At 36.7% G+C, this 115,343-nt stretch carries 117 protein-coding genes; 107 read left to right on the forward strand and 10 right to left on the reverse strand.

All coding sequences use genetic code 11. From position 1 onward, the window contains the following. Positions 1 to 242 precede the first annotated feature (242 nt). From D9782_RS14250 to spo0A, 35 genes are all read left to right on the forward strand, one after another. The gene (locus D9782_RS14250) at positions 243 to 440 is read left to right on the forward strand and encodes a hypothetical protein (protein WP_121605059.1); all 198 of its coding nucleotides are present in this window, start codon (positions 243 to 245) and stop codon (positions 438 to 440) included. A 256-nt stretch (positions 441 to 696) separates the two neighbouring features. Next, positions 697 to 1,167 carry a signal peptidase II gene (gene lspA, locus D9782_RS14255; RefSeq protein ID WP_026680820.1) on the forward strand — a complete coding sequence of 157 codons (471 nt, stop codon included), beginning with the start codon at positions 697 to 699 and terminating at the stop codon, positions 1,165 to 1,167. Then, positions 1,164 to 2,075, forward strand: coding sequence for an RluA family pseudouridine synthase (locus D9782_RS14260; protein WP_121605060.1), 912 nt, complete (start codon positions 1,164 to 1,166; stop codon positions 2,073 to 2,075). Before lspA ends, D9782_RS14260 begins: the two co-directional genes overlap by 4 nt. Positions 2,076 to 2,285: 210 nt before the next feature. Further along, positions 2,286 to 2,831, forward strand: a complete 546-nt coding sequence (gene pyrR / locus D9782_RS14265; RefSeq protein ID WP_121605061.1) for a bifunctional pyr operon transcriptional regulator/uracil phosphoribosyltransferase PyrR — start codon at positions 2,286 to 2,288, stop codon at positions 2,829 to 2,831. Between the two features lie 184 nt (positions 2,832 to 3,015). Next, a complete protein-coding gene (locus D9782_RS14270; protein WP_026680823.1) occupies positions 3,016 to 3,945 on the forward strand; it encodes an aspartate carbamoyltransferase catalytic subunit in 930 nt (309 codons plus the stop codon). After that, entirely contained in the window at positions 3,899 to 5,179 is a 1,281-nt protein-coding gene (locus D9782_RS14275; protein ID WP_121605062.1) for a dihydroorotase, read from the forward strand. The genes D9782_RS14270 and D9782_RS14275 overlap by 47 nt, the downstream gene beginning before the upstream one ends. After that, positions 5,176 to 6,270, forward strand: coding sequence for a carbamoyl phosphate synthase small subunit (locus tag D9782_RS14280; protein ID WP_026680825.1), 1,095 nt, complete (start codon positions 5,176 to 5,178; stop codon positions 6,268 to 6,270). The genes D9782_RS14275 and D9782_RS14280 overlap by 4 nt, the downstream gene beginning before the upstream one ends. Further along, a complete protein-coding gene (carB, locus tag D9782_RS14285) occupies positions 6,263 to 9,463 on the forward strand; it encodes a carbamoyl-phosphate synthase large subunit (RefSeq protein WP_026680826.1) in 3,201 nt (1,066 codons plus the stop codon). The genes D9782_RS14280 and carB overlap by 8 nt, the downstream gene beginning before the upstream one ends. Next, the gene (locus D9782_RS14290; RefSeq protein WP_026680827.1) at positions 9,460 to 10,218 is read left to right on the forward strand and encodes a dihydroorotate dehydrogenase electron transfer subunit; all 759 of its coding nucleotides are present in this window, start codon (positions 9,460 to 9,462) and stop codon (positions 10,216 to 10,218) included. The genes carB and D9782_RS14290 overlap by 4 nt, the downstream gene beginning before the upstream one ends. Beyond that, positions 10,215 to 11,126, forward strand: a complete 912-nt coding sequence (locus D9782_RS14295) for a dihydroorotate dehydrogenase (RefSeq protein WP_026680828.1) — start codon at positions 10,215 to 10,217, stop codon at positions 11,124 to 11,126. Before D9782_RS14290 ends, D9782_RS14295 begins: the two co-directional genes overlap by 4 nt. Further along, the gene (gene pyrF / locus D9782_RS14300; RefSeq protein WP_121605063.1) at positions 11,123 to 11,833 is read left to right on the forward strand and encodes an orotidine-5'-phosphate decarboxylase; all 711 of its coding nucleotides are present in this window, start codon (positions 11,123 to 11,125) and stop codon (positions 11,831 to 11,833) included. Before D9782_RS14295 ends, pyrF begins: the two co-directional genes overlap by 4 nt. After that, complete coding sequence (pyrE, locus tag D9782_RS14305; RefSeq protein ID WP_026680830.1) at positions 11,820 to 12,461, forward strand: orotate phosphoribosyltransferase; 642 nt, start codon at positions 11,820 to 11,822, stop codon at positions 12,459 to 12,461. The genes pyrF and pyrE overlap by 14 nt, the downstream gene beginning before the upstream one ends. 722 nt (positions 12,462 to 13,183) lie before the next feature. Beyond that, positions 13,184 to 13,327, forward strand: coding sequence for a hypothetical protein (locus D9782_RS22980; protein ID WP_162986404.1), 144 nt, complete (start codon positions 13,184 to 13,186; stop codon positions 13,325 to 13,327). A 533-nt stretch (positions 13,328 to 13,860) separates the two neighbouring features. Continuing rightward, positions 13,861 to 14,781 carry a stage III sporulation protein AA gene (gene spoIIIAA, locus D9782_RS14310; protein ID WP_121605064.1) on the forward strand — a complete coding sequence of 307 codons (921 nt, stop codon included), beginning with the start codon at positions 13,861 to 13,863 and terminating at the stop codon, positions 14,779 to 14,781. 2 nt (positions 14,782 to 14,783) lie between these two features. Then, the gene (gene spoIIIAB / locus D9782_RS14315; protein WP_026681122.1) at positions 14,784 to 15,296 is read left to right on the forward strand and encodes a stage III sporulation protein SpoIIIAB; all 513 of its coding nucleotides are present in this window, start codon (positions 14,784 to 14,786) and stop codon (positions 15,294 to 15,296) included. A gap of 18 nt (positions 15,297 to 15,314) precedes the next feature. Beyond that, on the forward strand, positions 15,315 to 15,521 hold the full coding sequence (spoIIIAC, locus tag D9782_RS14320) for a stage III sporulation protein AC (RefSeq protein WP_026681121.1): 207 nt from the start codon (positions 15,315 to 15,317) through the stop codon (positions 15,519 to 15,521). Between the two features lie 6 nt (positions 15,522 to 15,527). Next, entirely contained in the window at positions 15,528 to 15,920 is a 393-nt protein-coding gene (spoIIIAD, locus tag D9782_RS14325) for a stage III sporulation protein AD (protein WP_026681120.1), read from the forward strand. Positions 15,921 to 15,949: 29 nt separating this feature from the next. After that, the gene (gene spoIIIAE / locus D9782_RS14330) at positions 15,950 to 17,125 is read left to right on the forward strand and encodes a stage III sporulation protein AE (RefSeq protein ID WP_026681119.1); all 1,176 of its coding nucleotides are present in this window, start codon (positions 15,950 to 15,952) and stop codon (positions 17,123 to 17,125) included. 10 nt (positions 17,126 to 17,135) lie between these two features. Further along, a complete protein-coding gene (gene spoIIIAF, locus D9782_RS14335; RefSeq protein ID WP_026681118.1) occupies positions 17,136 to 17,756 on the forward strand; it encodes a stage III sporulation protein AF in 621 nt (206 codons plus the stop codon). Further along, positions 17,753 to 18,391: a stage III sporulation protein AG gene (gene spoIIIAG / locus D9782_RS14340; protein ID WP_026681117.1), complete on the forward strand. Its 639-nt coding sequence runs from the start codon at positions 17,753 to 17,755 to the stop codon at positions 18,389 to 18,391. The genes spoIIIAF and spoIIIAG overlap by 4 nt, the downstream gene beginning before the upstream one ends. 15 nt (positions 18,392 to 18,406) lie before the next feature. Beyond that, complete coding sequence (locus D9782_RS14345) at positions 18,407 to 19,027, forward strand: SpoIIIAH-like family protein (RefSeq protein ID WP_080668668.1); 621 nt, start codon at positions 18,407 to 18,409, stop codon at positions 19,025 to 19,027. 242 nt (positions 19,028 to 19,269) lie between these two features. Next, a complete protein-coding gene (accB, locus tag D9782_RS14350) occupies positions 19,270 to 19,767 on the forward strand; it encodes an acetyl-CoA carboxylase biotin carboxyl carrier protein (RefSeq protein ID WP_026681116.1) in 498 nt (165 codons plus the stop codon). A 13-nt stretch (positions 19,768 to 19,780) separates the two neighbouring features. Continuing rightward, on the forward strand, positions 19,781 to 21,142 hold the full coding sequence (accC, locus tag D9782_RS14355; protein ID WP_026681115.1) for an acetyl-CoA carboxylase biotin carboxylase subunit: 1,362 nt from the start codon (positions 19,781 to 19,783) through the stop codon (positions 21,140 to 21,142). Positions 21,143 to 21,166: 24 nt separating this feature from the next. After that, a complete protein-coding gene (locus D9782_RS14360; RefSeq protein ID WP_026681114.1) occupies positions 21,167 to 21,553 on the forward strand; it encodes an Asp23/Gls24 family envelope stress response protein in 387 nt (128 codons plus the stop codon). Positions 21,554 to 21,700: 147 nt separating this feature from the next. Continuing rightward, positions 21,701 to 22,081: a transcription antitermination factor NusB gene (nusB, locus tag D9782_RS14365; protein ID WP_026681113.1), complete on the forward strand. Its 381-nt coding sequence runs from the start codon at positions 21,701 to 21,703 to the stop codon at positions 22,079 to 22,081. An 18-nt stretch (positions 22,082 to 22,099) separates the two neighbouring features. Then, positions 22,100 to 22,954 carry a bifunctional methylenetetrahydrofolate dehydrogenase/methenyltetrahydrofolate cyclohydrolase FolD gene (folD, locus tag D9782_RS14370; protein WP_026681112.1) on the forward strand — a complete coding sequence of 285 codons (855 nt, stop codon included), beginning with the start codon at positions 22,100 to 22,102 and terminating at the stop codon, positions 22,952 to 22,954. After that, positions 22,951 to 24,291 (forward strand): exodeoxyribonuclease VII large subunit, encoded by a 1,341-nt coding sequence (gene xseA / locus D9782_RS14375; RefSeq protein ID WP_026681111.1) that lies wholly within the window; start codon positions 22,951 to 22,953, stop codon positions 24,289 to 24,291. Before folD ends, xseA begins: the two co-directional genes overlap by 4 nt. A 5-nt stretch (positions 24,292 to 24,296) precedes the next feature. Continuing rightward, complete coding sequence (locus D9782_RS14380) at positions 24,297 to 24,527, forward strand: exodeoxyribonuclease VII small subunit (protein ID WP_026681110.1); 231 nt, start codon at positions 24,297 to 24,299, stop codon at positions 24,525 to 24,527. A 2-nt stretch (positions 24,528 to 24,529) separates the two neighbouring features. Beyond that, positions 24,530 to 25,414, forward strand: coding sequence for a polyprenyl synthetase family protein (locus tag D9782_RS14385; protein WP_121605889.1), 885 nt, complete (start codon positions 24,530 to 24,532; stop codon positions 25,412 to 25,414). 697 nt (positions 25,415 to 26,111) lie between these two features. Next, a complete protein-coding gene (locus tag D9782_RS14390) occupies positions 26,112 to 26,687 on the forward strand; it encodes a hypothetical protein (protein WP_121605065.1) in 576 nt (191 codons plus the stop codon). Between the two features lie 18 nt (positions 26,688 to 26,705). Beyond that, a complete protein-coding gene (locus D9782_RS14395) occupies positions 26,706 to 27,536 on the forward strand; it encodes a TlyA family RNA methyltransferase (RefSeq protein ID WP_121605066.1) in 831 nt (276 codons plus the stop codon). Positions 27,537 to 27,567: 31 nt separating this feature from the next. Further along, positions 27,568 to 28,017, forward strand: coding sequence for a transcriptional regulator AhrC/ArgR (gene ahrC / locus D9782_RS14400; RefSeq protein ID WP_026681106.1), 450 nt, complete (start codon positions 27,568 to 27,570; stop codon positions 28,015 to 28,017). A gap of 24 nt (positions 28,018 to 28,041) precedes the next feature. Continuing rightward, a complete protein-coding gene (gene recN / locus D9782_RS14405; RefSeq protein WP_121605067.1) occupies positions 28,042 to 29,799 on the forward strand; it encodes a DNA repair protein RecN in 1,758 nt (585 codons plus the stop codon). Between the two features lie 239 nt (positions 29,800 to 30,038). Next, complete coding sequence (spoIVB, locus tag D9782_RS14410) at positions 30,039 to 31,334, forward strand: SpoIVB peptidase (RefSeq protein WP_051388309.1); 1,296 nt, start codon at positions 30,039 to 30,041, stop codon at positions 31,332 to 31,334. Positions 31,335 to 31,642: 308 nt separating this feature from the next. Next, a complete protein-coding gene (gene spo0A, locus D9782_RS14415; protein ID WP_026681103.1) occupies positions 31,643 to 32,419 on the forward strand; it encodes a sporulation transcription factor Spo0A in 777 nt (258 codons plus the stop codon). A 319-nt stretch (positions 32,420 to 32,738) separates the two neighbouring features. Here the strand turns inward: spo0A and D9782_RS14420 are convergent, their stop codons facing one another. Both D9782_RS14420 and D9782_RS14425 read right to left on the reverse strand, forming a co-directional pair. Further along, positions 32,739 to 34,085 (reverse strand): aspartate kinase, encoded by a 1,347-nt coding sequence (locus D9782_RS14420; protein ID WP_026681102.1) that lies wholly within the window; start codon positions 34,083 to 34,085, stop codon positions 32,739 to 32,741. Between the two features lie 138 nt (positions 34,086 to 34,223). After that, complete coding sequence (locus D9782_RS14425; RefSeq protein ID WP_026681101.1) at positions 34,224 to 34,472, reverse strand: DUF2627 domain-containing protein; 249 nt, start codon at positions 34,470 to 34,472, stop codon at positions 34,224 to 34,226. Between the two features lie 139 nt (positions 34,473 to 34,611). Between D9782_RS14425 and D9782_RS14430 the strand changes: the two genes are divergently transcribed. The 10 genes from D9782_RS14430 to D9782_RS14475 all read left to right on the forward strand — a co-directional run bounded on the left by D9782_RS14430 (position 34,612) and on the right by D9782_RS14475 (position 46,299). After that, on the forward strand, positions 34,612 to 36,675 hold the full coding sequence (locus D9782_RS14430; RefSeq protein WP_026681100.1) for a sigma-54-dependent Fis family transcriptional regulator: 2,064 nt from the start codon (positions 34,612 to 34,614) through the stop codon (positions 36,673 to 36,675). A 117-nt stretch (positions 36,676 to 36,792) separates the two neighbouring features. Beyond that, positions 36,793 to 37,707 carry a phosphate butyryltransferase gene (gene yqiS, locus D9782_RS14435; RefSeq protein WP_026681099.1) on the forward strand — a complete coding sequence of 305 codons (915 nt, stop codon included), beginning with the start codon at positions 36,793 to 36,795 and terminating at the stop codon, positions 37,705 to 37,707. A gap of 11 nt (positions 37,708 to 37,718) precedes the next feature. After that, the gene (bcd, locus tag D9782_RS14440; RefSeq protein WP_026681098.1) at positions 37,719 to 38,813 is read left to right on the forward strand and encodes a branched-chain amino acid dehydrogenase; all 1,095 of its coding nucleotides are present in this window, start codon (positions 37,719 to 37,721) and stop codon (positions 38,811 to 38,813) included. A 31-nt stretch (positions 38,814 to 38,844) separates the two neighbouring features. Beyond that, the gene (buk, locus tag D9782_RS14445) at positions 38,845 to 39,924 is read left to right on the forward strand and encodes a butyrate kinase (protein ID WP_026681097.1); all 1,080 of its coding nucleotides are present in this window, start codon (positions 38,845 to 38,847) and stop codon (positions 39,922 to 39,924) included. Between the two features lie 24 nt (positions 39,925 to 39,948). Continuing rightward, a complete protein-coding gene (gene lpdA / locus D9782_RS14450) occupies positions 39,949 to 41,370 on the forward strand; it encodes a dihydrolipoyl dehydrogenase (RefSeq protein WP_026681096.1) in 1,422 nt (473 codons plus the stop codon). A gap of 23 nt (positions 41,371 to 41,393) precedes the next feature. Next, complete coding sequence (locus tag D9782_RS14455) at positions 41,394 to 42,386, forward strand: thiamine pyrophosphate-dependent dehydrogenase E1 component subunit alpha (RefSeq protein ID WP_026681095.1); 993 nt, start codon at positions 41,394 to 41,396, stop codon at positions 42,384 to 42,386. Positions 42,387 to 42,402: 16 nt separating this feature from the next. After that, positions 42,403 to 43,386, forward strand: coding sequence for an alpha-ketoacid dehydrogenase subunit beta (locus D9782_RS14460; RefSeq protein ID WP_026681094.1), 984 nt, complete (start codon positions 42,403 to 42,405; stop codon positions 43,384 to 43,386). Positions 43,387 to 43,406: 20 nt separating this feature from the next. After that, complete coding sequence (locus tag D9782_RS14465; RefSeq protein WP_026681093.1) at positions 43,407 to 44,678, forward strand: dihydrolipoamide acetyltransferase family protein; 1,272 nt, start codon at positions 43,407 to 43,409, stop codon at positions 44,676 to 44,678. A gap of 108 nt (positions 44,679 to 44,786) precedes the next feature. Next, positions 44,787 to 45,218 carry a BrxA/BrxB family bacilliredoxin gene (locus D9782_RS14470; RefSeq protein WP_026681092.1) on the forward strand — a complete coding sequence of 144 codons (432 nt, stop codon included), beginning with the start codon at positions 44,787 to 44,789 and terminating at the stop codon, positions 45,216 to 45,218. 100 nt (positions 45,219 to 45,318) lie between these two features. Next, on the forward strand, positions 45,319 to 46,299 hold the full coding sequence (locus tag D9782_RS14475) for an aromatic acid exporter family protein (RefSeq protein WP_026681091.1): 981 nt from the start codon (positions 45,319 to 45,321) through the stop codon (positions 46,297 to 46,299). A gap of 328 nt (positions 46,300 to 46,627) precedes the next feature. Here the strand turns inward: D9782_RS14475 and prli42 are convergent, their stop codons facing one another. Further along, positions 46,628 to 46,735 (reverse strand): stressosome-associated protein Prli42, encoded by a 108-nt coding sequence (prli42, locus tag D9782_RS14480; RefSeq protein WP_121605068.1) that lies wholly within the window; start codon positions 46,733 to 46,735, stop codon positions 46,628 to 46,630. 414 nt (positions 46,736 to 47,149) lie between these two features. On the opposite strand from prli42, the gene mce reads away from it, so the two are divergent. The 4 genes from mce to D9782_RS14500 all read left to right on the forward strand — a co-directional run bounded on the left by mce (position 47,150) and on the right by D9782_RS14500 (position 51,627). Next, on the forward strand, positions 47,150 to 47,572 hold the full coding sequence (mce, locus tag D9782_RS14485) for a methylmalonyl-CoA epimerase (RefSeq protein WP_026681090.1): 423 nt from the start codon (positions 47,150 to 47,152) through the stop codon (positions 47,570 to 47,572). Positions 47,573 to 47,577: 5 nt separating this feature from the next. Beyond that, on the forward strand, positions 47,578 to 49,128 hold the full coding sequence (locus D9782_RS14490) for an acyl-CoA carboxylase subunit beta (protein ID WP_121605069.1): 1,551 nt from the start codon (positions 47,578 to 47,580) through the stop codon (positions 49,126 to 49,128). Positions 49,129 to 49,150: 22 nt separating this feature from the next. Continuing rightward, positions 49,151 to 50,275 (forward strand): M20/M25/M40 family metallo-hydrolase, encoded by a 1,125-nt coding sequence (locus D9782_RS14495; protein WP_121605070.1) that lies wholly within the window; start codon positions 49,151 to 49,153, stop codon positions 50,273 to 50,275. A gap of 104 nt (positions 50,276 to 50,379) precedes the next feature. Beyond that, the gene (locus D9782_RS14500) at positions 50,380 to 51,627 is read left to right on the forward strand and encodes a DNA polymerase IV (RefSeq protein ID WP_121605071.1); all 1,248 of its coding nucleotides are present in this window, start codon (positions 50,380 to 50,382) and stop codon (positions 51,625 to 51,627) included. A gap of 335 nt (positions 51,628 to 51,962) precedes the next feature. Here D9782_RS14500 and D9782_RS14505 read toward each other — a convergent pair whose 3' ends face one another. The 4 genes from D9782_RS14505 to D9782_RS14520 are packed head-to-tail and all read right to left on the reverse strand — an operon-like array spanning position 51,963 to position 56,060. Next, entirely contained in the window at positions 51,963 to 53,333 is a 1,371-nt protein-coding gene (locus tag D9782_RS14505) for an aldehyde dehydrogenase (protein WP_026681086.1), read from the reverse strand. A gap of 13 nt (positions 53,334 to 53,346) precedes the next feature. Then, entirely contained in the window at positions 53,347 to 54,264 is a 918-nt protein-coding gene (rnz, locus tag D9782_RS14510; protein WP_026681085.1) for a ribonuclease Z, read from the reverse strand. A 16-nt stretch (positions 54,265 to 54,280) separates the two neighbouring features. Further along, positions 54,281 to 55,306: an NADPH dehydrogenase NamA gene (gene namA / locus D9782_RS14515; RefSeq protein ID WP_026681084.1), complete on the reverse strand. Its 1,026-nt coding sequence runs from the start codon at positions 55,304 to 55,306 to the stop codon at positions 54,281 to 54,283. A 19-nt stretch (positions 55,307 to 55,325) separates the two neighbouring features. Next, positions 55,326 to 56,060 carry a glycerophosphodiester phosphodiesterase gene (locus tag D9782_RS14520; protein WP_026681083.1) on the reverse strand — a complete coding sequence of 245 codons (735 nt, stop codon included), beginning with the start codon at positions 56,058 to 56,060 and terminating at the stop codon, positions 55,326 to 55,328. A 160-nt stretch (positions 56,061 to 56,220) separates the two neighbouring features. Here D9782_RS14520 and D9782_RS14525 point away from each other — a divergent pair, with 160 nt between their 5' ends. The 4 genes from D9782_RS14525 to D9782_RS14540 all read left to right on the forward strand — a co-directional run bounded on the left by D9782_RS14525 (position 56,221) and on the right by D9782_RS14540 (position 60,093). Then, positions 56,221 to 57,843, forward strand: a complete 1,623-nt coding sequence (locus tag D9782_RS14525; RefSeq protein WP_121605073.1) for a M20/M25/M40 family metallo-hydrolase — start codon at positions 56,221 to 56,223, stop codon at positions 57,841 to 57,843. Between the two features lie 140 nt (positions 57,844 to 57,983). Further along, entirely contained in the window at positions 57,984 to 58,952 is a 969-nt protein-coding gene (locus D9782_RS14530) for an MBL fold metallo-hydrolase (protein WP_026681081.1), read from the forward strand. Beyond that, positions 58,942 to 59,739, forward strand: coding sequence for an SDR family NAD(P)-dependent oxidoreductase (locus D9782_RS14535; RefSeq protein ID WP_121605890.1), 798 nt, complete (start codon positions 58,942 to 58,944; stop codon positions 59,737 to 59,739). Before D9782_RS14530 ends, D9782_RS14535 begins: the two co-directional genes overlap by 11 nt. An 18-nt stretch (positions 59,740 to 59,757) precedes the next feature. After that, positions 59,758 to 60,093: an iron-sulfur cluster biosynthesis family protein gene (locus D9782_RS14540; RefSeq protein ID WP_226983510.1), complete on the forward strand. Its 336-nt coding sequence runs from the start codon at positions 59,758 to 59,760 to the stop codon at positions 60,091 to 60,093. 735 nt (positions 60,094 to 60,828) lie between these two features. On the opposite strand, the gene D9782_RS14545 is transcribed toward D9782_RS14540, so the two are convergent. Then, entirely contained in the window at positions 60,829 to 61,740 is a 912-nt protein-coding gene (locus D9782_RS14545; protein WP_121605074.1) for an aldo/keto reductase, read from the reverse strand. Between the two features lie 136 nt (positions 61,741 to 61,876). Here D9782_RS14545 and D9782_RS14550 point away from each other — a divergent pair, with 136 nt between their 5' ends. The 21 genes from D9782_RS14550 to D9782_RS14650 all read left to right on the forward strand — a co-directional run bounded on the left by D9782_RS14550 (position 61,877) and on the right by D9782_RS14650 (position 80,868). Next, on the forward strand, positions 61,877 to 62,422 hold the full coding sequence (locus D9782_RS14550; RefSeq protein ID WP_026681077.1) for an NUDIX hydrolase: 546 nt from the start codon (positions 61,877 to 61,879) through the stop codon (positions 62,420 to 62,422). Next, on the forward strand, positions 62,423 to 63,592 hold the full coding sequence (locus D9782_RS14555; RefSeq protein ID WP_121605075.1) for an endonuclease Q family protein: 1,170 nt from the start codon (positions 62,423 to 62,425) through the stop codon (positions 63,590 to 63,592). Between the two features lie 91 nt (positions 63,593 to 63,683). Continuing rightward, positions 63,684 to 64,319 carry a stage II sporulation protein M gene (spoIIM, locus tag D9782_RS14560; RefSeq protein WP_026681075.1) on the forward strand — a complete coding sequence of 212 codons (636 nt, stop codon included), beginning with the start codon at positions 63,684 to 63,686 and terminating at the stop codon, positions 64,317 to 64,319. A 111-nt stretch (positions 64,320 to 64,430) separates the two neighbouring features. Further along, on the forward strand, positions 64,431 to 64,889 hold the full coding sequence (locus D9782_RS14565; RefSeq protein ID WP_026681074.1) for a ferric iron uptake transcriptional regulator: 459 nt from the start codon (positions 64,431 to 64,433) through the stop codon (positions 64,887 to 64,889). A 210-nt stretch (positions 64,890 to 65,099) separates the two neighbouring features. Beyond that, positions 65,100 to 65,306, forward strand: coding sequence for a YqzK family protein (locus D9782_RS14570; protein WP_026681073.1), 207 nt, complete (start codon positions 65,100 to 65,102; stop codon positions 65,304 to 65,306). Between the two features lie 3 nt (positions 65,307 to 65,309). Next, entirely contained in the window at positions 65,310 to 66,203 is an 894-nt protein-coding gene (xerD, locus tag D9782_RS14575; protein ID WP_026681072.1) for a site-specific tyrosine recombinase XerD, read from the forward strand. Between the two features lie 200 nt (positions 66,204 to 66,403). Beyond that, positions 66,404 to 67,687 (forward strand): IS110 family RNA-guided transposase, encoded by a 1,284-nt coding sequence (locus tag D9782_RS14580; protein WP_121604937.1) that lies wholly within the window; start codon positions 66,404 to 66,406, stop codon positions 67,685 to 67,687. Positions 67,688 to 68,097: 410 nt separating this feature from the next. After that, positions 68,098 to 69,291, forward strand: coding sequence for a phosphopentomutase (gene deoB, locus D9782_RS14585; protein WP_121605076.1), 1,194 nt, complete (start codon positions 68,098 to 68,100; stop codon positions 69,289 to 69,291). Between the two features lies 1 nt (position 69,292). Further along, positions 69,293 to 70,120 carry a purine-nucleoside phosphorylase gene (locus tag D9782_RS14590; protein WP_026681070.1) on the forward strand — a complete coding sequence of 276 codons (828 nt, stop codon included), beginning with the start codon at positions 69,293 to 69,295 and terminating at the stop codon, positions 70,118 to 70,120. A 13-nt stretch (positions 70,121 to 70,133) separates the two neighbouring features. Beyond that, positions 70,134 to 71,438, forward strand: coding sequence for a pyrimidine-nucleoside phosphorylase (locus D9782_RS14595; RefSeq protein ID WP_026681069.1), 1,305 nt, complete (start codon positions 70,134 to 70,136; stop codon positions 71,436 to 71,438). A gap of 611 nt (positions 71,439 to 72,049) precedes the next feature. Beyond that, positions 72,050 to 73,222 carry a D-alanyl-D-alanine carboxypeptidase family protein gene (locus D9782_RS14600; protein WP_121605077.1) on the forward strand — a complete coding sequence of 391 codons (1,173 nt, stop codon included), beginning with the start codon at positions 72,050 to 72,052 and terminating at the stop codon, positions 73,220 to 73,222. A gap of 110 nt (positions 73,223 to 73,332) precedes the next feature. Then, a complete protein-coding gene (spoIIAA, locus tag D9782_RS14605; RefSeq protein WP_026681067.1) occupies positions 73,333 to 73,686 on the forward strand; it encodes an anti-sigma F factor antagonist in 354 nt (117 codons plus the stop codon). Beyond that, positions 73,683 to 74,123, forward strand: coding sequence for an anti-sigma F factor (gene spoIIAB / locus D9782_RS14610; RefSeq protein WP_026681066.1), 441 nt, complete (start codon positions 73,683 to 73,685; stop codon positions 74,121 to 74,123). The genes spoIIAA and spoIIAB overlap by 4 nt, the downstream gene beginning before the upstream one ends. 15 nt (positions 74,124 to 74,138) lie before the next feature. Continuing rightward, positions 74,139 to 74,894, forward strand: coding sequence for an RNA polymerase sporulation sigma factor SigF (gene sigF, locus D9782_RS14615; protein WP_026681065.1), 756 nt, complete (start codon positions 74,139 to 74,141; stop codon positions 74,892 to 74,894). A gap of 365 nt (positions 74,895 to 75,259) precedes the next feature. Next, complete coding sequence (locus tag D9782_RS14620) at positions 75,260 to 75,877, forward strand: stage V sporulation protein AA (RefSeq protein ID WP_026681064.1); 618 nt, start codon at positions 75,260 to 75,262, stop codon at positions 75,875 to 75,877. Then, complete coding sequence (locus D9782_RS14625; protein WP_121605078.1) at positions 75,858 to 76,286, forward strand: stage V sporulation protein AB; 429 nt, start codon at positions 75,858 to 75,860, stop codon at positions 76,284 to 76,286. Before D9782_RS14620 ends, D9782_RS14625 begins: the two co-directional genes overlap by 20 nt. 18 nt (positions 76,287 to 76,304) lie before the next feature. Continuing rightward, positions 76,305 to 77,783, forward strand: a complete 1,479-nt coding sequence (locus D9782_RS14630) for a spore germination protein (RefSeq protein ID WP_121605079.1) — start codon at positions 76,305 to 76,307, stop codon at positions 77,781 to 77,783. 210 nt (positions 77,784 to 77,993) lie between these two features. Then, positions 77,994 to 79,301, forward strand: a complete 1,308-nt coding sequence (lysA, locus tag D9782_RS14635; protein WP_121605080.1) for a diaminopimelate decarboxylase — start codon at positions 77,994 to 77,996, stop codon at positions 79,299 to 79,301. Between the two features lie 85 nt (positions 79,302 to 79,386). Further along, complete coding sequence (locus D9782_RS14640) at positions 79,387 to 79,824, forward strand: peptidylprolyl isomerase (protein WP_026681062.1); 438 nt, start codon at positions 79,387 to 79,389, stop codon at positions 79,822 to 79,824. Positions 79,825 to 79,851: 27 nt separating this feature from the next. Next, positions 79,852 to 80,316, forward strand: a complete 465-nt coding sequence (locus D9782_RS14645) for a M50 family metallopeptidase (protein ID WP_026681061.1) — start codon at positions 79,852 to 79,854, stop codon at positions 80,314 to 80,316. A 180-nt stretch (positions 80,317 to 80,496) separates the two neighbouring features. Beyond that, positions 80,497 to 80,868 carry a GNAT family N-acetyltransferase gene (locus tag D9782_RS14650; protein ID WP_026681060.1) on the forward strand — a complete coding sequence of 124 codons (372 nt, stop codon included), beginning with the start codon at positions 80,497 to 80,499 and terminating at the stop codon, positions 80,866 to 80,868. Between the two features lie 65 nt (positions 80,869 to 80,933). On the opposite strand, the gene D9782_RS14655 is transcribed toward D9782_RS14650, so the two are convergent. Beyond that, positions 80,934 to 81,023: a YjcZ family sporulation protein gene (locus D9782_RS14655; protein ID WP_021291215.1), complete on the reverse strand. Its 90-nt coding sequence runs from the start codon at positions 81,021 to 81,023 to the stop codon at positions 80,934 to 80,936. Between the two features lie 142 nt (positions 81,024 to 81,165). Between D9782_RS14655 and D9782_RS14660 the strand changes: the two genes are divergently transcribed. The 25 genes from D9782_RS14660 to D9782_RS14780 all read left to right on the forward strand — a co-directional run bounded on the left by D9782_RS14660 (position 81,166) and on the right by D9782_RS14780 (position 106,027). Continuing rightward, the gene (locus D9782_RS14660) at positions 81,166 to 81,903 is read left to right on the forward strand and encodes a segregation/condensation protein A (protein ID WP_026681059.1); all 738 of its coding nucleotides are present in this window, start codon (positions 81,166 to 81,168) and stop codon (positions 81,901 to 81,903) included. A 2-nt stretch (positions 81,904 to 81,905) separates the two neighbouring features. After that, positions 81,906 to 82,502 carry an SMC-Scp complex subunit ScpB gene (gene scpB / locus D9782_RS14665; protein ID WP_026681058.1) on the forward strand — a complete coding sequence of 199 codons (597 nt, stop codon included), beginning with the start codon at positions 81,906 to 81,908 and terminating at the stop codon, positions 82,500 to 82,502. A gap of 614 nt (positions 82,503 to 83,116) precedes the next feature. Beyond that, the gene (locus D9782_RS14670) at positions 83,117 to 83,314 is read left to right on the forward strand and encodes a hypothetical protein (protein ID WP_121603754.1); all 198 of its coding nucleotides are present in this window, start codon (positions 83,117 to 83,119) and stop codon (positions 83,312 to 83,314) included. 199 nt (positions 83,315 to 83,513) lie between these two features. Continuing rightward, positions 83,514 to 84,392: a superoxide dismutase gene (locus D9782_RS14675; protein ID WP_026681057.1), complete on the forward strand. Its 879-nt coding sequence runs from the start codon at positions 83,514 to 83,516 to the stop codon at positions 84,390 to 84,392. 708 nt (positions 84,393 to 85,100) lie between these two features. After that, positions 85,101 to 86,213 (forward strand): D-alanyl-D-alanine carboxypeptidase family protein, encoded by a 1,113-nt coding sequence (locus tag D9782_RS14680; RefSeq protein WP_026681056.1) that lies wholly within the window; start codon positions 85,101 to 85,103, stop codon positions 86,211 to 86,213. Beyond that, entirely contained in the window at positions 86,207 to 86,791 is a 585-nt protein-coding gene (locus tag D9782_RS14685) for a nucleoside recognition domain-containing protein (RefSeq protein WP_026681055.1), read from the forward strand. The genes D9782_RS14680 and D9782_RS14685 overlap by 7 nt, the downstream gene beginning before the upstream one ends. A 3-nt stretch (positions 86,792 to 86,794) precedes the next feature. Continuing rightward, positions 86,795 to 87,325 carry a spore maturation protein gene (locus D9782_RS14690; protein ID WP_026681054.1) on the forward strand — a complete coding sequence of 177 codons (531 nt, stop codon included), beginning with the start codon at positions 86,795 to 86,797 and terminating at the stop codon, positions 87,323 to 87,325. A 72-nt stretch (positions 87,326 to 87,397) separates the two neighbouring features. Then, positions 87,398 to 88,141 carry a pseudouridine synthase gene (locus D9782_RS14695; protein ID WP_026681053.1) on the forward strand — a complete coding sequence of 248 codons (744 nt, stop codon included), beginning with the start codon at positions 87,398 to 87,400 and terminating at the stop codon, positions 88,139 to 88,141. A 67-nt stretch (positions 88,142 to 88,208) separates the two neighbouring features. Further along, positions 88,209 to 88,766: a thiol-disulfide oxidoreductase ResA gene (resA, locus tag D9782_RS14700; protein WP_371414013.1), complete on the forward strand. Its 558-nt coding sequence runs from the start codon at positions 88,209 to 88,211 to the stop codon at positions 88,764 to 88,766. A gap of 31 nt (positions 88,767 to 88,797) precedes the next feature. After that, positions 88,798 to 90,441 carry a cytochrome c biogenesis ResB family protein gene (locus tag D9782_RS14705; RefSeq protein WP_026681051.1) on the forward strand — a complete coding sequence of 548 codons (1,644 nt, stop codon included), beginning with the start codon at positions 88,798 to 88,800 and terminating at the stop codon, positions 90,439 to 90,441. Positions 90,442 to 90,466: 25 nt separating this feature from the next. Beyond that, positions 90,467 to 91,657, forward strand: a complete 1,191-nt coding sequence (gene ccsB, locus D9782_RS14710; protein WP_026681050.1) for a c-type cytochrome biogenesis protein CcsB — start codon at positions 90,467 to 90,469, stop codon at positions 91,655 to 91,657. A gap of 120 nt (positions 91,658 to 91,777) precedes the next feature. Then, positions 91,778 to 92,491: a response regulator transcription factor gene (locus tag D9782_RS14715; RefSeq protein WP_026681049.1), complete on the forward strand. Its 714-nt coding sequence runs from the start codon at positions 91,778 to 91,780 to the stop codon at positions 92,489 to 92,491. 2 nt (positions 92,492 to 92,493) lie between these two features. Further along, a complete protein-coding gene (locus D9782_RS14720; protein WP_026681048.1) occupies positions 92,494 to 94,260 on the forward strand; it encodes an ATP-binding protein in 1,767 nt (588 codons plus the stop codon). A 50-nt stretch (positions 94,261 to 94,310) separates the two neighbouring features. Beyond that, positions 94,311 to 94,751 carry a DUF4430 domain-containing protein gene (locus tag D9782_RS14725; protein WP_121605081.1) on the forward strand — a complete coding sequence of 147 codons (441 nt, stop codon included), beginning with the start codon at positions 94,311 to 94,313 and terminating at the stop codon, positions 94,749 to 94,751. A 5-nt stretch (positions 94,752 to 94,756) separates the two neighbouring features. Then, entirely contained in the window at positions 94,757 to 95,275 is a 519-nt protein-coding gene (locus D9782_RS14730) for an ECF transporter S component (protein WP_121605082.1), read from the forward strand. 338 nt (positions 95,276 to 95,613) lie between these two features. Beyond that, on the forward strand, positions 95,614 to 96,147 hold the full coding sequence (gene sigX, locus D9782_RS14735) for an RNA polymerase sigma factor SigX (protein WP_026681045.1): 534 nt from the start codon (positions 95,614 to 95,616) through the stop codon (positions 96,145 to 96,147). Then, the gene (locus D9782_RS14740) at positions 96,144 to 97,301 is read left to right on the forward strand and encodes a hypothetical protein (protein ID WP_121605083.1); all 1,158 of its coding nucleotides are present in this window, start codon (positions 96,144 to 96,146) and stop codon (positions 97,299 to 97,301) included. The genes sigX and D9782_RS14740 overlap by 4 nt, the downstream gene beginning before the upstream one ends. Before the next feature lie 493 nt (positions 97,302 to 97,794). After that, positions 97,795 to 98,862 carry a YpbB family protein gene (locus tag D9782_RS14745; protein ID WP_026681043.1) on the forward strand — a complete coding sequence of 356 codons (1,068 nt, stop codon included), beginning with the start codon at positions 97,795 to 97,797 and terminating at the stop codon, positions 98,860 to 98,862. After that, entirely contained in the window at positions 98,855 to 100,411 is a 1,557-nt protein-coding gene (locus D9782_RS14750; protein ID WP_026681042.1) for a RecQ family ATP-dependent DNA helicase, read from the forward strand. Before D9782_RS14745 ends, D9782_RS14750 begins: the two co-directional genes overlap by 8 nt. Then, a complete protein-coding gene (locus D9782_RS14755) occupies positions 100,398 to 100,985 on the forward strand; it encodes a CPBP family intramembrane glutamic endopeptidase (protein WP_121605084.1) in 588 nt (195 codons plus the stop codon). The genes D9782_RS14750 and D9782_RS14755 overlap by 14 nt, the downstream gene beginning before the upstream one ends. Then, positions 100,982 to 101,317 carry a hypothetical protein gene (locus tag D9782_RS14760; protein WP_026681040.1) on the forward strand — a complete coding sequence of 112 codons (336 nt, stop codon included), beginning with the start codon at positions 100,982 to 100,984 and terminating at the stop codon, positions 101,315 to 101,317. The genes D9782_RS14755 and D9782_RS14760 overlap by 4 nt, the downstream gene beginning before the upstream one ends. 508 nt (positions 101,318 to 101,825) lie before the next feature. Further along, complete coding sequence (locus tag D9782_RS14765) at positions 101,826 to 102,596, forward strand: metallophosphoesterase (RefSeq protein ID WP_034678942.1); 771 nt, start codon at positions 101,826 to 101,828, stop codon at positions 102,594 to 102,596. 162 nt (positions 102,597 to 102,758) lie between these two features. Continuing rightward, the gene (locus tag D9782_RS14770) at positions 102,759 to 103,337 is read left to right on the forward strand and encodes a genetic competence negative regulator (RefSeq protein WP_026681038.1); all 579 of its coding nucleotides are present in this window, start codon (positions 102,759 to 102,761) and stop codon (positions 103,335 to 103,337) included. A 370-nt stretch (positions 103,338 to 103,707) separates the two neighbouring features. Further along, positions 103,708 to 104,940, forward strand: coding sequence for a Glu/Leu/Phe/Val family dehydrogenase (locus D9782_RS14775; RefSeq protein ID WP_371414014.1), 1,233 nt, complete (start codon positions 103,708 to 103,710; stop codon positions 104,938 to 104,940). 124 nt (positions 104,941 to 105,064) lie between these two features. Then, positions 105,065 to 106,027 carry a YpdA family putative bacillithiol disulfide reductase gene (locus D9782_RS14780; RefSeq protein ID WP_026681036.1) on the forward strand — a complete coding sequence of 321 codons (963 nt, stop codon included), beginning with the start codon at positions 105,065 to 105,067 and terminating at the stop codon, positions 106,025 to 106,027. A 302-nt stretch (positions 106,028 to 106,329) separates the two neighbouring features. Here D9782_RS14780 and D9782_RS14785 read toward each other — a convergent pair whose 3' ends face one another. Beyond that, entirely contained in the window at positions 106,330 to 107,301 is a 972-nt protein-coding gene (locus D9782_RS14785) for an asparaginase (RefSeq protein ID WP_026681035.1), read from the reverse strand. 86 nt (positions 107,302 to 107,387) lie between these two features. Here D9782_RS14785 and prsW point away from each other — a divergent pair, with 86 nt between their 5' ends. The 8 genes from prsW to rpsA all read left to right on the forward strand — a co-directional run bounded on the left by prsW (position 107,388) and on the right by rpsA (position 114,769). After that, positions 107,388 to 108,098 (forward strand): glutamic-type intramembrane protease PrsW, encoded by a 711-nt coding sequence (prsW, locus tag D9782_RS14790; protein WP_051388308.1) that lies wholly within the window; start codon positions 107,388 to 107,390, stop codon positions 108,096 to 108,098. A gap of 519 nt (positions 108,099 to 108,617) precedes the next feature. After that, the gene (locus tag D9782_RS14795) at positions 108,618 to 108,815 is read left to right on the forward strand and encodes a hypothetical protein (protein WP_121603754.1); all 198 of its coding nucleotides are present in this window, start codon (positions 108,618 to 108,620) and stop codon (positions 108,813 to 108,815) included. 314 nt (positions 108,816 to 109,129) lie between these two features. After that, the gene (gene sleB, locus D9782_RS14800; protein ID WP_121605085.1) at positions 109,130 to 109,942 is read left to right on the forward strand and encodes a spore cortex-lytic enzyme; all 813 of its coding nucleotides are present in this window, start codon (positions 109,130 to 109,132) and stop codon (positions 109,940 to 109,942) included. 14 nt (positions 109,943 to 109,956) lie between these two features. Beyond that, on the forward strand, positions 109,957 to 111,300 hold the full coding sequence (gene ypeB, locus D9782_RS14805) for a germination protein YpeB (RefSeq protein ID WP_026681033.1): 1,344 nt from the start codon (positions 109,957 to 109,959) through the stop codon (positions 111,298 to 111,300). A gap of 87 nt (positions 111,301 to 111,387) precedes the next feature. Continuing rightward, on the forward strand, positions 111,388 to 112,050 hold the full coding sequence (locus tag D9782_RS14810; RefSeq protein WP_026681032.1) for a flagellar brake protein: 663 nt from the start codon (positions 111,388 to 111,390) through the stop codon (positions 112,048 to 112,050). A gap of 153 nt (positions 112,051 to 112,203) precedes the next feature. Further along, complete coding sequence (cmk, locus tag D9782_RS14815; protein ID WP_121605086.1) at positions 112,204 to 112,887, forward strand: (d)CMP kinase; 684 nt, start codon at positions 112,204 to 112,206, stop codon at positions 112,885 to 112,887. Positions 112,888 to 112,899: 12 nt separating this feature from the next. Next, on the forward strand, positions 112,900 to 113,478 hold the full coding sequence (locus tag D9782_RS14820) for a lysophospholipid acyltransferase family protein (protein WP_026681030.1): 579 nt from the start codon (positions 112,900 to 112,902) through the stop codon (positions 113,476 to 113,478). Positions 113,479 to 113,638: 160 nt separating this feature from the next. After that, positions 113,639 to 114,769: a 30S ribosomal protein S1 gene (gene rpsA, locus D9782_RS14825; protein WP_026681029.1), complete on the forward strand. Its 1,131-nt coding sequence runs from the start codon at positions 113,639 to 113,641 to the stop codon at positions 114,767 to 114,769. Positions 114,770 to 115,343: the final 574 nt, after the last annotated feature.

Raw genomic sequence — 115,343 nt, forward strand, 5'->3', positions numbered from 1 at the left:
CCAAGTAGTTATTTTGAAATGTTTGATGTATATTGGCAATGCTCCGACTAATTACTTCGCTTTCCGCGGGCACGGCCTCAACTAACTTTGCAAAGAAGAACACGTTGCAAAGTGGATTTTCGGCTCGCGCTAATCCCGCAGGAGTCTACGTAATTAGTCTCCGCTATGAGAAGGTGCAACAATTCTTGTCATAAGTAATAGGTTGACTTTTTTTACAATGGGTAAAGTGAAAATCGTTATCCGTGAGTATAAAAGCAGCTGTGTTACTTCATGCTAGCGTTGTAGAGCCTGATAATAGCGAAGGCCGGCCACTTCAACTCCTGTGGGAAATGTTTGACCTGAAGATCCACTTTTTTGAGCGGGTTTTGCTAAAAAAGTTAGCTGAAGGACAAACCCCACGGAAAGAGAAGTGGGCAGCCGGAGTGGTGGTCAAGCAGTAGCTATTATTCCATAATAGCTACTAGAGGAAGCGTAAATCTGAGCATGTAGTGATAAGGACTGAGCGAATTTTGCTCAGTTTTTCTAATTTGCAGAACATATGCAATTGCTTATACGGAAAATATCTTATTAAATTGGAAGTTATATTGTACAAGGAGGGTTACTTGCGTAAATACATTCGTATGATATATATTGAAATTACTTTGTGAAGTGGGTAAGATAAATATTGATGTCAATTTAAAAATCGGGGGAAAAGGAATGTATTGGTATTACTTAATTGCTCTATTCATTATCGGCTTGGATCAACTAACAAAATGGATGATTGTTCGATCAATGGAACTTGGAGAACAAATCACGGTTATTAATAATTTCTTCTACATAACATCTCATCGTAATACTGGAGCAGCATGGGGGATTTTAGAAGGCCAGATGGTGTTCTTTTATATTGTAACAGCTATTGTTGTAGTAGGTGTTATCTATTACATGCAAAAACACGCGAAGGAGAGTAAGACCTTAGCAGTTTCGCTTAGTCTTGTATTAGGTGGGGCAATTGGTAATTTCATTGATCGTCTATTTCGTCAGGAAGTGGTTGATTTCTTTGATTTTATTATTTTCGGCTATGATTTCCCAATATTTAATGTAGCTGATTCTAGTTTAGTTATTGGTGTAGGTTTAATAATCATTGCAATGCTTATCGATGAAGCAAAGAAAGGAAAAGCAAAATCATGAAACCGTTAGAGCATACTATAACAGAAGAACAACATCGCGTTCGTATTGATAAAGTATTAGCTGATCTAAACAAAGATATGTCCAGATCACAGGTACAAACTTGGATAACACAGCAACTTGTTTTAGTAAATGGAGAAGTGGTCAAAGCTAATTATAAATGTCAATTGGGTGACCATATAGAATGGTCCATTCCTAAAGCAGAACCATTACAATTAGCTCCTGAGGCTATTGAATTAGATATAATTTATGAAGACAGTGATTTATTAGTCGTAAATAAACCAAAAGGAATGGTTGTTCATCCATCTGCAGGTCATCAACATGGTACACTTGTTCATGCGCTGCTATATCATTGTGAAGATCTATCAGGAATTAATGGAATAGAACGTCCAGGAATTGTCCACCGGATTGATAAAGATACGAGTGGTTTGTTAGTCGTGGCAAAAAATGATCAAGCACATCAGCACTTATCTAAGCAATTAGCGAATAAGGATATAAAAAGAAAATATCATGCTATGGTTCACGGCAATATTCCACATGAAAAAGGATTAATTGATGCACCGATTGGTAGAGATCCAAAAGATCGACAAAGAATGGCTGTTGTGGAAAATGGGAAGCCTGCGGTTACTCATTTTCAAGTTATAGAACAATTTTCCGATTATACACATATTGAATGTCAATTAGAAACGGGAAGAACACATCAAATACGTGTTCATATGAAATATATTGAATACCCGTTAGTTGGTGATCCAAAGTACGGTCCAAGAAAAACGATAGATGTAAACGGACAAGCTCTCCACGCAAAGGAGATCGCGTTTACACACCCAACCACTAAAGAATGGATGCATTTTGAAGTAGATTTACCTGATTATTTCCAAGAGTTGATTGACTACATTCGTAAAATGTATTGACAATCAAACCATGGTTTGTAATAATAAAACAGACGAATAAATATGATCCTTTAACTATAGCCCCGTGAGGCTAAAAAGGTTACGGAAATTGATGCAACATCGGAATCCAAATCCCTTTTCCTCATGGAGAAAAGGGATTTTTGTGTGCAATTTAACATATAAACATGTTGGGTCTAACCCAAATTTTTCTTATGATTGGTTGGTGGAAAAATGAAAAAGAAAACGGATATTTTAGATAAGCCGGCAATAAACAGAGCCTTAACAAGAATTGCTCATGAAATTCTAGAAAAAAACAAAGGTGGGGACGACCTTGTACTTGTAGGAATAAAAACAAGGGGTGTTCCACTGACCAAACGATTACAGGAGAAAATTAAACAAATTGAAACGATCGAAGTGCCAATCGGTGAATTGGATATCACCTTATATCGTGACGATTTAGATAAGGCCACGGAAGGTGAAGACCCGGATTTAAAGAAAACAAATATTCCAGCAGATATAACTGGAAAAAAAGTTATATTATTAGATGACGTTCTTTTTACTGGGAGAACTGTGCGAGCAGCGATGGATGCTGTTATGGACTTAGGAAGACCTTCGCAAATTCAGCTCGGCGTCTTGGTCGATCGTGGCCATCGCGAACTACCCATTCGAGCAGACTATGTAGGGAAAAATATTCCGACATCAGAAAAAGAGATTATTATGGTTCAATTAGAAGAAATCGATGGAAAAGAAGATACTGTTTCGATATATGAAAAATAGGAATTAACCTTCTTTAGAAAGTAAATGAATAAAAACTGTATACGAAACCTTTAATCAGATACGAGAGATCTGAAAGGTTGCCCAGACCTACGTGTGTTCTTCTCTACACGTATACCTCTTTGCGACCTTTAGGCAAAGAGGTTTTTTTATGAAAATTAAAAATATGCATGGATAAGGAGGAACTATGCGACATTTTTTTTCTGTGAATCAGTTAAAGGAAGATGAAATTATTCGCGTTTTACATCAGGCAGAACAATTACGGTTACAGCAACAATCATTTACGAAGCAATTATTCGCTGCGAATTTATTCTTTGAGCCCAGTACGAGAACAAAAATGAGTTTTATAGTTGCTGAGCGTAAATTGGGCATGGACGTGCTTGATTTTCATGCTGATTATTCTAGTACACAAAAAGGTGAATCATTATACGATACGGCAAAAACATTCGAAGCTATAGGTGCTAACCTATTAGTTATTCGACATCAAGCAGATTATTGGATGAATGAATTGAAGAATCAACTTAGTATCCCAATTATTAATGCAGGAGCTGGTAAAGCAGAGCATCCAACGCAGTGTATGCTTGATTTACTAACAATCTATCAGGAATTCCAACAATTCCATGGGATTAAAGTTGTTATTGCAGGTGATATATTGCATAGCAGAGTGGCAAATTCCAATGCACATACATTACGTAGGCTTGGAGCAGAGGTGTATTTTGCTGCTGCTGACGGTTGTAAAGATAACAATCTTGATTTCCCTTATCTGTCCATCGACGAAGCAGTAGAATGTTGCGATGTTCTTATGCTATTACGCATTCAGCATGAAAGACATCGGGAAATTTTCATAAACAACAAAGACTACTTAAGAAAATATGGATTAACAAAGGAACGGGAAAGGAAAATGCATCCGAAAGCAATTATTCTACATCCCGCACCAATTAACCGAGGAGTAGAGATTGATACGGAATTAGTAGAATGCGAACGTTCTAGAATTTTCAAACAAATGAACAACGGTGTGTATACACGTATGGCCATTATTAAAAAACTATTGCAGGAACGGGGGATTATCCATGAAACGATTGCTGAAAAACGTAAAAAAACTGTCATCAACGGGTGAACTAGAGAGCTGTGAGCTTCTCATTGAAGGTACATCTATTACAAAAATAGCTTCTAGGATAACGGAGAGAGCTGATCAAATTATTGATGGAAAAGGGAATCTATTGGCTCCAGGTTTTATAGATGTGCACATCCACTTACGAGAACCTGGTGGTGAACATAAGGAAACGATTTTTACAGGTACTAATGCTGCTGCTAAAGGTGGATATACGACTGTTTGTGCAATGCCAAATACGAATCCAGTACCAGATAATACGACTACTATTCAAAATATATTAGAAAGTATAAAAGCAGAAGCTGTGGTTCGTGTTCTTCCATATGCTGCCATAACAAAAAAACTGCAAGGTAAAGAACTAGTTGATATAAAAGAAATAGCCCAAACAGACATTTTTGCTTTCACAGACGATGGTGTGGGCGTTCAAACGGCGGATCACATGCTTCAGGCTATGAGGGAAGCAAAGGCATGTAATAAAGTAATCGTTGCTCATTGTGAAGATAATTCTATTGTCTATGGTGGTGTGATGCATGATGGTGAAGTTAGCAAACGTATGCAGATGCCAGGCATTCCAGCTTTGAGCGAATCGGTACAAATTGCAAGAGATGTACTGCTAGCTGAAGCAACTGGATGTCATTATCATGTATGTCACGTTAGTACAAAGGAGTCTGTCCGAATTATTCGCGATGCGAAGCGGGCGGGAATTCATGTAACAGCTGAAGTAACGCCACATCATTTATTACTTAATGAGTCGGCAATCACAACAGATGATGCGAATTTTAAAATGAATCCTCCTTTACGTGCAAAGGAAGATCAGCAAGCCTTATTAGAAGGATTGTTGGATGGCACAATTGATTTTATTGCAACAGATCATGCACCACATGCGAAGGAAGAAAAAGAACGTGGTTTTCTAGAGGCGCCATTTGGGATTGTCGGACTAGAAAATGCATTTTCTTTGCTCTATACATACCTTGTTCAAACAGGGAAAATTACACTCAAACAGCTTATCGATTGGCTAACGATCAAGCCGGCAGAAATATTTCAACTACCATACGGCAAGCTCGATGTTGGTAGTGTCGCAGACTTAACTTTAATAGATTTGAAAAAGTCATTAACCATTGATAAAGAAACGTTTTATTCAAAAGGTAAAAATACACCTTTCCATCAATGGGAGGTTACAGCTATTCCAGTTTTAACAATTTCGGAAGGAAACATAGTCTATGAGGAGGATCTAAAATGACGAAACGACAGCTTATATTAGAAGATGGATCGGTATTTGTTGGTGAAAGGTTTGGAAGCGAACAAGAAACAACTGGAGAAATTGTCTTTAACACAGGGATGACTGGTTATCAAGAAATTATAACAGATCCTTCGTATTGTGGTCAGATTGTCATGATGACATATCCACTGTCGGGGAATTACGGCATCAATCGAGATGATTTTGAAACGGTAACACCGTTTATTCATGGTTTTATTGTGAAAGAAGTTGCTGACTATCCTTCTAATTTTCGTAATGAGGAGACGTTAGATCATTACTTAAAAGCGAATGGTATACCTGGAATTTCTGGTATTGATACACGAAAGTTAACAAAGATTATTCGAAAATATGGAACGATGAAAGCTAAAATTGTGAATGCAGAAGTCCAGCCAGAAAAAGTTATCTCCCAGCTTAAAGGAATAACATTGTCGAGAAATCAGGTTTCACAAACATCAACGATTAAACCGTATGTGGTTCCTGGAAGAGGGAAACGAGTGGTAGTGGTTGATTGTGGTATGAAGCATGGAATTCTTCGTGAACTAACAAAACGTGATTGTCATATTACGGTCGTTCCTTATAACTATAGCGCAGAAAATATAGTACGTATCAAACCAGATGGCATTATGCTTACGAATGGTCCAGGAGATCCAAAAGATGTTCCAGAAACAATCAACATGATTAGACAGGTAATTGGCAAAATCCCGGTTTTTGGTATTTGCTTAGGACACCAATTATTAGCACTTGCATGTGGAGCAGATACAGAAAAAATGAAGTTCGGTCATCGTGGATCTAACCATCCAGTAAAGGATATCCGAACGAATCGAACATATATTACATCCCAGAATCATAGCTACGCTGTAAAACAAGCATCTTTAATACAAACGGATTTAAAGCTTACACAAATTGCGCTTAACGATAATACCGTAGAAGGAATTGAACATTCTATTTACCCCGCTTTCTCTGTACAGTATCATCCAGAAAGCTCACCAGGGCCAGAAGATACAAGTTATTTATTTGATTCATTCTTAAAAATGATGGAGCAGGTAAAAAAGGAGGAAAAGGTATATGCCTAAAAACACTTCAATAAAAAAGATTTTAGTAATAGGCTCTGGACCGATTGTTATTGGCCAGGCGGCAGAGTTTGATTATTCGGGAACACAGGCTTGTCAAGCATTAAAAGAAGAGGGATATACCGTATTATTGGCCAATTCTAATCCAGCAACGATTATGACGGATCATACGGTAGCTGATAAGGTCTATATGGAACCTCTAACGGTTGAATTTTTAACAAAAATTATTCGCACAGAACAGCCAGATGCTTTATTACCAACACTTGGTGGTCAAACAGGACTGAATTTGGCAGTAGCGTTGAACGAAACAGGCATATTAGCTGAATATCATGTAGATTTATTAGGAACATCCTTAGAGGCTATTCAAAAGGCAGAGGATCGTGAGAAATTTAGAAATTTAATGAATGAATTGGCTGAACCGGTTCCAGCTAGTCAGATTGTCAACACGGTGGAACAGGCTTGTGCGTTTGCGGAGGAAATTGGTTATCCAGTCATTGTTCGACCAGCCTATACGTTAGGTGGCACAGGTGGTGGAATGTGTAATAGTGAAATAGAATTAAAAGAAATTGCACGAAATGGTCTGGCTTTATCGCCTGCTAGTCAATGCTTGATTGAGAAGAACATAGCAGGATTTAAGGAAATTGAATACGAAGTGATGCGAGATAAAAATGATCAAGCCATTGTCGTGTGTAATATGGAAAATGTTGATCCAGTAGGCATTCATACAGGGGATTCCATCGTTGTTGCACCTTCTCAAACATTAAGTGATCGCGAGTATCAGCTATTACGAAATGCCTCGCTAAAAATTATTCGGGCATTAGAAATTGAAGGAGGATGTAATGTCCAGCTTGCAATAGATCCTAATAGCTTTCAATATTACATTATTGAAGTAAATCCAAGAGTTAGTAGATCCTCAGCACTTGCGTCGAAAGCTACAGGCTATCCAATTGCTAAAATGGCCGCTAAAATTGCTGTTGGTTTAACACTGGATGAGATTATTAACCCGATAACCGGCAAAACCTATGCATGCTTTGAACCAGCACTTGACTACGTTGTGTCAAAAATTCCTCGATTTCCGTTTGATAAGTTTACTGCAGGCGATCGCTATTTAGGAACACAGATGAAAGCTACAGGGGAAGTAATGGCAATAGGTCGTAACTTTGAAGAATCATTGTTAAAGGGCATTCGCTCACTAGATATTGGAACAGAGCAATTATGGCTAGCCAATTTAGAATGTACAAGTGATGATGAATTAAAACAGCGGTTGCAAAAGGCGGATGATGAAAGGATCTTTGTTTTAGCGGAAGCTTTACGTAGAAAGTTGTCTGTTGACGAGATATTTCAATTAACAAAAATAGATCGATTTTTCTTAAATAAGTTACAGCGTCTCATCATCATTGAAGAGAAATTAAAGCGTAACAAGCAGGAACCTTCCATGCTTTTAGAAGCTAAGCGCCTTGGGTTTTCCGATGCACATATTGCTCGTTTATGGGAGCAATCAGAGGATGATATATACAACTATCGAATCAAACAAAATGCTTTGCCTGTTTATAAAATGGTCGACACTTGTGCAGCTGAATTTGAATCGGAAACGCCGTATTTTTATAGTACCTATGAAGAGGAAAATGAGTCTATTCAATCTGAGCAGAAGAAAATCCTTGTACTTGGGTCTGGGCCAATTCGGATTGGTCAAGGGATCGAATTTGATTATGCGACGGTTCATTCCGTGTTAGCGATCAAGGAGATGGGATATGAAGCCATCATCATGAACAGTAATCCGGAGACTGTTTCCACTGATTTCAGTATTTCAGATAAATTATATTTCGAGCCATTAACATTAGAAGACGTGATGCATGTAATCCAGTTAGAACAGCCAGAAGGTGTTATTGTTCAATTCGGTGGTCAAACTGCCATTAATTTAGCGGCAGGACTTGAACGTCGAGGTGTGAAGATATTAGGGACAAATTTAGAAGCGATTGATCGAGCAGAGGATCGAGACAAATTTGAGCTATTAGTAGATGACTTACAGCTCTTAAGACCACAGGGGAAAACGGTGTTAAATATGGAAAAAGCGAGAGAGGTAGCTAACACGATTGGTTACCCTGTGTTAGTAAGACCTTCTTATGTCATTGGTGGAAGTAGAATGGAGATTGTTTATAATGACCATGAATTAGAATCATATCTTGCTAAGACAGATCATGTTGCAGACTCTCATCCAATCTTAATTGACAAATATATTACCGGTATGGAGGTAGAAGTTGACGCGATAAGTGATGGCGATACGGTTATCATCCCGGGTATTATGGAGCATATTGAACGTGCCGGTGTTCACTCTGGTGATTCAATAGCCGTGTATCCACCCCAACGAATAAGTGAATCTGTGAAACAAAAATGTTTGGATGCAGCTACTCGTATTGCCTATGCGCTTCAAGTTAAGGGGCTGATTAACATTCAATTCATTGTTTGTGATCAAGCGGTATACGTACTTGAAGTAAACCCAAGAGCAAGTAGAACAATTCCATTCTTAAGTAAGATCACTGGTGTAACGATGGCAAATATTGCTACGAAATGTATACTTGGGGAAAAGCTTCAGGAGATGGGCTACGTAACGGGAATCTTACCTGAAGACGATCAAGTATCCGTTAAAGTACCTGTGTTCTCGTTTGAGAAGCTTCGTAGTGTTGATACCATTTTAGGTCCAGAAATGAAGTCTACTGGTGAAGCCATCGGTTATGATAAGACATTAGAAAAAGCATTATATAAAGGGCTTATCGCATCAGGAATTAAATTACCACAAGAGGGAGCAGTGCTATTAACGGTTGCTGATAAAGATAAACAGGAGATGCTTGGAAATGCAGAGCGATTTCATCAATTAGGCTTTCAATTATACGCTACCGAAGGAACTGCAGCTTATATTCGAGATGCTGGAATACCAGTTACTAAAGTAGAAAAAATTGGTGCAGAGAAACCAAATGTCCTTTCGATTATTGAAAATGGGGAAGTACAATATGTAATCAATACGTTAACTTCAGGACAGCAGCCACGTTCAGATGGATTTAGAATTCGTAGAGAATCTGTGGAACATGGTATTGCTTGTTTAACAAATTTAGATACTGCAAATGCAATCCTTAATGTAATAGAATCTATGACATTTCAAGCTAAACCGATGCAGCAAAAAGAGGTTGTCATCTTATGATGCGTAAAGAGAACATGGTTATTTTAAAGAAAAGCCCCATAGCGCAAGATACCATCGAAATGGTGCTTGAGAACAAATATATAAGCAATACAGCAGTGCCTGGACAATTTTTGCACCTACAGTTGAAAGGGCATATGCTAAGACGCCCAATATCTATATCTCAGGTTGATGAACATGCGGAAACAGTCACGATTCTTTTTAAAGTTGTTGGTAGTGGTACGAAAGAATTAGCTTCCTATCCCATTGGAAATTCCATCGATGTACTTGGTCCAAGCGGAAATGGTTTTCCGCTTGAACCTAAAGCTAATTCAACAATTCTTATTATAGGAGGCGGTATCGGTGTACCTCCACTCTACTATTTGGCACGAAAATTAAAAGAGCAACAGGTGAATATTGTCTCTGTATTAGGCTTCCAAACCAAAGAGAGTGTGTTCTATGAAGAAAAATTTGCTGAACTCGGTCGGACAATTATTGTAACTAATGATGGCAGTTATGGTAGAAAAGGATTCGTAACCAACGTATTAGACGATGTAAGTAGTATTGATTGTTATTACTCATGTGGACCATTACCGATGTTACAGGCTATTACCGCTCAAATGGCAGGAAAACATGGGTATATCTCTTTGGAAGAGAGAATGGGCTGTGGAGTAGGCGCTTGCTTTGCTTGTGTCATTCCTACAGATGATTGCGGAGGCTATAAAAAGATTTGCAAAGATGGTCCTGTATTTCCTGCACAGGAGGTGCAACTAGTATGAGCTTGGCGATTGAATTACCTGGTTTATCATTAAAAAATCCAATTATGCCTGCTTCGGGATGCTTTGGGTTTGGTAGAGAATATAGTCAATTTTATGACTTGAACAAATTAGGTGCCATCGTTATGAAAGCTGCCACAATGGAACCTAGATTTGGGAACCCAACTCCACGAGTCGCCGAAACAGCAGCTGGGATGTTGAATGCCATTGGATTACAGAACCCTGGTGTTAGTAGCATTATAGAAAATGAAGTGCCTTTTTTAGCAAGCTTCTCCACACCAATCATCGCAAATATTGCTGGTAGTACGTTAGAAGAATACGTAGAAGTAGCAAAAGCATTTAATGAAGCAGGTGACGTTACTGCCTTAGAACTGAATATTTCCTGCCCAAATGTTAAGGAGGGCGGGATCCAGTTTGGAACAGATCCAAAGATGGCAGCAAAGGTAACAGAACGTGTTAAAAAGGCAAGTAATCTACCTGTCTATGTTAAACTCTCACCAAATGTATCAGATATTGGGACAATGGCAAAAGCAGTAGAATTAGCTGGAGCCGATGGGTTATCGATGATAAATACACTTACTGGAATGCAAATGCATTTATCTGCAAAACGTCCTTTACTGGCAAATAAAACGGGAGGGTTATCTGGACCAGCAATTAAACCAGTAGCGATACGAATGATTTATGAAGTAAAAAAGCAAGTCAATATTCCAATAATTGGGATGGGAGGAGTAGTAAACGCGGAAGATGCTCTTGAGTTTTTATTAGCGGGAGCTAGTGCGGTGGCTGTAGGTACGGCAAATTTTCAAAACCCTTATGTCTGTATAGAAATTATCGAACAACTACCAAAAACATTAGCTGCGTATGGTTTTAATTCCGTAAATGATGCAATTGGAAAGGGGATATGTTCATGAAGACACCAATATATCTTGCATTGGATTTTCCCAATTGGGAACAAACGAAAACGTTTCTTGAACAAAATGATTTACATGGTGTACCAGTAAAGGTTGGTATGGAGTTATTTTATAAAGAAGGGCCCATCCTTATCGAACGATTAAAAGAAAATGGACATGCTATCTTTCTTGATCTAAAGCTTCATGACATTCCAACAACGGTGATGCGTGCTATGGAAAATATTGCTAAGCTGGAAATAGATATGGTAAATGTTCATGCCCTTGGAGGCAGTGAGATGATCAAACTGGCCAAGGAAGGGCTTATAAATGGCAATCCAAATTTCCAAACGAAATTGCTCGCAGTAACCATTCTAACCTCGATGGATCAATCGATAATGAATCAGGAAATGCTACTTTCAGGTGATGTAGAAGCAAATGTCCTTCATTTTGCAACGTTTGCTAAACAGTTTGGGGCTGACGGAGTTGTCTGTTCTGTACTTGAGGCGAAGGCTGTGAAGGAACAATGCGGGACTTCGTTTCTAACCGTAACTCCAGGAATTAGGCTCACTAATACCGATAATAATGATCAAAAACGAATTGCAACACCTTCTTTCGCCAGAGGTAACGGGTCAGACTTTATTGTTGTGGGTAGAACCATTACAAAAGCAGATAATCCAAATAAAGCATATAAACAATTAAAAGAGGAGTGGAAAAATGCAGGAGCATGACCACATCGTACGTGAATTACTAAGAATCAAAGCTGTACAAATAAAAACAGATGGGTATTTTACTTGGACTTCTGGTATACAGTCGCCAATTTACTGTGATAATCGTCTAACCATGTCTTATCCTGAAGTACGCAAACAGATTACCACATCCTTTATTAAACGAATGAATGATTTGCAAATAAAGCCTGATATGATTGCTGGATGTGCTACTGCTGGAATACCACATGCAGCTTGGTTAGCAGATGAATTAAACCTACCGATGATCTATGTTCGATCAAAACCAAAAGGTCATGGAAAAGGTAATCAGATTGAAGGCGAATTAGAGTCTGGTAAACAGGTGCTTGTTATTGAGGACCTCATTTCCACTGGTGGTTCTTCGATTGAAGCTGCGCAAGCAATTGAAAAAAATGGTGGAAAGGTTTGTTCTGTATTTGCTATTTTCACCTATGGATTAGCTACTGCAGAAACAGCTTTTACTGAAGCGGGTTTTTCCCACCATACCATTACGGGCTTTGATCAATTAGTGAATGCGCTACTATTAGATAAAGAAATTACAGAAAATGAAAAGCAAAAGTTATTAAAATGGAGAGAGGACTTGGGGAAAATCAATAGTCGTTTTAATAGCTAAAGTGTTCCTTATGTTATAAGTCTAACATATTGTTAATTGATTGCAGAAAGGGTTAGGGACGAACCTAAAATAGTTAACTCAAAAGCCGTGAAACAAAAATAAATGTTGATACGAAGCGCGGTCAAAGGACATAGACTCCCACGGGTACGGCCTCAGCTACTTTGGTAAAGAAAAACACGTGGATCTTCGGACTCGTGCTGTTTTCGCTGGATAAGGAAGGCTTCAGCAGGGATACATCGTAGCAGAAAAAGCGTTCTTTTTCAAGGAGTCTCGTATATTTTAGGTGCTATATTAATTATTTTATCAAAGAACGAATGATAATTAATTTGAAATAATTTTCATTCGTTTTTGATTGTTTCTTCATTACTTTTGTCTCAGCCTCTCTTACTGCCAGTTATAGGCTATATGCGGGATAAAAAGGTCTTTAGGCCTTTCTTATAAGTTAAGAAAGTATAAAATCAGTGCAATGACTGCGTTAAACCAAGTAGTTATTTTGAAATGTTTGATGTATATTGGCAATGCTCCGACTAATTACTTCGCTTTCCGCGGGCACGGCCTCAACTAACTTTGCAAAGAAGAACACGTTGCAAAGTGGATTTTCGGCTCGCGCTAATCCCGCAGGAGTCTATGTAATTAGTCTCCGCTATGAGAAGGTGCAACAATTCTTGTCATAAGTAATAGGTTGACTTTTTTTACAATGGCTAAAGTGAAAATCGTTATCCGTGAGTATAAAAGCAGCTGTGTTACTTCATGCTAGCGTTGTAGAGCCTGATAATAGCGAAGGCCGGCCACTTCAACTCCTGTGGGAAATGTTTGACCTGAAGATCCACTTTTTTGAGCGGGTTTTGCTCAAAAAAGTTAGCTGAAGGACAAACCCCACGGAAAGGGAAGTGGGCAGCCGGAGTGGTGGTCAAGCAGTAGCTATTATTCCATAATAGCTAGCTAGAGGAAGCGTAAATCTGAGCATTTAGTGATAAGGACTGAGCGAATTTTGCTCAGTTTTTTATAATAGTTTAGGAAACTATACAATTTGCCCATGTGTATAATTATGGACGTGTTGAGCCAGCACCTAGAAACGAGGCTAATTCATAAATCGTCCTCATCTAAGTCATCGTTGGCTTGCAAGCTCACCGTGTTTCCTTTATCTCCGTTGACTCGCTCCAGTCGCTACGTTTCTAATCGGGCGCTTGCCTTTTTGTTCTTGAATGAAAAAGTTAAGATTTGTTTGTCCTCAATAGATACAACTATTAAAGTTAAAAAGATCGACGTAGCGGAATGCTTAATAGTTTTACTAGAACCTACTACCTTAACCCTTATTGAACTACTTTTAAATAGGTCATAATTTGTCCAATAGCGCATACATTTACTAGTAAGCAATATAGAAAAGTGAGGGAAGATGATGGAGGAAGTATTGCGTTTATTCCCGGAACAAATAAGAAATGAAGTCAGTAGAAAAGTTGGGAGAAGGTGGGATGAATTAGAAGAAATTCGCTTACGGCTGAATAAACCTGTAGAGCTTATATTTCATGCAACGCATAAAACAGTCTATCATCCAATTCCAACTAAAGGTGATTTTGTTCACATGATTAATCAACTAAGTGAATTTTCTTTATATCGAATGGAAGATGAACTAAGAGAAGGTTATATGACGATAGAAGGTGGACATCGGGTTGGATTAGCAGGCAGAGTTAATACAATAAATGGCTCGGTTAAAGCAATTCAGTATATCACCTTTTTAAATATCAGAATTGCCAAAGAAAAGATAGGTGCAGCTTCAGAGGTAGTCCCATACCTCTATCAACAAGGTTACTTAAATACACTTATTGTTGGAGCTCCACAAACTGGAAAGACAACACTTATTCGTGATATTACACGCATTATCTCGTCAGGCTGGACGCATATTCCTCCACAAAAAGTAGGTGTTGTAGATGAGCGTTCAGAAATAGCCGCTTCGATTAAAGGAGTGCCGCAACATAATATAGGACCACGAACTGATGTGATGGACGCATGCCCAAAAGCAGAGGGTATGATGATGATGATACGTTCGATGTCACCACAAATACTAGTTGTTGATGAAATTGGCGGTAAGAGGGATGTGGATGCTTTACTAGAAGCAATTAATGCAGGGGTAGTAGTGATATGTAGTATTCATGGACAAACACTTGACGAATTAAACCGTCGTCCTTCTATTCAAGCGCTTTTACAGCAAGAAATATTTCAAAGAATTATCTTGCTGGACCGTACCCCCTCTCCAGGAAGTTTTCAGCATATATATGATGCTTATGGAAATAGCATATTAAGAAAGAAAATGGGAGGGTAATTATGCAATGGATAGGGGCACTTCTATTTATAGGAACAACTACTTGGATTGGATTTGAATGGAGTAATCGACTAGCAAATCGGCCAAAGCATATAAGACAAGTTAAAAATGCACTACAAATATTAGAGGCAGAAATGATGTACAGTCAATTACCTTTACAAGATGCGTTTGAATCCATAAAAAAACAAACACCTTTTCCAATTCATTCGTTTTTTGACCAATTGTATAAAAATATGAATAAAGATAGTAAGGATTTTTATGTTGTTTGGCAGAAATCCTTAGACGATTTAATGGACATTTCCAGTCTAGGAAATAACGAAAAAGAAATATTATTACAATTTGGCCAAACATTAGGTCAGCATGATTTTCTTCAACAGCAAAAGCATATTCAGCTAGCAGCTAATCATTTAGATCGCGAGCTAGAAAATGCAAGGGATTACTATCAAAAATACGGAAAAATGACTAAAAGCCTAGGTGTATTATGTGGCATATTTGTTGTATTACTGCTTCTATAGTTGAAAGGAGTTAACCCGATGTTTACAGATGCTTCTATCTTATTTCAAATAGCGGGAATAGGGATAATTGTAGCCCTAATCCATACGATATTGAAACAAATGGGAAAAGAGGAAATTGCTCAATTTGCAACGCTAATTGGTTTCATTATCGTACTAGTTTTAGTAATAAACGGTTTGTCTGATCTTTTTCAGCAGATCAAATCCGTATTTCTTTACCAAGGGTAACATCATATGGATATTTTACAAATTGTAACATTGGGCATAGTAGCTAGTATTCTCTATATTATTTTAAAGGATATTAATCGAACATTTGCATTCTTTGTAATTGTCATCACTGGTGTCATCATTTTTTTATCCATTATTCAACAAATCGGTTCTATCTTTCAATTAATTCAAACACTAGGTACGAAAGCTCAAGTGGATGGAATGTATTTAGAAACAATTTTGAAAATTATCGGGATAGCTTATATTGCTGAGCTTGGTGCAAGTATCACCAAAGATGCCGGACTCGAATCTGTCGCTTCCAAAATTGAACTTGCAGGTAAAATATTTATTCTATTGCTTGCTGTTCCAATAATTACAGCTGTAATTGAGGCTATATTACGCTTTTTACCAGCAACCTAACATAACCCAGAAAGGAGTATTCATGGTGGATGAAACATCATAAAAAATTCCGTATCCTTCTATTTGCTTTGTTCTTTTTCTTTCTGGGACAAGCTACTATTTCAGCGAATCCGAATATTCATGATGTTCAAGACGGAATGCTAGATGACATCTCATTGGAAGGCGTACAGAAATATTGGGGGGAACTAGTACAAGATTACGGTGGTTATCTTCCTGAATTAGAGAAAACTAGTGTTTACGAATTTATTAAAGACCAGGGTTCGTTTTCGCTAAAAAATACATTAATAGGACTCGTAGAATTTCTCTTTCATGAATTGCTACTTAATGGTAAATTACTCGGTTCTCTATTCATGCTTACACTCTTTTCTATCATGTTGCAAACCATGCATAATGCATTTGAAAAGAGTACGGTGAGTAAAATAGCGTATTTTGTCGTCTATATCGTGTTAATTTTTTTAGCGTTAAATAGCTTTTATTCCGCAGTATCTTATGCAAAAGATGCTATTGATACAATGAGTAGCTTTATGATTGCACTTTTACCACTAGTTTTAGGTTTGATGGCAACTTTTGGAAATGTGGTTGCCGTATCATTTTTTCATCCAATTATTATCTTTTTAATTCACGCATGCGGATTATTAATTTCAACATTTATATTGCCTTTATTATTTCTATCAGCACTATTAATTATTGTAAGCAGTCTGAATGAAAATTATAAGGTTACCCATTTGGCAAACTTATTCAAAACGGTAAGTTTAGGTGCACTTGGTATCTTTTTAACCATCTTTTTAAGTGTCATGTCTGTACAAGGAGCGGCCAGTGCTATACAAGATGGTGTCGCTATGAAAACAGCGAAGTTTATTACAGGAAATTTTATACCTGTAGTAGGACGTACCTTCACAGATGCTGCAGATACGATATTAAGTGCGTCCTTACTATTAAAAAATGCGATTGGCATCGTAGGTGTTTTAATTATATTATTTATTGCACTATTCCCTGCCTTAAAAATTTTTGCAATTGCGATTATATATAAGATAGCTGCAGCAGTATTACAACCAATTGGAGATGGACCAGTCATCACTACCTTAAACACAATAAGTAAATACATTGTATTTATCTTAGCGTGTTTGCTAGCTGTATCATTTATGTTTTTTCTAGCAATTGTAATTATTGTGGTAGCAAGTAATTTGACATTGCTTTTACGATAGGGGGACGAACATGCAGGTATTAATCCAATGGGTAACACAAATAATTTTGTTTTTACTCTTAGCGGCTATTATTGATTTACTAGTTCCCTCTAATTCCATGAAAAAATATATTAAATTAGTAGTTGGTTTAATCTTAATTTTAATTTTATTAAAACCAATTTTTTATATATTTCAGATTGATATTAATCAGGCGTTAGAAGCCTCTGTAGCACAGTTTGAACAGGAAACTACGGAAGGAAAATCAATGGAAAATTTAATTGAATCACAAAAAAATGAAATAGAAGACGCACAAGATGCATATATTTTAGAACAAATGGCTGTCCAATTAAAAGAATATGCTGAACAACCACTTCAGGAAGAATATCAAGTAGAGATAACGGATATTAAGTTCCAATTTGGTAACCAACAGGAGATGACCTTCAAAAACTTGGATGAAGTCATTGTTTATCTAAGAGAATCAAAAGATGGGGAGGGAGCAGTGAGTATAGTTGATGATGTTGTAATTGATACGGACAACCCTGATAACACAAACGAAGATGAGCAGTTGGAACAAATACAAGCATTGTTAAGAGAGGTATGGGAGCTCGATAACAAAAAAGTAACGTTGCAATGGGAGGGAGGGGCACCTTGAAAGAAAAAATAGAAAAATTATTCCAAAAATCAGACGGCACAAAAAAGCACCCACCAAAAAAATTGGGATACATTATTATTTTAGCTTTAGCAGGTATCTTGTTGCTCATCGTTGGAAATATATTTTCTTCTTCACCAGAAACGGCTGAGGAACAGCAATTGGAACAGCAAATAGAACAACCAATGGAACAACCTGCCAAAGAAACTGCTTCAAACAAATCAGCTACTACCTCTGACATGGAAGAACTGGAAACGATTTATACAAAGGACCTACAGGAGCTGTTAAACAAAATAAAAGGCGTATCGGAAGCAGAGGTCATGGTTAATTTAGAATCTACGAATATTAAAGTCTATGAGAAAAACCTCGTGAAAGGGCAACAAACAACAAAGGAATCTGATAAAAATGGCGGTACAAGAGAAGTAGAAGACTCGACCGAAGAGGCACAAACTGTACTGGTAAGGCAAGGTGAAAAAGAAGTTCCGTTACTAATACAAACAAAAAAACCAGAAGTACGTGGTGTTTTTGTTGTAGCTAAGGGTGCTGACCATGCAAGCGTTAAAAAATGGATTGTAGAGGCAGTTTCTAGAGTACTTGATGTACCGACACACAGAGTATCCGTAATGCCAAAGAATTAAAGGAGGAATTATTTTATGTTAAAAAAACAAACAGTTTGGTTACTTACGATGTTAAGTCTGATGATTGTATTAAGTGTGTATTATATGACATCACCAGACAGCGAGGATATAGCATATGTCAATAATGGACAAGACAATGATGAGGAAGCTGTTCCAACAGATTCTAATGAAACGGAAGGGGATGCCAAAGTAGATGAAATATCGAATTTGGGAGAAGATCAACTTTTCACTTCACTACGAATGGAATTAGAAGATAATCGAAGTGCACAGAAAGAGCGGTTAACAGATATTGTAGCTTCCAGCTCATCTACGCCTACAGAAAAGGAACAGGCTCTTGAAGAAATTGATGTATTAGAAAATTTGTCTTCAAAAGAAAAAATTTTAGAGGATAGTATTTTAGCTTCCGCTAACTATGAGGATGTCTTAGTAAGAACGATGGAAGACGATGAGAAAGTTGTCGTTCAATTGAAGGTTGAGGAAAAGTTGCCTAAATCACAAGCAGTTTCTATTATGCAAATGGTTCGAGATGAAATAGGCTATGAAGACGTAGATGTATCATTTGTTCCGTCTGAGAATAGCCAAGCAACTGAAGAAAATGCAGATGAGAATAAGGAAAGTAAAGAAGATCAAGAGTAAGTAAACGAAGAGATCCGGGCAATAAACCATTGCTCGGATTCTTTGCTTTTGTCATGGACGAAGCACCCTTGTATTCGCTTTAATTATTGAGTATTGCTATAATAGAGAAGATATCGGAAGGTCATTTTTACATCTGTCTTTTAAGGTTAAACCTTGAAGTTTATATTGGACTTGTCGTAAAATATTAAGAGGAGTTATTAGTACCTAATAATAAGCTTGAAGACGAAAGGGTGCCAGCAGTAATGTTAAACGTACAAGAAATACAAGAAATTATAAAGTTAATTGATCAATCATCAATAGAAGAATTTACGTATGAAACGAACGGTACGACGGTTTCTTTGAAAAAATCTAGTCAAAAAAATCCTGTATCCGTTCAGGATAATCAAATACAGCCGACTACTAAGGTAGAGAACGTACAACAATCAGATGTAAAGGCAAATATTAAGAATGAACCAGTTGAAAACGAAGTTACATCAGAACAAAGTCAAGCTGTAGCTTATGATCATGAAATTGTATCTCCGATGGTGGGTACTTTTTACACTGCCCCATCTCCTGAAAAAGATGCGTTTGTATCAAAAGGAAGTAAAGTAGATGAGTCAACGGTTGTTTGTATTGTTGAAGCCATGAAATTATTTAATGAAATCGAAGCAGAAGTTTCAGGAGAAATCGTTGAAATATTGGTTGAAAATGGTGAGCTAGTTGAGTATGGTCAGCCATTATTCCGTGTAAACACTAAGTAAGGGGATGTAAAGAGTGATTAAAAAACTGTTAATTGCTAACAGAGGAGAAATAGCGGTCCGGATTATTCGAGCCTGCAAAGAATTAGATATTGAAACGGTAGCGGTTTATTCCGAAGCAGATAGTGAAGCACTACATGTTCAATTAGCAGATGAAGCATATTGCATCGGACCGAAGCAAAGTAAAGACAGCTATCTTAATTTCACCAATATAATGAGTGTTGCGATATTAACAGAAGTGGATGCTATCCACCCTGGATATGGTTTCTTAGCTGAAAATGCAGACTTTGCTGAGATCTGCCGAGCATGCAATATTACGTTTGTAGGACCAACTCCCGAAGCAATACAAAAGATGGGTATTAAGGACGTAGCTAGAAAAACAATGGACGAAGCAAACGTTCCAATTGTACCTGGTTCTAATGGTATTATTGAAAATGAAGAAGAAGCAAAAGTGGTTGCCAATGAAATTGGCTATCCCGTCATTATTAAAGCCACTGCTGGTGGTGGTGGTAAAGGTATTCGAGTAGCAAGATCGGAAGAGGAATTACTAAAAGGTATTGAGGTTACACAGAAAGAGGCAGAAACTTCTTTCGGTAATGCTGGTGTATACATTGAGAAATATATTGAAGACTTTCGCCATGTGGAAATACAAGTACTAGCAGATAGACACGGAAATGTTATTCATTTAGGAGAGAGAGATTGTACAATCCAACGAAGATTGCAAAAGTTAGTTGAAGAATCACCTTCTCCTGCGTTAACACCTGAAATAAGGAAGAAGATGGGAGAAGCTTCTGTGAAAGCTGCACGTGCTGTAGGTTATGAAGGTGCGGGAACTATTGAATACATTTTTGATCGGACAAGTAATGCCTTTTATTTTATGGAAATGAATACACGTATTCAAGTAGAGCATCCGGTTACCGAAATGGTCACTGGAGTTGATTTAATAAAAGAGCAGATTAAAGTCGCTAATAATGAAGAGCTATCCATAAAGCAATCCGATGTAACACTAGAAGGCTGGGCAATTGAATGTCGAATTAATGCAGAAAATCCATTTAAAAACTTTATGCCGTCAGCAGGAACTATTGAAATGTATTTACCTCCAGGTGGATTAGGAGTGAGAGTAGACTCTGCTGTATACTCTGATTATCGAATTCCTCCGTATTATGATTCTATGGTTGCGAAATTAATTACCTATGGAAAAACAAGAGAGGAAGCAGTTAAACGAATGAAACGGGCGCTAGATGAATTTGTTGTGGAAGGTGTTTATACGACTATTCCATTTCATCGTTTAATTATGGATCATGAAGTATTCATCAACGGGGACTTTAATACAAAGTTCTTAGAAGAAAATCCAATAGTACAAGACAAAACGGAATAAACATAGACTAAAAGGAGTGAGCAAATGAGTGAACAACCATTACTAAATGTGAGTGATGATCGTTTAGGAAAAGTAGAAATTGCTCCCGAAGTTATTGAAGTTATTGCAGGTATAGCGGCTACTGAAGTAGATGGTTTATACGCGATGCGTGGTAATTTTGCCTCTGGAGTGGCTGAAAGATTTGGTAAGAAAGCGCATAGTAAAGGGGTAAAGGTGGAATTAACAGATAATGGAATTTTAATCGACTTATTTGTTATTTTAAACTTTGGTGTATCTATCCCCCAGGTTGCACAAATGCTACAAACGAATATTAGACAGACGCTGAAAAATATGACAGCTTTAGAAATTGATGAAATTAACGTTCATGTTGTAGGGATACAAATGGAAGGAACAGACGATGTAGATGAATAAGAAGAGAGGTCAAAAGGAATATTAGATCCTTTTTTGACCTCTTTTTTTTGATAATTAGCATGGTATTCAGTCTTAATGTTGATTCTAGCATTGGTGATATAATCATGTTATGATTTGTAAGAGATATGTTAAAAGGAGCTATAAGCAATGAACAGACATACAGCAAGAGAAAAGGCATTTCAAATATTGTTTCAGTTAGATGTAAATGACAATAAACCAGCCGAGGCTATGGAGCACTTTCTTGAAAATGAGACGAAAGATGCCTTTTTAACCATGCTCGTAGAAGGTGTGGCAAGAAATAAGGAAGAAATTGATAAAATGCTTTCAGAGAAGCTAGAAAATTGGTCGATAGATCGAATAGCGTCTGTTGAAAAAACAATATTACGTATTGCTATCTTTGAAATCAGCTATGTAGAGGACATACCTGATAATGTTTCCATTAACGAAGCAATTGAGCTAGGAAATACATATGGAGATGATAACTCAGGAAAATTTATAAATGGTGTTCTATCAAAATTTGTTCAATAAACGAAGGGGATGTCGTGAATGACTGCAGAAATAATCAATGGAAAAGCGTTAGCCGATGAACTCCGAAATGAAATGAAAGTAGAGGTAGAAGAGCTAAAAAAGCAAGGAATATATCCACATTTAACCGTTGTATTAGTTGGTGATAATCCAGCTTCTAAATCATATGTTAACGGAAAAGAAAAAGCTTGTAGGGAAACAGGGATATCCTCGGATTTAATTGAGTTGCCAACTTCTATTACTGAGGAAGAATTACTAGCACTGATTGAAAGGCTCAATCAAGATTCGGCGGTACATGGTATCCTTGTTCAGCTACCACTTCCCACTCATATCCGTGAACAACAAATTATTGAGACAATACACCCTAATAAAGACGTAGATGGATTTCATCCTATAAGTATTGGAAGAATGATGGCTGGTATGAATACATTTTTACCTTGCACTCCATTTGGAATAGTGACAATGCTCCAATCAAAACATATTCCAATGGAAGGAAAACATGCTGTTATTATTGGAAGAAGTAATATTGTTGGTAAGCCTGTCGGTCAGTTATTATTAAATGAAAATGCTACTGTTACATATTGTCATTCTCGAACGAAGGATTTACAGCAGTTTACAAAACAAGCGGATATCTTGATTGTTGCTGTTGGAAGGCCAAATGCTATTCATGCAAACGATATAAAGGAAGGTGCGACGGTCATCGATGTCGGTATAAATCGGTTGGAGGATGGCTCATTAACTGGAGATGTAGATTTCGAAAGCGCAAAAGAAAAAGCGGCATTCATCACTCCTGTTCCCAGAGGTGTAGGTCCAATGACAATTACAATGCTTTTAAAAAATACAATAAAAGCAGCTGAAGGATTAGAGAAATTGTGAATGATAAGTATTTAACAGTTACTGCGCTTACAAAGTATATAAAGCGAAAAATAGACACTGATCCGCATTTAAGTGATGTTTGGCTGCGCGGGGAAATTTCTAATTTTAAGCATCATTCAAGAGGACATATGTATTTAACCATCAAGGATGATCAATCGAGAATACAAGCTGTTATGTTTGCTGGGAATAATCGAAGGTTGAAATTCACTCCAGAAAATGGAATGAACGTTTTAATTAAAGGCGAAATTAGTGTGTTTGAAGCCTACGGACAGTATCAGTTATATATTCAGCAAATGGAACCTGATGGGATCGGAGCTTTATACGTAGCGTTTGAGCAGCTAAAGGAAAAGCTACAGAAACAAGGATATTTTAATGAACACCACAAGAAACCAATACCTGAGATACCTACTCATATTGGTGTTATTACTTCGCCTACAGGAGCAGCGGTTCGAGATATTATTACTACCATTAAACGGCGATTTCCAATCGCTGAAGTTACTGTTTTACCAGTTCTTGTCCAAGGTACGGAATCTCCAGTGTCCATTAGTCAAGCTATAGAGGTAGCTAACACAAAATCTCTATTCGATGTACTAATCATTGGTAGAGGTGGGGGATCCATTGAAGAACTATGGAGTTTTAACGAGGAGATAGTGGCTAAAGCGATTTTTAACTCTACAATTCCAATTATTTCGGCAGTCGGTCATGAAACAGATGTAACGATTAGTGACTTTGTTGCAGATCTGCGAGCTCCCACTCCTACAGGTGCTGCAGAGTTAGCGGTTCCGTCAAGACAAGAATTAAAGGATAAGGTTTCCACATTAAAGCGAATGCTCATCAAAGACTTAAATCAGCAGTTAAAGCAACATAAGCAACATCTAAGTAGACTTCGACAGTCATATGCTTTTCGATATCCAGTGCAATTGCTCAAACAAAAAGAACAGGAATTGGATACAAGAACGGATCAATTGAATAAATCAATGACTAATCATTTAGGAGAGGGTCATCAGAACTACCAGCATTTGTATATACGTTTTATTTATCAACAGCCAGTCAAGCAGTTGGAGAGATCCAAACAGCAATTAAAACAACTAATGAAGCAACAGCAAAACATAATGCAACAGACTATCACACAAAAATCAGAAAGATTAGCAAATAATCTGGATAAGTTAAGTTTACTAAATCCTTTAGAAATTATGAAAAGAGGTTTTTCCATTTCTTATTCTGAAGATGGAACTATTATTAAATCAGTAAGTCAGGTAAAGAAAGCTGATCGAGTTACTGTAAAGATGATGGATGGAGATATTACTTGTGATGTTGTAAGGGTAGAGGAGGAATAATAAAAATGTCGGACAATGAACTTTCCTTTGAGGAAGCAATGGCACAGCTGGAGAAAATAGTAGAAAAGCTGGAAACAGGGGACGTACCTTTAGAAAAAGCGATTGATTACTATCAAGATGGAATGAAGCTATCTAAACTATGTAATGATAAGCTAATCCACGTAGAAGAAAAGATGACAAAGATTATGAATGAGCAAGGGGAACTTGAACCTTTTCATATCCAGGAGGAAGAATGACAGTGTTGCGTAATATGAAAGATTATTTACAGGAATACAGACAATTGATTGATAAAACCCTTCTGGAAAAATTGGATACCATCCAAATTCCTGAAACGTTAAAACAATCAATGATTTATTCTGTTAAAGCTGGCGGAAAACGATTAAGACCAATTTTATTATTAGCAAGCTATGAGGTTTATGGAAAGAAAACGGCTATTACACTGACAACTGCGGCAGCTTTAGAGATGATCCACACTTATTCACTCATTCATGACGATCTACCCGCGATGGATGATGATGACTATCGACGAGGAATGTTGACAAATCATAAAGCTTTTGATGAGGCAACAGCAATTTTAGCTGGTGATGCATTGCTTACATACAGCTTCGAACTAATAGCTAATGATTCTCAATTGACTGCTGATCAAAAGGTAGAAATACTCCAGGTATTAACAGAAGCAAGTGGGCCTAAAGGTATGGTAGCTGGGCAAATTTTAGATATGCAAGCAGAGAATCAACCGGTAACCCTAGAGGAGCTTGAACAAATTCATGCACATAAAACAGGTGAACTATTACGGTTTGCGGTCTATGCTGGGGCATTTCTTGGAGGAGCATCAAGGACAGAGCTCATGCATCTAAAAGAATTCTCTTATTATTTGGGATTAATTTTTCAAGTTCAGGATGATATTCTAGATATAATGGGAGATGAAGCAAAGCTTGGTAAACCTGTTGGTAGTGATGAATCAAATCAGAAAAGTACCTATCCAAAATTGCTAGGGCTTGAAGGTGCTATCGAAAAGAAAACGTGGTATGTAGATAAGGCTAAAGCGGCATTACAAAAAGCTAATGCACAAGAATCGGTGTTAATGGATTTAACGGAGTATTTTAGTCAACGAGACCATTAAAATCAGAAATAGAACTTTCCTTTTAAATATGCTATAATTAAACTAACAAAGGAATGGTGCAGTATTCTAGTCAGTTCTCCGTACCTGAAGGCGGGCCTAAAAATCCGCCAAAGGGCACATCGATGAAGTTCCTTGTGTAGGCTTGAGGCGCCCAGCCTTGGGTCTATGCTGGGAGTTAAGGTTTTCGGGCGATCCACAAAGGCATGTGGGCGTTGACCCGATTACCGCGGAGGCCCATCTCTGTAGTGATAGCTAAGCCTAGTTATCATTATGGAATGGGGTATGAACCTGCAGATATGGTAAGGGACACCTAATATGCAGCGTAGCCTGCCTTGAGTGGTGCCTGAGGGGATTAGAGTCTTAAAATAACAAATTAGATGGCCACTAGTTTGCTTATTTTCATCTCTATGAAATCAGCACTGCAAAAGAGGCTAGGGAGCGGTTAAGAACTGTTGAGGAAATCTCCTAGACTGTTCGTATGACATATAAAAGGGATTATAGTGTGGACTAAGTGGTAATCCAGTCTAGCTTTTGGCGACGAAGCTAAGTTGATTTTAAAGGGGAACCGCCTTTCGTGGCAACACGGGGTAATCAACTGGGAAAACCTACTGGACCTAAGCCACAGTTTTTACCTTTTACATGACCATTCCTTCTCTTACATAAAAAGAATGAATATCTTATATAATAGAGGTATGAAATGAAATCACACGTAAAACGATCGATTAAATTTAGTCTAACTATTGCCGTTATCACTTTTGTGTTAGCGGCTATTTTTTCAATTATCTCGTCATCTATATTGAGTGGAGTTATTTGGATAATTGGTTTACTTCTTGTATTTATGATAGTATTTGTCGGCGTTGTATTTGATATGTTAGGTATTGCTTCTACAGCTGCTGATGAGGCACCGTTTCATGCAATGGCCGCAGAAAAAGTAACAGGCGCTAAAGAAGCGGTTATCATTATCCGAAATGCTGATAGGTTTGCTAGCTTTTGTAATGATGTGATAGGAGATATTTCAGGTATAGTGAGTGGAACAGCTTCAGCCATTGTTGTATTACAAATGGCAAATTTATTAGGTCATGGAGAAGGATCGACCGTTCAAATAACGATTTCTGTTCTACTGACAAGTGTAGTTGCTGCTATTACTGTTGGAGGTAAGGCGCTAGGCAAATTTTTTGCGATAAATGCCTCAACCTCGATTATTTTCTTCGCTGGAAAAGTAATATCTGTTATAGAAAATAAATTAAAAATAAGAATACTACCCAAAAATTAGTAATAAAGGAAACGACTAATGAGTAAAAAAAAACGATTAGATGTATTATTAGTAGAAAAAAACTTAGTGGAATCGAGAGAACGAGCAAAACGTATGATCATGGCTGGCCTTGTATTTAATGAACATGAACGATTGGACAAGCCAGGAATGAAGATTGATGAAGAAACTCCGTTAACCGTTAAGGGTAAATTACTACCGTACGTTGGTAGGGGAGGACTGAAGCTAGAAAAAGCATTGCAAACATTTGATATCTCTACTGAAAATAAAATTATGGTGGATGTTGGTTCATCAACCGGAGGATTTACTGATTGTGCTTTGCAAAATGGGGCACAACTATGTTATGCCATTGATGTTGGTTATAATCAGCTCGATTGGAAGTTACGAAATGATGATCGTGTAGTAGTTATGGAACGTACAAACTTTCGATATGTCACCCCTGAAATGTTAACACAGGGTAAACCAAATTTTGCTACAATTGATGTTTCATTCATATCCTTAAAGCTTATTTTACCAGTCTTAAAACGATTACTTACTGAAAACAGTGATATTGTTGCTTTAATTAAACCTCAATTTGAAGCTGGGAAAGAACAAGTAGGAAAAAAAGGTATTGTTCGAGATGAAAATGTACATCAGTCTGTATTGTCAACCATTGTTGATTTTGCTATGAGTGAATCATATGATCTATTTGATATAACTCACTCACCGATTACTGGCGGTGATGGCAACATAGAATTTCTGGCACACTTTGGCTGGCAAAAAGAAAAAAAAGGAATTACAGTTACGGATGTCGAAATAGAAGATGTAGTTAAAAAGGCACATGCTGAACTACAAAAAGCAGAGAGAAAGTAAATGAGCTTGAAATGGGAAATGGGGGCGCCCTATGAGTAAGGTACAACGTCATATAAAGATTCGTGCATTAATTACAGAAAATGAAATAGAGACACAGGATGAACTTGTCGATCACTTAAAACGCTTAGGTTATAATATTACACAGGCGACTGTTTCACGTGACATAAAAGAATTGCACTTAGTAAAGGTTCCAGCAACGAACGGGAAATACAAGTATAGCTTACCTGCTGATCAAAGATTTAATCCGTTAGATAAGTTAAAGCGATTAATTATGGATGCATTTGTGAAAATTGAACATGCTAGCCATTTTATTGTGTTAAAAACGTTGCCTGGAAATGCCCATGCTGTTGGTGTGTTAATTGATAATTTGGATTGGGAAGAGATCATGGGGACAATTTGTGGAGACGATACATGTTTAATCATTTGCAGAACAGAAGCAGACTCGGAAATTATTAAAGAACGTTTTATAGAGATGCTGTAGAGTTGGGATGAGGTGAGTGATGGCGTGCTAACAGAGTTATCTATACAGGATTTTGCTATAATTAATAAAATTTCAATTACCTTCCATGATGGTCTCACTGTATTAACCGGAGAGACAGGTGCTGGGAAATCCATTATTATAGATGCAGTGCAATTACTTGCGGGTGGAAGAGGTTCCGTTGAGTTTGTCAGGTATGGAACGAAAAAAGCTGATATTGAAGGTTTGTTTACAATAGATGATAAGTCGCATGCTATTTATGAAATCGGAAGACAGTATGGTATTGAAATTCAAGATGAGCAAATTGTTCTTCGGCGTACGATAACTGCGAATGGGAAGAGTATTTGTCGCGTAAATAGCAAGCTAGTTACATTGGCAATACTACGTGAATTTGGAAAAGCGCTAATTGATATTCATAGCCAGCATGAAACACAATCACTAATGGACCCAGATAATCATATTGATTTATTGGATCAGTATAATGCTGCACAAATAGGACGAGCTAAAGAAGAGTATATTCGCTTATATGAGGAATTAAGTAATTTAAAAACTCGTTATCGCAAACTAAGCGAAAACGAGCAAGAAACAGCACAGCGGCTTGACTTGCTTGAATTTCAAATGACGGAACTGGCATCTGCGGATTTGGAGCCTAACGAGGATCAAAGGTTAGAAGAGGAAAGAAGCTCTTTAGCCAATTATGAACGCATTTACGCTGCGTTACAAATAGCCTATAACGCTCTATATGGTGATCAAAAAGGGCTTGAATGGGTTACAACTGCACAAACAGCTTTACAGGATAATGGTAGGTACGACACATTTATTGCTGGAAAAGCAGAGGAAATTGGGAATTATTTCTTTGGCTTAGAAGAGCTAACCCATGATTTAGGGAATTATCTAGAGTCTATGCAGTATGATCCAGAGCGGTTAAATGAAATAGAAGCTCGACTTAGCGAAATTAACCGCTTAAAGAAAAAGTATGGCTCAAGCGTTGATGAAATATTAGAGTACATGGCTAAAATTGAAGAGGAAATGGAAGAAATAAAAAATAAGGATTCCCATTTATCAAAATTAGAAAAACAAATAAATGAAAAAGCAAAGGATGCTTATTTAGAAGCGGAAGAATTACACGCGCTTCGTTTAAAGGCAGCGAATGCTTTAACGAAAGAAATTCATGATGAATTAAAAGGACTATATTTAGATAAAGCTGCATTTTCTGTATCATTCGAACATGAAAACATGGATCAATATATCCGTAGTGATGAATATCATGCAATAAATCTCCATCAAAAAGGATATGATCAGGTTAAATTCATGATTTCTACGAATCCGGGCGAGCCATTAAAAGAACTAAGTAAAGTTGCTTCTGGTGGCGAACTGTCACGAATTATGTTAGCACTTAAAAAGATATTCGCTAGAAATCAAGGTGTTACGAGTGTTATATTTGATGAGGTAGATACAGGTGTGAGTGGCAGAGTAGCACAAGCTATAGCAGAGAAAATTCATCATATTTCTAAGGAATCACAGGTGCTTTGTATCACACATCTCCCACAAGTAGCTGCAATGGCTGATACGCATAAATTAATTGAAAAGCAGACACAGAACGATCGAACGCATACGATGGTTAGTGAATTATCAATCGATTATCAAATAAATGAATTAGCAAGAATGATTACGGGAACCAAACTTACAGATACAGCCGTAGAGCATGCACGTGAAATGTTGGAAATGGCTGTGAATTATAAATCAAAAAAGAAGCATAATATGAAGGATAAAGCCAGAAAATAGAATATCTGGCTTTTTTATATGCATTGGTATTTACTTTATTCCATCGTTAGTAATATCATACATGTATTTTTGTTACCCTCCGCAAGAAGTCTACATATACATACGAAAGCTTCTTAAACAAAGGTAATGTTAGGTAGCACACTTATGTTTCACCAGTTTAAAACAAATGCTAGTAGGTCAAATTAGGAGTACAGAAAAACACAAGTGGTTTTGGGTTGGAACGAGGAGAGTGAAATAATTTGAACGGGAAACAGACAAGAAAATTTCGATTTTGGATAGGTTTTGTGCTCCTTATTATTGTGTTTGCATTTCCTTTTTTTGCCCCGATTCAGAAGTATTTATCGATCCCTAGCGAGATTATCACGCTAAATAATAATGCTCCAATTACGTTGCCGACGCTAGGAGAAAATGTCGACCTAAAAGGCTCAACAAAAACAATACAAACTACAAATTCAAATAAAGTTTATGCCAATGATTACGAGAAAAGTCAAGCATTTTATGAATTTGCAGGTTTACCAATAAAGAATGTTGATGTAAATGTTTTAGACGATTTAAAGGTTATTCCTGGTGGACAATCCATAGGTGTACAGCTACACACAAAGGGTGTTTTAGTTGTTGGACACCATTTAGTTAATGGTAAGCAAGGAGAAACTTCCCCAGGAGAAAATGCAAATATAAAAGTAGGGGACGTTATCTTAGAGATAAATGGAAATGAGATAAAAAAGATGAAGGATGTTAAACCATATGTAGAAAAAGCAGGTGAAGAAAGCAATTCACTTGATATCAAGTTAAAAAGAGGAAAAGAAACGATAACAACAAAGCTAAAGCCTACGCTAGATAGTATGGAAAACGACTATAAAATCGGGCTCTATATTCGAGATTCGGCAGCAGGTATTGGAACAATGACGTTTTATGAACCTAAATCAAAAAAATACGGTGCATTAGGACATGTGATTTCAGATATGGATACAAAAAAACCGATTGAGATCTATAATGGTTCTATCGTTCGTTCATCAGTAACGTCGATTGAAAAAGGAAATAACGGAATTCCGGGAGAAAAACAAGCAAAATTTTCTGCGGAAGATCATAAAATAGGGTCGATTACAAAGAATAGCCCTTTTGGAATATTTGGCAAATTAAACGATGAAATGTCTAATGGAAAGTGGGATGAGCCTATGCCTGTTGCTTTATCTCATGAAGTAAAAGAAGGCCCTGCAAAAATCTTGACTGTTGTTGAGGGTGAACAGGTCCAAGAGTATGACATTGAAATTGTAAGTAGCGTGCCGCAAAAATTTCCTGCAACCAAAGGAATGGTTATACAAATTACAGATGAAGAATTGCTTAATGAAACTGGGGGAATAGTACAAGGGATGAGCGGAAGTCCAATCATTCAAAACGGAAAAATTATCGGTGCTGTTACCCATGTTTTCGTAAATGACCCTACATCTGGTTATGGTGTTCATCTTGAGTGGATGTTACAAGATGCGGGTATTGATATTTATAAAAAAGAAAAACAAACAAATAAAGCTAGTTAAAGGCTTGACTTGTATGGAGTATTCCATTACAAGTCTTTTTCTTTTTTGTCTTAACATATAGCAATATTATTTCTAATAATCCGAAAACTTTTGTCCAATCTTTATTAAATGTGGTATAATTAGGTAAATATTTTTCGACATGAGTGTCTATAAATATCGAATCATATCGTAAAAAGGAGAAAACATGAGTAAATTAAAGAAAATATTAAAAAAACCAAAGTTTTTTAAATAAAAAAAGGATATTTAGCAATTGTGTAGAATATGTAAAATAGTGAAAAGTTTTGTACTACATAAAAGGAGGAGCTTTTGTGGAAAAAATTTCAGTATGTTTGGTCGACGACAATCGGGAATTAATTCAATTAATGGAGGATTATTTCGAAGAACAGGGAGATATTGAGGTGATCGGAACGGCATATAATGGGAGAGACTGTCTAACAATGCTAGAGGAATTAGAACCGGATGTATTAGTGTTAGATATTATTATGCCACATGTAGATGGTCTTGCTGTATTAAATACGATACGTTCTTCATCTGGAAAAGTACCTCATGTTATTATGCTTACAGCGTTTGGACAGGAAGAGGTAATGAAGAAAGCCGTAGACTTAGGAGCATCTTATTTCATTTTAAAGCCATTTGATCTAGATAATTTATCAGAGCAAATCAGGCAAGTACAAGGTCATAATGCAATATCTACTGGTGTGTCAAAAGTGAATCGTAAAGAGAAGAAAAAACAGGATTTAGAAGCAAGTATTACCAATATTATTCATGAAATTGGTGTCCCTGCTCACATAAAAGGCTACATGTATTTACGAGAAGCGATAACGATGGTGTATAATGATATTGAATTATTAGGTTCAATTACCAAGGTACTATACCCTGATATTGCAAAAAAATATAATACAACAGCATCCCGAGTAGAACGAGCTATTCGCCATGCTATCGAAGTGGCTTGGAGTCGTGGGAATATTGATTCCATTTCCGCTCTATTTGGTTATACCATAAGTATTACAAAGGCAAAACCTACCAATTCTGAGTTTATTGCGATGGTTGCCGATCACTTACGACTTGAGCATAAAGCCAGTTGAACGATTTATTATAATAAATTGTAAGCATACTTTAGGGTAGTCCAAAATAACCGTAGACTCCTTTAGGCAGAAGAGTGTTTTTTACGTGCGAAGTATTGTTGCTGAAGGCTTTCCTATCCAGAGAGACAGTACGAGTCCGAAAGAAATTGCTAACTGAGGAGGCTATGGGTCATTCTCGCGGAAAGCGAAGCATGTTGACGAGGGATGAATGAACTATCTGTCACCACAAAATCCACAAACCAAAAACCCGAACTTTATCTTTAAAGTTCGGGTTTTATATCGCTAAAAATGCTTTCGACCCATTCTTTTGTTAGTGTTTTTATTCAAAAAAGACATGGTACAGTGACTTTACAGCTTTATCTAAGTCTTCAGCTTTGATACCGAACATCATCGATACCTCAGATGAACCCTGGTTAATCATTTCGATATTTACATTAGCACTTGCAATAGCTGTTGTTGCTTTTTGTGCAAGGCCAATGGTTCTAACAAGACCCTCTCCAACAATCATAATCATAGCTAAGTTTCGATGAATGGAAATTAAATCTGGATGTAAGTCTGCTTGAATTCTTTGTAATATTTTTTTTTCTTTTGCAATTGGCAGCCCACTTTCACGAAGAATGATAGACATATCATCAATACCTGAAGGTGCATGTTCAAAAGAGATACCCTCATCCTCAAGAATATGAAAAAGCTTTCTACCAAAGCCAATTTCTCTGTTCATCAAATACTTGCTAATATAAATACTACAGAAGCCTGTATCACTAGCAATTCCAACAACACACTTCTCGCTTGGTTTCTTTTCAGAAACAATATATGTACCAGGTGCTTCTGGGTTATTCGTATTTTTTATACATACAGGTATTTCATCTTTGTATGCAGGAATTAATGCTTCATCATGGAAAACAGAAAAGCCAGCATAGCTTAACTCACGCATTTCTTTATAAGTTAATGTAGTGATCTTTTGAGGATCTTTCACGAACGCCGGATTGACGGAAAATACAGAATCAACATCAGTAAAATTTTCATAAAGACCCGCTTTGACTCCTGCAGCTACAATGGATCCAGTTATATCTGAACCTCCACGAGAGAAGGTTATTAATTTTCCATTTTTCGTATACCCGAAGAAACCTGGTATTACTAAAACTTCTTCGCTGTCTCTAAGATTGTAAATTTTTTCATAACTTTCAGGTAATATTTTTGCATTTCCTGGTTCATTACTTACTAAGATACCTGCATCTTGGGGGTTTACATATTTAGCTGAAATACCAATATGATTAAGGTAAGCACTTAAAATTTTTGCCGAACTATCTTCACCTATCGATTTCAATGCATCCATTTTTTCTGGGTCTGAATTTTTACTATGCAAAATAGATTGGATGGACTGAGAAATACTTTCAAGAATTTCTCCTGATATATTTAATTCCTCGACAATTTCATTGAAGCGTTGCATGATAGGGTAGACATATTCATCTGTTTGTCCATTATTACAATGCACTTCACCTAATTCAATCAGCATGTCAGTTATCTTCCTATCTGATTTGAATCTTTTTCCTGGAGCTGACACTACAATAAATCTTCTTTGAGGATCAGCTTTTATAATATTCCCTACTTTCCTTAATTGTTCTGCATTTGCTACAGAACTCCCCCCAAATTTTGCTACTTTCACGCTAATTCCTCCCGATGATATTTTTAATTAAAATCATAACATAAATTCAGTTTTTTTTGCACATTGCGAAAGGTGAAAGAATTTGTTTATTTAGGATGAAAAAATAAAAGATGGGAAAAATATCCCATCTCATGTTACTTATTCATCCTCTATTATTTTTTTCTGCTCTTGCTTTAAGCGTTGCCTTTTACGGTCTCGATGTATAATAAATCCGCCGATAAAGGCAATTCCAGCAAGAAATAAAATAAATCCAACAAAAAATTGCACACCTGTATAAATGAAAATCGGATAAAAGGAATCAAATAATGCATCTCGCATAAGCTTTATTCCGATTGCAGATATGACTCCAGGAATGAATAATGTGAGTGCGGCGATGATTCTAATCATTATATTTCCCCTTATGTATGCTCTTTCTTAAGTATAGCAGAAGATTATATAAAAAGGAATTAGTGGAGAGAATCGGTTTGCTAAATCGTGCAGACTGACGTATCATAGTACTATGCAAAAAAATGCAAGGTGGGATGAAATGAAGCGGGTACTAATTGTTGGTGCTGGTAAAGGTGGGAGTATCCTTCTAAATATCTTATATGCTACACAGACAATGAAAATAGTAGCAGTAATTGATACAAACAAAGATGCGCCTGGCTTAAAGTTAGCTAGAAAATATAACATCCCAGTAGGCGTGGAGTGGACAAGTTGGATTCATCAGGATATTGATATAATAATTGAAGCAACTGGTGACGATCAGGTATTAGACAAATTAATTGAGCTACGAAATCGAAAAACGGTAGTTATTCCTGGAAGTGTCGCATATATTATTTCCGAATTATTTGATGAGAAGGAAACATTGTTGGAGAAAGTGAAGCTTCAGATGCGTAATCAAGCACTCATTTTAAATAATATAAGAGACGGCATGATTGTTATTAATAATGAAGGAATCGTTACGTTTGTCAACAAAGGCGCTGAAAAAATTGTAGGGAAAGAGAAACGAGAATTTGAAGGTAAGTCGATCGAGAGTGTAATTGCAAATACAAGGTTGCCGAAGGTATTACGTAATCGACGTAGAGAGGTTAATCAAAAATTAACGCTGGAAAATAAAAAACAAGTTATTACAACGCGAATACCGATTATTAATGCAGATGACTTATTAGTTGGTGCTTTTGCAGTATTTAAAGATATTACGGAAGTCATGAATTTGGCTGAAGAAAACACAGACCTAAAAGAAATTAAAACGATGTTGGAGGCGATTATTCATTCTTCTGATGAGGCAATTAGTGTAGTAGATGAAAATGGCTTTGGGATTATGATCAATCCAGCATATACAAGAATCACTGGATTAGAAGAATCAGATGTTATAGGCAAACCAGCTACTACAGATATTTCTGAGGGAGAAAGCATGCATATGAGAGTACTTCAGACTCGAAGAGCTGTCCGAGGTGCTACGATGAAAGTTGGCCCTAAAAAGAAAGAGGTATATGTGAATGTAGCTCCAATTATTGTGGATGGAAAAATGAAAGGTAGCGTTGGTGTACTTCATGATGTTTCCGAAATACACGCACTGACAACTGAGTTAAAGCGAGCAAGACAAATTATTCGGAATTTGGAAGCGAAATATACCTTTGATGATATTATCGGAACCTCTTCTGAAATGAAATTAGCCCTAGAGCAAGCTAAAGTAGGGGCAAAAACACCAGCAACTGTTTTACTTCGTGGTGAATCAGGAACAGGTAAAGAGTTATTTGCCCATGCTATACATAATGAGAGTGACCGCAAGCACCATAAATTTATAAGAGTCAATTGTGCCGCCATTGCAGAATCCATTTTAGAAAGTGAATTATTTGGATATGAAGAAGGGGCTTTTTCAGGAGCTAAGCATGGTGGCAAAAAAGGCTTATTTGAGGAAGCGAATTATGGAAGTATATTCCTAGATGAGATTGGCGAACTTTCTTTAAATATGCAAGCAAAATTATTACGAGTACTTCAAGAAAATGAAATTGTAAGAGTAGGTGGCACACAACCAATATCAATTAACGTTAGAATAATTACCGCCACAAATGTAAATTTAGAGAAAGCGATCATGGCGAAAACATTTCGTGAGGATCTTTATTATCGCTTAAATCGATTACCCATTTTCATTCCCTCCTTAGAGGAAAGATTGTCTGATTTACCGGTCTTAACGGAGCATATTATTTTGAAGATTAATCAAGATTATGGGAGAAATGTTCGGTTTGTCTCAGATGAAGTATTAGCTGAATTAAAGAGATACCATTGGCCAGGTAATATCCGAGAGCTCGAGAATGTGCTTGGACGAGCAATGATATACATGGATATGAATGAAGAAATCATTAAGCTAAAGCACCTTCCAGAATTAGCAACAAAGACGGAGAGTATTTCCCATCATAGCGAACAGCTTACGACTGATTTACCGTTACAAAAAGCTGTTGAACATTATGAAAAACAATATATACAACACGTTTTTGAAAAAAATCATTACAATAAAACGAAAACAGCAAAAGATCTCCATATTTCGATAAGAAATTTATACTATAAAATGGATAAGTATAAAATTGAAAGAAATAACCTGCAATAATTTGCATTGTTGCAATAATTTGCAAGGTGGTTGCACTACAAATTGAAGCGTTTTCATTGTTTGTAGGTTGGCACGGTTTTTGCTTAATTATATTTGGGGCAGAGATAGGAGGTATGTATGGAATCGTTAAACGAATTAAAAGCTAAAGTAAAAAAAGGAAGAAAGCGAACCGTATCGGTGGTAAATGCGGCTGATAAGGAAGTGCTTCTGGCAGTGAAAAAAGCACTCGAAGAAGATTTATGTACTTTCTTGCTATTTGGGGATGAATCGAAAATAACCGAATTAGCAACTGATATAGGTTTAATACCTAGTCAATGGAATAGCGACATGACTATTCGTCATGTAGAAAATAATCATGAGGCTGCTAAGCAAGCAGTTCTCTCTATAAATGATAAGGCATCAGATATCCTTATGAAGGGGAAAATAGCTACAAAAGATATCTTGAAAGCTGTATTAAATAAAGCATATGGCCTTCGTGCAGGAAAAGTATTATCTCATGTCGCGCTTTTTGAAATCCCTAATCAGCAAAAAGTAGTGTTTCTAACAGATGCAGCTATGAATATTGCGCCAGATTTACAACAAAAGGTTGAGATTATTCAAAACGCAGTTCAAGTTGCTAGCGCTGTTGGTATTAATGTCCCGAAAGTTGCTGCTATCACTCCTGTTGAGGTGGTAAACGAGGCTATGCAGTCGACGATGGATGCTGCTGTATTAACCCAAATGCAACAAAGAGGCCAAATAAAAGGATGTCTGATTGACGGTCCATTAGCTTTTGATAATGCAGTGTCGTATCAAGCAGCTCAGCAAAAAGGGATCAAATCAGAGGTAGCTGGTAATGCAGATATACTATTAGCACCATCTATAGAAGCGGGAAATGCACTATACAAGTCTTTTGTTTATTATGCTAATGCAAAAGTGGCAGCTATTATCAGTGGTGCAAAAGCACCGATTATACTTACATCACGAGCAGATTCAGCTGAAAGTAAAGTATATTCACTTTCTTTAGCTCTTGTATCAGCTCATACATTTTAGGAGGAATAAACATGGAACTATTTACTTATATGGAAAAATATGATTATGAACAATTAGTATTTTGTCAAGATAAAAATTCTGGTTTAAAGGCTATTATCGCTATTCATGATACAACTTTAGGGCCAGCTCTTGGTGGAACAAGAATGTGGACATATAAATCGGAAGAAGAAGCGATTGAAGATGCATTACGCTTAGCTAAAGGTATGACATATAAAAATGCTGCAGCTGGATTAAATTTGGGCGGTGGAAAAACAGTAATTATTGGTGATCCAAAAAAAGATAAGAATCCAGAAATGTTTCGGGCATTTGGAAGATATATTCAAGGATTAAATGGAAGATATATTACGGCGGAAGATGTAGGAACTACTGTTCATGACATGGATTTAATTCATATGGAAACAGATTTTGTAACAGGTATTTCTCCAGAATCAGGTTCATCTGGTAATCCATCTCCAGTAACAGCGTATGGTGTTTACAAAGGAATGAAAGCTGCTGCAAAAGAGGCATATGGTGATGATTCTTTAGAAGGTAAAACCATTGCAATCCAAGGAATTGGTAATGTAGCTTATGCACTTTGCGAATTTTTACATGAAGAAGGGGCTCAATTAATTGTTACAGATATAAATAAAGAAGCAATTAATCGAGCTGTTGAAGCTTTCGACGCAACAGCTGTTGATCCGGACGATATCTATGATGTTGACTGTGATATTTACGCTCCATGTGCATTAGGAGCTACAATTAATGATGATACAATCTCTAGATTAAAAGCGAAAGTCATTGCAGGCTCAGCCAATAACCAATTAAAGTCTTCAAAGCATGGAGATATTATTCATGAACAAGGAATCGTTTATGCTCCTGATTATGTCATTAATTCTGGTGGTGTAATAAATGTAGCGGATGAATTACATGGTTATAATCATGATCGCGCAATGAAAAAAGTGGAAACCATTTACGACAGTCTACAAAAAGTATTTGCTATTTCCAAAAGAGATAACATTCCAACCTATGTAGCGGCTGATCGGATGGCTGAGGAGAGAATTGAGTCTGAACGTAATTCTAGAAGTCAATTCTTGCTGAATGGACATCATATTCTTAGTAGAAGATAAGGTACAACTTAGACAACGGAGGTAAAATGTATTGCTAGCTAAGTTTAGAAATCTTGTGATAAACCCTGGCTCTACTTCTACAAAGATAGGGGTTTTTGATAATGAAACATGTATTTTTGAAAAAACAATTCGTCATCAATCCGATGAATTAAACCAATTTCCATCCATTATCGAACAGCATATGTATCGAAAACATATCATTCTTAATCAGCTTGATTATGAAGGGATAAATATATCTAAATTAAGTGCTGTCTGTGCTCGCGGCGGATTACTTCAGCCGATCGAGGGTGGAACATATGAAGTGAACGAGCAAATGCTAACTGATTTGCGAATTGGCTATAATGGTGAACATGCCTCCAATTTAGGGGGCATCATAGCAAATGAAATTGCTCTAAACCTTAATATTCCTGCATATATTGTTGATCCAGTCGTAGTCGATGAACTTGCGGAAATTGCTAGGTATTCTGGTTTTTCTGAAATACCAAGAAAGAGTATTTTCCATGCTTTAAATCAGAAGGCAGTTGCTAGAAAAGTCGCAAATGATATGAATAAACAATATGAGGATTTGAATTTCATAGTAACGCATATGGGTGGTGGCATAACTGTCGGAGCACATCAACGTGGGAAAGTAGTTGATGTAAATAATGGGTTACACGGAGAGGGACCATTTTCACCGGAACGCGCAGGTACTGTACCAGCAGGGGATTTAATTGCACTTTGTTTTTCAGGGCAATATTATAGAGAAGAAGTAATGAAAAAGATTGTAGGGCAAGGTGGAATGATGGGTTATCTTCATACAAGTGATGCCATCGAGGTAGAACGACGGATTGCTTCAGGCGATGAAAAGGCAAAGGAAATATATGAAGCAATGGCTTATCAGGTAGCTAAGGAAATAGGTTCCATGAGTGCAGTGTTATCAGGGGACGTTGATCGAATTGTTTTAACTGGAGGCCTTGCACATGGAAAATCGTTTACTGAGTCGATTATTCGACGGATCAATTGGATAGCTGATACGGTTGTCTACCCAGGCGAAGATGAGCTACAAGCTTTAAATGCTGGTGTTCTTCGGATACTCAGAGGGGAAGAAATAGCAAAAACGTACCCTAATTAGAATTTGATAGAGGAGTGTTGAAAAATGGCTAAGGATTACGATTTGGTAATACTTGGAGGTGGTACTGGCGGCTATGTAGCAGCCATAAGAGCCTCTCAGCTAGGGATGCAAGTAGCAGTTGTTGAAAAGGGAGAATTGGGTGGTACATGTCTCCATCGTGGTTGTATTCCGTCAAAATCATTATTGCGAAGTGCTGAAGTCTATAAACAAACTAAAAACGCTTATGAATTCGGTGTGGAAACGAAGGACACAAAGCTTGATTTCACGAGAGTTCAAAAAAGAAAAGGAGCTATTGTCGATCAGCTTCATCAGGGTGTTCAAGGGTTAATGAAGAAGGGGAAGATTGATGTTTATAATGGATACGGAAGAATACTAGGACCAAGTATATTTTCTCCGATGCCCGGAACGATTTCTATTGAATATGCGAATGGTGATGAGAACACCATGCTAGTTCCAAAAAATGTTTTGATTGCAACTGGATCTACTCCAAAAACGTTGCCTGGTTTAGATATTGATCATAAAACGGTATTAAACTCTGATGACGCATTACAGTTAGAAGAGCTACCAAAATCAATTATTATTGTTGGTGGAGGCGTTATTGGCATAGAATGGGCGTCGATGCTGGCGGATTTTGATGTGGAAGTAACTGTCATTGAATACTTAGAAGATATTCTACCTTCTGAGGACACTGCTGTTGCCAAAGAAGTAGAAAGATTATTGAAGAAAAAAGGAATTAATTTTGTCAAAGGTGCAAAAGTACTAGCTGATACACTTTTAAAAGAAGATGGAGTTCAAATTGAAGCAGAAATCAATGAAAAACATCAACGCTTTCATGCAGAGAAAATGCTTGTTTCTGTAGGTAGGAAAGCAAATACAAATAACATTGGCTTGGAAAATACAGATATTATTGTAGAGAACGGATTTGTCCAAACGAATTCATTCTATCAAACAAAGGAAGCACATATTTACGCAATTGGTGATGTGATTGGTGGTATGCAGCTAGCGCATGTTGCTTCCCATGAGGGAATTGTCGCTGTGGAGCATATGGCTGATCAGAACCCAATGCCAATTGATTATTCACAGGTAGCGTCATGTATCTATTCTAGTCCAGAAGCAGCAAGTGTAGGTTTAACTGAGAAACAAGCAAAAGAAAATGGATATGAAGTTAAAATAGGCAAATTTCCTTTCCAGGCAGTTGGTAAAGCACTGGTTTATGGTGAAGCTGATGGCTTTGTAAAGATAATTGCAGATAAGCAAACGGATGATATTTTAGGTGTACATATGGTAGGTCCTCATGTGACTGATATGATTTCAGAAGCTGGCCTTGCTAAAGTGCTGGACGCTACACCTTGGGAAGTGGGACACACCATCCATCCACATCCAACTTTAGCAGAAGTGATTGGTGAAGCTGCACTTGCAGTAGATGGTAAACAAATACATGGTTAATTTATAAAAGGAGGGACTAAGTGATGGCACAAAATCGCCACAAAGCTTTAGGGCTTACAGATGAAATGGTATTAGAAATGTATAAAACAATGCTCTTAGCAAGGAAAATTGATGAAAGAATGTGGTTGTTAAATCGAGCCGGTAAAATCCCATTTGTTATATCATGTCAGGGACAAGAGGCAGCACAAGTAGGGGCTTCTTTTGCATTAGATCGGAAAAGTGATTATGTTGCACCTTATTATCGTGATATGGGCGTTGTATTGGCCTTTGGGATGACAACGAAGGAATTGATGCTATCTGGGTTTGCCAAGGCTGAAGATCCCAATTCTGGTGGTCGTCAAATGCCAGGTCATTTTGGGCAGAAGAAAAATCGAATTCTGACAGGCTCGTCTCCTGTTACGACTCAACTTCCCCATGCAGTTGGCGTAGCCCTTGCTGCTAAAATGAAAAAAGAACCGATTGTTTCATTTGTTACACTAGGAGAAGGCTCATCTAACCAGGGGGATTTCCATGAAGGTTTAAATTTCGCAGGAGTTCACGACTTACCTGTTATTACAATGGTAGAAAATAATAAATATGCTATTTCGGTTCCGATTGAAAAACAAATCGCAAGTAAAAATGTAGCTGACCGGGCACAAGGCTATGGAATGCCTGGATATACTGTAGATGGTAATGATCCACTTGCTGTTTATGAGGCTGTGAAAGCTGCACGGGACAGGGCTTTAGCTGGAGAAGGTCCAACGTTAATTGAAGCGGTGTCCTATCGGTTAACTGCACATTCAAGTGATGATGATGATAGATTATATCGTGAAAGTGAAGAAGTAGATGAAGCAAGAAAGAAAGATTCTGTTATTACCTTTGCTAAGTATTTGAAAGATGAGGGCATATTAACAGAGGAAGTAGAAAAACAAATAAATGATGCAATTAATGCGGAGGTTAATGAGGCTACAGATTATGCTGAGAATGCGGACTATGCGCCTGCCGAAGATGCTTTAAAATACGTGTACGAAGAGTAGAAAGGGGGAAATTGTCATGCCAGTAATGTCATATATCCAGGCAGTAACAACTGCTTTGAAAGAAGAAATGAAACGAGATGAAAATGTATTTGTTTTAGGTGAAGATGTAGGTAAAAAAGGTGGCGTATTTCGTGCTACTGATGGACTATTTGAAGAATTTGGAGAGGAACGTGTTTTAGATACACCATTAGCGGAATCTGCTATTGCAGGTGTTGGAATTGGTGCTGCAATGTACGGGATGAGGCCTGTAGCTGAAATGCAATTTGCTGATTTTATCATGCCAGCTGTAAACCAAATAATATCAGAGGCAGCTAAAATTCGCTATCGCTCAAATAATGATTGGAATGTACCAATGACGATTCGTGCTCCCTATGGAGGCGGCGTGCATGGAGCATTATACCATTCCCAATCAGTTGAATCGGTATTTGCCAATCAGCCTGGGCTAAAAATAGTGATGCCATCAACACCATATGATGCTAAAGGATTATTAAAGGCTTCTATTCGTGATAACGATCCAGTATTGTTCTTTGAACACAAACGTGCATATCGTTTATTAAAAGGAGAAGTACCCGAGGATGACTATGTATTACCGATTGGTAAAGCTGATGTGAAACGTGAAGGCTCAGATATTACCATTATTACGTATGGGTTATGTGTTCATTTTGCGCTTCAAGCGGCTGAAAAGCTAGCGGAAGAGGGTATTGATGCTCATATTCTAGATTTAAGGACAGTATACCCACTGGATAAAGAAGCCATTATTGAAGCTGCTAAAAAGACAGGCAAGGTTTTACTTATAACCGAGGATAATAAAGAAGGTAGTATTATCGGTGAGGTAGCAGCAATTATAGCAGAAAATTGCCTGTTTGATTTGGATGCGCCAGTTCAACGACTTGCTGGACCGGACGTACCAGCAATGCCATATGCGCCAACAATGGAAAAATATTTTATGATTAATCCAGACAAAGTGGAAAAAGCAATGCGGGAACTTGCAGAATTTTAATTAAAGGAGGTAGACCACAAATGGCGAAAGAAAAAATTAATATGCCACAATTGGGTGAGAGTGTTACAGAGGGGACGATTAGTTCTTGGCTCGTTAATGTTGGAGATAAAGTGAATAAGTATGATCCTATTGCTGAAGTAATGACAGATAAAGTAAATGCAGAAGTGCCATCCTCCTTTACTGGAACAATTAAGGAATTAGTTGCTCAAGAAGGGGACACCATTGCAGTTGGAGATTTAATGTGTTATATCGATACGGAAGCAAGTAGTGCTGGTGCCGCAAAAGGTTCAGAACCGAGCAAGGAGAATAAGCAGCAAACCGATATGGACAGCTCTAATGATGCAAAAGATCAGTCTATGAAAAAACGTTATTCTCCAGCTGTATTACGAATGGCGCAAGAAAATAATATAGATCTTGAACAGGTAGAAGGCACAGGTAAAGCAGGTAGAATTACTAGAAAGGATATCGAAAAGCTAATTTCTTCTGGTAAGATACCAGCTCCTACAGAACATGACAATAAAGCTGTAACACCAACTGTTGAAAATAAACAAGCAAAAGAATCTCCGTCGAAACCACAGCCGACTATGCAAACAGGTGATATCGAAATCCCAGTTACAGGAGTGCGTAAAGCGATCGCCCAAAATATGGTTCGATCTAAACAAGAAATTCCTCATGCTTGGATGACTGTTGAAGTAGATGTAACAGATCTTGTTACATACAGAAATAAAATAAAGGATTCGTTCAAGCAAAAAGAAGGCTACGGATTAACATTTTTTGCATTTTTTGTGAAAGCTGTAGCTCAAAGCTTAAAAGAATTCCCACAACTAAATAGTACATGGGCAGAAGATAAGATTATTCAGCGTAAGGATATTAATTTATCGATCGCGGTAGCGAAAGACGAAGAATTATTCGTGCCTGTGATTCATCATGCAGACGATAAAAGTATAAAAGGAATTGCTAAGCAAATTCATGAACTAGCAATAAAGGCAAGAACTAACAAATTAACTGGCGATGATATGAAGGGCGGTACATTTACCGTTAATAATACTGGTTCCTTTGGTTCTATCCACTCCATGGGCGTTATCAATCATCCACAGGCAGCAATTTTGCAGGTTGAATCTATTGTGAAGCGACCAATGATCGTTAATGATATGTTTGCAGCTCGTGACATGGTTAATTTATCCTTATCTTTAGATCATCGTATATTGGATGGTCTTGTTTGCGGCAACTTCCTCGCACGTGTGAAAGAAATTTTAGAGAATATGAATGAAAATACAATTAATGTGTATTAGAACAATATAATTCCTTGTTCGGAGAACGTATTTAATTGAAATATCAAACTGATGCTGGTATCCTATCTATAGTATAAAAGTTACTTCAAGTGAGGGGTTTGATTTTTAATGGATTTTAACATATTTATGAATGATGTTGTAGATGCTGCGCGTAAGGATATTAGAGAGGCTGGTTATCAAGAACTAACAACACCTGAAGAAGTGGATCAAGCACTTACTAAAGAGGGTACAACGTTAGTAATGGTTAATTCAGTATGTGGATGTGCTGGTGGAATCGCAAGACCAGCTGCTGCTAATTCCATACATTATGATAAACGCCCAGATCAATTAGTGACAGTATTTGCTGGCCAAGATAAAGAAGCAACAGAAAAAGCAAGACAATATTTTGAAGGTTATCCACCTTCTTCACCTTCATTTGCCTTTTTGAAAGATGGTAAAATAGTAACCATGTTAGAACGACATGATATTGAAGGACATAGTGCTATGGATGTCATAAGTAAGCTTCAAACGATATTTGATAAGCATTGTGAAGAAGTCTAAAAATTGTTTGATTAGATATGAAATGAGGGCTGTCTCTATGTTATCGTAGGTCAGCCTTTTTTTCCGGTAACCTGAGTGGAACGGTAAAGGAGAATGGAACGTGAAGATAGGCTATCGAACTATTAAAACAGCTATAGGAACACCTATTGCTATTTGGATAGCTCAATTATTAGGAGTAACAAATTTTGTATCAGCTGGTATTCTTACCATTTTATGTATCCAACCATCACGAAAACAATCTTTTTTAAGTGCATGGAATCGCTTTTTAGCATGTATTATTGCATCTATTCTGTCCATTCTATTTTTTCATTATATAGGCTATCATCCAGCAGTGGTTGGCTTATTACTAGCAATCTTTATCCCAATAACGGTGTATTTAAATATTACACAGGGTATTGCAACAAGCTCAGTTATTATTTTAAATTTATACGGTGCACATTATTTAGATTATGATTTCTTAGTTGATCAATTTCTATTAATAATCATTGGTATTGGAACTGGATTATTACTAAACTTATATATGCCAAGCCTAGATAAAAAGTTAAAAGAAAAGCAACGAGAATTGGAAGAAAATTTTCAGTCCGTGCTATATGAAATCGCATTATATGTACGCAATAGGAATATTGTATGGGATGGAAATGAAATAACAAGAATTGAACAGCTACTGGTCGAAGCAGCGGACTTAGTAGAGCGTGATAAAGAAAATCATATATTACGCAATAAGCACCCATATCGTGATTATTTTCGTATGCGATCAAGACAATTTGAATTATTACAGCGAATGCTTCCACTTGTAACTAAATTGCCCAAAAAAGACTCGATAACGGAAAAAATTGCCTCCTTCTTTGAAGGGCTATCGAAAGCTGTACATCCTGGGAATACAGCAATTATCTACCTAGAGGAATTAGAGCAATTGCGAAAGGATTTCGATAGAGAGGACCTTCCATGTTCGAGAGAAGAATTTGAAACGAGAGCAAACCTTTTTCGATTATTACATGATATTGAAGACTATCTATTATTGAAAAAAAGGTTTAAAGAAAGTGATGTTAGACCTAAGAGAAGAACAAGCAAAGAAGCATAAAGACTGGACCCATGTGTGGTACAGTCTTTTTTAATAGTCTAGGAAAACCGTGTAGATAAATATGAGCGCGTTGAGCCGCGACTAGCTCCAGCGCCCAGAATCTAGCCGACTTCACGAATCGTCCTAATCTAAGTCATCAGCGGTTCGCAAAATCACCGTGATTCCTTTAACTCCGCTGACTCGCTCCAGTCGCTACGTTTCTATTCGGGCGCTTGCGCTTTTGTTCATTTTATGACGTAATTCGTTATGGACAAACATTAGTAAGCGGTATAAGTTCAGGAAATTATGAGCTAGTGTCCTTCTTAATGATATCCCATAGTTAATATTCTTATATAAACAATGCTAGACCTGCTGTCAAAGTGGATAGGAGCATTGCAATTATCATAATATATACAATAATTTTCGTTCTTCGAGCACGCTTTGATTTTTGGGACATACAAATCCTCCTTCACTCCTAAAATACTACGTTTATTTTACCTTGAAAACTACTTTTGGACAAGTGGTAATAAACATTTATCTCACTATTTAAGCGTTTTTCAGCTCCAATGTTCTTTCTCGTGAAAATGATCAATAAGCTAGTATAGGTGATTGCTTATTGATGAATCAACATACGAATGTATTTCACATGTAACTTGTCGTAAAACCCTCACATCAAGCAATAAAATGAAATCACTAATGATAAGTGAGGAAACGACTGCCAGTAAATGTCCGATTGGTTCGGGCCTACATGGAAGTAGGTCACAAAGGCGTTGCCACAGGACGTGGCGATTTAAGCCTTTGTACGTATTTGTTTTAGTAAAAGCTGGATGGAAGTTTCACTTTATATAAACATACAAATAGGGGGCTGAAAATGAATTCGTCTGATACGAAAGCTGTCAATCACATTACGCATATTGGAATAGCAGTTAAGAATATAGAGGAATCTTTGCCTTTTTACATGATGTGTTTAGGTCTTAAGTTGACACAAATGGAAACAATCGATTCGCAATCCATTAGAGTGGCCTTTTTAAAAGTGGGAGAAGCTTATTTAGAATTAATCGAACCAATCACCACAACTTCTACAGTAGCTGAATTTATTAACAAACGAGGAGAAGGCTTGCACCATATTGCACTAGCAGTCGACGATATCCAGCAACGGGTAGACCTTTTGAAGCAGAAAGGTATTCAGGCAATAGATGAAGAAATACAAATAGGAGCTGATGGGCAACAAATAGCATTTCTTCATCCAAGTGTAGCAAATGGTGTATTATTTGAATTATGTCAGGAGAAGTGAACATCGTGGATATGTATGATAAAATCACGGAATTATATGAAAAGAGAAAGCAAATAAAGCTTGGTGGTGGAGAAGAGCGGATTCGTAAACAACATGAAAAAGGGAAATTAACAGCAAGGGAAAGAATTAAAGTGTTACTAGATAAGCAATCTTTTGTAGAAATAAATCCTTTCATGAAACAGAGAGTTTGTTCTTCGTGTAACAGCATAGCCGTTGATAGTAATGGTGAGGGTGTCGTAACTGGCTACGGAAAAGTTAATGGTAGATCTATTTACCTATTTGCTCAAGATTTTACCGTTTATGGTGGAGCACTAGGAGAAATGCACGCGAAGAAGATTACTGCTGTTATGGACTTAGCTGCAAAAAATAGAATTCCGATTGTAGGATTAATTGATTCTGGTGGTGCTCGTATACAGGAAGGTGTATCTTCTTTAGATGGATATGGTCAAGTTTTTTACAGAAATGTTAAGTATTCTGGTTTAATACCTCAAATATCGGTAATTATGGGACCAAGTGCAGGTGGAGCAGTTTATTCACCAGCGCTTACTGATTTCATTATAATGGTTAAACAAACATCACAAATGTTTATTACGGGTCCGAAAGTAATAGAGAAAGCTACTGGAGAGCAAATAGCAGGAGAGGAACTGGGGGGAGCTTCCATCCACAATAAACAGAGTGGAAATGCTCACTTTCAAACAAATACGGAAGAAGAAGCATTGGAAACCGTTCGTCAATTAATTCATTATTTGCCTGCTTTTGATCAAGAAAAAGCAGAAGATATTGCAAATTACTGTGAATTATCCAATGGAAGTGATTTAATAGAGATAGTTCCTTTTGATAGCAGATCACCTTATGATGTAAAAAAAGTAATAAACAATATAGTTGATTCAGGTAGTTTCTTTGAGGTGCATCAACATTTTGCTAAAAATATTGTTGTTGGATTTGCAAAAATTAATGGGCAAACGGTTGGGATGATTTGTAATCAACCAAAGTATTTAGCTGGTGGATTAGATATCAATTCAAGTGATAAAGCGGCTCGGTTTATTCGTTTTTGTGATGCATTTGATATAGCCTTGGTAACCATAGAAGACGTTACTGGATTTATCCCAGGTATTAAACAGGAACATGATGGAATTATACGTCATGGCGCTAAGCTACTTTACGCATATGCAGAAGCAACGGTTCCAAAAGTAACAGTGATTCTGCGAAAAGCATATGGTGGTGCCTTTGTGGCATTAAATAGTAAATCACTTGGAGCAGACATTGTCTATGCATGGCCGAATGCAGAAATCGCTGTTATGGGGGCCGAGGGAGCTGTCCCTATTATGTTTGCTAACGAAGTTGATACGAGTCATGATCCGGATCAGTTACAAGCAGAAAAAATACGTACATATCTGCAACGTTTTGCAAATCCTTATGAGGCTGCTAGTTTAGGAATGGTGGATGATATTATTGATCCTCGTGACACCAGATTAAAGCTAATTGAAGCTTTGGAAATGCTCCAAAATAAAACAGAGGATCGTCCTAGTAAGAAACACGGTAATATCCCATTATAATTGATGTATAGGAGGATTTGTTTTGCTAATTAATGAAGAACGTCTTTTAGAAGAATTTTTTGAACTAGTTAAAATTGATTCTGAGACAGGACAAGAAACAGAAATAGCAAAAGTGTTAAAGGAGAAGTTCTCTAATTTAGGATTAGAGGTTATAGAGGATGCCAGTAAATCAACAACAGGGCATGGTGCTGGTAACTTAATTTGTAATTGGAAAGGCACCAAAGATAGTGTAGACCCAATCTACTTTACCTCACATATGGATACTGTAGTTCCTGGTAAAGCCATTAACCCTAGTATTAAAGATGGTTACATTATTTCGGATGGAACCACCATTTTAGGTGCGGACGATAAAGCGGGTTTGGCCGCAATTCTAGAGACTATCCGTACAGTTAATGAAAATAATTTAGAGCATGGTGATGTTCAATTTTTAATAACTGTAGGTGAAGAATCTGGTTTAGTAGGAGCGAAGGCACTGGATCCATCCATGCTCCATGCAAAATACGGTTATGCAATAGACAGTAATGGAGATGTAGGTGATATCGTTGTAGCCGCACCTACCCAAGCAAAGGTATTTGCCGTAATTAAAGGAAAAACAGCTCATGCTGGCGTAGCTCCTGAAAAAGGAGTGTCAGCTATAACCTTAGCTGCGAAGGCAATAGCTAAAATGCCACTCGGAAGAATTGATGATGAAACAACAGCTAATATTGGTCGATTTGAAGGCGGTAAGCAAACGAATATCGTTGTAGATCATGTCGAGATCTTAGCTGAGGCCCGGTCATTGGATCCGAAAAAAATGGAAGTACAAGTTAAAAAAATGAAGGATGCTTTTGAAAATACTGCTAAAGAATTTGGTGGTACCGCTGAAGTATCGGTTAAGGTCATGTATCCTGGATATAAACAACAGGAAGGCGATTTAGTAGTTGAAGTTGCACGTAATGCTGCCAAGGCCATTGGTCGAGAAAGTAAATTGCTAAAAAGTGGTGGGGGTAGTGATGCAAATGTTATAGCAGGTCACGGAATCCCGACTGTCAATCTTGCTGTTGGTTATGAAGAAATCCACACAACAAATGAACGGATCAAAGTAGAAGATTTGGTTAAAGTAACAGAGTTAGTTACAGCAATTATCCAGGAAGCAGCAAAAAATTAACAAAGTAAACCCTTTAAGTGCAACGCTTAAAGGGTTTTTTCTTTGGTATGTTATAATGGATTAAAAGTGATATTAAATTGTCCGTATTAAGGAGCAGTATATGTATGACGAATCAAGCTACGAAGCGAAGAGTTATCTTCCATATTGATATGAATTGCTTCTATGCTTCAGTTGAGATGGCGTATAACCCGAAACTTAAGGGCAGGCCTGTAGCCATTGCTGGTAATCCTGAAGAGAGACGAGGAATTGTTGTAACAAGCAGTTATGAAGCAAGGGCTAAAGGGGTAAAAACGACAATGAATCTATGGGAGGCTAAAAAACTATGTCCTGAATTAATTGTCCTACGCCCTAATTTTGAACGCTATCGAACAGCCTCTAGAGAGATTTTCAAAATGCTTTCAGAAATAACTCCATTTGTACAACCCGTATCTATCGATGAAGGCTATATGGATGTAACGGAAAGTAAAGGAATGGGTACACCTTTAGATATAGCAGCCAATTTACAGAAAAGAATAGCTAGAGAGCTCGATTTGCCATGCAGTATTGGGATAGCACCAAATAAATTTCTTGCAAAAATGGCATCCGACATGAAGAAGCCAATGGGAATTACAGTATTAAGAAAGCGTGAGATGCCCTCAATGCTGTGGCCGTTACCAATTGAAGAAATGTATGGAGTAGGAGGGAAAACAGCCACTAAATTAAAAGGAATAGGGATAGAGACAATAGGTGATCTTGCGCGTGGGAATGTCTACGAATTAAAACAAATACTTGGAATTAATGGTGAACGACTAAAAAATCGAGCAAATGGTGTGGATCAACGTCCTGTAGATCCTGATGCTGTCTATGAATTTAAAAGTATTGGTAACTCAAAAACACTACCGCAGGATACTACAGATGAAACAGAAATTAGAGCATTGATGCATTACCTCGCCGAAAATGTAGCACGTCGATTAAAGCGAAAACAAGCAGTTGGACGTAGCATACAAGTAATGATTCGCTATCATGATCGGAAGACTATTACACGAAGCAAAAAATTAAGAAACTATATTGAGTCAAAAGAAGATATCTTAATAATCGCAAATGAATTATTGCAAAAGCATTGGAATCTAGAACCAATTAGACTATTGGGAATTACTGTACAGGATGTAGAAGAGAAGCAAAATATTGCACAGCAACTCGATCTATTTTCATATGAAAAAGTGGCGGGAAAAGAAAAGTTATATAAAACGATTAATGAGCTATCTGAGAAATACGGAAAAAATCCGTTTATCTCATGGAATACTACCAATACGGATAATCAAAGTCCAAGTACGAGCTTTCAAAAAGATTTCTTGGATGATTTTAAGCGTTAAAATGAGGCAGGTACATATTGAGCTAAATACTTGTCTTAACAAGATAGTAGGCTATAGAAAGCACCATTTTATATGAAATGATGAAATTAACAATGTAGTGGAAATCAGCTATATTTCAATATTTCTACACAGATTGCTGATTTAAATAGTATAGTTGAATAATGAATAATATACAAGATGATCCAATTAAAAGCCGAACTAATTCGATTTCTCCAGTGGTGATTATCCCTAGATGTTAGATTTTTACTCTAACTACCAGGGCCCGCACCAGTGTGTTTCGAATTTAAGTTCGGCTTTTTCTTTAAGGTATATTACTCGAGATTTTTACATTGTCATTATTTCATAATTTTATTTATAATTGTTTGTGACAGTTTTCCACCGGGATAACGGAATGGAATATCAAATTTTGTTGTTTGTTTTAAGATGCTCTTCTTATGAGAAAACGTATTAAAGCTATATTTTCCATGATATGCTCCCATGCCACTTGCACCAACACCACCAAACGGAAGATGTGGATTAGCTAGATGGTAAAGTGTATCATTTATACTACCACCACCGAATGATAAGTACTGCATAATTTGTTGTTGCGTATTTTCATTTTCTCCAAAGTAATATAAAGCTAGAGGTTTTTCTTGCATTTTAACTACTCCAACTGCATCTTCTATATCCTTAAACGTAAGTACCGGAAGGATTGGTCCAAATATTTCTTCCTGCATAATTGGATCGTCCCACGTGATTTTGTCAAGAATCGTAGGTTCAATTTTTAATAGGTTTCGATTCGATTCACCGCCATGTAGAATAGTTCCTGTAGATAAATAAGTATGTAACCGATCGAAATGCTTTTCGTTGATGATTCGGATATAGTCTTTATTTGATAAAGGGCTTTTACCATAGAAGCTCTTCATATATTTCTTCATGGCTTTTAATAATTTAAATTTAACCTTTTCGTGTACATATAAGTAATCTGGAGCAACACAAGTTTGGCCAGCATTCGTAAATTTACCCCAGACAATACGCTTTGCTGCTAGATTAATATTAGCATCTTTATCAACGATAACGGGGCTTTTACCTCCCAATTCAAGTGTTACAGGAGTTAAGTGATTACTTGCTTCTCTCATAATAATTTTCCCAGTCTGGGTACTACCAGTAAAGAAGATATAATCAAAACGCTGTTGTAAAAGCTCCTGAGCAATTTCTTTTGCGCCTTCAATGACTGTTAAATAAGATGGATCAAAGTATTCCCTAATCATTTCACGCAATAATGCTGAAGTAGCTGGTGCATCTTCAGAAGGTTTAATTACAGCACAATTACCTGCAGCTAGTGCACCAATTACTGGTGCGAGCGCTAACTGTAAAGGATAATTCCAAGGTGCCATGATCAGACAAACTCCGTAAGGCTCCTTCATAATAAAGTTTTTTGTTCCTTTATGGGTGATTGGAGCAGAAACCTTAATAGGTTCCATCCAATCTCTTAAATGCTTCAGTGTATGATCTAATTCGGTTATTAAAAATCCTAATTCAGTTGTTAGTGTTTCATGTTTGGATTTATTTAGATCTGTTTTTAATGCTTTATATATAGCAGGTTCATTTTCCTTTAGCATACTTTTAAGTTTCTGAAGTTGTTCTTTGCGGCTATTAAAATTCATCGTATTGCCATTTAAGAAAAATGCTCGTTGGTCAGCAATAATCGATTCAATTTGTGACATAGAAAGCCCTCCTTTAATTAATCAAAAAACTAGAGAAGTCATATGCAATTTCTGTATGTGGGAAGATCATTTGGGCCTCCTGTAAAAGTTGCTCATTTTCTTCCTTTTGGTATCTTGATGAGATATGAGTAAGTATTAGGCGCTTGCAGTTGCCTTTTTTGGCAAGTTCTGCAGCTTGCGTCGTTGTTGAGTGGAAATATCGCTTAGCAAGAATAGACTTATCATGGCTAAATGTGGCTTCATGAACTAGAACGTCAGCATCTTTAACCAAAGATATGTAATTTGTTGAATACCTTGTATCACCTAATATAGCTACTACTCTCCCTTTTTTATCCTGTCCAATAACATCTTTTCGATAAATTTTCCTACCAGCTTCCGTTACCACAACTTCATTTTCTTTTATTTGTTTGTAAATAGGTCCAGGTTTAATCCCTATGTCTTTTAATTTATTTACTAGTAATTCTCCAGGTTTATCCTGCTCCATAATACGAAATCCAAAACTAGGAATTGCGTGATCTAACGCTTGTATATGGACTGAAAAGTGACTATCTTTCACTACCATATTATTCTCAATTTCCACAAACAATAATGAATAATTAAGATGAGTATCACTTACACCTAAACTCGTTTCAACAAATTGCTGAATTCCCTTAGGACCATAAATAGTTAACGGATCTTCACCACCTTGAAAAGATCGACTACTTAAGAAGCCAGGTAGACCAAAGATATGGTCACCATGCAAATGAGTGATAAAAATTTTATTAATTTTTCTTGGCTTAATTGATGTATGGAGAATTTGATGTTGGGTTGCTTCTCCACAGTCAAATAACCAAACACTATTTAATTCTTGTAGCATGGAAAGTGCTACGGATGACACGTTTCTTTGTTTGGAGGGTACACCTGCTCCTGTTCCAAGAAAAATCAACTCCATCGTATAACCTCCAGTATTATTTCCAGCCTCTGATATATTGCTTAGGTGCCTTTAAGTCATAGTTTAATTCAGCAGCTGCTTCTTTAGCCCAATAAGGATTTTTCAGTAATGACCTACCGATAAAGACTAAGTCTGCTCGTTTGTTTTGAATAATCTCTTCAGCTTGTTTTCCTGAGGTAATTAAACCAACTGCTCCAGTAGCAATAGAGACATCTTGTTTAATTGTTTCACAGCGTCTAAGTTGGTAACCCGGGTAAGTATTGATCGTTGCAGGGACGACTCCACCAGAGCTGCAATCAATTAAGTCGACACCGTCCTCTTTTAACTGAGAACAAAAGTAGAGTATATCTTCTAGGCTATTTCCGTTGTTATCGTACTCATCTGTGGAAATTCGTACAAAAATTGGCCCATTCCAAACAGTTTTGATCGAAGCAATAATCTCTTTTAAAAAGCGGTATCGATTCTCTTTACTTCCTCCATATGCATCCGTACGGTGATTAGTCAATGGTGATAAAAATTGATTAATTAAATATCCATGTGCTCCATGTATTTCTATAACATCGAACGAAGCTTCAGCGGCACGTCTCGCACCGTCTTTGAATGCATTAATTGTATCGTCAATATCATTTTGTGACATTTCTAGCGGCTCTTGGAAAGTATCATTAAATGCGATAGCAGACGGTGCATAAATAGCAGAAGATAGTTCAGCTTTTCTTCCTGCATGGGCAAGCTGTATAGCCGTCTTAGCTCCGTAACTATGTAGTTCTTCATTCAGTTGTTTTAATCCTAAAACATGGTCATCACTCCATATGCCTAAATCTTGTGCGGAGATCCTACCTTCCATTTGGACTGCTGATGCTTCGAGCATAATTAACCCAATTTGACCAACGGCACGAGAAATATAATGTGTTTTATGAAATGACGTAAGCATTCCATCTTCCTGTATACACGAATACATACACATTGGAGACATAACAATTCGATTCTTTAATGATACATCTTTTAGTTCAATTGGTGAAAATAATTGTGATGACTTGCTCATTTTTGGCCTCCTATATTAATTAATCGGTTACTGATTCTCGATAATGAAATGCCAGATCAGGTACATCTGTGAAAATTCCATCAACCTGATGGTTGAACGATCGCATAATTCTTACTGGTTTATTTACGGTATAGATTCTTAATTTCATATTTTCTTTATGAATATTTTCGACTAATTCACGGTGTAAGAGTCGATATTTCAGATGGAGTGCATTAGCTCCAAGCTCTTTAGCTACACGGATAGGACTTTTATATCGTTTGGACGTTAGAAAAGCGACCTCAAGAGAATTAGAATATTCTTTCAACCTCTTAACGCTATTTGGATTAAAAGTCGAAATTGTGGTACGATTTAATAACTGATAGTTAGAGATTGCTTGATAAACAATAGATTCTATATCTGTATAATCTATTTTATTATTTTTTAGTTCAATATTTAAATATAAAGGCTTATCTTTAATCCAATTGAGAAACTCATCAAGTGTAGGTATCTTAATTCCCTTAAATTCAGGTGAAAACCAGCTACCTGCATCCAATTCTTTTAATTCTTGATAGGATAATTTACTTACAAGACCTACCGAATTGGTTGTACGTTTTACATTTTCATCATGTATAAGTACAGGGATATTATCTTTTGTTAACTGTACATCAGTTTCAATCCCATCTGCATTCATATGATACGCTTTCTGAAAAGCAGGCATTGTATTCTCAGGTGCATATTTGCTAGCACCACGATGTGCAAATATGTTGGTTTTCAATCTTATCCACCTCTTTAGTTGCATTTGACATCACACAAAGTCCTGTTGAGCAATGCTCTCATTCGATCGTGCTTTACTTTTAATCATTGTGTTTGATTTTCATGTAAAAGTCAATGTCTTATAAAGTTTGTAATTTATACTAAATACTGGAGGGATACGCTTGAAAACATGGCAAACAAAGGAAGAACTTACGAATCTGTTATGCTCACTCGTCAATTATCAAAGTGTAACTGGATCTTCAGCAGAGATTGCTTTAGCAGAGTATATGTATCATTTGTTAGAACAAAACCAATATTTTCAAACAAATCCTTCGTATTTAAAGCTTCATGGTTTGGATGATGGCAGAAGGTTACTGACGGCCTTTGTTAAGAGTAAAAATGAAACTGACAAAACGATAATCTTGTTAAGTCACTTTGATGTTGTGGATGTTGAAGATTTTGGATCACTACAAAACCTTGCATTTCATCCAAAAGCATTGACAAAAGAATTGTATAAACAAAAGGAACGATTATCTAAAGCGGTTCAGCAAGATATGGAGACTGGAGACTGGTTGTTTGGAAGAGGCACAATGGATATGAAGGCAGGTTTAACAGTACACCTTTCTATGCTCGAGAAAGCAATTGACGGTGAGTTTGATGGTAATATACTATTACTTACTGTTCCGGATGAAGAAGTCAATTCAAAAGGAATGTTAACAGCTTTACCTATACTCCATGAATGGAAGGAAAAGCAGAAGCTAACATATCTGGCATGTTTAAACGGTGAGCCAATGTTTAGCAAATATCCTGGCGATGAAGCTTATTATGTATATACTGGTTCAATTGGAAAAATATTACCGGGATTTTATTGTTACGGTAAAGAGTCGCATGTGGGAGAACCTTTTTCAGGCGTTAATCCTAATTTAATGATTAGTTTCTTGTCACAACAGCTAGAGCTTGATGAAGCTTTTATAGAAAGAATTGGTGATGAAGTAACGCCTCCACCAGTTAGTCTGATGCAACGAGATTTAAAAGAGAATTATTCCGTAAAGACCCCTCAATCAGCAATTGCCATGTATAATGTCTTATATATGAAACAATCCTTACATGATATAAATTTAAAATTGCTTCAAGGTGCGATGGACGCTGCCCAAAATATAGAGCACTATATCCAGGAAAAAGCGGATCATTTCTCTGAAATTGCCACCGATTTTACCATGCCGCTAATTAAAGTTAATGTAATGATGTATGAAGAATTATATCAGGAAGCTGTCAAACGTTATGGACAAGCAGAGATTAATCGTAGGCAGAATTTATTGGTTAGTCAACGCACAGAGGAAGATAGGGATTTTTCTACATTACTTGTCCAGGATTTAGCATCTATGTGTAAAGATTTAGCTCCAATGATCATTTTATTCTATTGTCCACCGTTTTACCCAGCAGTTTCTTCAGGAACAGATCCATACATTCAGCAAGTGATGAAGGAAATTACGACGTATACGAAAGAGAAATATCAAATTAACTTAACTGTATCGGAGTTTTTTACTGGTCTGTCAGATTTAAGCTTCGTTGGACCTCCTTCAACGCTAGGAAGTTTAAAAAACTATACGTCTAATATGCCATTACAAAATAATGGTTTTGAAATTCCGGAAGATGTCATGGAACAATTAACGATGCCTGTTTTAAATATAGGTCCGTTAGGAAAAGATCCTCATCAATGGACAGAGCGACTAGAGATCACGTATAGTTTTGAGTATTTGCCGAAAATAGTAGAAAGAGCAATACATCGTTTGTTTTGTAACTGAATAAATTGAGATGCGTATGATCAATCCGTCGAGGTACCGAAAGAGTTTATCCAAAATGATAGTAATTAATCGACAATGTGGGTGTGACAAGGTAAAATAGATTAAAAATGAATGATCATTCATTTTGGAGGAATGTAAGTATGAAAGTAATGGATAAAACGATTAGTCAAATAACGGTACCCACCCCTTTTGCAGTAGGTGATGTTCATATCTATCTGTTAAAAGGCGATTTGCTTTCTATCATAGATGCAGGTGTAAAGACAAAGGAAGCTTGGGAGACACTCAAAGAACAACTAAAGCGAATGGGTTATTTTCCAAAAGACATTGAACAAGTGATTTTAACGCACCATCATCCTGATCATATAGGATTAATTGATCAGTTTCCCAGAGCAGAGCGTATAATTGCACATGCTAATGTGGATCCATGGATCCAACGTGATGAATTATATCTTCAGCATTATAAGCAATTTTTTGAGAAGTATTTTTCGCTTTCTGGCATACCAGAAACATTTCTTCCGTATTTAAATAAATTGAGTGCGCCATTAAATTATGTAGGAAAAGGTGAACTAACCCGTTTTATAGATGAAGGAGATGAACTTCCTGGTCATCCAGGTTGGCAAGTGATTGATACGAAAGGTCATGCGCAAAGTCATCTTTCTTTTTTACGTAAAACCGATCGGCTACTAGTTGGGGGAGATCATATATTAGAGCATATTTCTTCTAATCCACTTATGGAACCACCATCACCGGGCGAGTCGATCGAATTTAGACCAAAGCCTATGCTTCAATATCGCCGTAATTTACAAAAATGTATTGATTTGCGAGTGGACTGTGTGTTACCAGGACATGGTCAGGTGGTACAAAAACCTAAGAGCTTAATCGAAAACAGACTAAAAAAACAGCAGGAAAGAGCAGATAAGGTCTTTGATTTATTAATAACTCAGCCGCAAACACCGTTTCAATTATGCACACAAATATTTCCAAGGCAATTCAAAAATCAAATCGATCTCACGATGTCTGAAACAATTGGCCAATTAGATTATTTAGAGAACGAGGGACGTATTACTAAAAAAACGGAGGATGGAAAGCTTATTTATTATGCAAACTAAGATATCAGGTAAAAAGATTATCATTACTGGAGCTTCAAGTGGCATTGGAGAGAGGCTAACATGGCACATTGCGAAAAATGGTGGTATACCAATTATATTGGCTCGTTCTATAAATAAATTAGAAAAGATCAAGGAGCAGATAGAGAAACAATTTTCTGTAGAATGCTATGTTTATAAGGTGGACTTAGGGCATCGTAAAGACCGTACACAAGTGATAGCCAATATCTTAACTGAACATCAAAAAATCCAAGGTCTAATAAATAATGCGGGAATAGGAATTTTTGAAGATGTCATGCACATGAATGAAGAAGATATTGAGCGAATGTTTCAATTAAATGTTCATGCGCTAATCCAAATAACAAAGCAGATACTTCCTTATTTTGCTACACTTGAAGGAGAAGCACACATCATTAATATCGCTTCACAAGCTGGAAAGCTTGCTACGCCAAAGGCAGCGATCTATAGTGCAACCAAGCATGCAGTATTGGGTTTTACTAATGGGCTTCGACAAGAATTAACGGATAGTAAAATAGAAGTAACTGCCGTAAATTTAGGACCTGTTCAAACTAATTTTTTTCTTTCTGCAGATCCAGATGGAACCTATCAAAAGAACGTTCAAAAATATATGCTTGATCCAGATCAGGTGGCACAAAAAATCATTCGTTATTTGTTTGTAAAGAAACGAGAAATCAATTTACCATGGTGGATGGATGCAGGAAGCAGATTATATCAGGTGCTTCCTGGACCTATGGAACGAGTATTAAAAAAGCAGTTTGCCAAAAAATAATTGAGGGTTGACGTAAAGATGAAGAACAATGAAATTGAGCTTAATATATCGCAAAAAGCAAAAGACAAATTAGCAGAGTTAGAGAAGCAACACGATCCTTATTTGTTATTTTGGTATGATATAGAAGGCTGTGGCTGTGGTGTGAACGGAATTCCGACGTTACGCTTTACAGATCAACAGAAAACCAACTATCAACAAATAAAAAACAAAGATTTTACGGTATATGTTGAAAACCAACAAGCCATATTTTTTGCGAAAAAGATGAGGTTAGATTATAACAAAGGAATGTTTCGTCTATCGAGTCCTGAAGGAATTCTTAATCTGTTTATTTCCCCAGAGGACATTATTAAATAAAGGAAAGCTTTATTCACCTTTTCAAAGGTCGATACAAAGGAATTTTAGATAAAGAAAGAGGTTGGGACAAAACACAACTTCTTTACTCAAAATACGAATAATCATGTTATCATCGCCGCACCGTGAAACTATAATCGTTTTCCGCGGGCAAGGCCTCAGCTAACTTGGTAAAGAAAAACACGTTACCACGTGAATCTTCAGACTCGTGCAGTTCCCGCCAGAGTCTCGCTTATTTCAGGTGCTAAATGAATTGTTCTGATCAATAAACGAACGATAATTAAGTTAAACCTAATTATCGTTCGTTTTCAATTATTTCTTCATTCTTTTGTCTCAGCTTCTTTTATCATACTCTAAGAAATTATAGAGTTTGCCCATACGGATAATTATGGGCGTGTTGAGCCGATTCCAGCTCCAGCGCCCAGGAAGGCGACCGCCCTAATCTAAGTCATCATCGGCTCGCCAGCACACCGTGAATTCCTTTATCTCCGTTGACTCGCTCCAGTCGCTACGTTTCTATTTAGGCGCTTGCGCTTTTGTTTCTATTGATCCACATACAACAGCAGTAAGACCCTACAGATTGAAGTTTCACTTTATTTGAAATGGTGAGGCTCCCTATCGAAAGGAAGACATCCAATGGGTCCATGAATCCTAACAGATGACAGGTGGGTGGACACGTCTACGTAACTAGTACGAGTGTTTTTAACTCTATTTGCTAACACGAACCAAGGAAACCTCTTATCTATGTGCTTGATAAGTAACTGGTTTAGTGATTTTTTTTAGGTTATGATACGTATCATCCTGTAATTCTTTGTTAAAGTCGCCGTTGATATTTTCTTTTAATTGATCAATTGAGCTAGCTCCGAAAACTACACTAGCAACAGCCGGATGCTTTAGTATATAGCGGAAAGATAGCTCATTTTTATTAGAGCTAAGTTTGGTTAGCTCGTCATTTATAGATTGTAATTCTTTATAGGAATAATCTAAATATCCTGTTTCTCCTTTAGCGGCGATTTGCTTCGCTGCTTGATTACTTAATATTCCTTTTGCTAATGGACCACGAGCTAGAACGCTAATGTTATTTTCATCTAAAAGGTCAAGTATTTCTTCTTCTGGTCGGCGATCCAATAAATTGTATTGCATCATTATACCATCCATTGCAGAGCGTTTTACATATTCTCGAATAACGTTTGGGCGAATAGAAGATATACCGTATGCTCGGATTAAACCTTCTTTTTTAAGTATTTCAAAAGCTTCTATTGTTTCATCAATTGGATCGTCAATTGTCCCACCATGTAGCATATAAAAATCGATATAGTCCGTATTCAAGCGTTTTAGACTGGCTTTAACACCTTGTTGGATGTGTTCTTTCGAAGGGTCCCAATACCATTTTCTCGTCTCTCTATTAAAATGATTTCCGACTTTTGTTGTAAGCACTACATCTTCTCGTCTGTGTTTAATAGCCGATCCAACAATTTCTTCATTATCTCCAAAATCATATAAATCAGCTGTATCTAAATGATTGATTCCATGCTCTAATGCCATATCAATCATGCTTTTTGCTTTAGCAGTGTCTTTTCCAAGTGACATACACCCCAGCGTAAGTTGAGAAATATATATGTCTGAACTTCCAATCTGATTTTTTTTCATTTTAGCTAGCCTCCATTCCAATGTTTATGGTATATGTTTATTGTAAATTGAAGTAATTGGTAAAACAATTAATTGAAATGACCGCAGTATAAATATGCTAGAATAGAAACAGAAATTTGGTTGAAGGGTGATAGTAATGAAGAAATTTGAAGAAAAGACAATTAGTTCGGAAGTTATTTATGATGGGAAAGTTGTACATTTAAAAGTGGATGATGTTGTATTGCCTGACGGTAAGACGGCAAAACGTGAAATCATAGATCATCCTGGTGCTGTGGCAATAATACCAATAACGAAGGATAATAAAATTGTATTTGTTGAACAATATCGTAAGCCACTAGAAAAATCGTTAATTGAGATACCAGCAGGAAAGTTAGAAGTTGGAGAAGATCCCGAAGAAACAGCGATTAGAGAATTAGAAGAAGAGACAGGCTACACAACGAAAGATCTTTCTTTTGTTACTTCCTTTTATACTTCGCCAGGGTTTGCGAATGAACGAATGTATATTTATATCACAGATACGTTAGAGTTAGTTGATCAACCAATAGCGGGCGATGAAGATGAATTTATTAGTATTAGAAAGTTAACACTTGAAGAAGCAAAGCAACTAGTGGAACAGGAAGAGATTCATGATGCCAAAACAAATTACGCAATCTTATATTTACATGCACTGGGGATGAAATAATTGCTTAAGCCGTATTTTTCTGATTTACACATTCATATTGGCCGAGATAAGTACGATCATCCCGTCAAAATTACCGCTTCAAAAAATTTAACGCTAACGAGTGTGTTAGAGGAATCCAGTCGTAATAAAGGTATGGATTTAATAGGTGTTATAGATTGTCAGGCGCCCGCTGTACAACAGGAGATTATGGAATTAATTGAAGAAGGCAAAGCATATGAATTGGTTGATGGAGGCATTCGGTTTGAAAAAGTTACTTTAATTCTCGGTTCAGAAATCGAAGTCTATGATGAAGCTTGTCAGGGCCCGATTCATGTACTTTGTTATTTTCCAACCTTGCAATACATGCAACAATTTTCTGCATGGCTACGTCAGCGAATGAAGAACATTGGTCTAAGTTCTCAGAGGTATTACGGTACAGGAAAAGAGCTGCAATATAAAGTAAAGCAGCTAAAAGGAATATTTATTCCAGCTCATGTGTTTACGCCATTTAAAAGCTTGTATGGGAAAGGTGTGGAGCAAACATTATCAGAGGTATTTGATCGTGATTTGATTGATGGAATAGAATTAGGTCTAAGTTCGGATACTCATATGGCAGATCAAATTCAAGAACTACATGATTATACGTTTCTTTCTAACTCTGATGCACACTCCTTAGCAAAAATAGCAAGAGAATATCAAATAATATGTATGATGGAGCCTTCATTTAACGAATTGTATTTGGCACTGCACCAACAGCAGAACAGAAAAATTGCCCATAACTACGGTATGAATCCGCGACTAGGTAAATATCATAAAACGGTGTGTAATCAATGCTTTTCGGTCGTTTCGTTAAATGTTCAAAACTGTCCTCATTGTTTTTCGAACAAACTTATTAAAGGTGTGTCGGATAGAATCTTAGAATTAAAAGACATAAGTGCTCCTACTAATGATAGGCCACCATATACGTACCAAGCTCCATTAGAGTATCTTCCTAAATTGGGAAAGAGAACGTATGAAAAACTGTTAACTGCGTTTGATACGGAAATGCAAGTGATTCATCACGCAACTTTCGAGGAATTAACCTCGGTGATTCCAAGCGATTTAGCTCATGCAATTATTCAGATGCGTCAAGGCAAGCTAAAGATTATCGAAGGCGGTGGAGGTAGATACGGTACGATTAAATTAACCTAAATTCATCTAGTAGGATAATAGAAAACTTGGTATTTTTAATTGGAATTCTTCATAGTTTTTAGTATAGCAGTATATTGAATGGAGGATTCCAATGTACAAAAATAAAACACTTCTAACGACTCATGTAAAAGAACATGCCACGATTTATCTTTTTATGGTTATTTTATTTCTAACAGGGATTATATTTGGAGCTATCCTCGTTAATAGTATGAATTTTATTCAAAAACAGGATCTATTCTTTTATTTAGAACGATTTTTTGGACAAATTGCTGATAATCAAGAAATGGAACGCATGGATATTTTTAAAAGTAGCTTCTTGTACCATACTAAATATTTGCTACTATTATTTATATTAGGACTTTCAGTAATTGGCTTGCCATTGGTTTGGGTGTTAATTTTTATTAAAGGGCTTGTAGTGGGATTTTCTGTAGGGTTTATTGTCAATCAGCTTGGTTTTGATGGATTATTATTGGCGGCACTGTCGATTGCACCACAAAATATGTTAATTATTCCTATTTATATTACCGCCGGAAGTTTATCCATGATTTTCTCATTGACCTTATTGAGTAAATTATTTACAAGAAAAATGGCACAACCTGTATTCCAGCCATTTGGTAAATATGTAACATTATTTTCATTTCTAGTCGCCTTCTCTTGTATAGCTGCTTTACTAGAATCTTTTGTTTCCAATGAAGCAATGCAAATGTTAATCCGATCATTTTACTAATAATCAAACTTAAACTATAATTATTATAAATATAAAATAATAATATTTTATTTTGACACACTTTTAATCGGTGCATATAATAAAGGTGGGATATGAGGGAGGGAACCTGTCATGGAACATCGAATTGATCGGATAAAAAAACAACTGCATTCGCAAAGCTATAAGCTTACTCCTCAACGAGAAGCGACTGTTAGAGTCTTGCTGGAAAGGGAAGACGATCATTTAAGTGCAGAAGATGTATACCTGCTTGTTAAGGAAAAAGCTCCAGAAATTGGTTTAGCTACAGTATATCGTACATTAGAATTATTATCAGAACTAAAGATTGTGGATAAAATAAATTTTGGTGATGGTGTATCACGCTATGATCTTCGTAAAGAAGGAGCTAAACATTTTCATCATCATTTGGTATGTACGGAATGTGGTTCAGTAGAAGAAATCGAAGATGATTTACTCGAAGATGTGGAGAAAATTGTTCAAAATGAATGGGGATTTCAAGTAAAAGACCATCGTTTAACTTTTCATGGCATCTGTAAACAATGTCAGGCTGTTACTATGAACGCTTCTAGTTAGCTAGTTACCATGCAAGTTTTGCTAGTTAGCGTTTCCAATACTTACTAGCAGCCTTTTTTTATTTAAAAGAAAATAATTTACAAACCAAGTTAAAAGCGGTACATTGTAATTACAGATTTTTTCCCATTTGAATGATAGTATTATGTATATTGTTCTTCTTTTCTGGCATATCTTTTAATAGGATATATTATGATTAGAGGAGCACAATAAATGAAAAGAATACTGTGGGATATGGTAAAGGTGTTCGTCATCTTTATTGCGTGTACATTTTTATTTTATTTTGGTTTACGAATAATGCATGCAGAATATGAACAATATCATCGATATGATCCACCAGAGGGACCAGCAGTAAAAGTATTTAATGAAGAACCAACTTTTTTTGATCGATTGAACTTATTTTTCCGGCTAGGAGAGTAAAAGATGATTTCAGATATTGCAGAGGATTTTTATCACTATTTATTAATTGAAAGAGGATTATCAGATAATACATTAACTTCTTATCGACGTGACTTAACAGCATATATAGATTTTATTAAAACCTCTGTAAACAAAGCTAACTGGGAACAAGTTACAAGAAATGATATTACCAATTTTCTTTATGTGTTAAAAGACGATGGGAAATCCTCTGCGACAATTGCGCGTCATATTTCATCTATTCGTGCATTTCATCAATTTTTAATTCGGGAGCAAGTCGTAACACATGATGCTAGCTTACATATTGAAACACCTAAGAAGGAACGAAAGCTTCCAGATGTATTATCGATCCAAGAAATAGAAGCATTATTAAGTTTACCTTCAGATACTGCATTACATATACGTAATAAAGCAATGTTAGAACTACTATATGCTACAGGTCTTCGAGTAAGTGAAATGATCCATTTAAAAATATCTGATCTTCATTTAACCATGGGGTTTGTACAGTGCTTTGGAAAAGGAGCGAAGGAACGGATCGTTCCTCTAGGTAATGTTGCTATCCAGGCAGTGGAAAACTATTTGCAGCAAGCCCGCGGTAAGTTAATTAAACGCCAAGGAGATAGTAATATTTTATTTGTCAATCAGCACGGTAAACCGTTGACACGCCAAGGATTTTGGAAAATATTAAAAAAAGCAGCGCTTGAAGCAGGAATTCATAAGAAAATTACACCGCATACATTAAGGCATTCATTTGCAACTCATTTACTTGAGAATGGTGCAGATTTGCGTTTAGTTCAAGAAATGCTTGGACATGTTGATATATCTACAACCCAAATTTATACACATGTTACGAAAGCTAGATTAAAAGATATATATATGAACTATCATCCAAGAGCATAGCTTTTTATTTTTTTAAGTCGTCTGACATCCTACAACGAATTATAGACATACTTCATGGCTATCGTGGGAATATAATATTTAGGAGCATTCCTGTAATGAAGAAATTTGAGGGTTGAACAAAAAAGAGCCCCCTTGGTATAGTACAGGGTGTCAATGCGCATTGACCCCGAAATTAATAAATACCAAGGAGAGGTCTCACTATGAATTATAATCAAAATCACAAACTATCGCAAATCACACCAGAAACATTAATTGTAGGAATCGACATCGCTAAAAACAAACACGTGGCACGTGCGCAGGATGACCGAGGGTTTGAATTTGGAAAACGACTGATCTTCGACAATCGCGTTCATGGCTTTGAACAGCTTTTAAACTGGGTCTCCAGACTTCAAAAAGAACACCGTAAAAGTGAATTAATCATCGGTGCAGAGCCAACAGGACACTTTTGGCTGAGCCTTGCTTATTATCTGAAAGCAAAAGATATTAACTTTGTGCTGGTAAACCCTATGCACGTGAAAAAGTCCAAAGAACTCGATGATAACTCACCAACGAAAAATGACACCAAGGATGCGCGTGTCATTGCACAGCTGATAAAAGACGGACGATACTCCGTACCAAATCTTCTCGATGGCATTTATGCCGAACTGCGGGAAGGGATCAAATTACGAGATCAACTCGTCAAACAGCTGATTATCATTGAAGGACGCATTCAAAACCATATTCAGCGATATTTCCCAGAGTTTAATGATGTATTCAAAGACTGGGAAGGCAAGACAGCTTTATTCAGCTTACGTAACTTTCCGTTTCCATCCGACCTCCGAGGCGTGACTCCGGAGGAAGTATTAGCACAATGGAAAACGACAATTAAGCGAGGCGTCGGAATCAAGCGTGCAACTCAGTTCATTGAGAAGGCAAGGAAGAGTGTCGGCATTGAAGTTGGATTGCGTTTCGCAAGAAAAGAAATACACAGTCTCTTAGACCAATACGAGCTCTATCAGAGCCAATTAACCGAACTGGACATGGAAATTACAGATCTCATGAAAGACATTCCAGGCGCCCAGGAAATGATGAATATTAAAGGGCTGGGGTCAATCACCATAGCCACCTTTCTCTCTGAGGTCGGAGACCTCAAAAAATATGACCATCCACAACAGCTGGTCAATATGGCAGGTTTGTCGTTACGAGAACATAGTTCAGGGAAGTTCAAGGGACAAACAAGGATAACAAAACGAGGGCGGAAAAAGCTGAGAAAAGCTTTATATCTGGCCGTTAGGCCATTAGTAGCCAGTAACTCGACGTTCAAGACCCTGCACAGATATTACACGACCCGATCCGTCAACCCGTTGAAGAAACAACAGTCATTGATTGCAATGTGCGGCAAATTACTACGTGTACTGTTTGTGATTGGCAGAAAACAATGTGAATTTGAAGGTAGCAAGCTATTACAAGGTTTAACTCAAATGAAAGAATTGCAGGCAGTTTAAGCTATTTCAAAGTAGTTGAAAAAATGCATCTAAGTTTTGGAATGAACAAACACCAATAATGCAGAGTCGGAGATTATTTATTCCATTCGGGCACCAGACCCAGCATAGGAGCTTTTTCCGACCTCCACCTTGTGGATACGCAGGACGAAGGAATGTATGGATTAAAATCCCGTGATACATGGGAGGGTGAGCGACCATAAGCGGTGTGGAGAATGAGGGCATGGTTATATCCCTTTTCAACCAAATGTACACAATTTGGCTGTTAGGATGGATAAAACCCGGTTAGAATATTCTGTACTCTGATTAAACGCTTTATCCATCAATACATTCAATGAAATGGTGCTTGATTAATTCTAAGAAAACAAGAGTATTTTGAAGATAATTAAAGTATATAGAGGGAGGGATATACCATGAAAAATTTCAAGCGTGTATTTTTAATTGTATTGGACTCAGTGGGAATTGGAGAAGCATCTGATGCTGATAAATTTAATGATAAAGGCGCTGATACACTTGGCCATATTGCGTCGCATATGAAAGGTCTACATATGCCAAATATGGGAAGGTTGGGTTTAAGCAATATTCGACCAATTGCAGGAATTGATAAAGCGGATTCACCGAAAGCACATTATACAAAGATGCAGGAAGCCTCCAACGGAAAAGATACGATGACTGGTCATTGGGAAATTATGGGCTTGCATATCGAACAGCCTTTCAGAACGTTCCCTGAAGGATTCCCTGAAGAATTAATTGAAGAGCTAGAGGAAAAGGCTGGGCGGAAAGTTATTGGTAATAAACCAGCTTCAGGTACAGAAATCATTAAAGAATTAGGCGCTGAGCATATGGAAACAGGCTCCTTAATTGTATATACCTCTGCTGACTCTGTATTGCAAATAGCTGCCCATGAGGATGTTATTCCCATTGAAGAGCAATATCGTATATGCGAAATTGCGAGAGAACTAACGTTAGATGAGAAGTATATGGTCGGTCGGGTGATTGCTCGCCCATTTATTGGGAAACCAGGGGCGTTTGAGAGGACCTCTAATCGACATGATTATGCACTCAAACCTTTTGGGAAAACTGTCATGAATGAATTAGAAGAAAATAATTATGATGTTATTGCTCTAGGGAAGATTTCAGATATTTATGATGGTGAGGGAGTCACTGAAGCGATTCGAACGGAGGATAACGATGATGGGATGACACAGTTAGTTGCATCAATGAAGATGGATTTTACTGGAATTAGCTTCTTAAATTTAGTTGACTTTGATGCAAAATATGGTCATCGTAGAGATCCTCAAGGTTATGGAGAAGCGTTGGAGGCCTACGATGCTAGACTGCCTGAAGTTCTTGCAGAAATGAAGGATGATGATTTATTAATTATTACAGCTGATCATGGAAATGACCCTATACATCACGGTACGGACCATACTCGGGAATTTGTTCCTTTGTTGGTACATCATAAAGGTATTGTCGAAGGAAAAGAATTACCATTACGTCAGACATTTGCAGATATAGGAGCTACAATTGCTGATAATTTTGAGGTGAACATGCCTACGTATGGAATAAGCTTTCTAAAGGATATTAAACCTAAGGGGGATTTATAAAATGAATTATAGCGCAGTTCGAGAAGCAAGTGAATTTTTGCAGCAGAAGCTAGATAAGAAACCAGAGATTGGTTTGATTCTTGGCTCTGGACTAGGAGTACTGGCAGAGGAAATAGAAAGCCCAATTACTATTCCATATAAGGATATTCCTGATTTTCCAGAATCCACTGTTGCTGGTCATAAGGGACAGCTAGTTGCGGGAACATTAAAAGGAAAGCAAGTTATTGCCATGCAAGGACGTTTTCACTATTATGAGGGTTACACAATGCAACAAGTAACTTTTCCAGTTCGGGTAATGAAAGAACTAGGTATTGAATCTATTATTGTTACAAACGCAGCTGGCGGTATAAATGAAGATTTCAAGCCTGGTGATTTGATGTTAATTTCCGATCATATCAATAATATGGGAGATAGTCCGCTCATTGGTAAGAATGATGAACATTTAGGAGTCCGTTTTCCAGATATGTCCAATGTCTATGATAAATCGCTAATTGCACACGCGGAGGCATGCGCAAAAGACATTCAATTACATGTACAAAAAGGTGTATATGTAGGAAATACTGGCCCAGCTTATGAAACACCAGCAGAAGTACGTATGCTTCGTACGTTAGGTGGGGATGCAGTCGGTATGTCTACGGTTCCTGAAGTGACTGTAGCTGGACATGCAGGTATTCGTGTGTTAGGAATCTCTTGTATTTCTAACATGGCTGCGGGAATCTTAGATCAGCCTTTAACGCATCATGAAGTAATAGAAACAACAGAGCAAGTAAGAGAATCCTTCTTAACATTTGTGAAAAAAGTAATAGAAACATTACCCCAAAATGATTAAAAGGTGATAAAAAATGAGAATGTATGACATTATTGAGAAAAAACGCAATGGTCAAGCCTTAACAACAGAAGAAATTAACTATTTTATAGATGGCTATACCAATGGTAACATTCCAGATTATCAGGCTAGTGCATTGTTAATGGCTATTTATTTTCAAGATATGACGGATGATGAACGTGCGCAAATTACCAAAGCGATGGTAGAATCTGGCGATCAAATCGATTTATCTGAAATTGATGGGATTAAAGTAGATAAGCATTCAACTGGTGGTGTTGGTGATACGACTACATTAATTTTAGCACCATTGGTGGCCTCTTTAGGCGTCCCAGTTGCTAAAATGAGTGGAAGGGGCTTAGGTCACACTGGTGGAACAATTGATAAACTAGAAGCCGTTCCTGGATTTCATGTAGAAATAACTAACGATGAATTTATTGAGCTTGTCAATAAAAACAAGGTAGCTGTAGTGGGCCAATCTGGGAACTTAACTCCTGCTGACAAAAAATTATATGGATTAAGAGACGTTACTGCAACAGTCAATTCAATACCACTAATTGCTAGCTCCATCATGAGTAAGAAAATTGCTTCAGGCGCTGATGCCATCGTTCTAGATGTAAAAACTGGCGCAGGTGCCTTTATGAAAGAACTAAATGATGCCAAGGCATTAGCAAAAGCAATGGTAACCATTGGAAATAAAGTTGGAAGAAATACGATGGCAGTAATTTCTGACATGAGCCAGCCGTTAGGAAATGCAATTGGTAATGCACTAGAAATTAATGAGGCTATTGACACATTACAAGGCAAAGGGCCAAAAGATCTTACGGAGCTTTGTTTAACATTAGGAAGTCAAATGGTTGTTTTAGCTGAGAAAGCCGAAACCCTAGAAGAAGCCAGAGCAAAACTTCAAGAAAATCTGCATAATGGTAAGGCATTAAATCAATTCAAAACATTTCTATCTTCACAAGGTGGAGATGCAACAGTTGTAGATCAGCCACATTTGCTGCCTCAAGCTTCCTTTAAAGTAGACCTGCCGGCCAAAAAGGGAGGAACAGTTGCCGAAATCATTGCTGATGATATTGGTACTGCAGCAATGATGTTAGGTGCTGGAAGAGCTACAAAAGAATCAGAAATTGACCTTGCTGTTGGACTAGTATTGCATAAAAAAATTGGAGACAAGGTTGAAGCTGGTGAGTCTTTATTAACCATTCATTCCAATTCTGAAAATGTAGATGAAGTGAAAGAAAAACTATATGCAAGCATAACCATTTCTGAAGAGATAATAGATGCACCTACGTTAATATATGACACAGTTACTAAATAAAATAATTTGCCGCTAAATTAATAGATCTAAACATGTAATCTCTCTGTTTGTAAATGTGACGAACAGAGAGATTTTATTTGAGTATAGGAAATTATAAAATTAGCGCATGTGGATCAATATGGACGAGCTGCGTTCAGCACCAGCCTTCAGAAACGAGGCGACTTCACGAATCGCCCTAATCTAAGTCATCATCGGCTCGCAAGCACACCGTTATTCCTTTATCTCCATTGACTCGCTCCAGTCGCTACGCTTCTAGACGGGCGCTTCCGCTTTTGTTCTTGTTACAGTGATCATTTTTAACGATCTTTACTCATGAATAAACGTATATTGGGAACTGCAATTGGTTATGCTGAATGTATATAGTTTATTTTAGGTAGACAGGATCCTAACGCTCGAATTAACAATACACTTACCGAGAAAGGACGGCCTGTAAAAAACGAATTGTTTGTTTACAGAATATCTGTAAATAGACGTTTGGCATAAAGGTTTCTGAACATCGATCTTTTCATGTTCAAGACTTAGCGTTTGCTACCTTTGTTCGCATGATTTCAGAAGTGAAAATAAGATAACTTCCTTCTGAAAAAGGATTCACTTTATTGGAGGGTATAAGGATGAAAAGAGGTCTTTTGGTTGTTAGTATGGTTATCACGTTGTTAATTCATCTAAGCTCACCTGTTTTTGCAGAGGAAGCGGGTTCTGACACGGAAAAGCTTGCAGAGAATACTAAATCGGCAATTCTAATGGAGAGAGACACAGGTGAGGTTTTATTCGATAAAAATGCACATGAGAAATTACCACCTGCAAGTATGACGAAAATAATGACATTGCTTTTAATTATGGAGGCTCTGGATGAGGGAAAATTAAAACTGGATGAAACGGTACGCGTTAGTGATCGCGCTGCGTCTATGGGAGGTTCTCAAATTTTCTTAGAATCAGGAGAAGAAATGAGTGTGCAGGATTTACTTAAGGGCGTAGCTGTAGCATCTGGAAATGATGCTAGTGTAGCACTAGCTGAAAGAATTGCTGGTAGCGAAAAAGCATTTGTCAAAAAGATGAATGATAAGGTCAAGGAATTAGATTTAAAGGACACGAAATTTCAAAATGCAACTGGTTTACCTGCCGAGGATCATTATAGTACATCTTATGATATGTCAATAATGGCAAAGGAATTATTAAAGTATGAATCCATTACAGACTATACATCCATTTATGAAGATTATTTACGTAAGGGGCAGGATAATGAATTTTGGCTTGTTAATACAAATAAACTAGTGAAATTCTATCCAGGTGTTGATGGCCTAAAAACTGGTTATACAAATGAAGCGAAGTATTGTCTGACGGCTACAGCTGAAAAAGAGGAAATGCGAGTCATTGCCGTTGTTATGGGGGCAAAAACAACAAAAGAACGGAACGCTGCTGTTTCAGGAATGTTGGATTTTGCATTTAATCATTATCAAACCAATAAATTATTTGAGAAGGGCGATAAAATAACCGATCTTAAGCTGTTGAAGGCTGATAAAACAATAACAGATGTTGTGGCATCCGAATCTATTAGTACACTTCATAAAAAAGGTGAATCAATGGACGATATAGCAACCGAAGTTAACGTTCACCATGCATTATCTCTGCCGATTTTTAGAGGGGATAAAGTAGGCGAGTTAATAGTTAAAAATGGAGATGAAATTATCTCTCGAACAGATTTAACGATCAAAGAAACAATAGATGAAGCATCGTACTTTACTTTGTTAAAGAGAACCTTGCAAAGAATGGCGAAAAATGAATAAAACATACTATTTTAACCGAATAAGTTCTTCTTTTGTCATGTAGCAGGAATCGACCCATCAAATCAAGAAATGAAATAAATACAGTTTTTGTATAAAAAGGAGGAAAGACTATGGGTCTTAGTTCAACATTTGCTATTAAAGAAGATGTCTTGATCGTCAGACTCTCTGGTGAATTAGATCATCATGAAGCAGAGTTATTACGAAATGAGTGGAAAGAGATTATGTACAAAAATGATGTAAAGCATGTGTTATTAAATCTTGAAGCAATGACTTTTATGGATAGCTCAGGGTTAGGTGTTGTGTTAGGCAGATATAAGGAAGTATTACAACTTGGTGGAGAAATGGTCGTATGTTCTATTTCTCCGCCGGTTAAACGTTTATTTGAAATGTCAGGATTATTTAAAATTGTTCGTCTTGAGGAGAATGAAGCATTTGCATTAGAGACTTTGGGGGTGGCATCATGAAAAATGAAATGGCAGTGCAATTTGCTAGTATTAGCGAAAATGAATCATTTGCTAGAGTTACCGTCGCTGCTTTTGTCAGTCAGGTTGACCCAACGATGGACGAGCTAACAGAAATAAAAACTGTAGTTTCTGAAGCTGTCACAAACTGCATCATTCATGGTTATAATAATGAAGCACATCATCAAGTATATATTACCTGTGCATTAATAGATGGTGAAGTGGAATTAACGATAAAGGACGAGGGAATTGGAATTAGCGATGTGGACGAGGCGCGCCAGCCGCTTTATACTTCCAAGCCAGAATTAGAAAGATCGGGGATGGGCTTTACGATTATTGAGAATTTTATGGATACTGTTGAGGTCATATCCATACCTGATAAAGGAACAACCGTACACATGACTAAGCAGCTTACGAAAAGCAAAACGGTGTGTTCATAGTGAAAGGTTCTGCCTATGAATGTTAACGTAAAAGGTGATAACAGAAACGAGACCTTGACGGATGAAGAAGTAAAAGGACTAATCGACAAAAGTCAAAAGGGAGATAAAGCAGCACGAGATATATTAGTAGAAAAAAATATCCGTCTCGTATGGTCCGTTGTACAACGATTTATAAATAGAGGATATGACCCCGATGATTTATTTCAAATTGGAAGTATTGGTTTAATAAAATCAATAGATAAGTTTGATCTTTCGTATGATGTACGCTTTTCAACTTATGCAGTACCAATGATAATCGGTGAAATCCAACGGTTTATTCGAGATGACGGTACTGTCAAAGTTAGTCGTTCTCTTAAAGAGACAGGTAATAGAATCCGTAAAAAGAAAGATGAATTAACAAAACAACTAGGCAGATCACCAACCGTGAACGAGATTGCAGATGCGTTAGAAATTTCTTCTGAAGATGTTGTTCACGCTCAAGAAGCTGGAAAATCACCACAGTCTATTCATGAAACAGTATTTGAAAATGATGGAGATCCAATTACTCTACTAGATCAAATATCAGATCAGGATTCAAAATGGTTCGAAAAACTAACCCTGCAAGAAGCTATTAGGGGGTTGAGTGAAAGAGAAAGATTAATTGTTTACTTGAGATATTATAAAGATCAGACACAATCAGAAGTAGCAGATCGACTTGGGATATCGCAAGTTCAAGTATCTAGGCTGGAGAAAAAGATTTTACATGAGATGAAAGTAAATATTGATTCATAAAATGGAAAAACATTCGTAAGTACGAAAATACAGAAAAAATAATGCTGTTTATCTCTACAAGTTCAAAAGAAATTAATATTTGTAAAAACCGAACGATAATCCGATTATACGAAGTTAATATCCGGATATTAGTTCGGTTTTTATCGTTTATTTTATTAAAAGAGGAATGTATATTGGTCAGTTAATCATAGCTGATTATGTTCTTCCTGAAACCTTTCCCGTAAGTATAATTAGCTTAGAATTATTATTCGTTTTTACATATATTCGATTTAGCGATGTCCAAACCTGTATTAGTAATTCTTCGTGATAATTATTGCAATAATGACAAATACTAGCTATAGATTAACGCAATAAGGGATGATTTTATGGCAGAACAGGTATATTTACGAATGAAAAAAAATATGGAGATAATAGGTTATCAAGAATTAAAGCTTAAAGATATTGCATATCTTTCGACTAATGCGTCAGAGAAAGAAAAGCTGGAAAATTTACCTATTTATCGAATAACAAAAAAAGATAAAAACATTGTAATCCTTGACAGCTTTTTAATTATAGAGCATTTAAATCATGATTTCACCAACCTGGAATTCCAACTAATCGGACCACCGCAAACCATAATACGTATCCAAGAGAAAAAGAAGTCACCATCCGTAATGATTGCAATTGGTGTTTGGATTCTTTTATTCGTTGGGACAGCGATGACGATTATGAATTTCCATTATGATGTGAGTATGCAGGAAGTTCACCAAAAAATTCATTACTTACTAACAGGTCAAGAAAAAGAATTTCCATTATGGCTTCAAATTCCCTATTCGTTTGGATTAGGTATTGGCATGTTATTGTTCTTTAACCATTGGTTTAATAAACGGTTTAATGAAGAGCCCAGCCCCTTAGAAGTAGAAATTTATAACTATCAGCAGGATCTCGATAATTATGTGATTCATTATGAGAATAAATTAAACGATGCCCCCCCTCCTAAATAGCCTCATCGAATTAATTATTGGCTTTGCTGGTGGTCTTGCTGTTGGGGGTGGTTATGTAGCATTTATTACTGTCTTAGGTATTGTTCCTCGGCTTATTCAACTGAGTAAAACAGAACCATTTCTTAATATTTATGCGGCATGTATTTTGCTTGGGTCACTTTTTGGTACGTTTTTGTCATTCACTAATATTACCTGGAATTACTCCTTTGTATTTATTATGATCTGGGGTATATTACAAGGAATATTTAACGGAATGCTTGCTGCAGCATTAACCGAGGTTTTAAATGTATTCCCAATACTATATAAACGAATAGGTATTGAAAAGCACACAATGTGGCTATTAATGGCAATTGTGTTTGGTAAAATAGCTGGATCGATATTTCAATGGGTTTATTTTGTAAAACAATAAGAATCGAGGCGATACATGATGAATAATAAAGATAAGAAAATACCAATCTCTCCAAAAATAAAGGATACAGAAAACTATTTAAAAAAACGACTTGGTATCGGTGTATCGTTTGATCTGGGGTTTCGTGAAATTGTACTTTTGAAAAGAAAGGTACAAATATATTATGTAACTGGTTTATGTGATTCCATCATCATTCAAGATTTAATAAAAGAATTAGTGAATTTAAATGATCATGAGTCAAATAGCAAAAAGCTACCAGAGATTATAGAAAATCGTTTACTCCATCAACAGGTGAATCAAGCAAAAACAATGGATGAAGCAGTGGATCAAATGCTATCAGGACTCATTGTTGTGTTTGTAGATGGTGAGGATTACGCATTTATTGTTGACGTTAGGAATTATCCGGGAAGAACCCCAGAAGAACCTGATACAGAACGTGTTGTTCGTGGTTCACGTGATGGATACACGGAAAACATTATTGAAAATACTGCTTTGACTAGAAGAAGGATTCGAGATGCTAGACTACGGAATGAAATGTTAAAAGTGGGTGAGCGATCAAAAACAGACGTATGTCTTAGTTATATTCAGGACGTTGCGGATGAAGGATTAATACATCTTATAAAAGAACGAATTGAGGCAATTGAAATTGATGGTATCTCGATGGCAGATAAAACAATTGATGAATTTATCATAAATCGTAAATGGATACCATACCCACTCGTTCGTTATACAGAAAGACCGGACGTAGCAGCTAATCACCTACTGGAAGGTCATGTATTAATTACGGTTGATACATCGCCCAGTGTGATCATATTACCAACGACTTTTTTTCATCATTTACAGCATGCTGAAGAATATCGACAAACACCAGCCATCGGAACGTTTGTGCGTTGGATTCGATTTTTTGCAGTTTTTGCTTCCATGTACTTGTTACCATTATGGTTATTATTTGTAATGGAGCCGGAGCTATTACCAAAAGAGTTGGCTTTTATCGGGCCAAATGAAGACGGTAATATATCTATTCCGGTTCAAATTGTAATGGCGATGGTCGGAATTGAATTTTTACGAATGGCAGCAATCCATACGCCAAATCCGCTTTCAACCTCGATGGGATTGATTGCTGCTGTATTGATTGGACAAATTGCTATTGATGTGGGAATGTTTAGTCCGGAAGTAATCCTCTATGTCTCTATAAGCGCAATTGGATCTTATGTAACACCAAGTTATGAGCTTAGTATCTCGAATAAAATTGTTAACATCCTGTTTGTTATTATTACCGGCATGTTTGGACTTTATGGGTTTATTGGGTTATTCTTGGTTCACCTCATCGTATTAGCAAGCTTAAAATCCTTAAAAACACCTTATTTATGGCCGTTTATGCCATTTAATGCAAAAGCCATGCTACATACGATTGTGCGAATCCCTATGCCGTTTACAAATAGTCGACCTAGTATTGTCCACCCGAAAAATAATTACCGTCAACCCTCAAAAAAATAGAACAAATAAACATACTAATGATAGTGGGTAAAGTCATCAACCAATGATTTCACCCATTATTTTTCTTTTAGAGTTATAGTGAGACTAGTTTTAATCGTTCGAATTATGATGTGAATAATATACTTTTGAGCCATCCTCTTTTCATTTATATTTTATTATGATAAAGTTTTTAATTATAAATTCAGAAAACCATTATGGAGGACTTTCACAATGATTATTGATAACCATCCATTTGAGGTAAACGACAAAGGGCATCTAGTTATAGGTGGGGCAGATGCTGTCGAACTTGCACAAAAGTATGGCACACCACTATATGTCTATGATGTAAATATAATACGTAACAATTGCAAAGCATTTATCGAGACCTTTGATAAAATGGAGGTTACAGCTAAAGTTGCCTATGCAAGTAAAGCTTTTTCAAGTATTGCTATGTTACAAATAATGAAACAGGAGAACATGTGTTTAGATGTGGTTTCTGAGGGCGAATTGTACACAGCGCTGCAAGCAGAATTTCCAACTGAAAAAATCCATCTCCATGGAAATAATAAAAGTTTGAATGAGCTGCGCATGGCAATTGAAAACGATATTGGTTGTATAGTGGTTGATAATTTTCGAGAAATTGAGCTTATTGGAAGATTATTAAAGGAATATAACAAGCAAATGGATGTTTTAATGCGTGTTACACCTGGAATAGAGTCGAAGACGCATCAATACATAATGACTGGTAATGAAGATTCAAAATTCGGCTTTAATCTGAATAACGGCCAAGCTGAAGAAGCCTTTAAATTATTGTGGAATCATGAATTTATTAAGTTTAAAGGATTACATTGCCACATAGGATCACAAATCTTCGAAACAGATCGTTTCTTGATCGCTACAGAGGTATTATTCCAAGAACTTAAAAACTGGAAGAATACGTATGGATTCATACCTGAAGTATTAAATCTAGGTGGAGGTTATGGAATTCGCTATACTTCAGAAGAATCGCCAATTTCTTATGATATCTATGTTAAAGAACTGGTGACAGAAGTCAAAAAACATGTACAAATGCTAGCAATACCAATGCCTGAAATATGGTTAGAGCCAGGAAGAGCTATTGCTGGAAATGCAGGACTAACACTATATACAGTAGGTGCTATTAAACATATCCCTGGTATTAGAAATTATGTATCTGTCGATGGCGGTATGACAGATAACTTAAGGCCAGCGTTATACCAAGCTAAATACGAGGCTGTAATAGCAAATAAAGCCAGTGCTCCTCCAATCAGCGAAGTATCAATCGCTGGTAAATGTTGTGAATCAGGCGACATGTTAATTTGGGATCTTCCTCTTCCGAAAGTAGATCATGGCGATATTCTCGCTGTTTTTTCAACTGGTGCGTATGGATATTCGATGGCAAATCACTATAATCGTTTTGCTAAACCAGCTGTCGTTTTTGTAGAGGATAGCCAAGATAAATTAGTTGTTAAACGTGAGAGCTATCAAGATATTATTAGTCACGATTTAAGTTACGAATAGTACTGATGTCAACAACAATTCTTTTCTTTCGTTAAATTAAGTGATAAAATGTACGATAGTTGAAAATAGAAAAGGAGACTTAAACATGGCTAAAAAAGGATATATTGTAATGGAAAATAATAATAAAATTGAATTTGATTTATATGAAGACGCAGCACCAAATACAGTTGCTAACTTTGAAAAATTGGTGAATGATGGATTTTATAATGGTTTAACATTTCATCGTGTAATTCCAGGTTTCGTAAGTCAAGGAGGCTGCCCAAATGGTAACGGAACTGGTTCAGCAGGATATACGATTAAGTGTGAAACAGAAGGTAATCCACATAAACATTTAGAAGGATCACTATCAATGGCTCATGCTGGCAAAGATACAGGAAGCTGTCAATTTTTCATTGTACATGAGCCACAACCACATCTTAACGGGGTTCATACCGTTTTTGGACAAGTGACATCTGGTATTGAATTTGCTAAATCAATGCAAAATGGCGATGTGATGAAGGAAGTAAAAGTGTACAGCGAATAGGTTTGTTTTTCCTAAAGGATGGAATAGATGGAATTGATAATGCTTGTTTATTTACTAGCAATAATTGCTCCAATTAGTATATTTATACATGAATTTGGCCATGCTATAGCTGCATGGTTGGTTGGTGCAGACCGAATCTATATATCTATTGGGACAGGCAAAAAAGGAATATCCTTTAATTTCAATAAATTTTATATTACGCTGTTTCCACTATTTTTCTTGGGTGGGATCGCATTAAGTGAGCGGACTCCTAGTTATCGACCACGTGAAAAGATTCTTATTTCGCTGTTTGGCCCAGTTATGAGTGGATGTGTATCTGTTATACTTTGGGCTATTCATCAGAGCCATCCTAACCCCTTTATTCATCTATCGATGTTATTTAACGGTTGGATAGCTTTAATGAATTTGTTACCTTTTGCATACAAAGGGAAACAGACAGATGGGTATAAAATGTTACGGCTTGTACGAAAGAAAAAATGGATTAACAAATAACATTCACATATAAATAGTAATTCTAAATTTGACAAATACGTTTTTACATGCATAAATATAATTACAAACTCCAACTGTAGCTTATGGAATAATACTACAGAAATTTACAACGTCTAACTACGCGGAATATAATTAACTTCCCAAAGTTCTCATAAGTTATAACGTTAATGAGGGGTATCTATGTTAATACGCTTTAAGAAGAACTTAGAAAAAATTGCAATGGGTTTATTATCTTTTATGCCAGAAGAAAAAGATGTAAAAAAATTGCAACAAACGATAAAAGAATATGAAACAAATCCAGATTGGCATCTTTATTTGTGGAAAGAAGAAGATATTTTAGGTGCTATAGGGGTTAGGGTTGAAGGCGAAATTAACGCTGTTATTCAGCATGTTTCTGTGAACCCTTCACATCGTAATCTCGGGATTGGCAAAAAGATGATGAACGAAGTAACTCGCCTTTATCAGGATAAATATGCTGTTTGTGCTGAAGAGGAGATACAGCATTTTTATTCAAAATGCGATGCATTTAAGGAAGAGAAGGATAAGGAATAAAAAGCCAGCCCTATATTGGGGCCGGCTTTTATTTTCGTGTGCTGGTTAACATGTAAGTTATTTACTTAGAGCCAAGCAGCACCGACAATAATTAATAAAATGAACAATACAACGATTAACGCGAATCCTCCGCCGTATCCATATCCACCACTCATGATGAAATACCTCCTTTTTCTTCTTAGCATAAATGTTTTGTGATAACATTTATCTTACATTAATAACGTATGACGGTAGATCAATTCGTGTATGGGCGTTTATAATTAATGATATAATTTTTGAATGAAGGGACGGAATAAGTTGAATCAAGCTTACCAGGTTAAATTAGATACATTTGAAGGCCCGCTTGATTTATTACTGCATTTGATTAATCAATACGAGATTGATATTTATGATATTCCGGTTGCAACAATTACAGAGCAGTATATGACTTATATTCATACAATGCAACGCCTTGAATTAAATATTGCAAGTGAATATTTAGTTATGGCAGCGACGCTTGTTGAGATTAAAAGTCAAATGCTACTACCAAAGCCCGAGTTAGAGGAAGAATCGGAGGAATATATGGAAGACCCACGGGAAGAATTGATGCAGCGATTAATAGAATATAGAAAGTATAAGGAAGCAGCTGTCCAGCTACAGGAGAAGGAAATAGAAGCAAATCAGATTTTCACAAGGCCACCTATCGAATTTGATAATTATGTACAGGAAGTCCCTGCAGTCGTTCAAGGTGATACCTCCGTATATGATATGTTAAATGCATTGAATAAAATGTTAGAGCGAAAGAAATGGAATCAACCACTAGATACAAAAATTAAGCGAGCAGAAATATCTATTGAGCAAAGAATGGAAGAGGTTTTACGTGTTGTAAATGAAGCAAAGGATGGAATATTATTTGATGATCTATTTACATATCAATCACGATCACACATCGTTGTAACATTTATTGCTCTTTTAGAATTAATGAAAGAGAATCAAGTATATTGTGAACAAACGGAACAGTTGGAAGCTTTATATGTGTATAACATGGAGGAATAAAGGTGGAAATTACGAAATTAAAGGCAATTGTTGAAGGTCTGTTGTTTGCTTCAGGAAATGAAGGAATAACGATTAAACAGTTGTCTAAAGTATTAGAAATTACGGAAGCAACAGTCGAACACTTAATTGAAGAGCTTAAGTATGACTATGACAATACCGATCGGGGCATTATGATCATGCAGGCTCATGAAGTATATCATTTAACAACAAAACCAGAGCATAGTCCTTATTATAAAAAGCTGTTAGAAACTCCTCAAACGACAAGGATGTCTCAAGCCGCGTTAGAAACTCTTGCAATTATTGCCTATCAGCAGCCAATTACAAGAACAGAAATAGAAGAAATTAGAGGAGTAAAGAGTGATCGACCAGTTCAAACGCTTCTTTCTCGGCTTTTAATTGAAGAGGTGGGGAGAAAGGATAGCGTAGGAAAACCCATATTATTTGCTACCTCTAAAGAGTTTTTAACTTATTTTGGTTTGACATCACTTGAGGAGTTACCACCACTTCCAGAAAATACAGAGTCAGATGAGCTGGAATCGGAGGCGGATTTGTTTTTTGAACGATTCAGCGAAAACCTATCGAATAGAAATACAGACTAATTTAATATGCTATATGTTGCTTTAAAGTAACGAATGTACTGATTCATTTAAATAAAAAGCGCGTTGCAATATACCTTCAACTGGAAGTGCAAGTTCCTTGAAGAAGCGGCAAGCGTTTTTTTGTAGTCTAGGAAATTATAAAAATTGCCTATGTAGATAAATATGGGCGTGTTGAGCCGTGTCCAGCTCCAGCACCCAGAAACGTAGCGACTTCATGAATCGCCCTAATCTAAGTCCTCATTGGCTCACAAGCTCACCGTGATTTCCTTTATCTCCATTGGCTCACTCCAGTAATTACGTTTCTAATCGGGCGCTAGCGCTTTTGTTCTAAGTTAAGAAAGTATAAAATCAGTGCAATGACTGCGTTAAGCCAAGTAGTTATTTTGAAATGTTTGATGTATATTGGCAATGCTCCGACGAATTGCTTCGCTTTCCGCGGGCACGGGCCTCAACTAACTTTGCAAAGAAGAACACGTTGCAAAGTGGATTTTCGGCTCGCGCAATTCCCGCAGGAGTCTACGTAATTCGTCTCCGCTATGAGAAGGTGCAACAATTCTTGTCATAAGTAAATAGGTTGACTTTTTTTACAATGGGTAAAGTGAAAATCGCTATCCGTGAGTATAAAAGCAGCTGTGTTACTTCATGCTAGCGTTGTAGAGCCTGATAATAGCGAAGGCCGGCCACTTCAACTCCTGTGGGAAATGTTTGACCTGAAGATCCACTTTTTTGAGCGGGTTTTGCTAAAAAAGTTAGCTGAAGGACAAACCCCACGGAAAGGGAAGTGGGCAGCCGGAGTGGTGGTCAAGCAGTAGCTATTATTCCATAATAGCTACTAGAGGAAGCGTAAATCTGAGCATTTAGTGATAAGGACTGAGCGAATTTTGCTCCGTTTTTCTTATGCGGTGAAGCAGAATGTCGAACGATTAAAAACCATTCTAATAAGTAATCTGTCCTCTTTACCTATATGCACAGACAGAGCAAATGGGCATATGGTACATAGAGGTGGTTAATATGGATAATACAGTACATCAATATTTAAATGATCTTATGGATTGGGGAAATGACATAAGTCGGGGGTTAGATGAATCTCTATCGCAAGACAAAAATGAACAAATATTGGAACGCTTAAGAAGTTGGCAATCTACCATTCTTCACTTAAAGGAATCGGAACAATTCATCAGTCAACATGACTTAACAGCAATAAATGCAGAAGGAGAGCGAATTTTGTTTGATATCAAACATTCGAAACAAATAAACAATAGAAATAAGGGAATTCCATATGGACAACGGAAACTTCCGGCTCTGCCATATGCATACAATGCGCTCGAACCTTACATTAGTGAAGAAATAATGCGATTACATCATGACAAGCATCATCAAGGTTATGTCGATGGATTAAATAAAGCGGAGAAAGAACTATATATTAAAAAGCCAGATGCTAAATTTATGAAATATTGGCTTAGGGAACAAGCTTTTCATGGATCAGGACACCAACTGCATACCATTTTTTGGTTCAATATGACTCCCAATTCAACAAAGCAGCCAGAAGGTGAATTATCGCAAAAATTAAACAACGATTTTGGCACATGGGAGCAATTTAAAGCGTTGTTTACCAAAACTGCAACCTCCGTTGAAGGAGATGGTTGGGCTCTTCTATATTGGAACCCGAGGAACGGAAAGCTAGGGGTTCAGTCCTTTGAAAAACATCAATTCTTTCAAATTGCTGATATCATCCCCTTATTAGTATTAGATATGTGGGAACATGCTTATTACTTGCAATATAAAACCGACAAAAAAGCATATATCGAGAATTGGTGGAATGTTGTCAATTGGAATAATGTAAATAATAGGTATAAAAAAGCCAAAAGTCTAATGTGGAACTTATTCTAATTGATGTGCAGTATCTATAAATTACAAAAGTAGGTTATAAACTGCTGTTCCTTTAATGAACAATTGGCATAGGTATATTGTTAATGCATTTGAGGGCGTTCTTAGCTGTGCGAGGAAGTTGAAGCCATGCCCGCGGAAAGTGAAGTATTTTGGATGGAGTGATGATAGAACTTCTTTGAAGTAAACAGATTAAAAAATAAAGTACTTTTGTCCATGCCTCAACGTGTTAGGCTTTTTTTGAACTGTTAAAGGATCTCCATTACTAAAGGTTCGATATGAAATGCTTCCATTAGCTTTCATGCATACAGACGTCTCATTTGCTTTTTTATATATATCTAATTCTTCACTCATGCCCACGCTCTATAAATTCACATCGCATATTCAATAAAGAGAAACTTCCATCCGTGGGGGATTTGTTTATCGCCTACGGATGGTTAGTACCACAAGAGTATGACCTAAAGGTCCTTGAACCAATCGGACATTTACTGGCAGTGGACTCCACACTTTCCCATATTGCTTTTCCTTTATTACTTGAAGTAGGGGTCTTACTGCCAGTTATATGAGGGATAAATCCTAAAAACCAGTAAAGAACAATAATGTAAGTCAATCATAATAGAATATCTAACGCGAAACTGTTTCTTTTAATCATATCTCAATTGTACATGCATAAACTGTATAGACAACACCACCGTAGGAGGAAACCTGCTTATGCGCATTGTAACAGTTGGTATAATAGTACTTATTATCTTGCTATTTTTCCCTTCCATTGGACAAGCAAAGCCGGAAATATCTGGTCAAAATGCGATATTAATGGAGCAATCTACTGGTAGAGTATTATTTGAAAAGAATGCTCATGATCCAGAATCGATTGCGAGTATTACGAAAATTATGACCGCGATTATTGCAATTGAATCAGGGAAAATGCAAGAGAAGGCAAAGACAAGCCGAAAAGCAATATACACGGAGGGCTCCTCGATTTATTTAGAGCAGGGAGAAAAAATGACAATTAACGATCTGGTTTATGGGCTTATGCTTCGATCAGGGAATGATGCAGCTGTTGCTATAAGTGAGCATATTGGCGGGAGTGAAGAGGGGTTTGTTTATCTCATGAACGAAAAAGCGAAATGGCTTGGGATGAATCATACACACTTCGATAACCCTCATGGTCTTGATTCGGATAGCCATTATTCTTCTGCATACGATATGGCAATCTTAATGAGCTACGCAATGAAAAATAAAACGTTTAGAAAAATTACAGGTGCCCAATCGTATTTGTCAGAAAATCGAACATACAGCTGGCAAAATAAAAATAAATTATTAACGCAATATTATGATTATTGCACTGGTGGAAAAACAGGCTATACCAAAAAAACGGGAAGAACACTTGTATCTTCCGCTGAAAAGGATGGAATGAGCCTTATAGCTGTAACATTAGATGCTCCAGATGATTGGCGTGATCATATCCAGATGTTTGAATGGGGGTTTACGAATTATGATATGGAAAAAATTGCAGAGGAGAAATCTATATCCTTTAAGTTAAATGAAAGCTCCAAAGTAATGTCCGGCTATATGCAGGATGATATTGCGTACCCCCTAACCGATAAAGAAAAAGCGAAAGTAACAAATCAATTGTATATAGTAAAGGATGCATCGGAAATAACCAGTGAACGAATCGGTAAAAATGTATTCTACTTAGATGGCAAAGAAATTGCCGAAACGGATGTATTACGAAATGAACAAAAATTAGAACAGCGGAAAACTATTTTTGAGTCATTTATATCGTTGCTTCAACAAGTAGTTGGTGTTGGTGTCAAATGGTAAATGTGATTTGGGCTGCTATGGCACTAGTTGGAATTTTCTACGCCATGCTAAATGGAACAATGGACAAGGTTAACGAGGCAATTTTCGAAAGTGCAAATGAAGCCGTAACATTGTCCATTGGGCTAATAAGTGTGCTTGTATTTTGGTTAGGTATTATGAAAATTGCTGAAGAAGCAGGTATTCTAAGTATCCTTGCAAGGCTCTTTCGTCCAATAGTCGTCCGGTTATTTCCGGATATCCCCAAAGATCATCCAGCTATTGGTTATATACTTTCTAATTTTACTGCCAATATATTTGGTTTAGGAAATGCAGCTACTCCTATGGGAATAAAAGCAATGGAGCAAATGAAACAATTAAGTGGAGATGATACTGCTTCACGATCGATGATTACATTTCTGGCCTTAAATACATCTAGCCTCACGTTAATACCAACTACGGTAATTGCTATTCGAATGCAGTACAATTCCGTTTCTCCTACAGAAATTGTAGGGGCAACGATATTAGCTACATTGGTTTCTTCTTTAAGTGCCATAGTAATTGATCGTATTTTTCATTATAAGAGCAAGTGGAGGACATAAGTGATGGAATTAATAACGACAGTGAGCGCCTGGTTAATCCCTTGTTTTATTGCAATTGTTTTGGTTACAGCTACGTTTAAGAAAGTTCCCTCATATGAATTATTTGTTGAAGGAGGAAAGGAAGGAGTCAAAATGGCATTTTCCTTACTTCCTTTTTTAGTTGGTATGATTGTGTCAATATCCATACTTCGTAGCTCTGGTGCACTAGAAGCTTTTATTCAGTTGATATCCCCCTTGTTAACGATGGTTGGGATACCACCCGATATCATTCCCCTAGCTTTAGTAAGACCTATATCAGGTACTGCTGCACTGGGAATGACAACAGAATTAATTGATACACACGGCCCCGATTCATTTATTGGTAGGTTAGCATCAACGATGCAGGGCAGTACGGATACAACACTATATATTTTAACAATATATTTTGGTGCTATTGGAATTAAAAAGATGCGATATGCGTTGAAAGTTGGACTATTAGCTGATTTAATTGGTATAATAGCATCAATCGTTATTGTATCCATATTATTTGGATAAGACTTAAGAGTGGCGTTAACTTCTTGTTAACGCTATTATAATGGTTGAAAATATATAGGTAATGGTGATAAAATGTCAAATTCCAAAGAACGTTTACAAAAAGTAATTGCACAAAGCGGTATAACCTCAAGGCGTAAAGCTGAACAGTTAATACAAGAAGGAAAAGTTAAGGTGAATCAAAAAGTAGTGACGAAGCTTGGAACAAAAGTGACTGCAAATGATGAAATAGAGGTAGATGGTATGCCGTTGGAAAAAGAAGCTCCAGTTTATTTTATGTTATACAAGCCAAGAGGAGTAATATCCAGCTTACAAGATGATAAAGGAAGAAAAGTGGTAACCGATTTACTTGGTGAAGTAGACGAGCGTGTTTTTCCAATTGGAAGATTAGATTATGATACATCTGGAATACTGATACTAACGAATGATGGTGAATTTGCTAATCTTCTAATGCACCCACGTTATGAGGTTGACAAAGTATATATAGCAAAAGTCAAAGGTACTCCAGAGAAATCGGAATTAGCTCAATTAAGAAAAGGAGTACGCTCAGATGGTGATCTATTGAAGGCAATCCAGTATCGCGTACTATCTACCGACAGGAAAAATAATCATATGATTTTGCAACTAACCTTACGTGAAGGCAAAAATAGACATGTACGCAGAATGATGGATGGGTTAGGATACCCTGTATTAAAGCTAAAGAGGGAAAATTATGGGCTTTTAACCTTGGATGGATTAAAACCAGGGGAATATCGCCCATTAACCCCTAAGGAAGTAAAGCAAATGCGTAATTTGGCAACAAAAAATGTTGAAGAATAGTCAAAAAATAATAGCAAGCAAAATGATATAATGACTCTGGGAGTTGATTCGTTTGAGTCTTGAAGAAATGAAAAAAAAGAAGAAGAGCAAAAAGCGAAACCGCTTAATTTTTAGGTCTGTTATTTTAGCAATATTAGTAGCTGCTGTTGTTTTTGCTGTGATATCAAATCTAAAAGAGGATAAGATTATCTATAAAGTAGGGGACGATGCACCTGATTTCCAGTTGCAGCAAATTAATAAAAACAACGAGACTGAAACGATTCGGTTAAGTGACCTAGAAGGAAAAGGTGTAATGCTTAATTTTTGGGGTACGTGGTGTGAACCTTGTAAAGCCGAAATGCCCTATATGCAGAAATTGTACCCTAAATACAAAGAGAAGGGAGTAGAGATTGTAGCAGTCAGTCTAGATTCGACAAAATTGGTTGTCGATCGATTTATAGAAGAGTATGATTTAACTTTCCCTATTCCTTTTGATAAAAGTGGACAAGTAAGGGACTTGTATAAAGTAGGTCCGATTCCTAGTACTGTATTCATTAATCCAGAAGGAAAGATTGAAGAAGTAGTGAACGGTGCTTTAACATTAGATCGATTAGAAGGATACCTTCAGGAAATAGAGCCGAAATAGCAACAGAGTCTATAATTATGGAGAGATTTAAATGAAAAAAATTAAATGTGAATGCGGTCATGTAAATCCAGAAGGTACTGTGCTTTGCGAGGCATGTGGTAAACCAATAGAAGGAAACCAACACATAGACGGCAATGATAAGAAAAAATTACTTAACATGCGTTATGATGGTACCGCGCGCAGATCACAAACATACAATAAATCGATAGTGGATAAGATATGGAGCTTTTTCTCTTCGGTGAAGGTAGGGGTTTGGCTAATTGTTATTGCTTTAGTAGCATCGGCGATTGGCTCCATATTTCCGCAAGAAATGTACATACCTCAAAATGCAGTTTCACGTGATCCCGCTATTTTTTATGAAGAGCGCTATGGCATTTTTGGATTAATATTCTATCAACTTGGTTTTCATAATCTATACAGCTCATGGTGGTATATGATTTTAATCGCTTTGATTGGTGTATCACTCGTAATCTGTAGTCTCGATCGGTTCGTGCCATTGTTTAAAGCACTTCGAAAACAACGGGCGAAACGGCATGAGACTTTTCTAAGCAGGCAACGGCTATTTAGTGAAACAGAAACTGTATCTTCTGAAGACTGGGCTGCCCTTAAAGAAGGCTTAAAGAAACAACGCTATAAAATGACAGAAGAAGATGGACATCTTCTCGCGGAAAAGGGGAGATTTTCGAGATGGGGTCCGTATGTTAATCATATCGGTTTAATCATTATTCTACTTGCAGCCTTGCTACGAACAACTCCGCTTTTTTATATGGATGAATATGTATGGATACGTGAGGGCGAACAGCTCGTGCTGCCAGGGACAGATCAGGAATATTATATAAAGAATAAAGATTTTATCATTGATAATCATGATCCGAATGATACACGTTTTAAAGAGGCAATCTCCAAAGAGGGGGGAGAAGTACCTAGTAATTACCAAACTGACGTCATTATTTATAAGGCAAAGCAACCAGAAGTAACTGGGGCAGAACCTGAATTAGAAAAAATTATCGAGGACGACATTCGCATGAATAAGCCTGTTAAATTTGATGGTTATGCTGTTTATCAACAAGGCTATCAATTAAACGAATTTACTAGTATGTCGTTTAAGGTGCATAAAACAGATGATCCTGATGAAAAGGCTCTGGGCTCGTTTACTATTGATTTAACTTCCCCTAAGTCGGAATACAAGCTAGAAAATGGCTTTCGAGTAGAAATTAATAAATACTATCCAGATTATTATTTGGATGATGATGGTGTACCAGCCTCAGAAACGAATTATCCTAGAAATCCAGCGTTTGTTATGCTAGTACATCCTCCAAACGGGGAAGAGCCAGAAATTAGCTTCTTAGGGATTGGTAAAAATATTGATGCAACAGGTGAAAATGATTACAACGTAGGAATTACTGATTTTGAAATGCATGATGTGAGTGGGTTACGGATTAGACGTGATTACTCATTACCGTATTTCATGGTTGGGGCAGTAATTTTTATGATTGGAGTTATACAAGGAATGTATTGGCAACATCGGAGAATCTGGATTCGGCCTAAAGATGGTGGAATATTACTAGCTGCACATACGAACAAAAATTGGCATGGAGTAAAAAAAGATATAGAAAAGGTAATTGCAGGTACGAAAGTAAAAATGGTTTCAGATCAGCAAGAACTGGATGAATAGCTAATAAGCTATAAGGAGGGTTTATATGAGTAATAATTTCATTGAATTAAGCAGTACGCTGCTTTATACTGCTTTTTTCCTTTACTTAATAGCAACGGTGTTTTTCTCTTTTACAATTGGGAGTAAACGGAAATCAGATGGAAAGGCAGCAAAAATAGGAATTACTTTAGCAATAATTGGCTTTTTAGCACAGGTGTCATACTTTATCACAAGATGGATGGGGAGTGGACATGCTCCTGTTAGTAACTTATTCGAATTCATGACGTTCTTTGGTATGGCAATTGTGTTAGGGTTTATCATTATTTATTTTATTTACAAACTTCCTGTACTGGGGTTGTTTGCTCTACCAGTAGCACTAATTATCATCGCGTATGCGAGTATGTTCCCAACCGAGGTATCGCCTCTTATTCCATCACTGCAAAGTCATTGGTTATATATACATGTAACAACTGTGTCACTTGCACAGGGAATATTAACGATCAGCTTTGTTGCGGGATTAATTTATTTAATAAGACAAATTGATCAAACCAAACTTACAAGAAGATCATTTTCATTAGAAGTTATTCTTTATTCATTAATACTCTTTGTAGGATTTATACTAGCTTCGACCCTATTTAGTGTGATGAATTACAATGTTTCATTTGAACAACCTACTACTGGTAATAATGTTGTTGAAGTAGAATATCATATGCCGGCGATAGCTAGTCCGAATGATAGTACATTAATTACAAAAGATGTCATGAACCCGTGGTTTGAGACACCGGAATGGATGCATGGAGCTGATGCAGGTAGAAAATTAAACACGCTTATTTGGTCATTCATCTTCGGTACAGGTCTCTATCTTTTATTATTTCTTGTTTTCAGAAAAAGGATTGGTGCGGTAATCCAACCGTTACTTAAAAATGCAAGACCAGATCTACTTGACGAGATATGTTATCGAGCGGTCGCAATTGGCTTCCCAGCTTTCACTTTAGGTGGACTAATCTTTGCGGCAATCTGGGCAGAAGAAGCTTGGGGTAGATTCTGGGGCTGGGATCCGAAAGAGGTTTGGGCTCTCATTACTTGGTTCTTCTATGCAGCGTTTTTACATCTACGATTATCAAGAGGATGGCATGGAGAAAAATCCGCTTGGTTAGCAGCGGTTGGGTTTGCAATCATTATGTTTAATTTAATTGTTGTAAACCTTGTACTTGCAGGGCTACACTCTTATGCATAACATGAAATGATAGCAAGGCATCATTATACTTCTAGTGATGCCTTGTTTTTTCTTATACTTTTTGAACATCTTCGTTTATACTCATAATAGAATAGGTAACGTTAAGGGGGATCAACTAGCATGGATATAGAAGCTAAAGTTTTGATAGTAGATGATGAAGAAAGAATTCGACGATTATTACGTATGTATATGGAGCGTGATGGTTTTACTGTGGAAGAAGCAGAAAATGGAACGGATGCATTAGAGCTCGCATTAAATAATGACTATGATGTTATTCTGTTGGATATCATGATGCCAGAAATGGATGGAATCGAAGTCTGCCAGGAGCTAAGGAAAGAAAAAGACACACCTGTTATTATGCTGACGGCAAAAGGGGAAGAAGCTAATCGTGTCCAAGGATTTGAAATAGGTGTTGATGATTATATTGTTAAACCGTTTAGTCCACGTGAAGTGGTATTACGTGTGAAAGCAATCCTTCGTAGGGTGACCAGTTCATCGTTTAATGAAACAGAATCTGCGACAAAAAATATTATGGTCTTCCCACATATTACGATTGATCATGATGCACATCGAGTAACTGCTGACGGAAAAGAAGTAAGTCTAACTCCAAAAGAATATGAGTTATTGTGTTTTTTAGCTAAATCTCCTGATAAAGTATTTAATCGTGAACATTTGCTAAAGGAAGTATGGCAATATGAATTCTTTGGAGATTTACGGACAGTTGATACCCATGTTAAACGATTAAGAGAGAAGCTGAATCATGTTTCTAAAGAGGCAGCAAAAATGATCGTGACAGTATGGGGTGTAGGCTATAAATTTGAGGTGGATGAATAATAATGTTTTGGCGAAGTGTTGTTGGTAAACTAGCAATAACCATCCTATTGCTAGTTTCTTTTGTATTGTTTATTTTGACTATTTTACTATTACAATTTTTTGAGGATTTTCATATTCAGGAAGCAGAGCAAGATATGCACCAAACAGCAACGAAGGTATCTGTACTTGTTCAATCCCAACAAAAGTCCAATGTTATGGAGACGACCGAACGTGTAAAAGACCCAGCAAGCAGAGTTGCTATCGTTTTTGAAGATGGGGAACTATGGGTGTCGAATAGTGAAGATAAAAATCTGTTAAAATTACAAAAAGAGTGGATTGAAAGCGAAGAAGACTTATCAGAAGTTTTAACCACGAATAGGCAAGTAAGAAAACAACTCTTTCTACCAGGGAATCAAATGGAAGCTATGATTGTTGGAATTCCTATAGAAAACCAAGAGGGTGCAGTTTTTGTATATCAATCGTTAGATGTAATTGATCAAACGAAAGCAGAGACGACAAAAAGAATATTTCTTGCAGCAGGAATTGCAATTGTTTTGACTACTATTTTTGCCTTTTTCTTATCGACGAGAATAACTTCCCCGTTAATCAAGATGCGTGAAGCAGCATTTGATTTAACTAGAGGAGAATTTAATACAAAGGTCCCAATACTAACACATGATGAAATTGGAGAACTAGCGTTAGCATTTAATCGTATGGGCAGACAATTGAAATTCCATTTAAATGCATTACGGCAAGAGAAAGAACAATTATCAAGTATCGTAAGTTCTATGGCAGATGGTGTTATTACACTAAACCGTAGTGGAGATATGATTGTAACAAATTCACCTGCAGAACGATTTATCGAAGATTGGTATTATGAAAATAATATGCAAAATCAGCAAGAAGAACGAAAGCTTCCTAGCGAATTAAATGAGATTTTACAAGAAGTTATAGAGGGTGAAAAGGAAGCGATTCACGAGCTTAGTTTACAAGGTAGAAATTGGGTAATGGTAATGACCCCATTATATGATCAATCCTATGTAAGAGGAGCGGTTGCCGTGATTCGTGACATGACAGAAGAAAGAAGAATGGATAAACTTAGGGAGGACTTTATTGCTAATGTCTCACATGAATTACGTACGCCGATTTCGATGCTTCAGGGGTATAGTGAAGCCATTGTAGATGATATAGCTGAATCAAAAGAAGAAAAGAATGAGCTCGCACAAATCATTCATGAAGAGTCTTTACGTATGGGAAGACTAGTCAATGAATTATTGGATCTTGCCCGAATGGAGGCAGGTCATATTCACTTAAATTTAGAAACCGTAGAAGTAGAAAAATATGTAGAGAGAATCCTAAAGAAATTTAATGGATTAGCTTTAGATAATCAAATTACTCTCTCGCTAGATAAGCAGCTAAGTGAAGCATATGTACAAATTGATCCAGACAGAATTGAACAAGTTTTTACAAATCTCATTGATAATGCAATTCGTCATACAAGTGAACAGGGATTTGTTAAAGTAAAAGTTTCTAATGATGAACATGGACTTCAGGTTGAGATTGAAGATAGTGGTAGCGGAATTCCTGAAGAAGATTTACCTTTTGTTTTTGAACGTTTTTATAAAGCCGATAAATCAAGAACGAGAGATAAGAAGAAAAAAGGTACTGGCTTAGGCTTAGCCATTGCAAAGAATATTATTGATGCACATAATGGAATCATTAATGTGAATAGTAAAATAAATCAAGGTACAGCCTTTAGTTTTAAAATACCGAAAAACAAGGAAAGTTAAATTTATGTTATGATATGTTTGCAAATATGGAAGGAATGGGGAGGATAACAATGAAGCAATGGATGTTTCGGTTGATAGCTGTGTTTATGGTTGTTGTATTATTAGCTGGATGTGGTACTGAAGATTCAACAGATCAAGCTACACAGAAAGAAGCAAATAATACAACAGAAAATCAAGGGAGTAACACAGAGCAGTCTGAAGAAACAGTCCTAATAACCATTACAAAAGATCATGGTGAGGAATATATTCACGAAAAGGAGGTACCCATTGAAGAAGGTGATATCTTAATGGATGTCATGGAGGAGAACTTCTACATTGAAACAGAACAGAATGGTACGTTCATTACTTCAATTGAAAGGGTAGCTGCTAAAGAAGGAGAAAAGAAGGGCTGGATTTATACAGTTAATGGAGAAATGGCAAAGGTAGGTGCTGCTGAGTATGAACTAAAGCCTGATGATAAGGTCGTTTTTGATTTCCAAGCTTGGGAATGATGTAATTGAACCCATATAAATTAACCTTATTAGCGATTTTAGCAGCACTAGCTATTGTTGGGAGATACGCCTTCGTTTTTATCCCAAATGTACAGCCCGTTACGTCCATTATAATTATTACTGGTTTGATCTTGGGGCCGGGTGCTGCTGTAATACTATCGTTACTTATAACATTTGTTTCTAATATGCTGTTGGGTATGGGGATTTGGGTGATATGGCAAACCGTTGCTTGGGGGATTATCGGTTTAATAAGTGGAATTATCGGAAATGTTTTCACCCGCATATCTTTTCCTTTTATTGTATTTTTTTCAATTTTTTGTGGGTATTTTTATGGTTTGATTATTTCATTAACAAACTATCAGATAAGTGGGGAGTTTTGGGCTTACTATTTTAGTGGTCTTTTATTTGATACAAACCACGCAATTGGTAATGCCGTGTTTATGATGTTTTTTTATCCTTTTATTAGCTATTTAGTAAAGAAATATGCAGCAGATACATTTGCTAAGAAAAATGCTGACCGTTGAGTCAGTATTTTTTTATAGACTCGTAAATTATAAAATTAGCCCAAGTGGATAAAGATGGGCGTGTTGAGCCGCGTCCAGCTCCAGCGCCCAGAAGCTAGGTGACTTCACGAATCACCCTAATCTAAGTCATCATCGACTCGCCAGCACACCGTGATTCCTTTATCTCCGTTGACTCGCTCCAGTCGCTACGTTTCTCATCTGGCGCCTGTGCTTTTGTTCTCTTTAAAATTATGTCGTGTATCCTTGCACATATGCTCCTGTCAATTTATAGTTATAGATAATTGAATGTAACCTTTTTATTGGTTTAAGCGACTATTGAAGGTGAACGGGGGATCTTAATGGAGATCGTTTTTGAGGAATTGTATGAAAAGTATCATAAAGATTTATATCAGTTTGTTTTTTATATGGTAAAGGATAGGTTGACAACTGAAGATCTCGTTCAGGAAGTATATATTAAAGTACTAAAATCACACCATCATTTTAAAGGTGATAGTAGTGTTAGAACTTGGTTATTTTCTATTGCGAGACATGTAACCATTGACTATTTTCGGTCGCAAAACAGAAAAAGAAAACGAATACTTACGTTTTTTGATTGGACAACAAAAGGAGAAAAAATCGAGGATGTTCATCCATTGCCTGATGAAGTAGCGATTCAGAGTGAGGAACTGAAACAAATTTACAACTGTTTAGATCAATGTACAATTGATCAAAAGAGTGTCATTATTTTACGATACATGCAGTCATTTTCTATAAAGGAAACGGCGGAAATATTAAATTTTAGTGAAAGTAAAGTGAAAACAACCCAGCATCGTGCTTTAAAGGCATTGCGTACATATATAGAAAATCAAGATGAAGGAGGAGAACGTAGATGAATCACAATGATGATCGGGATAAACACTTAATTGAACAACTTAACCAATTACCTAAAATTGAAGATAAACGATCTAAAGAAGAGATTTATCAACGTATTTCCTCTGCGCAACATACTAAAAAGTCACATAAAATTTTTCCAGTACTTGGCCTTGTTACAGCAGTAGCTATCCTGTTTTTCATGATAGCTCCGTCGATCATGGATAGGAACCAGCAAGAGATGAGTGATAAATCTGTTAACGATGTAAAGCAATTTAATCAGGAAAGCAAAGAGGAAAGTGGTTTAGGCTTAGAAGGAGAGGAGCAAGGCATGGCTGGTCAAGGAAATATATTGGAGAAACAAGATAGTTCAACTGTGAATAGCTCGTTAGTTGTTAATGAAACGGAATCTTCAGATCAACTCGTATATGCAGCTGTCGCAGAAAAACAAATGCAGTATATCATCCCTCTAACCTTCATTGTTCCTGACTCAAGTGTAAATGAGGCTTATAATCAATTGGATCAGTTGATAGCAACCACTAATCAAGACAACGACATCTATTTATTCCGGGATATCAAGTACCAATTTGATGAGGAGAATAATCAAGTTAGCTTAAATTTACCGAATGGCTTTTCACTTGGTAATGGTACAGCTACTGCTGGAATGTTCCAGAGAATGTTAGCTGTAATGTTTCAGCCCTACCAAATAGAAAGGGTTAAATTTACTGGGAATTTAGATAACGTGGACTTTGGTGAGATGGGCCGAGTGAAGGAAATGTCGATAAAAGAAACGAAAACGTTTAGTTATAAATTATACGATCAAGCAGCACAAAAAAGGCTTATACAAGTACCGAATGAGGAACATGAAACAATTATTGATGCGATTAATAAGCTAAAAACAAGTGAAGAATCGTATCATGTTGAGCGAACGATTCCTAAAGATATGCAATTCTCGATCCATTCAAATGATCAGTCTTTACGGTTGGAGTTTAGAAATGACTCTAGCTTGACAAATAATGAAGAAGGAATAACGATGATTGAATCAATATTAATGACAGCCAAGAGCTATGGATATGTGGAAGTGCAATTTGAAAATGCTTCTATAGAACGTGTAGGGGAATATGATTTAACAAAGCCAATTCCGGTACCTGTTGCCGCAAATCCAATAAAAAAATAAAGACACTGTCTTAAATCTTAAAAACCGATCGTGATAATTTTAACAGGTCGGTTTTCTTCTTTATTTGCATTTATTTGAATTACCTCCTATTTCATGACTTTTGGGACAGCCCTTTTTCTATGGTTTGGGTTGTTGTAAACTATATGTATAGTCTATCTACTGTAAAGAGTTTCTGTAAACAGAAGTTACGAAACGGTTGGATAGGTGAGATGTAGCTTAGTAAATATCTAATAGATGATGCTTGTAATGGAAGAATGCCACGATTCTCGCCATGTCCAACATAAGGGATACTTACCTTATCATAATCATAGTCACAGGTGACTACTGTACCACAAGCAGTATATTTTCTCTATCTACTTTTGCAATGATTTATATCTCCTAGCTCTTTGAAGTATGCTATCTTTCTCCTGCAATAGTGTAAACTGGAAAATAAATAGTGTCATTACCTATAATGTTATCGTTCGAAGAATCGATTGAAAAAGGGGGGATAAAAATGATACTAGATGGGATCATTTTGACGAGCACCTCATATTTAAACAAAGAGCGATCCATATCAGCTATCTTTCACATTATAACAGGTAAAAAATCGATTCAGACTGTACAAGATATTCACATGTACCAATTAAAAAGTTTTTATGGTGTTTATCCCAGTTTGGATAAAGCGGTTTTCCAAAAACAAATACGTTATTTAATAAAGGAAGACTGTTTAAGGATATGTAATGAAGAAAAACAAATATATAAACTGACTCCTGTAGGAAGCAGGCGATTAAACGAGGTGGGAGAAAGCTCAACGTTAAAATTATTGAACGGTTTTCGCTTTGCCGGGTTAGAAAAAATTTATTTCGATAGGTTACGATTATTGCTCCAAACATTGATAAATAGTAGGATGGGCAATTTTAACTTTATCCCTGTAATTGAAAATAAGGAAGTGGAAGTATGGGTGAAGTGGTACTATATAAAAATAAAGCCAACACGATCAAAGGTCTTACTACATTTCTATGAGGAATTAGAAATGTTGCTTAGCCGATTTCCTGATATTGTTGCCGAAATGTTTGTTGATCGGTTAACAGGGTATAAGAACTTTGGCAAAAGTGTTTATCAATTAGCACAGCAGTATGGTGTACAAAAAGATGAGATACAGCTCCAAATTACAGCTTACTTACACTATATATTGGAAACCGTTGAAAGAGAAAAAGATTGTTTCCCTTATCTGGCCAGTATAGCAGATGATTTATCAGCGAATACATCATTAACAAAGACAGCTCAAGCTACTTATCAATTACTGAAAAACGGAATGCCGGTGCAGAGGATAGCACGTATCAGAAATCTTAAAATAAATACGATTCAGGATCATATTGTGGAAATTGCCTTGTACGACGTTCATTTCCCTATAGAAAAGTACGTATCCCAAGCAGATCAACAAGAAATTATTAATGCTCATGTTGAAACTAATTCGTATAAATTAAGTGTAATTAAAGAACATGTTCCTAATCGTATCGATTATTTTCAAATTCGATTAGTATTAGCAGTTTTAAACCATGGAGTGAAAATAGGTGAATAATGTAGAAAATCAATTAAATTTAAGACATGAGTTGAAGAAGCATTTTGGATATGATGCTTTTCGTAAAGGACAACGTGAAATAATTGAAGATGTTATGCGGGGGGAGAATGTATTAGGCATATTACCAACTGGTTCTGGCAAATCGATCTGCTATCAGCTTCCAGCTAAACTGCTGGATGGAGTAACAATTGTAGTGTCACCTCTCATATCTTTAATGATTGATCAAGTAAAACATCTAAAGGCTATGAATTTTAAGCAGGTAGTTGCTATTAACAGTTTTATGAATAGGTCTGAACGGTATACTGTATGGAATCAACTACATACATATAAATTAATTTACCTATCTCCTGAACTATTGCAACAGGATAAGCTACAAAGGAAGCTTCGTCAGCTGCAAATCAGCTTATTTGTTATCGATGAAGCGCATTGTATATCGCAATGGGGACATGAATTTAGACCAGATTATTTAAAGTTAAGTCAGAGTATAGAAAGTTATGGAAATCCACCAGTATTAGCTTTGAGTGCTACCGCCACACCAAAAGTGCAAGAAGATATTATTGAAGCATTAGGTAGAAAAGGAACGATTAAACATGTTCATGACATGGATCGAGACAATATTGCGTTTTATATCCAGCATGTAAATGATGATAGCGAAAAACTAGATACGATGGCTCGTTTATTCAAGAGATACCGAGTTCCAACACTAATCTACTTTTCCAGTAGAAGAGTGGCTGAAGACGTAGCACATGAGCTATCTAATAAGCTTTCCTATCAAATAGCTGTTTATCATGGTGGAATGGAACAGCATGATCGAGTTACCATTCAACAGCAATTTATGAACAATCAATTAGATATTGTTTGCTGCACTAGTGCATTTGGAATGGGGATAAACAAGTCTAACATACGTTTGGTTATTCATTACCACATGCCTCCACAAATGGAAGCATTCATTCAAGAGGTGGGAAGAGCAGGGAGAGATGGTGAGCAAAGTATAAGTTTACTATTATTCTCCATAAAAGACATTCACTTGCCGAAGAATATAATAAAGAAAGAATTGCCATTGGAATCCGATATCACTTCTGTATTTAAACGACTATTCACGTTATTTTCATCAAATCAAAGCTTACCAGAACAGATGGACGAACGAGCGGGGATTTTTCAAATGAATGAAGTACAGTGGCGATTTATGCAGTATCAATTAGAAAAACATGGTATTATTAAAAAAAATCGTATTTTTTATGATCAACGTAATTGGCAGCGTGCTTTGCACAAAATAATTGAACATCGTAACAGTCGTACACATTTAAAAGAACAGAAGCTAACAAAAATGATTCATTGGATTCAGCAAAAAGCGTGTTTTCGCAAGCATTTATACCAAGAGTTCCAGACATCTTATGCAACCCCGACTTCTCTATGTTGTAGCAATTGTGGATTTTCTTGGGATGAATGGAATCCGGTACAGACGACAATCAAACGTACAGAACCAAAAACATGGAGAGAAAAATTACAGGAAAAGCTTTTACATGGAGATATACATGAAACAACGTGAACAATTGATATTACAGATGGAAGATAAATCGTTACGGAAGCACCTAGTTATATCGCAGCTTCTATTACTTCTTATTGCTTTTATTGTAAGTGTCTTCGTATTCCATCCTATTGAAGAGCAATGGCGTGAATTATTTAGCTGGGATTTTTCAGAAATCGTTTTTTATGGGGTATTATCTGGTTTATTAATTGCTGGAATTGAAATTATACTAATCGTCATCCTTCCTACAACGTATTATGATGATGGTGGTATTAATTACAAACTATTCCATAAGCAGCCCATTTTCTTTATTTTTTTTATAGCATTGCTAGTAGCTATAGCGGAGGAATTGCTTTTTCGCGGTTTGCTGCAAACCACCTTTGGTTACATAAGTGCAAGCATTATTTTTGCAGTCGTTCACATTAGATACCTAAAAAAACCTGTACTTCTTATCTCCGTAGTCATTGTTAGCTTTTATCTTGGGTATCTGTTCTATGTAACCGAAAATTTAATAGTAACCATTGTTACTCATTTTCTAATAGATAGTTTACTGGGGTTATTTATACGTTTTAAAAGTGAGGTGTGGAAACAATGAGCCAGCAATTAAGCAAACAAGAAGATCAGGCGGAAGAATTAAGGAAATTATTAAATGAAGTAGAAAGTATTAAAGATCCTGAAATGAATAAATCTATAGAATCAGAAGAAGTACAGCTTGAACAAAGGGAAGTAGATATCCTTAATTTACCTCCCCGCAAAGAAGTTCACGGAAATAAAAAGCAGCATACACATATAAAAATAAGTTTACCATTCAGACGATTTATTTTAATTATATTCCTATTAATCATAATCCTAATTGGGGTATACTATCTATTTGGGGGAGATATACCACAGCTCATGAATAATGTCATGGATAGCACCATTAACTAAGAAAGTGAAACTTCCATCCGTGGGATTTTGTATTTTCTACGGATGGTAAGTAGAACCAATCGGACATTTACTGGCAGTTGCCTCCTCACTAACCCATCCTTGGTTTCACTTAAATGTTTGAAGAGGGGGCTTACTGCCAGTTATATGCGGGATAAAGTGAAACTTCCATCCGTGGGATTTTGTATTTTCCACGGATGGTAAGTAGAACCAATCGGACATTTATTGGCAGTTGCCCCCTCACTAACCCATCCTTGGTTTCACTTAAATGCTTGAAGAGGGATCTTACTGCCAGTTATATGCGGGATAAAGTGAAACTTCCATCCGTGGGGGGTTTTGTTTTTCCCCACGGATGGTAAGTAGAACCAATCGGACATTTACTGGCAGTTGCCTCCTCATAACCCATCCTTGGTTTCACTTAAATGTTTGAAGAGGGGCTTACAGCCAGTTATATGCGGGATAAAACAGGTTGATCTTTTAGCTAACGGTAAACGTAAAGGGGTATGAGAGATTGGCTATTCTTGGGATAATTATTTGTGCGGGTTTGGTTCTTGTTTTTAGAATGATCTTTTTAGCACATCACGATAGATTGCTGTATCACCATGTAACAGATAAGCAAATTCCAGACCAATTCACTAATTTTCGTATCTTTTTTATATCTGACATTCATCGTCGAAGAATAAATAAAAAAACGATTGAGAAAATAAAAGAACCTATTGATATTATCATTATTGGTGGAGACATTACAGAAAAATTTGTACCATTGCAGCGAACAATAAAAAATATTAGGCGTTTAAAAAAATGGCAACAACCTATTTATTTCATTTGGGGAAATAACGATTATGAAGCACAACCAGATCGATTAGAACGAATGCTTAGACAAGAAAATGTAATCATTTTAACGAATTCGAATGATACCATAATTCGGGGTAATCGAACAATTAGCATACTTGGACTAGATTGTTTTACATATGGAGAGCCGAGATTAGATTTGGCGATGCAGGGCGCGCAGGGAAGCTTTATGATTCTACTCACCCATGATCCTGAGGCCTTCTACCTCTTATCTGATCAAGAGTTACAATCAATTGATATTGCGTTAGCGGGGCATACACATGGAGGACAAATTCGAATAATGGGAGTTGGACCATATGAACGCGGAGGCTTAGATAAATATAAAAATACGAAGATATTAATTAGTGAAGGATATGGTTATTCATCATTACCTTTTCGATTAGGAACCAATTCTCAATGTCATGTGATTACATTTGAAAAATTAACGTAAAAGTGACGTTGTCAAGTTCAAGAATAACTCCATTAGCATATAGTGTATAAAAGAACTACAATAGAATGATTATATTGTATTGTGCAGCTTAGTAACGTATGTTATAAATAGCATGGAGTTATGTTTGTAAATGAAAATACAGCTCATAAAGGAGGATGCTATATGCGTATTGAACGAGTGTCCGATAATCAGTTTACAATTTTTTTGACATTTGATGATTTAATTGAACGAGGATTTACGAAAGAGGATTTATGGTATGATGCATCAGGTGTCCGAAATTTATTTAGTGATATGATGTATGAAGCAAGCTCGGAGCTGGGTTTTGAACTTGAAGGCATGCTACTGGTACAAGTGCATTTAATGCAGGCGCAAGGGATGCATGTAATTGTAACTCAAAATATCGAAACCCTGCATTGGGATGATGATTTCATTGAGATGAAAGTTACGTTAGATGAAAGTAAAGAGCTACTTTTCTCATTTTTAGATTTCGAAGATGTCATACATGTTTCTAATAATTTGTCCGCACTATCCATAGAAGGCGGCCAAGTTTATCATATGGATAGCACATATTATATGCTACTTCAAGATGATGATTTAGAGAATCATAACCGTGAAGATATTATAGCTGTCATGTCAGAATATGCCTATCCAAGTATTATAACGTCACATCGCTTAAAAGAGTATGGTAAGATAATTTTTCCATCTCATGCGGTCGAACAAATTAGAGCTAAATTTAAATAAATTGATATGAAGGAAAATATACCCACAAAGAAGTGGAAGAAAAAAGTGCTTTTAATCTTTAATGTGCTACTTAATTAGATCAAAAATATATACCGAAGCTTTTACAGTAATTTACAGCTAAAATAGAGAGCTTCGGCAATTATTTTTTGAAAAAGTAAAGCGTTTTCTTTTATTTTGCATAAGAATAATCAGTCAATTCCGACAAGAGGATAATTATTATAAAAAATGAAGTGATTTTATTGCATATTTGTAGTGAAGGTGTATACTAATCTCTGAGTACAGCTATTACTAAATATTTATAGATATTCTAGGAGGTAAATTCATGGTAGCCGATAACGCAGCAGACTCTACCAAAGACACGAATAAGAAAATGGATGTATTAAGTTCAACACGAACTGTTGTAAAAACTGCATTGGAGAAATTGGGTTACCCTGATGAAGTTTTTGAGTTGTTAAAAGACCCGATCAGAATGATGACAGTAAGAATTCCAGTTCGTATGGATGATGGGTCAATTAAGGTTTTTACTGGGTATCGTGCACAGCATAATGATGCAGTAGGCCCTACAAAGGGCGGGGTAAGATTCCACCCGGATGTAACAGAAAAAGAAGTGAAGGCATTATCTATATGGATGAGTTTAAAAGCAGGTATTGTAGACTTACCATATGGAGGAGGAAAAGGTGGAATTATTTGTGATCCCCGTGAAATGTCCTTCCGTGAGTTAGAAGGATTAAGTCGAGGATATGTACGAGCTATCAGTCAAATTGTAGGTCCTACAAAAGATATTCCTGCTCCAGATGTTTTTACAAATTCTCAGATTATGGCATGGATGATGGATGAATATAGCCGTATTGATGAATTTAATAGTCCTGGGTTTATAACTGGTAAACCAATTGTTCTCGGAGGTTCACACGGTAGGGAATCTGCAACTGCGAAAGGTGTTACAATTTGTATTAACGAAGCTGCAAAGAAAAAAGGAATAGATGTTAAGGGAGCAAGAGTAGTAGTTCAAGGATTTGGGAATGCGGGAAGCTTTCTTTCTAAATTTTTGCATGATGCTGGTGCGAAAGTTGTAGGTATATCCGATGCATATGGAGCTCTTTATGATCCAGAAGGACTTGATATTGATTACCTGCTGGATAGAAGAGACAGTTTTGGAACGGTTACCAAATTATTTAATAATACAATTTCAAATAAAGATCTATTAGAGCTTGATTGTGATATCCTAGTACCAGCTGCTGTTGAAAATCAAATTACTGGAGAGAATGCTGATAAGATCAAAGCAAGCATTGTAGTTGAAGCTGCAAATGGACCTACCACAATGGAAGGTACACGAATACTGAGTGAACGAGGCATATTGTTAGTACCCGATGTATTAGCTTCTGCAGGTGGTGTAACTGTTTCTTATTTTGAATGGGTTCAAAATAATCAAGGTTATTATTGGACAGAAGAAGAAATTGATAAGAAACTTCATGAAATTATGGTTAAATCTTTTAACTCTATCTATAATACAGCTGAGACGAGACGAGTAGATATGCGTTTAGCTGCATATATGATTGGTGTTCGAAAAATGGCTGAGGCTTCGAGATTCCGCGGCTGGGTATAAAAAAGAAAACCATGAGTAGATGATTAATGACGGAAAACTCTTATCCAAGTAAGTAAGGTAAGAGTTTTTCTCATTATTCGTGAATATTCTCGTGGAATTCTAGTTAGAAGGAAGTGTTTTATTCATGCAACAAGAAAAAGTTATTATCGTAGGTGCTGGACCTTGTGGTATGTCCTGTGCTATTGAACTTCAAAAATTTGGATATCGTCCACTAGTAATTGAAAAAGAAAATATCGTCAATGCTATCTATAATTTCCCAACGCATCAAACCTTTTTTAGCTCAAGTGAAAAGCTAGAAATAGGCGATGTAGCTTTCATTACCGAAAAGCACAAACCAGTCCGCAATCAAGCATTAGCTTATTATCGCTCTGTTGCGGAGCGTAAGCAATTACGTATAAATACATTTGAAGAGGTAACCTCCGTTAAGAAAACGAATAATGGATTTCATGTGAGAACCGAAAAACAAGAGTATGAAGCAGATAATGTTGTAATTGCTACTGGTTATTATGGTCAACCAAATATGATGGGCATTCCAGGTGAAGAGTTGGATAAGGTGATGCATTATTTCAAGGAAGGTCATCCTTATTTTAGAAAGCGTGTAGTAGTGATCGGTGGAAAGAACTCAGCCGTAGATGCAGCACTTGAATTGCATAAAGCAGGTGCAGAAGTAACCGTTATATATAGAGGTAGTAATTATTCGGAGAGTATTAAGCCCTGGATTTTGCCAGAATTTGATTCACTTGTTCGAAAAGAAGAAGTGAATATGATCTTTAATGGTAAGGTTTGTAACGTAACTGAGGAAGCGATTGTATATGAAGTGGATGGGGAAACTAAAACTATCCCGAATGATTATGTTTTTGCAATGACAGGATATCGACCTGATATTTCTTTACTTACTTCTATGGGAGTAGAAATAGATAAAGATTCAGGGATGCCGAGGTTTAATGAAAGAAATTATGAAACTAATATACCCGGTATTTATATAGCTGGCGTAGTTGCAGCAGGATTTAATAATAATAAAATCTTTATTGAAAATGGACGTTTCCATGGAGAAGCAATTGCAAAATCAATCCACAGCAAAAGTTGAGGATGGGAACAACATCAATGCTCGCCTCTCTATAGACGAACAAGAACAGGAAAGAAATTATAAAATAATGGCACTGTGTGTAAGTTGAAGGACGCTGCTCAACACGCCCCTTTTATCCACATGGGCAAATTTTATCATTTCCTAGACTACCATAAAATAGCTTTGAGTAGAAAAAGCCGAATGGATTGGTACGCCCCCAGAAATTAGTGTGAAAAGTCTAACTTCTGGGGTAACTACCTCTTCGTTCGGCTTTGGGTTATTATGTTCTGTTCCGACAATGTAGGTTCCTGACTTGTAGAAAGCTAAAATTCATTTTCAAAGATATATTGTAATTCAGCCATATTCTTAGTTGTTTCTAGTGCAATGAGTAATTTAATTCTAGCCTTTGGACCAGTCAAGCCATTCGCGAAGATAACTCCCATATCCTTTAATTGTCTTCCGCCGCCATCGTATCCGTATGTAGCCTGTACAACACCTTGGTAGCATCGAGATACTAAAATTACAGGTATATGTTGCTGGACCATTTGCTGTATTGGTACAATTGTTTCTTTTGGAAGATTTCCTTGCCCTAATGCCTCGATTACAATACCGTCTGGATTTATTTTATGAATAGCCTCAAGGATTGTTGCGTCCATACCAGCATAAGCTTTTAATAAAAAAACCTGTTTCTCAATTTGGTTAATTGGATAAGCATATCGTTTAATGACGGTGTGATGAAAAATAATAGAGTCTTTAGTAATTATTCCAAGCGGCCCATATTGTGGGCTTTGGAAGGTAGCTACATTACTAGTTGAAGTCTTCGTCACATTTTTAGCCGTATGAATTTCATCATTCATAACTACTAACACGCCCTTGTTAGACGCCTGATCGGATACAGCAACTCTAACTGAACTAATTAGATTGTATAGAGCATCTGAACCAATTTCATTACTTGAACGCATTGCACCAGTTATTATTATTGGTTTATCAGTATCGAGTAAAAGATCAATAAAATAGGCAGTCTCCTCCAATGTATCTGTTCCATGTGTAATTACAATACCATCATAGAACGGTAGCATCTCTTCTGTTATTTTGGCTAATTGTAACATATGCTTCGGTGTTACTTGTGGTGAGGGTAATGAAAGCTCAATACGCTCATCGATATTTGCATATGCTTTTAAGTGGTGGGTTAAATCTGTTAGTGGATGCTGGCTAGTTGTATTTACTGCACCTGTCTCTTTATTTTCAACCATTGAGATGGTCCCGCCAGTATGGAGGATAAGTATTTTCTTCATTTTAATCACCTGCTATAATTTTCTATTTTCATTCACTATACTTAATGATACGATTATTGTATTGGAAGTGAAAGAGGTTAAAAGCTATGTTTTCAATTTTATCTGCTGGAATAGCACCAGCATTAGCTTTAATGTCATTTTTCTATTTAAAGGATCGTTATAGCGAACCCTTGCCATTAATTATTCGTACCTTTGTTCTAGGTATGTTACTTGTGTTTCCAATCATGTTTATTCAATATGTATTTCAATCTGAAGAGTTGATTACTAATAATTTTTTACAGTCTTTTTTTCTTGTTTCTTTATTAGAAGAGTTCTTTAAATGGTTTATTTTCATGTATGCTATATTTCATCATTCAGAATTCGATGCTCATTATGATGGAATTGTATATGCAGTAGCCATCAGTCTTGGCTTTGCGACGCTTGAAAATGTATTATATTTGTTTACAAATGGAATAAGCTATGCATTTACAAGAGCCTTATTTCCAGTTTCCTCTCATGCATTATTTGGAGTGATTATGGGTTATTATTTTGGGAAGGCGAAGCTTTACCCGTTACAAAAACCAAAAAATTTACTACTCGCATTTTTGTTTCCTTTTTTATTGCACGGCACCTATAATTATATTCTTGTCGAAGTCGCTAGTAATTGGGTAGTTTTGCTTGCCCCATTTATGATTATTCTATGGATTATAGGATTACGCAGAGTAAAATTAGCTAATGAACCAATGAATCACTATCTTTTAATAGATACAGATCATAAAGCATCTACAGTCGATGTACAAAATAGAAAAGAAGGCTAAGAATCCTCTTATACGTTAAGTAAAGAGGATTTTTTTAGTTTAGGAAAATATAAAATTATTCCACGTGGATAAATATGGGCGTGCTGAGCGCGTTCAGCTCCAGTTTCCTAGAAATTCGGCGACTTCACGAATCGCACCGATAAGTCATCATCTGCTCGCAAGAGCACCTTGATTCTTTTATCTCCATTGACTCGTTCTAGTCGCTATGTTTCTAATCGGGCGCTAGCGCTTTTGTTCTAAGTTAAGAAAGTATAAAATCAGTGCAATGACTGCGTTAAGCCAAGTAGTTATTTTGAATGTTAGATGTATATTGGCAATGCTCCGACTAATTACTTCGCTTTCCGTGGGCACGGCCTCAACTAACTTTGCAAAGAAGAACACGTTGCAAAGTGGATTTTCGGCTCGCGCTAATCCCGCAGGAGTCTACGTAATTAGTCTCCGCTATGCGAAGGTGCAACAATTCTTGTCATAAGTAATAGGTTGACTTTTTTACAATGGGTAAAGTGAAAATCGCTATCCGTGAGTATAAAAGCAGCTGTGTTACTTCATGCTAGCGTTGTAGAGCCTGATAATAGCGAAGGCCGGCCACTTCAACTCCTGTGGGAAATGTTTGACCTGAAGATCCACTTTTTTGAGCGGGTTTTGCTAAAAAAGTTAGCTGAAGGACAAACCCCACGGAAAGGGAAGTGGGCAGCCGGAGTGGTGGTCAAGCAGTAGCTATTATTCCATAATAGCTACTAGAGGAAGCGTAAATCGGAGCATGTAGTGATAAGGACTGAGCGAATTTTGCTCAGTTTTTCTTATAATTATATCAGAATTCGATGTGTCTGTATTTCTTTGTATTAAATACAAGGCTCAGCTACTTTATAAAACGTCACGCGTTTTAAGTACAGTTATGCTACGTTTACTTGTGCTTCTCCTAATTTTATGCACTTTAAAGTCCGGTATTAGTCCAAGTGAACGATTCATGAATAAAAACATGATTTAGTCAAAAAATAGATAGACAATATGAGATAGCAGGAGGATAACAGATGAGGAATAAAAAACGACCGATTACATTATTTATTATATGTTTTTTATTTATTGGAATACAAGTATCACAACCAGATAAACCTGTCCATGCTTTCAGTTCACAAGTAATTCAGCACGGTGCAGTCGGTGATGACGTTATAGAATTACAAGCTAGGTTACAATATTTAGGTTTTTATAATGGGAAAATTGATGGTGTTTTTGGCTGGGGAACATACTGGGCTTTACGGAATTTTCAATATGAATTTGGTATGGAAATTGATGGGCTTGCCGGTGCTGCTACAAAGGCAAAACTAGTAAAAGCCAGTGAATATGATGAGTCGTATGTCAAGCAACAAATTAATCAAGGAAAAGACTTTACCCATTATGGTGGAACAGATAAAAACCAGGATACTGGTGGAGGTGCTACTGGTGGTAATCAAGCCGATAGCAATACAGCTGTTAATGTGCCGCAGGGATATTCACAAAATGATATTCAATTAATGGCAAATGCTGTTTATGGTGAAGCAAGAGGGGAACCATATGTCGGACAAGTTGCAGTGGCAGCAGTAATTTTGAATAGGGTTGAAAGTCCTACTTTCCCTAATAATGTTTCTGGTGTAATTTTTGAGCCTCGAGCCTTTACTGCTGTTGCAGATGGACAAATTTGGTTAACACCAAATGAAACTGCAAAGAAAGCAGTGCTAGATGCGATAAACGGCTGGGATCCATCAGGGAATGCACAGTATTATTTTAATCCAGATACAGCAACATCGGCGTGGATATGGTCACGACCACAAATCAAGAAAATAGGAAAACATATATTTTGTAAATAGAAAGGGTGTTTATTATGTTTCGCTGGATACTAATCGCTGTCTTAGCAATTGGGATTGCAGGTACAGCTTTCTGGGGCTACCAAGAACATCAGGAAAAAAACGCAATTCTTATCCAAGCTGAAAATACGTATCAACGAGCCTTTCATGAGCTCACCTATCACGTAGATCTACTGAATGATAAAATTGGCTCTGCATTAGCTATGAATTCAGATCAACGATTATCGCCACAGCTCGTAGAAATATGGCGTATAACATCAGAGGCACTCTCTGATGTCGGTCAATTACCGCTAGGATTACTACCGTTTAATAAAACGGAAGAATTTCTTTCAGAGATTGGCGACTTTACCTATCGTACAGCGGTTAGGAATTTAGAGACTGATCCGTTGTCAGATAAGGAGACCAAATCATTAGAAAGTTTATACAAGCAGTCAGGTGAGATTAAAGACGAATTAAGGCAAGTTCAACATGTAGCTTTAAAAAATAATTTACGCTGGATGGATGTTCAGTTAGCAATGGCGAATGAAGATGAACAGATGGATAACACGATTATTGATGGGTTTAAGACTGTGGAAAAAACGGTAGAAGGATTTTCAGAGGGTAATGGTGATGCTTCTATCTCAAATACCTCCGTCAAAAAACATGAGTATAAGTTTCTAACTGGAGAAGAAATAAGTGAAGATGAAGCATTGGCAAAAGCTAAATCATTATTTAACGTAAAAAATAATGAAAAAATAAATATAACAAAGAGCGGAAAAGGCGCAGATGTCCCAGTTTACAGCATCTCCTACCGTAATGATAAGAAAAATGCCTATATGGATCTCTCGCAAAAAGGCGGACATCCAATTACGCTGTTGGTAGATAGACCGGTAAATGATAAACAAATTAGCTTGAATCAAGGCATGAAAAAAGCGCAAAAATATTTAGAGCAATTTGACTTTGAAAATATGACTGTATTTCAAAGTACGCAATTTGATAATATTGGTGCATTCTCTTTCCTATACAGTGAAGATGGGGTCCGTTATTATTCTGATGCGATGGAAGTTAAAGTGGCGTTAGATAACGGTGATATTCTTGGATTAACAGCAAATGATTACTTTATGAACCATACAGAGAGAGAAAAACCAACGCCAGAGCTCAGTGAAGAAGAAGCAAAAGAGATGGTTAATCCTAATGTCGATATCCAGGAAGAATTTCTAGCCGTAATTGATAATGATCTTGGTGAAGAAGTCTTAACCTATGAATTTCTTGGTATATTAGGAAACGAAACGTACCGAATATTTATTAATGCTATGGATGGAAAAGAAGAAAGAGTAGAGAAATTGAGTGGTTCGGAAATAAACTATGCAAGTAGTATGTAGGAGGAGGACAAAATTGTCTTCCTCTTTTCGGATTTTTCTGTAATAATAGGTATAAAGGTTCATTATAGTGAAATAGGGTGAGTTAATATGAAAATTGGTACGGTATTGAATATTGAAATAGCCATAGCTGGGAATACAGAAAAAGAAAAATACCGATGTAAAGTAATTGAAAAAAACGAAAACTATTTGTTTATTGACTATCCAGTTCATATGAAAACGCAGAAGTCGACATTATTCGTAAAAGGTACGTTGTTATCGGTAACTTATAGTGATGAAGAAGATATTATCTATCACTTTAATTCAGAAATTATAGCAAGAGTAAAGCTTAATGTGCCTGCTATGGCAATTGCGTTACCTGACGAAAATATGAAGCGAATTCAACGACGAACCTTTGTTAGAGTTAATACAGCAATTGATGTAGCGGTGCATATGATCGATAGTAACAGTCAACCATTTACGACGATTACTTCTGATTTAAGTGCAGGGGGAATTTCTATTATTATTCCAAAACATATAAAAATAGTTGGATGTCAGGCGGAGGTTTGGCTTACGCTCCCTTTCTCAAATGGTACGTATTATTATGTGCGATCGATTGTAGAATTTATTTCTTTTCAACAGGAAAAAAAACATGGTATAAAAATAGCAGCGTTAAAATTTTTGACACTGTCTACGAGTGAGCAACAAAATATTATCCGTTATTGTTTTGAAAAACAGCGAGAGGCTAGAAAAAAAGAAATGTCGTTAGAATAATAACAGCATGTTAACCCCGTTTTGAAATAGACCTATATTTGTGGGGTATGTTATTATAATAAATAGGTTTGTTTTCTTAAACTTGGCATTAGCCAAGTTTTTTCAACCTATTTTAATAGAACTTATCGTTATGAGAGGAATGACAGTCATTTCATGAAAAAGGATACATTAACAATAGCAATTGATGGACCTGCTGCAGCAGGAAAGAGTACGGTAGCAAAAATGGTAGCTAAGGAACTTGCTTGTATTTATATAGACACGGGAGCAATGTATCGCGCTTTAACATTACAAGCAATGAACCATTCAGTAGATGTAAACGATGAAGAAGCTCTAACGGCACTACTACTAAAAACAACTATTGAATTAAAGCAAACCATAGAGGGACAAAAGGTATTTATTGACAATCAGGATGTAACAGGAGCAATTCGTTCACTTGAAGTCACTAATACGGTTTCTTATGTTGCTAAACATCCGAAGATCCGAAGTGAAATGGTTAATCGTCAGCAAGCCTTGGCCGCTAAAAGAGATGTGGTTATGGATGGTCGCGATATTGGGACTCATGTACTTCCAGATGCTGAAGTTAAAATATTTTTAGTAGCTACTGTTGAAGAAAGAGCAAAAAGAAGGCATGAAGAAAATATAAAAAATGGAATAGCTTCTGATTTAGCAGAATTGAAAAAAGAAATTGAGCAAAGAGATCAAATTGATTCTAAACGGGAAGCATCACCTTTAGTTAAAGCAGAGGATGCTCTTGAAATTGATACAACATCACTTACCATAAACGAGGTAGCACAGCAAATACTCGAGCAAGCCAAAAAAATAAAACATACGAAATAGAGGGAAACTTTCATGTTATATAAATTCGCTAAATTTGTTGTTGCGCTTATATTTTATCCTCTATATCGAATCAAGGTTACTGGTAAAGAAAATGTGCCAAAGGAAGGTCCAGTTATAATATGCTCTAATCACATTTCCAACCTAGATCCTCCTGTTGTTGGAATAACTTCTCCTAGAGATATTCATTTTATGGCGAAAGAGGAATTGTTTGAAAAACCATTTTTAGGGAAATTATTATTAGGCATCCAAGCTTTTCCAGTTCGAAGAGGTATGAGTGATCGCAATGCGCTTCGCAAAGGGTTAGGAATACTTTCTAAAGGGCGTACACTTGGATTATTTCCAGAGGGGACGAGAAGTAAGACGGGTAAACTAGGAGAACCGCTGGCTGGGGCTGGTTTTTTTGCCCTACGATCTAAGGCAGTTATTGTTCCCTGTGCGATTGTGGGCACATATAAACCGTTTCACAAATTACAGGTTATATACGGAGAGCCTGTTCGAATGGAAGAATTACGAATCAAAAAGGCTTCTGCACAAGAAGCTGCCAATGCAATTATGGAAGAAATAAGCATACTAATTGAAAAAAATAATTAAAACTACTTTACTTGACAAATAATTATAATTATTAGAAGTTATAAAAAAGGGATTTTTTTTGGTATTATTCTATTAGTTTTAGGGTGAATGACGGAAACGTGAATAACAAAAATAAAGATAAGTTATTCTGTTTCGAATTGTATTTAGGAGGGCTATGGATATGAGTGAAGCAAAAAATGAAGTATCAAATGTTAATGTAGGAGATACACTAACAGGAACGGTTGTTAAAGTAGATGAAAAACAGGTTCTTGTTGATATCGGATACAAAGCCGAAGGGATATTGCCAATTGGGGAACTATCTAATCTTCATATTGAAAAAGCTAGCGATGTTGTAACTGAAGGAGACACGCTAACACTAAAGGTTAAAAAAATAGATGAAGAGGATGTAATTTTATCTAAAAAAGCAATTGATGCAGATAAAGCATGGGAAGACTTACAACAAAAATATGAAAATAATGAAGTTTTTGAAACAGAGGTAAAAGAAATTGTTAATGGTGGTTTAGTTGTAGACGTAGGGTTACGTGGATTTATACCTGCTTCCCTAGTCGAAACACACTACGTAGAAGACTTTAGTGATTATAAAGATAAGACCCTTACTGTAAAAATTGTTGATCTAGTTCGAGAGCAAAATCGAGTTATTTTATCTCATCGCGCTGTCGAGGAAGCAGAGCTAGAAGAGAAGAAAAAATCATTACTTCAATCACTGGAATCTGGACAAGTAATCGAGGGTACGGTACAGCGTTTAACTAATTTTGGTGTATTTGTTGATATTGGTGGCGTTGATGGTCTTGTTCATATATCTCAACTTGCCCATGAGCATGTTGATCATGCTTCGGAAGTGGTGAAAGAAGGAGATAAAATTAAAGTAGAAGTATTATCTGTTGATAGAGATAGCGAACGTATTTCACTATCTCGTAAAAAGGTACTTCCAGGTCCGTGGTCAGGTATTGAGGAACGTATTTCAAGAGGAGCTATTGTAGAAGGCGTTGTTAAAAGATTAGTTAATTTTGGAGCATTTGTAGAGATAGAATCTGGTGTAGAAGGGCTTGTTCACATTTCGCAAATTGCTACCCGTCATATCGGAACACCACAGGAAGTATTAGAAGTTGGTCAGAACGTGAAAGTGAAAGTACTCGATGTTAATGAAAAAGAAGAGCGTATTTCTTTAAGTATAAGAGAACTTGAGCAAGAGCAAGAAGCAAAAGAATATAAGCAATATGAAAAGGATGAAGATCAGTCTGGATTTCAACTAGGAGACTTTATTGGTGATAAATTAAATAAATACAAATAAATAGAGATGCTGTTTAAAAAGGTTCTTTCTTTAATTTAGAAAGAACCTTTTTTGTAGTCTAGGAAATAGAAACGATACGACTTCACGAATCGCCCTAATCTAGGTCATCATCGGCCGCAAGCTCATCGTGATTCTTTTATATCCGTTGGCTCGCTCCAGTCGATACGATTCTAATCGGACGCTTGCTCTTTTGTTCTATACCACTATTTGAAAATAGCTATGATGCTAATAGCAAGCGGTAATTGTGCACAGCGGCTTATTATTTTATCCCACATATGGTTTTCTAGAAAAAATTGGCGACATTCAATTTTTTGATATTCTCCTATTTGTCATAGTAATAAAAACAATTTTAGACATACTACAAAAAGGAAGAAGTAAATTATTTCGTCATAAAGTAAAACTTCAATCAGTGAGGGTTTTGTTTATCCCCATTGATTGTTAGTACCACAAGGGTATGACCTAGAGGCCCTTAAACCCATCGGACATTTACTCACAGTTCAATCCCCTTTTACCAATATTGGTTTCACTCTATTGCTTGAAGTAGGGGTAATTACTGCCAGTTATATGCGGGATA

The sequence above is a fragment of the Virgibacillus sp. Bac332 genome, from assembly GCF_003667785.1.
Classification (GTDB): Bacteria; Bacillota; Bacilli; order Bacillales; family Amphibacillaceae; genus Virgibacillus; species Virgibacillus salarius.

Coding starts and splice junctions, on each gene's coding strand:
- lspA (WP_026680820.1), top strand. CDS start 697: ATGTATTGGTATTACTTAATTGCTCTATTCATTATCGGCTTGGATCAA.
- D9782_RS14260 (WP_121605060.1), top strand. CDS start 1,164: ATGAAACCGTTAGAGCATACTATAACAGAAGAACAACATCGCGTTCGT.
- pyrR (WP_121605061.1), top strand. CDS start 2,286: ATGAAAAAGAAAACGGATATTTTAGATAAGCCGGCAATAAACAGAGCC.
- D9782_RS14270 (WP_026680823.1), top strand. CDS start 3,016: ATGCGACATTTTTTTTCTGTGAATCAGTTAAAGGAAGATGAAATTATT.
- D9782_RS14275 (WP_121605062.1), top strand. CDS start 3,899: ATGAAACGATTGCTGAAAAACGTAAAAAAACTGTCATCAACGGGTGAA.
- D9782_RS14280 (WP_026680825.1), top strand. CDS start 5,176: ATGACGAAACGACAGCTTATATTAGAAGATGGATCGGTATTTGTTGGT.
- carB (WP_026680826.1), top strand. CDS start 6,263: ATGCCTAAAAACACTTCAATAAAAAAGATTTTAGTAATAGGCTCTGGA.
- D9782_RS14290 (WP_026680827.1), top strand. CDS start 9,460: ATGATGCGTAAAGAGAACATGGTTATTTTAAAGAAAAGCCCCATAGCG.
- D9782_RS14295 (WP_026680828.1), top strand. CDS start 10,215: ATGAGCTTGGCGATTGAATTACCTGGTTTATCATTAAAAAATCCAATT.
- pyrF (WP_121605063.1), top strand. CDS start 11,123: ATGAAGACACCAATATATCTTGCATTGGATTTTCCCAATTGGGAACAA.
- pyrE (WP_026680830.1), top strand. CDS start 11,820: ATGCAGGAGCATGACCACATCGTACGTGAATTACTAAGAATCAAAGCT.
- spoIIIAA (WP_121605064.1), top strand. CDS start 13,861: ATGGAGGAAGTATTGCGTTTATTCCCGGAACAAATAAGAAATGAAGTC.
- spoIIIAB (WP_026681122.1), top strand. CDS start 14,784: ATGCAATGGATAGGGGCACTTCTATTTATAGGAACAACTACTTGGATT.
- spoIIIAC (WP_026681121.1), top strand. CDS start 15,315: ATGTTTACAGATGCTTCTATCTTATTTCAAATAGCGGGAATAGGGATA.
- spoIIIAD (WP_026681120.1), top strand. CDS start 15,528: ATGGATATTTTACAAATTGTAACATTGGGCATAGTAGCTAGTATTCTC.
- spoIIIAE (WP_026681119.1), top strand. CDS start 15,950: ATGAAACATCATAAAAAATTCCGTATCCTTCTATTTGCTTTGTTCTTT.
- spoIIIAF (WP_026681118.1), top strand. CDS start 17,136: ATGCAGGTATTAATCCAATGGGTAACACAAATAATTTTGTTTTTACTC.
- D9782_RS14345 (WP_080668668.1), top strand. CDS start 18,407: ATGTTAAAAAAACAAACAGTTTGGTTACTTACGATGTTAAGTCTGATG.
- accB (WP_026681116.1), top strand. CDS start 19,270: ATGTTAAACGTACAAGAAATACAAGAAATTATAAAGTTAATTGATCAA.
- D9782_RS14360 (WP_026681114.1), top strand. CDS start 21,167: ATGAGTGAACAACCATTACTAAATGTGAGTGATGATCGTTTAGGAAAA.
- nusB (WP_026681113.1), top strand. CDS start 21,701: ATGAACAGACATACAGCAAGAGAAAAGGCATTTCAAATATTGTTTCAG.
- folD (WP_026681112.1), top strand. CDS start 22,100: ATGACTGCAGAAATAATCAATGGAAAAGCGTTAGCCGATGAACTCCGA.
- D9782_RS14380 (WP_026681110.1), top strand. CDS start 24,297: ATGTCGGACAATGAACTTTCCTTTGAGGAAGCAATGGCACAGCTGGAG.
- D9782_RS14390 (WP_121605065.1), top strand. CDS start 26,112: ATGAAATCACACGTAAAACGATCGATTAAATTTAGTCTAACTATTGCC.
- D9782_RS14395 (WP_121605066.1), top strand. CDS start 26,706: ATGAGTAAAAAAAAACGATTAGATGTATTATTAGTAGAAAAAAACTTA.
- ahrC (WP_026681106.1), top strand. CDS start 27,568: ATGAGTAAGGTACAACGTCATATAAAGATTCGTGCATTAATTACAGAA.
- D9782_RS14425 (WP_026681101.1), bottom strand. CDS start 34,472: ATGATTAGAATCATCGCCGCACTCACATTATTCATTCCTGGAGTCATA.
- D9782_RS14430 (WP_026681100.1), top strand. CDS start 34,612: ATGAAGCGGGTACTAATTGTTGGTGCTGGTAAAGGTGGGAGTATCCTT.
- yqiS (WP_026681099.1), top strand. CDS start 36,793: ATGGAATCGTTAAACGAATTAAAAGCTAAAGTAAAAAAAGGAAGAAAG.
- bcd (WP_026681098.1), top strand. CDS start 37,719: ATGGAACTATTTACTTATATGGAAAAATATGATTATGAACAATTAGTA.
- lpdA (WP_026681096.1), top strand. CDS start 39,949: ATGGCTAAGGATTACGATTTGGTAATACTTGGAGGTGGTACTGGCGGC.
- D9782_RS14455 (WP_026681095.1), top strand. CDS start 41,394: ATGGCACAAAATCGCCACAAAGCTTTAGGGCTTACAGATGAAATGGTA.
- D9782_RS14460 (WP_026681094.1), top strand. CDS start 42,403: ATGCCAGTAATGTCATATATCCAGGCAGTAACAACTGCTTTGAAAGAA.
- D9782_RS14465 (WP_026681093.1), top strand. CDS start 43,407: ATGGCGAAAGAAAAAATTAATATGCCACAATTGGGTGAGAGTGTTACA.
- D9782_RS14470 (WP_026681092.1), top strand. CDS start 44,787: ATGGATTTTAACATATTTATGAATGATGTTGTAGATGCTGCGCGTAAG.
- prli42 (WP_121605068.1), bottom strand. CDS start 46,735: ATGTCCCAAAAATCAAAGCGTGCTCGAAGAACGAAAATTATTGTATAT.
- mce (WP_026681090.1), top strand. CDS start 47,150: ATGAATTCGTCTGATACGAAAGCTGTCAATCACATTACGCATATTGGA.
- D9782_RS14500 (WP_121605071.1), top strand. CDS start 50,380: ATGACGAATCAAGCTACGAAGCGAAGAGTTATCTTCCATATTGATATG.
- D9782_RS14505 (WP_026681086.1), bottom strand. CDS start 53,333: ATGTCACAAATTGAATCGATTATTGCTGACCAACGAGCATTTTTCTTA.
- rnz (WP_026681085.1), bottom strand. CDS start 54,264: ATGGAGTTGATTTTTCTTGGAACAGGAGCAGGTGTACCCTCCAAACAA.
- namA (WP_026681084.1), bottom strand. CDS start 55,306: ATGAGCAAGTCATCACAATTATTTTCACCAATTGAACTAAAAGATGTA.
- D9782_RS14530 (WP_026681081.1), top strand. CDS start 57,984: ATGAAAGTAATGGATAAAACGATTAGTCAAATAACGGTACCCACCCCT.
- D9782_RS14535 (WP_121605890.1), top strand. CDS start 58,942: ATGCAAACTAAGATATCAGGTAAAAAGATTATCATTACTGGAGCTTCA.
- D9782_RS14540 (WP_226983510.1), top strand. CDS start 59,758: ATGAAGAACAATGAAATTGAGCTTAATATATCGCAAAAAGCAAAAGAC.
- D9782_RS14545 (WP_121605074.1), bottom strand. CDS start 61,740: ATGAAAAAAAATCAGATTGGAAGTTCAGACATATATATTTCTCAACTT.
- D9782_RS14550 (WP_026681077.1), top strand. CDS start 61,877: ATGAAGAAATTTGAAGAAAAGACAATTAGTTCGGAAGTTATTTATGAT.
- spoIIM (WP_026681075.1), top strand. CDS start 63,684: ATGTACAAAAATAAAACACTTCTAACGACTCATGTAAAAGAACATGCC.
- D9782_RS14565 (WP_026681074.1), top strand. CDS start 64,431: ATGGAACATCGAATTGATCGGATAAAAAAACAACTGCATTCGCAAAGC.
- D9782_RS14570 (WP_026681073.1), top strand. CDS start 65,100: ATGAAAAGAATACTGTGGGATATGGTAAAGGTGTTCGTCATCTTTATT.
- xerD (WP_026681072.1), top strand. CDS start 65,310: ATGATTTCAGATATTGCAGAGGATTTTTATCACTATTTATTAATTGAA.
- D9782_RS14580 (WP_121604937.1), top strand. CDS start 66,404: ATGAATTATAATCAAAATCACAAACTATCGCAAATCACACCAGAAACA.
- deoB (WP_121605076.1), top strand. CDS start 68,098: ATGAAAAATTTCAAGCGTGTATTTTTAATTGTATTGGACTCAGTGGGA.
- D9782_RS14590 (WP_026681070.1), top strand. CDS start 69,293: ATGAATTATAGCGCAGTTCGAGAAGCAAGTGAATTTTTGCAGCAGAAG.
- D9782_RS14595 (WP_026681069.1), top strand. CDS start 70,134: ATGAGAATGTATGACATTATTGAGAAAAAACGCAATGGTCAAGCCTTA.
- D9782_RS14600 (WP_121605077.1), top strand. CDS start 72,050: ATGAAAAGAGGTCTTTTGGTTGTTAGTATGGTTATCACGTTGTTAATT.
- spoIIAA (WP_026681067.1), top strand. CDS start 73,333: ATGGGTCTTAGTTCAACATTTGCTATTAAAGAAGATGTCTTGATCGTC.
- spoIIAB (WP_026681066.1), top strand. CDS start 73,683: ATGAAAAATGAAATGGCAGTGCAATTTGCTAGTATTAGCGAAAATGAA.
- sigF (WP_026681065.1), top strand. CDS start 74,139: ATGAATGTTAACGTAAAAGGTGATAACAGAAACGAGACCTTGACGGAT.
- D9782_RS14620 (WP_026681064.1), top strand. CDS start 75,260: ATGGCAGAACAGGTATATTTACGAATGAAAAAAAATATGGAGATAATA.
- D9782_RS14625 (WP_121605078.1), top strand. CDS start 75,858: ATGCCCCCCCTCCTAAATAGCCTCATCGAATTAATTATTGGCTTTGCT.
- D9782_RS14630 (WP_121605079.1), top strand. CDS start 76,305: ATGAATAATAAAGATAAGAAAATACCAATCTCTCCAAAAATAAAGGAT.
- lysA (WP_121605080.1), top strand. CDS start 77,994: ATGATTATTGATAACCATCCATTTGAGGTAAACGACAAAGGGCATCTA.
- D9782_RS14640 (WP_026681062.1), top strand. CDS start 79,387: ATGGCTAAAAAAGGATATATTGTAATGGAAAATAATAATAAAATTGAA.
- D9782_RS14645 (WP_026681061.1), top strand. CDS start 79,852: ATGGAATTGATAATGCTTGTTTATTTACTAGCAATAATTGCTCCAATT.
- D9782_RS14650 (WP_026681060.1), top strand. CDS start 80,497: ATGTTAATACGCTTTAAGAAGAACTTAGAAAAAATTGCAATGGGTTTA.
- D9782_RS14655 (WP_021291215.1), bottom strand. CDS start 81,023: ATGAGTGGTGGATATGGATACGGCGGAGGATTCGCGTTAATCGTTGTA.
- D9782_RS14675 (WP_026681057.1), top strand. CDS start 83,514: ATGGATAATACAGTACATCAATATTTAAATGATCTTATGGATTGGGGA.
- D9782_RS14680 (WP_026681056.1), top strand. CDS start 85,101: ATGCGCATTGTAACAGTTGGTATAATAGTACTTATTATCTTGCTATTT.
- D9782_RS14685 (WP_026681055.1), top strand. CDS start 86,207: ATGGTAAATGTGATTTGGGCTGCTATGGCACTAGTTGGAATTTTCTAC.
- D9782_RS14690 (WP_026681054.1), top strand. CDS start 86,795: ATGGAATTAATAACGACAGTGAGCGCCTGGTTAATCCCTTGTTTTATT.
- D9782_RS14695 (WP_026681053.1), top strand. CDS start 87,398: ATGTCAAATTCCAAAGAACGTTTACAAAAAGTAATTGCACAAAGCGGT.
- resA (WP_371414013.1), top strand. CDS start 88,209: ATGAAAAAAAAGAAGAAGAGCAAAAAGCGAAACCGCTTAATTTTTAGG.
- D9782_RS14705 (WP_026681051.1), top strand. CDS start 88,798: ATGAAAAAAATTAAATGTGAATGCGGTCATGTAAATCCAGAAGGTACT.
- ccsB (WP_026681050.1), top strand. CDS start 90,467: ATGAGTAATAATTTCATTGAATTAAGCAGTACGCTGCTTTATACTGCT.
- D9782_RS14715 (WP_026681049.1), top strand. CDS start 91,778: ATGGATATAGAAGCTAAAGTTTTGATAGTAGATGATGAAGAAAGAATT.
- D9782_RS14720 (WP_026681048.1), top strand. CDS start 92,494: ATGTTTTGGCGAAGTGTTGTTGGTAAACTAGCAATAACCATCCTATTG.
- D9782_RS14725 (WP_121605081.1), top strand. CDS start 94,311: ATGAAGCAATGGATGTTTCGGTTGATAGCTGTGTTTATGGTTGTTGTA.
- sigX (WP_026681045.1), top strand. CDS start 95,614: ATGGAGATCGTTTTTGAGGAATTGTATGAAAAGTATCATAAAGATTTA.
- D9782_RS14740 (WP_121605083.1), top strand. CDS start 96,144: ATGAATCACAATGATGATCGGGATAAACACTTAATTGAACAACTTAAC.
- D9782_RS14745 (WP_026681043.1), top strand. CDS start 97,795: ATGATACTAGATGGGATCATTTTGACGAGCACCTCATATTTAAACAAA.
- D9782_RS14755 (WP_121605084.1), top strand. CDS start 100,398: ATGAAACAACGTGAACAATTGATATTACAGATGGAAGATAAATCGTTA.
- D9782_RS14760 (WP_026681040.1), top strand. CDS start 100,982: ATGAGCCAGCAATTAAGCAAACAAGAAGATCAGGCGGAAGAATTAAGG.
- D9782_RS14770 (WP_026681038.1), top strand. CDS start 102,759: ATGCGTATTGAACGAGTGTCCGATAATCAGTTTACAATTTTTTTGACA.
- D9782_RS14775 (WP_371414014.1), top strand. CDS start 103,708: ATGGATGTATTAAGTTCAACACGAACTGTTGTAAAAACTGCATTGGAG.
- D9782_RS14780 (WP_026681036.1), top strand. CDS start 105,065: ATGCAACAAGAAAAAGTTATTATCGTAGGTGCTGGACCTTGTGGTATG.
- D9782_RS14785 (WP_026681035.1), bottom strand. CDS start 107,301: ATGAAGAAAATACTTATCCTCCATACTGGCGGGACCATCTCAATGGTT.
- prsW (WP_051388308.1), top strand. CDS start 107,388: ATGTTTTCAATTTTATCTGCTGGAATAGCACCAGCATTAGCTTTAATG.
- sleB (WP_121605085.1), top strand. CDS start 109,130: ATGAGGAATAAAAAACGACCGATTACATTATTTATTATATGTTTTTTA.
- ypeB (WP_026681033.1), top strand. CDS start 109,957: ATGTTTCGCTGGATACTAATCGCTGTCTTAGCAATTGGGATTGCAGGT.
- D9782_RS14810 (WP_026681032.1), top strand. CDS start 111,388: ATGAAAATTGGTACGGTATTGAATATTGAAATAGCCATAGCTGGGAAT.
- cmk (WP_121605086.1), top strand. CDS start 112,204: ATGAAAAAGGATACATTAACAATAGCAATTGATGGACCTGCTGCAGCA.
- D9782_RS14820 (WP_026681030.1), top strand. CDS start 112,900: ATGTTATATAAATTCGCTAAATTTGTTGTTGCGCTTATATTTTATCCT.
- rpsA (WP_026681029.1), top strand. CDS start 113,639: ATGAGTGAAGCAAAAAATGAAGTATCAAATGTTAATGTAGGAGATACA.